This window comes from Acinetobacter sp. M5A5_2a, assembly GCF_053345265.1.
In genome coordinates this window covers 1-115343 of record NZ_JBKEZV010000011.1, presented here as the reverse complement: position 1 = coordinate 115343, position 115343 = coordinate 1, and the positions used below count along the sequence as shown (strand labels likewise).

Below are 115343 nucleotides of genomic sequence, written 5' to 3'. Positions count from 1 at the left end.
CCTGCACCTACACCAATAGTTTGGCGGTTTTTCGCATAAACAATTGCATTTGATTTTACATATTTCGCAACTTTCCAAGCAAAGATGAGGTCATCAATTTCTTGTTCAGTTGGTGCGCATTTGGTTACTACTTTAAGATCATCTTTAGTAATCATACCTAAGTCTTGATCTTGAACTAATAAACCGCCATTAACGCGTTTGTAGTCAAGTTGTGGTGCACGTGCGTCAATCGCAGGTAATTCGCCACAAACTAAAACACGTACGTTTTTCTTAGCGCCAGTAACTTCAAGCACGCCATCAGCAATACTTGGAGCAATGATTACTTCAACGAATTGACGCTCTACAATTGCTTGAGCAGTTGCAACATCTAACTCACGGTTAAATGCAATAATACCGCCGAAAGCAGATTCTGGGTCAGTCGCATAAGCTAAATCGTAAGCAGCTTTAATGCCGTCTAAAGAAACAGCAACACCACAAGGATTAGCGTGTTTTACAATCACACAAGCAGGTTTTGCAAATGATTTCACACATTCAAGTGCCGCATCTGTATCTGCAATGTTGTTATAAGACAATTCTTTGCCTTGTAACTGTTTTGCCGTAGAAACTGACGCTTCTTTTGCATTTGCTTCAACGTAAAATGCAGCAGATTGATGTGGGTTTTCACCGTAACGTAAATCTTGTGCTTTGTTTAATTGAGTATTGAACGTACGAGGGAATAAATCAGCTTCACCTTCGGTCTTGCCAACGCGAGCACCTAGGTAAGAAGCGATCATGCCGTCATATTGAGCTGTATGTTCAAATGCTTTAACAGCTAAATCGAAGCGTGTTTCATAAGAAAGTGAACCAGCAGCTTTTAATTCAGTAATAACTGTATCGTAATCTGAAGCATTTACAACAATACCGACAGAAGCGTGGTTTTTAGCAGCAGCACGAACCATTGTTGGACCGCCGATGTCGATATTTTCGATAGCATCAGCAAGTGAACAGTTAGGTTTTGCAACTGTTGCAGCGAATGGATAAAGGTTCACAACAACAAGATCAATCGGATCGATGTTGTGTTCTTCCATTACTGCTTCGTCTAAACCGCGGCGAGCGAGAATACCGCCATGAATTTTTGGATGTAATGTCTTAACACGACCATCCATCATTTCAGGGAAGCCAGTATGTTCAGATACTTCAACCACAGCGATATTATTATCTTTAAGCAACTTGTATGTGCCGCCTGTAGATAATAGTTCTACCCCTAAAGCTGCAAGGTTTTGAGCAAATTCGACAATTCCTGTCTTGTCAGATACAGAAATCAAAGCACGTTTAATAGTCATGATGTTTAATTCAACAATTTCAAGTCTACGGATTAAAACCAATAAGCATAAAAAAATGCCCACGACGTCGTGAGCATTTTATCATTTATTCACTCATCAAACCGTGAGCTTTTAACTTTTTGCGTAAAGTGCCACGGTTGAGTCCAAGAATCTCTGCAGCACGGGTCTGATTACCACGTGTATATTCAAGAACTACAGATAAAAGAGGTTTCTCCATTTCTGCTAGCACCATGTCATATACCTGAGATGGCTGCTCACCTTGCAATTGTGCAAAATAATGACGAACTGCGCGATCCACGTGGATGCGAAGAGCAACATCAGATTGTGCAGTAAAAATAGGAGATTTGCTATTCATGCGAGTTAATCCGAAAATCAAATACTAGCTTGGATAAAGTAGTATATAAATGTGGTCTAAAAATACGGAGTCCTGTTTTAGATCCTAAAACAGTGACTCTAAAACATAAGAACAATTAGCTTGCCATATTTCTTCGTATTGAATAAAAAATAAGCGTAACAATAGTTAAATATTTGTTACAGCTCCCTCAAAAACAAAAAAAGTTAGGCTATGTGCTTAATGTAGAAAAGCACACATGCTTAACAGTATTTTTTTTGGATTGAGAGCGAGGAGTATATGAGTCAAAGCTTTCGTGGCGCGTATCATACCATTGTCTAGGAAAAAGTGAGCAAATTAACTGCATTTTTTTTTATTTTTTTTTCACTTTTTTTACATTTTAGGGGTGGACAATTTCTAATCGATAATTTAGTAGGCTTTTTTTGCTTCTGTTTAGCTCAAATTGGAATCGGAAAGGGGTATTCGAGGGAATGCGCTGAATACCTCGTAAGTTTTCAACAAGATACTGTTGAGGAGTCAATATAATTTCTTCTGTTTTGTTTGACTCTGTTGCGAAACTCAACTTTAAGTTAGGAAGTCCAATGCTTTTATCATTCTGATTAAGCAATATGCCTGAAAATTGCGTATGACTTGTGTCAACTTTGCGGAGTTTTAACTTTTCTATATAAATCAGTTGATATTGTTCAGCTGATTTATTGCAGTGCAGTATTTCACATACATAATTAAATGCATGGCTGACGGTTGGGCTTGCATGCATGAGCTTAGGATTAAACCAAAGAATTTGAAAAGTGAAGACTAAAATTAAAATAAGGTTGGCAGAGCTCCAAAGCGTGTAGTACAGCCAACTATGCTTTTTATTATTGTCTTGTTCTTGTGAAGATGCTTGTTCAGCTAAATTAAGATTTGGTAGAGCGTTAATAGGTTCGTTGTGAAAATAATTTAAGTTGTTGAGATAGGTTAAAAGATCAATATTCGAATTCTCAACTTTTTGATCAAAGATATCTAACACGTGAGAATGTGTCATATATCTAGTTTGCATTGAACCGTTGACTAATGTAGATGAGTTAACCATAACAGGCTGTTCAATATTAATCAGATGGGTGAGTGCATTAAAGCTCGAATCACATTTAGGGCAACAAACCATACCCTGAGCAACAGTTAATTGAGTAAGAGACACTTTATAGACTGTTAAGCATTTAGGGCAGCGGGTTTGTTTTTCATTCATGAGTTAAAAAATCTCAATTTATTGTTTTACGTTTTCCTGAAATGCGACACCAATTTTCTTCGCGTTTTTCGACATCTAATATATCAAAAAATTCAGAATAAACATGTGAAACATCAGCAACTTGCTCTTCAATTACACCTGCAAGTGCGAACTCACCGTCAGATTTAAGTAAATTTGCAAACTCCGGCGCAAGTGCCATTAATGGACCCGCTAAAATATTTGCAACTAAAACATCTGTCTGTTGAGGTTTGAACTCTTGATCAAATTCTTCAGGAAGACCTACATATAGTCGATCTAATACGCCATTAAGTTCAGCATTTTGTTTTGTTGCTAAAACAGCCTGAGGGTCAATATCAGTGGCATATACTTTTTTAGCGCCTAATAATAAAGCGGCTACACCTAAAATGCCTGAACCACAACCATAATCAATGACAATCTTATCTTTAACGTCAGTTTTACCTAACCATTGTAAACATAAGAATGTACTTGCGTGGTTACCTGTACCAAACGCAAGACCTGGGTCTAACTTAATATTAGTTGCATCAGCTTCTGGTGGCTCTAGCCATTCAGGTACGATCCAGAACTTTTCCCCAATTTGAATTGGCTCGTAATAGTCCATCCAAGCGCGTTCCCACACTTGATCTTCAAGTTCTTCATGACGGATAGGAGCGTCTGGAAGTTGAGCTTTTAAGAAAGCTTCTAAAGTATCGACATCAATAGGGTCTTGTTCGTCTTGTTGATAAATGCCTGTCACAATCACTTTATTCCATAAAGGTGTTTCACCTGGTAATGGTTCAAGTAAAGCCTGATCTTCAGCATCATCCAGAGTTACGCTTACCGCACCTAGAGACATTAAAAGTGTTTCTGTGAACTCAACTTGTGCTTGATCAACGGTAATGTGTATTTGTAACCACTTCACGAAAAGGACCTAAAAATTTTATTTAAAGGAGCATTGTAGCTGACTAGACAGTTTTAAAAAAGAAAGCGGCCCATCTTTAATGGACCGACTTTAAAAATACTGAGGGGGCATAGCGGAAAATAAATTGCTTCTTCTATACCTCATGTCGAAACAGATTAAGGAGCAGGGGCTTTAAATTGTAACTTACCATTTTCATTTGGTTGGCAAGTACCATTAAAGATTACGCCGTTATGGTTGTAAGCTACCCATTCACCTTGACTTTTTTTAGTACAAGCTCTCAGCTGTTTTTGCATCTCTGATTTGCTTGACTCAGCAGCATGATGAGCTGTTTTGCTTGATTTAGCCATATGAGTCGATTTAGCAGTATGATTAGTCGCAGCGTGGGTCAACGTTACGCCTGAAAAACAAAGTAGAGATGCGGTTAAGATTTTTAACATAGTCGTTTTCATTTTGTATTCCTTCTTGTCGCGTTAATTTTAAAGTCATAGAAGTGCTGTACATTTTTTATTCTAAGATGAATTTGTTTTAATAACATTCACTTTGTATTGAGTTCATGAAACAAAATGTCAAATCATGTGGCGTACCGTAAATTATGTGAAGATGATTTTGTAATTATGTACATCAATAGACAGATAATTTTGCTATAATGTTCCGTCTTTTTTTTTCTGGTGTTTTGTACTCATGCACTACCCTAAAGTTTATGATGTTATCGTTATCGGTGGCGGTCACGCAGGTACGGAAGCGGCCCTTGCTGCTGCGCGTATGGGACGACAGACTTTGCTTTTGACCCATAACATTGAGACTTTGGGTCAAATGAGTTGTAACCCAGCAATCGGTGGTATTGGTAAATCACATTTAGTACGTGAAATTGATGCACTTGGCGGTGCAATGGCTTTAGCTGCCGATAAAGGTGGTATCCAGTTCCGTATTTTAAATTCACGTAAAGGTGCGGCAGTACGTGCAACACGTGCTCAAGCTGACCGAGTTCGCTATAAAGCTGCCATCCGCGATACTTTGGAAAATCAAGCAAATCTTGATATTTTCCAGCAAGCGGCTGATGACCTGATTGTTGAAGGTGATACGGTTAAAGGCGTTGTTACCCAAATGGGTATTCGCTTTGACGCTAAAACTGTTGTGTTGACTACGGGTACATTCTTGGGTGGTGTAATCCACGTTGGTTTAGAAAAATCAAGTGGTGGTCGTGCAGGTGATCCTCCTTCAATTGCACTTGCTCAGCGTCTACGTGAATTAAAATTACCTGTGGGTCGTTTAAAAACGGGTACACCACCACGTATTGATGCACGTTCGGTTGATTTTTCAGTCATGATTCCACAGCCGGGTGATTTCCCATCTCCGGTTATGTCGTTCATGGGTGATGCTTCTATGCACCCTGAACAAGTAAATTGTTATATCACGCATACCAATGAAAAAACCCATGACATTATTCGTGGTGGTTTAGATCGTTCACCAATGTATACCGGTGTTATTGAAGGTGTGGGGCCACGTTACTGCCCATCAATCGAAGATAAAATTCACCGTTTCGCAGATAAAGATTCTCATCAGGTATTCTTGGAACCAGAAGGTTTAGATACACACGAACTTTATCCAAATGGTATTTCGACTTCGCTTCCATTTGATGTTCAGTTCGAGCTGGTTCGTTCTATTCGTGGTATGGAAAATGCGCATATTTTGCGTCCAGGCTATGCTATTGAATACGATTATTTCAATCCGCAAGCTTTGAAATTCACTCTTGAAACTAAAGCTATTAACGGGTTGTATTTTGCTGGCCAAATTAACGGTACAACAGGTTACGAAGAAGCAGGTGCTCAAGGTTTACTTGCTGGTTTAAATGCCGCACGCCGCGCGTGGGAGCAAGAAGAGTGGACACCTAAGCGTGACCAAGCTTACATGGGTGTATTGGTTGATGACCTCATTACTTTAGGTACTAAAGAACCATACCGTATGTTTACCTCACGTGCTGAATACCGTTTGATGTTGCGGGAAGACAATGCAGATCAGCGTTTAACGACTGTTGGGCGTGAACTTGGTTTGGTTGATGATGTGCGTTGGGCTGCTTATTGTGAAAAAATGGAAGCGGTTGAGCGTGAAACTTCTCGTTTACAACATTTGTGGGCAGCACCAAATAACCCTATGGGTAAAAAATTCGTTGAGATGACGGGTGCTGACTTAAGTAAAGAATGTAGTGCGATTGATTTGCTTAAACGCCCTAATATTAACTTTGGTCAAATTGCCGAACTTACGGGTTCTGAAGTTTCTGAGCAAGTTGGTGAGCAAATCGAGATTGCTGTGAAATATGAAGGTTATATTAACCGTCAGCATGAAGATGTGGCTCAGTTAAAGCGTCTTGAAGAAACCAAAATTCCTACCGATTTTAATTATGATATTGTGTCTGGTTTATCTCGTGAAATTACCCAGAAATTAAAAACGGTTCTTCCGGAAACATTAGCTCAAGCAAGTCGTATTCCTGGTGTTACACCAGCAGCTGTTCAACTTGTAATGATCACAATTCGTAAAAATAATATGATTAAGAAAACAGCTTAATCTTTTAAATGCAAAAAAGCCCAGTTAAGACTGGGCTTTTTTATTTTCTGTTCAAAAATATATGAAAACTTCCTAAGGAAGAAAATAGATTTCGCTTCCTTTTTTTCTTATTTCACATATTTCAAGCAGCCAGTTATATTAAATTCACGTTCAAACAAGAGGGCTTTAACCATGACAATGAAATCAATTCGCTACAATAGAAGTGAAATGGCATGCCAATGCTTATGTTCAAAATAGCGCAAAAGAAAGAGCAGGTCAGTTTTGTAGGGGGAGAACACATTGATCTGAAAACAAGTATAAATATAAGAGCCAATATAAAATTAAGAAAATTATAATTCAAAATCTAAAGAGAACCTTATGGTTCTCTTTTTTATATTTATTTATTCTCAGATTCAATTTCTCGTACAGCATTGTGTACTTGTATAGGCTCGATATGCAGTAACTTCTTGCCAAAACTACGCAACCACCACACCAGTTGAGATGTAAAAGGTACGGTCGCTGTAACTTCTACGATATTTTCTTCAAGTGGAATTATAGTTTGGTCTTTACTTAACTGACTTTCATAGAAAGTTCTAGCAGTTTGCTCTGTCATGGTTAATGTGAGTTGAATTGACTCAGTTGGTTGCTTGTAGTCCACTCTAAAGCCTAAAGCGCCTGAATCGATATAATGATCAATATCAAAATTGACAGGATGTAGTGCTCGACTATCTAAGACTTTTGCTGATTTAAAACGGTGCAAGGCAAATGTTTGAACTTCAGTTTTGTCATGTCGGGTGCAAATTAAATAAATTACCGCACCTTTTTGTACCAAAGCCAAAGGATTTAAAATATAGGTTTTGTTCTCGCCCTGATTAACTCGTGCCCGATAAATACATTCTATTTGTTTGTCTTGGAGTAGACCTTCATAAATTGCTTGTTGAGCATTTCGGTCCACTACAGGCGGGATAAGAGGTTGGCTTGCTGGTACGATGCGTACTCGGTTAATCCATTGCCTAACATTATTTTGTGTAGAGAGACTGCGTTTAGCCAAATCAAACCAAGGCCCCATCTCATCAAGCAGACTTGGTGGAAGTAAGTGTTTAAGATGCTCCTCAACCATCATAAATGTTACTGCCTGAGAGCTAGTCATGTGAGGTAAGCTCTGAATAGGCGCGTCGGATTGCCACCGCCAGCCCTGAGGTACAGCCTTATTGCTTTCTATTGGAAAGCGCTGAGCAATTTGGTTTAAATCACGCTGAATAGTCCTTAAACTGATATCAATACCTTCACGTTCAAGCATTTCTTGTAATTCTCGAGTCCCGATCCATTTACCGGTAGGGAGGCGAGATAAAATCTGCCATTGGCGATATAAACTATTTGAAGTTTCTTTTTCTATTACAGACATAAGCGTAATACATCTATATCCAACTGATTTGGTGTCAACACAATAAAAAATCTTTACACATTTAGCAAGTTTGTCAGATTCGGTTTATAGGTCCTTTTACAATCAATGTTAAGATTTAGAAGAAGAAAGTTATAACAAAGCACCGTAAAAATATTAAAGATATATAAATGGCACTGAAATTGCTTATTTAAAAATGAAATATAGATAAATGATAAGACGAGGTGGTTATGTCAGAACAAGAGCATGAATTACATATAGATAATGATTTTTTTATACAAGAGCAGACGACTAAGGCGATCATTAACCCAACCTCTTTTTTAGAACATATTTCCGTACAAACCAACCTATTTGAGCAGCTAAAATCACAGTTTTTTAATGAGATGCTTGATGATGTAACATCAAATGGTGCGGCTTCTAAAAAAATTGAGCAATGGTTGAGTATCCGTACTTTAGATGAATTAAAAGAATTGAATGCTCAAGCGAAGCAACATTTTCTTTATCACGGCATTACTTTTAACGTATATGGTGATAAAGAAGGTGCAGAGCGAACAATTCCTTTTGACTTAATTCCAAGGGTGATTGAAAAAAAACAGTGGGAGAAAATAGCTTCGGGCTGTGCACAGCGTGTTAAAGCTTTAAATTACTTTTTAGATGATATTTATCATGGACAACATATTTTAAAAGAACAGCTCGTTCCCGAAGAGCAAATTATGGGAAATGATGCTTTTCAGCCACATATGCTTAAACATTCTTTGAAAGGTAAAATTTATTCACAAATTAGTGGAATTGATATTATCCGTGATGGTGACGGAGAATTTTTTGTATTGGAGGATAATTTAAGAACACCTTCTGGCGTATCTTATATGATCGAAAGCCGAAAAATTAGCCAAGAATTGATGCCGGAGCTATGTGCAACCAATAATTTACAGGGAATTGAGCATTATCCAAAACTTTTAAAAGAAATATTGCAGGAAAATTCACCTGCGGACAGACCTTTTATTGTGGTGCTAACACCGGGACGTTTTAACAGTGCTTACTATGAGCATGCTTTTTTAGCACGTGAAATGGAGGTGCCACTGGTTACAAATCGGGATTTATTTGTAGAAAATGATCAAGTTTTTGTCAAAACGATTCGTGGGCGTCAAAAAGTAGACGTAATTTATCGCCGTTTAGATGATGATTTTCTGGATCCGTTAGCATTTCGACCAGACAGTGCTTTAGGCGTAGCAGGCCTTATGTCTGCTTATTTGCAAAAAAATGTTGTTATTGCAAATGCGCCTGGAACAGGTGTGGCTGATGATAAATCTATTTATCCTTATGTTGATCAAATGATTCAATATTATTTGGGTGAAACACCCATTCTAAAAAATGTACCTACTTACCAGTGCCGTAAAGATGAACACTTAGATTATGTACTTTCTAATCTGGACCAGTTAGTCGTTAAAGAAGCACAGGGTTCAGGTGGTTATGGCATGTTAATTGGGCCTAAAGCAAGTTCGTGTGAAATTGATGACTTTAGAAAAAAATTGATCGCCACACCTCATATGTACATTGCACAACCCACCTTGGCCTTATCTGTTGCTCCAACTTTAACTACATCTGGGGTGGCTGAACGTCATATTGACTTACGTCCATTTGTATTGAGTTCACCTTATCGTACAGAAATAGTGCCGGGTGGCTTAACGCGAGTGGCCATGCAGGCTGGCTCTTTAGTCGTAAATTCGTCCCAAGGTGGCGGCATAAAAGATACATGGGTTGTCGAAACATTACATTCCTAATTGTGGGTTAAAGAGGAACTTTATGGTTTTACTCAATTCGAGTGCGCATCAAATATATTGGTTGGGTCGATATTTAATGCGAGTTAAATTTGCAGCCTCTCATTTACCCTTTACACAAGATGAGAAAGCAACAAAATTTGCAGCAGCATTTGGTTTGGTAATAGAAAATGCTGAATTACTAAATCACTATATGTTAGACAAGAAGCAAACATTTTCATTACTGAACCAGCTCGTTATTGCTAAAGATAATATTCAGGAACTAAGAGGTATATTGTCATCAAATGCTTATGCAGAATTAAATAATGTTATTAACATGCTTCAAGCCCAACCTGAGGCTCTGAGAAAAGCTGTTGAACAATGTACTCATATACTAGAAGCGGAGAATGACGATGTTTGTTTATTTCTCCATTTAGGTCAAAAAATAGAGCAATTTGATATTGAACTACGTTTTGGGCAAGATTTATCAGGCCTCGTCTCAGAGCTAGATGTTGTGGTGCAACGGCTTGTTAGCTTAGGTTGGGAGAATATAGATCAAAATTGGCAAGTACTAAAGCATCAGCTAACGTGGGACGCTTATTATACTTTTACACAGCAGCTGGAAAATATGTTTGAGGTCTGATTATGAAATTGATGGTTAATCATCAAACGCATTATAGCTATACTGAAACTGCTCAAAACAGTATTCAGTATATTAAAATGATGCCTCAAACATCACCGCATCAACATGTTATGAATTGGGCAATTAGCGTGCCGGGTGACAAAACGATAAAAAGGGACATATTTAACAATGTATGGATGACAGCTAGTCAGCGTTATCAATACCAACATCTTACATTTATGGCTCAAGGAATCATTGAACTTCAAAATGTAGAGCTAGGTTGTGTAAATCTATTTACACCGACAAATTTGTTTTTGCAGATGACAAGTGCAACCCGATGTGATTTTGCCATGTTGGACTTTGCCAAAAATATTGTGGTAGTCAAAGACCGACAGCATATTGCATTATTAAGTGAATATATCCTGCAGAAAATACTCTATCAGCCTGAAAGTACTTCGGTTCAGACAACTGCAACTGAAGCATTTCACGCTGGACAGGGTGTATGCCAAGATCATGCTCATGTTTTAATTGCGATGTGTCGTGCGCTACAATTACCAGCACGTTATGTTTCTGGTTATCTATTTGATCAAAACTATCCGCACCTTGCCAGTCACGCTTGGGCGGAAGTATTTTTAGAAAATCAGTGGTATTGTTTTGATGTAAGCAATCAGTTGTTTACACCCAAACATCATATCTACCTTGCAGTAGGCCGTGACTATCTTGATGTGGCACCTATTCGTGGTGTAAGAGAGCAAGGTGGGGTGGAAAACATGATGTCTGTGGTTCAGGTGTTGGCATGTTGAATGTAAAGAGAATGAAATGACCTATTGTTGTGCGCTTAGATTGGAACAAGGTTTAGTGTTTATTAGTGACACGAGAACTAATGCAGGAGTTGATCATATTTCTGTGTTCCGAAAATTGCATACTTTCGGCGTTACCGGAGAGCGTTTCATGGCCTTACAAACAGCAGGTAATTTGGCGACAACACAAGCTGTTATAGGTCATTTGCAAAATGCTCTCACTTTGCAGCAAGAACCTAACTTATATAGTGTCAATACTATGTTTGAGGCGGCTGAACTGATTGGTAAAACCTTAAAAAGTGTTTTAGAAGATATTAGTTCAGACACTCAAGAACAAATGAATTATGCGTGTAGTATTTTAATAGGTGGGCAAATTAAAGGCGGTGAAATGCAGCTTTATAATATCTATCCGCAAGGTAATTTTATTTGTGCAACTACGGATACACCCTATTTTCAAATAGGAGAAAGTAAATACGGAAAACCTATTTTGGATCGTGCCCTATATTATGCGATGCCGCTAGATGATGCATTACGTTGTAGCCTGATTTCTTTTGATTCAACCTTGCGCTCAAATGTTTCTGTGGGCTTGCCGCTTGATGCATTGGTTTACAATAAAGATAGTTTCATTATTCCGGTGGGTAAGCGAATTACCGAAGATGATCCCTATTTTTCACAAATTAGTAAACAATGGTCAGATACTTTACGCCGTGGTTTGCAAGAATTGCCAAAACCGACTGATGATTATTGGCGATAAAATTTTTAAAAGCTGATAAAAAAATCCAAGCATGCTTGGATTTTTTTATATTTTATTATTTAACGGCTTTTACGAATAGGGCGATTACTTAAGCGACAGAGTAATTCATATCCTATTGTTCCGTTTGCATCGGCGACATCATCAACTAAGCGGTGTGTTCCCCAAAGTTCGACTTGAGAACCTAATTTAACTTGAATAGCTGTAACGTCAATTGCAAGCATATCCATGCTGACTCTGCCGACTACAGGACATAATTGCCCGTCAATCGCTACATAATTTTGTTTAATATAAGCTCTCGGGTATCCGTCACCATAGCCAATAGAAACTATTGCAATATCCATTTTTTGTTGCGCACAGAAGGTTGAACCATAACCTACATGTTCTCCAGCTTGAATATGATTCAATGCAATCAATTCTGCTGTAAAGGACATGACTGGTTTTAAGTCAAGATCATGTACTGTTTTATCTGCAAAAGGCGAAGCGCCGTAAAGCATAATGCCCGGGCGAACATAGTCAAAATGTAATTCTGGCCATTTATAAATAGCAGCAGAATTACAGCAAGATGCTAAAACTGGATCACAAGCTTGCTTAACCTGTAAAAATTGTTGTTTTTGTTGCTCGTTGAGGGGATGGTCCACATCTGCATTTGCGAAATGCATAGCTAATACACAGGTAAAGCCTTCAGATTTTAAAGTTTTAATGATCTCAATAATTTCAGGAACTTTAAATCCTAAACGGTTCATGCCGCTATTGAGCTTAATCCAGACTTTTAGGCTTTGAGCGATGTATTCTTGCTTATGTTTAATTAACCACTCAAACTGCTGTTGATGGTGAATCACACATTCAAATTTTTGCTTAATTGCAATAGGCATTTCATCTTCAGAAAATGCCCCTTCAATTAAAGTAACAGGTTGTTGAAATCCAAGTTCGCGAATTTCTAAACCTTCTTGTAGGCAGGCGACACCAAAGGCATCTGAGGCATTTAAGGCTGCTAAACAGTCTTTGATTCCATGTCCGTAAGCATTAGCTTTCACCATACTTACAATTTTTGAATTTGCTGCGAGTTGTTTGACACGGTTTAAATTATATTGAAGCGCATGGCGATCAATATAAACTGTTGCTTGGCGCACCCTCATTTACTCCTTTGGGCTAGAGATAGAGCTTATTCTTCATCATCATATTGGCTGTAATACTCAGGAGAGAGATTACTAAATCGGGTATATTGACCTTCAAAGGCAAGACGAACTGAACCAATTGGGCCGTTACGCTGTTTACCAATAATAATTTCTGCGGTACCGGCTTCTTTCGACTCTTTGTTATAAACCTCATCACGGTAAATAAACATAATCAAGTCGGCATCCTGCTCGATCGCACCAGATTCACGTAAATCTGACATTACTGGGCGCTTATTTGGTCGGTTTTCCAGACTTCGGTTGAGCTGGGAAAGTGCGATAACGGGGCAGTGCATTTCTTTTGCTAAGGCTTTTAAGCTACGTGAAATTTCTGAAATCTCACCCACACGGTTATCACCCATGCCAGGAACTTTCATGAGCTGTAAATAATCGACCATGATACAGCCGATTTTACCATCATGCATTTTGGCAATGCGTCGAGCACGGGCACGAAGTTCCGTTGGAGGTAGGGCAGATGAGTCATCAATATACAAATGCATTTGTTGAAGCTGCAAAATTGTGCCAGTAACTTTGGTCCATTCATCAGCATCTAAGTTCCCCGAACGTAAATGTCCTTGGTGAACTTTACCCATTGCAGAAATAAGACGCATCGCAATTGAGTCTGCTGGCATCTCCATTGAGAATACCAGAGCGGGTAGCTTGTTATATTGTAGAACGCTTTCAACCAAATTCATGGCGAAAGTGGTTTTACCCATAGATGGACGTGCAGCAACAATAATTAAGTCACCAGCTTGCATACCAGATGTTTTATTATCAAGTTCTAAGAAGCCAGTGGTTAAACCAGTAATATTGCCATCAAGTTTTGAAAGCTCATCAAGTTTACTAATTACATCGGCAGTGACGGAGCTAATAGATTTAGGGCCTGCATCTTTTTTATTGTTATTGTGCTGTTCGGCTAGAGAGAAAATACTGGTTTCTGCTAGATCTAGAATTTCACTAACACCTCGACCTTTTGTGTCATAAGCATTTTGTAAAATTTCAGTACTAACTTTGATCATACTACGAAGCGTAGAGAATTCTTTAATTTTGGTAGCATAAGTTTCCAAGTTGTAGAAACTTGATGGTGAATCAGCCATAAGCTGCATTAAATATTCTTCGCCACCAATAGCATCAAGTAAATTTTGTTTTAAAAGCCAATCGTTAACTAAGACTGCATCATAAGGTGAATTTTCTTGTGCGAGTTTTTCGATCGCACGGTAAATATATTTATGGCGAGTCGCATAGAAATCATTTTCTTTTAACATATCACTAACTTGCTCGAAAGATTCGGCAACTGTCATTAGTGCAGCAAGTACAGCTTGCTCAATGGCTAAATTGTGTGGGGGAGTGCGAAACTCTTTAAGTTGGCCTGATTCACTCGTCTTATTTTCTGTTGGAGATGAACGGGTTAAAGAACTGGCATTCGCCTGAGACATAATTAGACCTGATGATAAAGAAAGGTTACGCAAATAGCCTGTGAGGCCGAGAACTATCTTAAAACAAAATTAAATAAACTACCTAATTAAAAAACCAATTAAACTAAAGAACTGATCAGGAATTAATATATCTTATTTTAAAAGTAGGGCACATAAAAAAAGAGCATGCAAAAGCATGCTCTTTTTTTGGTGAGAAATTACTCAGATACGATAGTAACGAGAACTTCTGCAGCAACATCATGATGCAATTGGATTGCGATGTTGAATTCACCAGTGTGACGAAGTGCGCCATTCGGTAAACGAACTTCTGCACGGTCAACTGCAAGACCAGCATTCGTTAAAGCGTCAGCGATGTCACGAGTACCGATAGAACCGAAGAGTTTACCTTCGTCACCAGCTTTAGCAGTGATAACGATATTAACTTCATTCAATTGTTCAGCACGTGCTTGAGCAGCAGCTAAAATTTCAGCTTCTTGCTTTTCAAGTTCAGCACGACGAGCTTCGAAAGCAGCAGTGTTAGCTTCAGTAGCTGCAACTGCTTTACCTTGAGGGATAAGGAAGTTACGGCCGTAACCAGCTTTAACTGATACTTTATCGCCTAATTTACCAAGGTTTTTAATGCGTTGTAATAAGATAACGTCCACAGATCACCTCACTTATGGTTGTCAGTGTACGCAATCAAAGACAAGTAGCGAGCTTGCTTGATAGCAAGTGCTAATTGACGTTGATAACGAGCTTTAGTACCAGTGATACGGCTAGGAACAATCTTGCCGTTTTCAGTGATGTACTGTTTTAAAGTATCGATATCTTTGTAGTCGATGTACACAACATTCTCAGCTGTAAAGCGGCAGAACTTGCGACGACGGTAAAAACGTGCCATTGATGTTCTCCTTATTCAGCTTCGTGAGTAACTTGCTGTGCTTCTTCGCGTTGAGCTTTACGCGCACGCTTTTCTTCAGCACTTTTAGCAAGCAATGACTCTTCAGTGATTGCGTGTTCACGACGGATGATAAGGTTACGAATGATCGCGTCGTTATAACGGAATAATTCTTCTAGCTCATCAAGCGTAGTTTGACCACATTCAACATTCATAAGAATGTAGTGTGCTTTGTGAATTTTGTTAATTGGGTAAGCCAATTGACGACGGCCCCAATCTTCTAAACGGTGAATTTGACCTTCAGCTTCTTTGATCTGAGAGATATAGCGTTCAACCATACCTACAACTTGATCGCTTTGATCTGGGTGTACTAAAAGTACGATTTCGTAATGACGCATTGTCAGCTCCTTACGGTTTAAACAGCCCCTAATAAATAAAAAATTAGAAGCAAGGAGTCATAACTTAATAAGTTATGTCGCAAAATTTGCGAAGGCTGAATTATAGGTAAAAATTCGACTAAAAACAAATTTTTTGATGAGAAAAGTAAAATTTCTTTACTATAAGGAGGAAATCCTCCCTTATTTAAAAGAGAGGAAGATTTGGAGCAGGGGATTGATAGGTAAAGCTAAAGCTCAAACTTAACAAGGTAATTAATATGACCGAGTAAAGGAAAAAACGTTTAGCCCAAAGTTGGTCATTTTCAGCTTTAAATCCAATAATTGATAAATATAACCAATATGCTGTTAATGCATTAAAGGTTACTAGGAAAAATATATTGGTATAGCCAAAACAATATAAACCATTCAATACGGCTGCAAACAACAGAATATAAATGACACACTCTACTTTCGTGCGATAAATAGAACGTGCAACTGGCAGAATGGGGATTCCCGCATTTTTGTAATCGTCAAAACGATAAATAGCAATTGCCCATGAATGTGGCATTTGCCATAGCGCATAAGCCAAAAACAAAAGTAAGGCGGCTACATCAAAATGATGAGTTACTGCTGTATAACCAATAACAGGAGGACTCGCTCCGGAAATACTACCAATTACGGTTTGATGGATTGAGGTACGTTTTGTCCACAAACTATAAAAACCGACATAGACAATAAAACCAATTATTGCAAACAAGAAAGCGTAAGCATTTACACCGAACCACAAAATACTAAAACCGATAAATCCCAGAACAAATGCATATATAAGTGCAACAGTAGGAGAGATGGTTTTTTTGACCAATGCACGGTTTTGCGTGCGCTGCATTTTGATATCGATATCTTGGTCTATAACATTATTTACAACACAACCAGAAGCTACAACTAAAGTTGTTCCAAGTAAGGTGAGTAGTAATAATAAGATGTCTATAGAGCCTTGGGCGGCTAAGAAAAAGCCGCCCAAGGTGGTAATGAAATTACCGAAGAGAATTCCTGGTTTAGTCAGGAATAGATATTTTTTCAACATGACAATCAGTTTAGATCATCATATTGTAGTGAAGGTAATTCATAATCCACACAGAACCGATTAAAAGTACAGCGATACATAAGATTGTGTAGATGAATGCAATCATATTCCAGCGTTGTTCAGATGATGTATTCATGTGTAGGAAGTACACAAGCTGTACAAGAACCTGAGCAATGGCAGCGATTGCAATTACTGTAACTAAGATGCCACGACTGAAACCACCCGCCATCACCATCCCGAACGGGATGATGGTGAGAATAACAGAAAGAATGAATCCAACAGTGTATTGCTTAAAGTTACCGTGTGACGCACCTGCAGCATTATGGTCATGACTACTCATTAGAGAACTCCCAGTAAGTAAACGACGCTGAATACACAGATCCAAACGATGTCAAGGAAGTGCCAGAACAAGCTTAAGCAAGCTAGACGACGTGTATTCGGTAATGTCAAACCTTTAGTTTTGATTTGATACATCAAGACCAACATCCACACTAAACCAGAAGTTACGTGGATACCGTGTGTACCAACCAAAGTAAAGAACGATGATAAGAATGCACTGTGAGTTGGACCATGACCTTCTTCGACAAGGTGATGGAACTCATAAAGTTCCATTCCAATGAACGTTGCACCAAAAAGGAATGTAATGAATAACCAAGTGATGACTTGATTTACATTCTTTTTATAAGATGCAAGTACAGCAAAACCGAAAGTTACCGATGAAATCAATAAGGCAAATGTTTCAGTTAACACGTAGCCTAATGAGTCATGGAACAGGTCATATGCACTTGGAGTTCCTGGTGGAATATGACTGCTTAATACAGCGAACGCAATGAAGAGTGATCCGAAAAGAATCAAGTCACTCATCAAGTATGTCCAGAAACCAAAGACCGTTAAGTCGGTATCATCATGTTCATGATGACCATCGTGGCCGTGGTTGTCGTGATGAAGTACTTCAGCCATTTCCTTAGTCCTTCTTCAAGTGTTTTTCAAGTAAAGCATAGCGTTCGTTTTCAATACGCTCAACTTCAGCAGCCGGAACATAGTAATCAACATTCTTAGTGAATGAGCTTACGATCAAGCTAACAACAGCTGAAACGAATGAAACAACAACAAGCCACCAAATATGCCAGATGAGTGCAAAGCCAAGAATCGTAATGAACATTGCAATGACAAAACCAGCAGCACGATCAGTCGGCATGTGGATGTCTTCATATTTAGTGTTACGTGCGTATGCTACACCATTTTCTTTGTCAGTCCAGAAACGGTCAATACCGCTTGCATCTGGTTCATGCGCAAAGTTATAGAACGGAGCAGGGGAAGAAGTCGCCCATTCAAGCGTACGTGCATCCCATGGATCGCCTGTAAGGTCCATGTTGTCTTTGCGTTGTAAGAAACCAACAATGATTTGCATTAAGAAACATGCAATACCAATCGCAACGAGAACAGCACCAAATAATGCAATTGCAAGGTAAGGATCCCATTCTGGGTTGTCATATGTATTCAAACGACGAGTCATACCCATGAAACCAAGGATATAAAGTGGCATGAATGCAAAATAGAAACCGAAGAACCAGAACCAGAACGCAGCTTTACCCCATGCTTCATTGAGCTTCCAACCAAACATTTTTGGCCAGTAGTAAATGATGCCGGCAAACATACCAAACACCACACCGCCGATAATTACGTTATGGAAGTGAGCGATCAAGAATAATGAGTTGTGTACAAGGAAGTCCGCAGGTGGAACGGCCATAAGTACACCAGTTAAACCACCGATACCAAATGTTATAAGGAAGCCAAGCGTCCACAACATTGGAGTAGTAAAGGTGATGCGACCTTTATACATGGTGAATAACCAAGAGAAGATTTTCACACCAGTAGGAATCGCAATAACCATGGTCATGATACCGAAGAACGCGTTAACGTTCGCACCAGCACCCATGGTAAAGAAGTGGTGAAGCCATACAACGAACGCAAGAACAGTAATCGCGATAGTTGCATACACCATAGACTTGTAACCGAACAACGCTTTACGAGAGAAGGTTGCAACGATTTCTGAGTATAGACCAAATGCTGGTAATACTAAGATATATACTTCAGGGTGACCCCATGTCCAGATCAAGTTCACATAAAGCATTGGGCTACCGCCAAGCTCATTTGTGAAGAAATGGAAGCCGAAGTAACGGTCTAGAGTTAACATTGCAAGTGTACCTGTTAATACAGGGAACGATGCAATGATTAATACAGCCGTACAAAGTGAAGTCCACGTAAAAATAGGCATATCCATCAATTTCATGCCAGGTGCACGCATTTTGATGATGGTAACGAAGAAGTTAACACCAGATAAAAGCGTACCTAGACCAGAAACCTGAAGTGCCCAGATATAGTAGTCAACACCTACACCAGGAGAATATTGAATGCCAGACAGAGGAGGGTAAGCCATCCAACCAGTCGCAGCAAATTCACCTAATACAAGTGAAAGCATCATCAAACCAGCAGCACCAGCGAATAACCAGAAGCTTAAAGAGTTCAATAATGGGAATGCAACGTCACGAGCACCAATCTGTAAAGGTACAGAGATGTTCATCATACCAACAACGAGACCCATTGCTACGAAGAAGATCATAATTACACCGTGTGCGGTGAAGATCTGGTCGTAATGGTCTGGATGTAGATAACCTTCGCCGCCGCCTTTAGCGAGGAAAAGTTGTAGGCGCATCATAATTGCATCGGCGAAACCACGCAAAAGCATGACCACAGATACAAGAATGTACATGATACCAATTTTTTTATGGTCTACCGTAATAAACCACTCATTCCACAAATATCCCCATTTTTTGAAATAGGTGATACCGCCAAGCACAACAATTGCACCAAGTGCCATAAGGACCATGGTGACAAGCACGATTGGCTCTGTCGGGATAGAGTCCCAACCCAGTTTACCAAAAATCATATCCATGTCTTATTCCCCTTGAGCAGCGTGTTCAGCTGTTGCATGCGCAGCAGAGTGGTCAACACCATGATAGTTACTCATATAATGGTTGATAATTGTTTCAAACAATTTTGGTTCAACTGAAGAGTAATAAGTCACAGGGTGTGGCTTAGTCGGGAACGGTTTCATAGCTTCAGCTTTAGCAAGCGCTTCTTCGTCACCAGCAGCTTTAGCACGATTTACTAAATGCTCGATTTGGTGCTTAGAACGATCGCCATCACGTAAGGTTGCTAATTCAGCTTGGTCAAGCGTAGTTTTTTGAACTGCTTCTGGATTAATAGTAGAACCATTACCTGCTTTTACAGCTGCTACCCATTCGTTGAACTGTTGCTCTGTAACACTATGCGCCTTGAAACGCATTTGAGAGAAACCGTAACCTGAGTAGTTAGAAGAGAAACCACGATATACGCCAGGTTCATTTGCTAACAAATGAAGATGAGTTTGCATACCTGCCATTGCATAAATCTGGCCGCCTAACTGTGGAATGAAGAATGAGTTCATTGTAAAGTTAGAAGTGATTTTAAAGCTTAACGGAGTTTTTTCAGGGAAACGTACTTCGTTAACTGTTGCAATGTTTTGTTCAGGATAAATAAAGATCCACTTAAACTGCTCAGCAACAACTTGAATAGTTAAAGGTGCTTTATCTGATTCTAAAGGACGGTATGGGTCATACTTGTGGGAACCCCACCAAGTTAACCAAGCTAAAATACCAATAATAATGACAGGGATACCCCATACTACAACTTCAATTGTAGTTGAGTGTGCCCATGTAGGTTTATAGTCTGCATCTTTATTTGACGCGCGATATTTCCAACCAAACCATAATGCCATGATGATTGAAGGAATCACCACAAGTAACATTAAATAGATCGCAGTCATCATAAGGTCACTTTGACCTTGACCAACTGGACCTTTAGAGTTTAGAAGTACCATATCACCACCACACCCAGTCAAAAGTGCGGCAAGCGTTGATAAAGACAATACAGCTAAAATCGTTTGTCTCATTTTACAACCTCGGTGAAGAGTCCCATTCCCTAATTAAATATGGGATAGCGATTAAAGTGTCGCATGATTGAGAACGCTAATCCTTAAATTTAGACTTCTCAATTATATGACACCGCTACGTTGTAGGGCATTATGCCTCATATCGACAAACTAAGCTATACATAAAGTAGCCTGAAATAATTGTTTTAAAACCCGATTTTTTTTGTAGGGTATCTAATCTCTACAGAGCTTTTATTTAAATATCAACTCTCTATAGAAAAAAGGAGGCGGGGTGCCTCCTTTTTTTTTAGACCTTAAATGAATGAGTCATTCGCTATCATTTGATCACTTTTGTTCTTGCAATTTTGTCATGTAGCGCTTGTCGCTTTTGCCCTAATGCAAAAGCATAGTCAATAATTGTACTAATAGGCATAAACAGCAAGTTGAGTATGATGAAAACAATGCTTCTTAATAAGAAGATGCGAGTTAAATTAACTTTACCATTGCTCTCGGCATCTACAATTTTAATTCCAACAATTTTCTTACCTATACTTTGCCCAAACTTTGTTAAAAGAAAGGCTTGAATTGCAAGCATGATTACGACGTAAACAAGCATAGAATGCCAAGCTTCTATAGGGATTAAAGTGAAAAGCTGGTGTTGTAGTTCTGCTGCTTTAGTTGAAGCAACTTCAGTTGATTGCATTTGTTTTTGCAATTCAAATAATTGCTTATACTGAGATTCATTAAAGAAAAAAGAAGGAATTGCAGCTATTGGTAACCAAAGCAATAAATCAATAATTTTTGCTAAAGCTCGAGATTGAATGGAGGCAAGTTCGTGAATTTTAGGCTCTACACGAATTTGACGAATCGTTTCATTAGGTGAGCTGTTTGTGTTTGTGACAGGTGCAGAATAACCGATAGGTTGATATACAAGTTTACCTTGGGTTAATTCTCCTAAAGCTTTCCATTCTGTCATGCCTTCATGCCAAGCTAAATCAGTTAACAAAATTTGTTGGCTAGCCAACATTTGATTTACTTGCTCTAAGGTGTAAGGCCCAGCTTGTTGATTATTACGTGCCAAGTAAATTTGCATAAATAAAAATTCTCTGTTCTAAAGATGAAAAAAGACCCACGGATGGGCCTTTTTTTATAACATATTAGATTTGTTTGATTTTTTCTTCAGCAAGGAAGAACCATGTATCTAAAACTGAGTCTGGGTTAAGAGAAACAGACTCAATACCTTGTTCCATTAACCACTTTGCAAGATCGGGATGATCTGAAGGACCTTGACCACAGATACCTACATATTTACCCGCTTTACGGCAGGCATGGATTGCCATTGAAAGAAGTGCTTTAACTGCTGCATCACGCTCATCGAATAGGTGTGAAACAATACCTGAGTCACGGTCAAGACCTAGTGTTAACTGAGTTAAATCATTCGAACCGATAGAGAAACCATCGAAATGCTCTAGGAATTGTTCAGCTAATAGGGCGTTAGTTGGTAATTCACACATCATGATTACTTTTAAGCCGTTCTCACCACGTCTCAAACCATTTTGTGCTAGTAACTCAATAACGCGTTTTGCTTCAGATACAGTACGTACAAAAGGAATCATGATTTGAATATTGGTTAGACCCATTTCATCACGAGCTTTCTTAAGTGCACGGCATTCTAATTCGAAACAGTCACGGAAGTTATCAGATACATAACGGCTTGCACCGCGGAAACCGAGCATTGGGTTTTCTTCTTCAGGCTCGTATAACTTACCGCCAATCAAGTTTGCATATTCATTTGATTTGAAGTCAGACATACGAACAATAACTGGCTTATCACCGAATGCAGCAGCAAGAGTCGCAATACCTTCAACCAATTTTTCAACATAGAAATCTACAGGTGAAGCATAACCAGCAGTACGAGTCAGAACTGCAGCACGAGTTTCACGAGGTAGGCTATCAATGTTGAGCAGGGCTTTAGGGTGCACGCCGATCATACGGTTAATAATGAACTCAAGGCGAGCAAGACCAATACCTTCATTTGGAATTTGAGCAAAGTCAAACGCTCGGTCTGGGTTACCTACGTTCATCATAATTTTGAACGAAAGCTTAGGCATAGATTCAATTGAGTTACGTTGAACTTCGAAATCTAAAGCGCCTTCGTAAATGAAGCCAGTGTCACCTTCAGCACAAGAAACAGTTACTTCTTGACCATCAGTCAATACTTCTGTTGCGTTACCACAGCCTACAATAGCGGGTACACCAAGTTCACGTGCAATAATTGCCGCGTGACATGTACGACCACCACGGTTAGTAATAATTGCCGCGGCACGTTTCATTACCGGTTCCCAATCAGGGTCGGTCATATCTGATACAAGAACGTCGCCTTCTTGAACTTTGTCCATTTCTTTAATTGAGCTAATAATGCGGACTTTACCAGAACCAATACGTTGACCAATTGAACGACCTTCACAAAGAACAGTGCCTCTTTGTTTAAGAAGATAGCGCTCCATTGTGCCTACATTTTGACGGCTTTTTACCGTTTCAGGACGAGCTTGAACAATATAAATTTGACCATCATCGCCATCTTTCGCCCATTCGATATCCATTGGCGCACCGTAGTGCTGCTCAATAATAAGCGCTTGTTTAGCTAGCTCTTGTAACTCATGATCATTTAAAGCAAATTGTTGGCGCTCTTGTTTCTCAACATCAACAACTACAACAGATTTACCAGCAGAACCTTCTTCACCATAAATCATTTTCTGGTGTTTTGAACCAAGGTTACGGCGTAAAACTGAATGTCTACCTGCATTTAATAGTGGTTTAGATAAGTAAAATTCATCTGGGTTAACTGCACCCTGTACAACCATTTCACCTAAACCATAAGATGCTGTGATAAACACAACTTCGCGGAAACCAGACTCGGTATCAAGTGTAAACATTACACCCGCAGCGCCAGTTTCAGAGCGAACCATACGCTGAACGCCTGCAGAAAGTGCAACGACGTCATGGTCAAAACCTTGATGTACACGGTAAGAAATTGCACGGTCATTATATAAAGAAGCAAATACTTCTTTAATCGCAATAAGAACGTTATCAATACCGCGAATATTCAAGAAAGTTTCTTGCTGACCTGCGAATGAAGCATCTGGTAAATCTTCAGCAGTTGCAGATGAACGAACGGCAACCGCGATTTCTGGGTTGCCGTTAGAAAGTGTTGTAAAAGCGGCGCGAATTTCTTGTTCTAGGCTTGCAGTGAGTGGAGTCTCTACAATCCATTGACGAATTTTAGCACCTGTTTCTGCAAGAGCATTTACGTCATCAACATTGAGTTGAGCAAGTTCTGCTTGAATTCGAGCGTTAAGACCGCTTTGATCTAAGAACTCACGATAGGCATCAGCAGTAGTTGCAAAACCGCCTGGTACCGATACACCAGCATTTGCTAAATGACTGATCATTTCACCCAAAGATGAGTTTTTCCCACCTACGAGTTCGACATCGTGTTTCCCTAATTTTTCTAGACCGATTACGCGCGCTTCCAAAGTTTTCACTCCACTTTTGCAGTATTAATGTCTATCTTGGCATGAAATTATAAAAATAAAGTGCTTAGTTGAGAATTATACTAAGCGACAGTCATGTAAGATCAGTTTACTATAAAGATTATATAGTACTAAGACAAATGTTTAAGGAGAATTTTAATGTCAGAAAGTAAACAATTTAAGCGAAGCGTTTTTTTTATTTCTGATGGAACTGCGATTACTGCAGAGACTCTTGGACATTCGTTATTAGCACAATTTCCCAATGTAGATTTTGATATTCATATCATGCCGTATATTGCAACCGAAGAGGCTGCAATGGAGATTGTAGTCGAGATTAATCGATGTCAAACCAAAGATGGTTGTCTGCCTTTAGTATTTGATACTTTAGTTGATCCGCATGTGCGAGAAATCATTAATACTGCTAAAGCAGTTAATCTTGATGTATTTGAAGGTTTAATCAGTAAATTAGAACAAGAACTAGGTACGCCACCCACCACATTGGTTGGACAGACACATGCCGTGACTGATTCTGAGTCTTATAAAGCCCGTATTGATGCTGTTCATTTTGCGCTTGATAATGATGATGGAGCGCGTACTCGCCATTATGATAAAGCTGATTTAATCTTAATTGGAGTTTCTCGTTCGGGGAAAACGCCGACCTCTATTTACTTATCGCTTCAATTCGGTATTCGTGTTGCAAACTATCCATTAACAGAAGAAGATTTGGATGATAACCGTTTACCAGCAGTACTAAGACCACATCGTAATAAATTGTTTGGTTTAATGATTGATGCTGAGCGATTAGTTGCGATTCGTAGTGAGCGTAAAGCTAACAGTCGTTATGCAAGTTTTAGTCAATGCCAAATGGAACTTAGAGCAATTGAAGGAATCTATATTTCAGAAGGGATTAAATATTTAAACGTGACTGAAATGTCGATTGAAGAAATTTCAACGCGTGTTTTGCAGATGACAGGATTAAAACGTCGTATTGGTTAATTTAATCAACTGCTTATTTTAACCATTCGATTTATGTATATTAATTTATAAATAAATTGAGTGGTTTTTTAAAATATAAATACAATAAAAATAAAAGTTTTAAATATAAAACCAAACATTATTAAATGTTTTTTATTGGTTATAAACCTGTACTTCTTTTGCAACTCATTTGTAAATTTAAATAATACTATTGAAAAGAAGTGTATGTATTTTATTGTGCTGAAAAATGGTAATTGTTTAATTTTGCTAAATATTTTAAAAAAACAATCAAAAAAAATCCATATTTCAAAAATGTTAACTAGATCACACTATTTTGCTGTTGTGTGATTATTTATTTATTTTTAATTATACTTTCCCACCTCGATATGGGACTATCCGATTATCAAAATGCTAAAAAAATGTGTTTTTTCATTGGTATACATCTTGCCTCTCAATTTATATGCTGCTCAAGTGGATGAATTGAGAGAGCAAGCTATTCACACTTATAAAACTGGACAAACTCACCAAGCAATATTTCAACTGGATCAATTGCTAAAAACTTATCCGCATGACCAAAAATTGCTAGCTGATTATTTAGTTGTAATGTCAAATGAAAAAAATGATCTAGTAACTTTTTCTCAGCATTTAGCAAATATTAATCCGGTTAATTTTCCACAATATGGACAGTTACCTTTAATACGTAATTTTCGTGATTTTAAACACTTTAAAAATGCGATTGATTGGTCGAATAAATTTAATATTCAAAAAACACTTGATGGGCAGATTTTGTTAGCAGTTTTATATGCTGAAGCTCAGGATGTTGTAAAAGCCAAAGCACAGTTAGCAAAAATTAATAGTAAAAATTTGAAGACTGATCAACTCGTGCAAATAGCTTATGCCTATCGTCTTATCAATTTACCTGTAGATGCTTTATCTGCAATTGAACAAGCATATAAGCAGCAGCCCAAGTCTTTTGCAGTTTTACAAGAATACAGTTATGACTTAGCGGCTGTGGGGGCTTATAACAAGGCGCAGCAGTTATTGCTTGCTAGCGATAAAAATGCAGAAATAGAATCGTTACAACACTGGCTACAAGTCAGTGAGTTTTCTCAACGTGTAAATAACGCAATTGCTCGCTATAAATATTTAAATCGAGAAGGCATGTCCGATAGTGAAGGCTTTGCTGAACTTGATGCTGTGTTGAAGCAAGGCGAGCAAATGCAGCCTTTGATTCAACCGTCAGACCCTAATTATTTAAGATTCCATTATGACTATATATATGCGTTAGATTTCCGTGGACGTACTCGTACAGTTCTGGATCAATTTACTAAATTAAATATACCTTTAGAAAAACTACCTGCCTATATTCGTCATGCAATAGCTGATAGTTATTTAGCTGAAAGACAGCCACAGCAAGCTGAACTTGCCTTTAAAACCTTGCTTACTGAAAAAAACTATCCAGATATGACGGTATATACTGGACTCTACTATTCATATATTGAACAAGAAAAATATAAACAAGCTGAACAATTTTTGAGTGAGGTTGATCGACTTGTTCCGATGTATAAATATAGTCAGGCAAAAGGGGTGGATAAAACAAGTCATCCCGACCGTGATGACTATATTACTTTACAGGGCATGCATTTCGCTTATGCGAATCATCTTGATCAAGCAGAAAAGCATTTTCAAAAACAAGTAGATCTTGCACCTGCCAATGAAGGCCTAATTAATAATCTGGCTCGTGTTGAGCGTTGGAGAGATAAACCTCTACAGTCAAAGCAAACTATTTCTCGTTTAAATGGTTTAACACCAGTTGCCAAAGATACTCGAATTAACCAGATGCAAAATGCTCAGGCTTTAGGGGATATTCCAGAATGGCGTAAAAATACTGAAAGTCTTTTGGAATATTACCCTGAAGATGGTGGAGTAATTAAAAGTCGAAAAGAATTAGATGACCGCAATAGACCGACAATTTCTCACTCAACTACTTGGGGACAAAGTAAGGCAGATAGTAGTAGCGATTCTGTGAGTGGTCAGAATGGTTTAAAAGACCGCGAAATGGAAACCCGTGTTAATAGTCCATGGATCAAAGATAATTATCGTTTATTCGCTTGGCATCAAGATCGTTACGGAGAATACCGTTTTGGTGATGTACATGACCAACGCTATGGTGTCGGGGCTGAGTGGCAAGCAAATCGTAAGGCATTGTCAGCGATTTTGTCGCAAAGTACAGATGGTGGGCAAGCAGGTGTTCGTCTCGATTGGTCGCAATGGTTAAATGACCATTGGCAGTATCAATTGCAATATGACAGCCAAGCTAATATTCCATTACAAGCAATTGATGCTGGTGAAGATGGACAAGCTTACCGTGCTGCTTTGACATGGCAAAAAGATGAGTCACGTCAGATTGGGGCGAGTTATGGCCTAACTGATATTAGTGATGGTAATAAACAACAAGAATTTTCGACTTTTTGGCGCGAACGATTATTTGATGCACCGCACCATATTACCTATGGGACCGTTCGTGGATTTTATGGCAGCAACAGCCAAGATCAGACTGCTTATTTTAGTCCCAGCAACCATTACAGTGCTGAGTTAAATTTAAGTCATGACTGGGTAACTTGGCGAGAATATGAGCGCTCATTTAAGCAGCATTTTGAAGCTGGAGTGGGGCTCTATAAACAAGCAGATTACTCGGCTAGACCAACATACTCTCTGCAATATCAGCATCAATGGCAGCTCTCGCGGACTTGGCAGCTCAATTATGGAATTGGTTGGCAATACCATCCATACGATGGTCATGATGAACAGCATACCTACGGTATTTTCGGATTTGAAGGGCGTTTTTAATGAATAATATGATGTCAAAAATGTTGAGCTGTGTGTTTGCTTCAACATTATTACCCGTACAATTTTCTCATGCCCGCATTGAAACTGAACTACCAAAAAATCATACGGTTTCTTTAACTTTTCATGATGTGCGAGATGATGTCTTAAAGGAGGGTGACCGAGATGTTTATGCGATTCAGACAAAAAATCTGGCACAGTTTTTAGATTGGCTGAGTCAATCTGACTGGAAGCCGATACGTTTAAAAGACATTGAGGAAGCTCGTAAGCAAGGTAAAGAATTGCCTCATAATTCTATTCTACTTACTTTTGATGATGGGGCTTTGAGTAGTTATAGCCGAGTATTTCCATTACTTAAGCAATATCAGATTCCGGCAGTTTTTGCTCTTCCAACCAGTTGGATAAATGGCAATACGCAGGCAGGTTATGAAGCCTATGGTCAAGGTAACTTGGTGAACTGGGCTCAAGTTCGTGAAATGCAAGCATCTGGTTTAGCTGAGTTTGCAAGCCATAGTGATGATTTGCATCATGGCGTATTGGCCAATCCTCAAGGCAATGAGCAACCCGCTGCGACTTCGTATGCATATTTAAAATCGCAATCACGTTATGAAACGGATGCAGAATATCAACAACGTATTTTGCAAGATTTGAAAAAATCTTACGCCGTTTTGAAAAAAGAAGTCGGTGTTAATCCAAAAGCAATTATCTGGCCTTATGGCGCCGTGAATGAGCAACTGGAAAAACTGGCGCAGCAGGCAGGTTTTGATTTTTCTTTCAGTTTGGGTCGTGATGGTATGAATCGAGTGAGTGATTCAACATTTAAACGAAGCTTGGTTATAAATAACCCTACAGCTGAACAGCTCACTGAAGGCATGTTAAATATTTTGAACTTTGAAGAGTCAGATTTATTTAAACAGCCTCGTCACTTTGTGAGTATGGATTTAAAGCAGTTAGCAGCGCCACAAAACACGCAAACAGATGAAAAATTAGGGCAGTTGTTATCAAAACTGTATAGCTTAAAAAATAATGCCTTGATCTTAAAACCTTTGGAAGATAAAGATGGAGATGGGCAATATGATGTTGCTTATTTCCCTACAGATAAAATGCCTGTTCAACAAGATATTTTAAACCGTAGTTTATGGCAGGCTCAAACTCGTGCGGGCCAAGCTGTAATATTAGAGTTACCTGCTTATCCTCAAAAAGATAAGCCATTTTTAGCAGTAGATTTGGCAAAAGATATTGCACGCTTAAATAGTAATTTAAGTGGCATTCAGCTTAATGCGGGCACATCTTTAAATTGCGAAATGCAAGCCGTAACCGCTCAAGAGAATAGCTGTATTGAACAATCAAAACATCTTGCTCAACTCAGCCAACTTACCAAAAAAGCTGTAAAGCCTTATTTAAATATGAGTAACCAAGGGCAGTTTATTTTATTGCTTACTCCTGATTTAGATCATGTAGAAAATCTACCAGCACTTTTAAAAACTCTTTTATCGCAACATGATTTGGTCAATTTAAAGTTCGATATGATTGGTAAGAAAAAGCAATTTAATCAGGTGTTAGCACTTTTAAATACGCTTAATGAAAAAGATAAGCAAAGAATTATGCTGACTTTAGTGTTGCCAGAAAATGCTTCAAAGACCAATTGGGAAGAAGTACAGCAAGGGCTCTTTTCGATTCAGCGAACAGGGATTCAGAAGTTCGGGATTGATGGCTATAGTTTTGAAAAATCAAAAGATGTACATCAGTATTTATATAATCCGATTAGTCTGAATGCTAGCCCTGTCATGTATCAGCCTTTTACTGGATTAGTAGAGGGGAAAAAGTAATGAGAGTATTACTCGATATTCTATTTGCTTTTGCCTTTTTATATCCTTTACTCATGGCTTGGACATGGATGGTAGGAGGGCTTTGGTTCTTTTTTAAAAGGGAATACCGCGAACAAACGCTTCCCGAACCAACCAGCGAAGGGTGCAGTATCATTATTCCGTGTTTTAACGAAGAAGCTCAGGTACGACAAACCATTCGTTATGCACTGCAAACTAAATATCCTAATTTTGAAGTGATTGCAGTCAATGACGGAAGTAGTGATAGAACAGCTGAAATCCTTGATGAATTGTCAGCGCAAGATTCACGACTTCGTGTGGTGCACTTAGCAGAAAATCAGGGTAAGGCTGTAGCTTTAAGATCGGGAGTACTGGTCAGTAAATACGAATATCTTGTTTGTATTGATGGAGATGCATTGTTACATCCGCATGCTGTACTTTGGTTAATGCAACCATTTATTAACTTCCCGAGAATTGGTGCGGTAACGGGTAATCCACGCATTTTAAACCGATCTAGTATTTTAGGAAAATTACAGGTTGGCGAATTTTCTTCGATTATTGGTTTAATTAAACGTGCACAGCGTACATATGGTCGTATTTTTACAGTGTCTGGTGTGATTGCCGCATTCCGTAAAACAGCGCTCGTTCGAGTCGGGTTTTGGTCAGACGATAAAATTACTGAAGATATTGATATTTCATGGAAGCTACAGCTGGACCATTGGGATATTCAGTATATTCCACAAGCGCTTTGCTATATCTATATGCCCGAGACATTTAAAGGTTTATGGAAACAGCGCCTTCGCTGGGCACAAGGCGGAGTAGAGGTTCTTTTAGAATATATTCCACAAATGTTCAAATTGCGCGTACGTCGTATGTGGCCAGTCATGATTGAAGCTCTTGTTAGTATTATCTGGTCTTATGTGATGATTATGATATTTACTCTGTTTTTTGTGGGATTGTTTGTTGAGTTACCTCTGCAATGGCAGATCAAAACGCTTATGCCACAGTGGTACGGTGTAATATTAGGCGGAACATGTCTGATACAGTTTTTGGTTAGCTTGTGGATTGATCAGCGCTATGACCGTGGACGCTTCTTTAGAAACTATTTTTGGGTAATCTGGTACCCGTTATTTTTCTGGCTGCTTACTTTATTTACTAGTGTTGTGGCGGTACCAAAGACTTTATTTAACACTAAAAAACGTGCCCGTTGGGTGAGCCCAGACCGCGGCTTCCGTGGAGATAACCCATGAAACCTGAAGAAAATAAGGATATAGAGACTTTAGATATCCCCGAATATATTGATCAACCTGAATATGTGAAAAATAAAACAGCAAACTATACATTGCAAACTATTGGGTGGATTTGTTTGATGTGGTTGCTTTTCCCGTTGGTTTCACTGTTTTTATGGGTTTTTGAAGGGCATCTAATTTATGATTATGTCTGGGTCGATCATTTATCAGAAGTTAAGACCTTACTTCACTTAGCATTACTCATTGGAATTAGCGCGCTTATTTTAATTTTGTGGGCGAGTTATAACTGGATTAGGTTCAGTGGTGAAGACCGTCGGACTAAAGCACCGAATAGTTCTGTTGAGCTGCTAGCTGCCCAATTTTTGGTCAGTCCCGAGATTTTGAGTGAATTGCAAAAGAAACAACGCATTATTTTGCATTACGATGATCATGGCAATTTGCAAAAATATGAGTAAATGAGAAAAAGCATGGCCTAAAGCCATGCTTTTTATTTTTATGTAGTTATTCTGATAATGATGTCGACGGGTTGCTCTACACCATCCATGCTTTGAATTGATGTATTGGTTACCTTAACAATAGGCCAAGTTTGTAATTTACAGTTAGATTTTTGGAGTGCAGCATAATAACTATCAGATTTAAAAAATACTTTTTTAGTCGTTGCAGTATTGGGTGTTAAAAGGCGCTTAAGCCATGTTTCATTTACTTGAGTCTCAAGAAAACGTAAGGCCAAAAGACTTTTTACACGATTGTTAAATAATCTCCGGTTTTTAATAATGAGTGGATGCGTAATTAACTTGTGTGTGCCCATTTGACTATGGGGCAAAATAAAGTGAGGTGTAATTTGAAATACAGTCACAAATTTTGCTTGTTGGCAGATTTTTTCAAGATGGGTCACGGTATCTTGATTTGTACCAATAATCGCGACAGATAAATGTGAAAAATCAAACTCTTTAATTGAGGTTGACGGAATAACTTGACCAGCAAAGTCTTCAAAATCTTGAGCCGTATTTTGAAAAATTACTGATTTTGAAGCGTTATTTTTAATATTAATACTCATTTTCCAAAAGTCCTTTTGGTTTTTCAATCATGATGTTTTTATCGTTTTAATATAAATAACCAAGCAGGAAGTTGGGGTAAAGTCTTTTCAGATAGATGGTCATCCCATACTCGAAATCAATTCAAGTATGGGAAAGTGAAGCAGAGTTTTAATGTTCTGTTTTTACATTCATGAGTTGCGTAAAACTATCTAGACGCTTCGTTGTGTCGTATATATCACATGTAAAAATAAACTCATCAACATCGTATGTCGTTAAAAGTTTTTGTAAACCAGTGCGAACAGTCTCAACCGAGCCAATTTGTGCCATTGCATAGAAGTTTTCAACAGAAAGCTGTTCTGCTGTATTCCATAGTCCCTGCATTGATTCAACTGGTGGTTTAAGTTTTAAGCTTTCGCCACGAATTAAGCCTAATACACGTTGATATGCACTTGTTGCTAAAAACTGTGCTTCTTCATCAGTCTCTGCTACCACAACAGGTACACCCATTGAGACATAAGGTTTGTCTAAATAAGCAGAAGGCTCAAAGTTCTCACGATAGAGTTGGATGGCTTGGCCTAGCATACGTGGCGCAAAATGCGACGCAAATGAGTAGGGTAGACCAAGTTTTGCAGCCAATTGCGCACTAAAAAGGCTAGATCCAAGTAACCAAACAGGAACATGTGTATTTTGCCCTGGAGTTGCAATAATCTTTTGTCCTGCTTGAGGGGCGTCAAAATATTTTAAGATTTCGACAACATCTTTTGGAAATTGATCTTCTGTTTCTTGATGCCCACGACGTAAAGCTCGCATAGTGAGTTGATCTGTACCTGGAGCACGACCTAAACCCAGTTCAATACGATTTGGATATAAAGTAGCAAGTGTTCCAAATTGTTCTGCGACAACTAAAGGAGCATGGTTAGGAAGCATAATTCCGCCTGAACCTAAGCGAATATGCTGTGTATGTGCTGCAATAAAACCGAGTAAGACAGCCGTAGCAGAGCTCGCGATTCCATCCATGTTGTGATGTTCTGCAAGCCAGAAACGTTCATAACCTAGTTTTTCTGCATGTTGTGCTAATTCTAATGCGTGACGTAACGAAAATTCGATGGTTTTATCATTACGAATAGGAGCAAGTTCCAAAATTGAAAACTTGGTATCTTGAAGTGATCGCATGCGATATTCTCGAATAAGGGTATATCGAAATACTACGATATATAGGGATTAATGTATATCGTTTTTTTTCGATATTAGGTTTTGTCTCTCAATAAAAAAGCACCCGAAGGTGCTCTTTTGATTCATATGTGAATTAGCGGTTTTTGTACCAGCCGCGATGTAAACCATTGTCATGACGACGATGGCCACCTTTACTATAGTAACGACGGTCACCATCGTCATATCTACGATCATCTCGATCATAACGACTACCACGATCATAGCGATCATTGTAGTTACGATCTTCAGAAACTTTACGACCTAGCGCTGAACCACCCGCAGCACCTACCGCAGCACCAATGTAACCACCGTTGGTACCGCCCATGTTTTTACCGACTGTATAACCAGCTCCACCACCTAAAGCACCGCCAATTGCAGCTTCTGTACGATTGCGACGGTCACTCGCCGCTGCTGCACCACCAGCACCACCTAAAGCTGCACCAATTGTTGCGCCTGTTGTGCCACCCATGCTTTTACCAATTGCTGTACCAACCACACTACCTAACGCAGAGGTTGCAGCAACACGGGTACCATTATCTGCATGTGCAACTGTCACCATAGACGATGTTGCAATTAATGCACTAGCTAACCAAATATTCATTTTCATCTTGCAGCTCCATGTCCTTTTTACTGAGAAGGACAGTATTTTTATCTTGAGATAAATGTAATCAAAAATTTCGTGATAATTATGGAGAACCCCAAAGGCGATACGCTAGTTTTGTGTCTGTTTGTATTGTTTCTATTAATTTGTGGATAAATCCTGAGCAAAAGAGAGATGGTGAATATTTGTTGATCCTAATAAAAAAGCACCCGAAGGTGCTTAGTAACGTTTCATCAAATTTGATTAGTGATGACGACGGTGTTTTTTCTTCCAGTGCTTAGAAGATCTGTCAGCATCACGGTCTTTAGAAATCTTATTACCTAGAGCAGAACCACCCGCAGCACCTAACGCAGCGCCAACGTAACCACCATTTGTACCGCCCATGCTTCTACCAACGGTATAACCAGCACCACCACCTAAACCACCGCCAATTGCAGATTCTGTGCGGTGACGACGGTCACTTGCAACTGCTGCACCACCAGCACCACCTAAAGCAGCACCAATTGTTGCGCCAGATGTACCACCCATGCTTTTACCAATTGCAGTACCAGCGACACTGCCTAAAGCAGAAGCGGCTGCTACATGTGTTGTATTGTCAGCATGAGCTACAGTAACCATAGAAGTTGCTAAAACAGCGCTACATAACCAAGCATTTAATTTCATTTTTTACTCCGTGTCCTTAGCAGCAGGACCCTATATCTTTTGTTACGGCAAATGTAACAAAACACGTTTCTTAAAATATGGAGAACCATCAATTCATTATTGTAGTTTAGTGTCAGGTTTGTATGTTTTCTATTAAAATAGAATGTTTAATACTCATATAGATAAATATGAGTCTCATTTAGTTTTAATGAGTTCATTATTCGCCATCTGAACAGAGAAAATTGATCAAAGCTCTTGTAGCAGAAGACATATGTTTATGTTGTGCGTACAGTAAAGAGAAGGGACGTGTGTGACCTGCATAAGCCTCGAGTAAAGGTTGTAATTTTCCTTGTCGAATTTTTTCATTAACAATAAAGCTATAACTCTGACATATCCCTAATCCACTTTCAGCAAGAGAAACTACGCCTAAAATATCTTCTTTTACTAAAATCCGATTTGTTGGTGTCCACTGAATTTCTTGATCTACATCTTTAAATAACCATGGGGTTATCTTGCCACTACTTGGTAATTCAAAAGCGATACATTGGTGATGATTTAATTCTTCCAAAGTTTGAGGAATACCCATACGTTTTAAATAATTAGGTGAAGCAACAAGTTGAAGAGGGGCAAGTTCCAGCGGTCTGGCTACAAGAGAGCTATTAGGAAGATGGCCTTGGCGAATTGCTAAATCGAAACCTTCAGCAATTAAATCAACATTGCGATTAGAGATGCTGATCTCAATTTGAATGTCTGGATATTGCAAAAGAAATTTTTCTAATAAGGGTGGTAAGCGATAGTGTCCATAAGTTGTAGGAACGCTTAATTTGATTTTTCCAGAAATTTGCAGTTGTTCACCTTGAACCACACGTTCTGCATGGTCGATTAGCTGAAAGGCGTGCTGCATTTTCTCATAATAAAGTTGACCTGCTTCAGTCAAGCTTAAATGACGAGTGGTCCTTCTAAAAAACTGGATACCCAACTTTTTCTCTAGCCGTGTAATTGTTCTACTAATGACTGAAGGTGTGGTAGACAAATGAATTGCAGTTGCACTAATAGAAAGCTTTTCAGCCACAATTAAAAACACTTCAACATCGGCAAGATGGTCAAATTGACGAGACATTTTGTCCTCAAACGCAAAAAAGATTTGTAAATGTGGTTGTTTTTCTACCTTGCTGGCAAAAATAGAATATATCTATCCTAGTTATAAATCCAGCATAAGGCTGGAATGAAGGTTGAATAATGAAATCTCTAAATAAAATAATGCTTGCAGTAGTGACCGCTTCAGCAGCATTAAGTGCAAATGCTGCTCATGTATTAGTTGTATTGTCTGATGAAGGGCAGTTAGAGCTGAAAAATGGTCATATTTTTAAAACAGGCTTTTATTTAAATGAGTTGATGCAGCCTACAAAAATGCTTTTAGATGCAGGGCACACAGTAACTTTCGCTACACCAAAAGGAAAAGCCCCGACGTTAGATGAGTCATCAAATAGTGCGATGTACTTTAATCAAGACGAAAAAGCATTAAAGCAATATGCGGGTTTATTGCATGATCTAAAGTTAACATCGCCTCAAGATTCTCCAGTTTTGAGTTTGTCGCGTATTGAGCAAATTGGCATAGATCAGTTTGATGCTATTTATATTCCAGGTGGGCATGCACCTATGCAAGATCTATTAAAAGATAAACAGCTTGGGAAAGTTTTGACGGCTTTTCATAAAGCTAAAAAACCTACAGCTCTGGTTTGCCATGGCCCTATTGCATTGATGTCTACTTTACCGAATCCTTCTGAAGTCGTTCAGCAACTTGAGCAAGGCAAAACCGTAAAAACTGGCGAGTGGATTTATAAGAACTATCGGATGACTGTGATTAGTAACCAAGAAGAAGAACAAGCAAAGGCTTTGTTAAAAGGTGGTGAAATGAAGTTCTATCCACAAACGGCATTACAGTCAATTGGTGGTAAATATCAAAGTAATACGAATGCTTGGACTCCAAATGTAGTGGTGGATCGTGAACTTATTACGGGACAAAATCCAGCCTCGGCTGTTCTGGTGGGTAAAACATTATTAGAAAAATTAAAATAAATAGACATGGTAAAGAGGTTTTATGAATAAAGCCTCTATTGCCGGATTGGGTGAAAAAGGTGACGTATTAATTTCTATAAAAAAGCTAAATTAGAGGCGAGTAAATAAATCTCATCTGAAATCATTATATTTATAAGTTGCCACTTACTGTGAAAGTTGATGAATTGGCTGATTATATATGTCATTTGAGCGGCATAATCTGTAAACTATGCGCTATTTTTACGATTTTGCTTATCTTCTATATTTACATAGCGTTCGATAAGCTTTTTGGACTTTTGAGATATTTCCTCTTATGAAAGCGTCACTCCGTTTACGACTTGATCAACTCTGTGATCGACATGAAGAACTTACCGCGTTGCTTGCAGATGTGGAAGTCATCTCCGATAACAAACGTTTCCGTAAATTGTCTCGTGAACATAGTGATTTATCTGAAATTACCGAAGTTTGGGGCAAATACCGTCAAGCAGAAGAAGATATTGAAACTGCTGAAATGATGAAGTCTGACCCTGACTTTAAAGATATGGCAGATGAAGAAATTCAAGCGAATAAAGAGTTGCTTGGAGAGTTAGAAAGCCAGCTCAATATTTTGATGATTCCAAAAGATCCAAATGATTCTAATGCAGCTTATTTAGAAATTCGCGCCGGAACGGGTGGTGATGAGGCTGCAATTTTCTCTGGTGACTTATTCCGCATGTACAGTAAATATGCCGAGACACAAAATTGGCGTATAGAAGTACTTTCTGAAAATGAAGGTGAGCATGGCGGCTTTAAGGAAGTCATTTGCCGTGTAGATGGCGATGGTGTGTATGGCCGCTTGAAGTTTGAAAGTGGTGCGCATCGTGTGCAACGTGTTCCAGCGACTGAGTCACAAGGTCGTGTTCATACATCGGCTTGTACAGTTGCGATCTTGCCTGAGATTGATGTCGATACAAATGTCGAGATTAACCCAGCAGATTTGCGTATTGATACTTACCGCGCATCTGGTGCTGGTGGTCAGCACATTAACAAAACGGATTCGGCGGTACGTATTACCCACATTCCAACAGGTACAGTTGTTGAATGCCAAGAAGAACGTTCACAGCATAAAAACAAAGCCAAAGCGATGGCATTGCTCGTGTCACGTTTAGAAAATGCGAAACGTGCGGCGGCGGATGCAGCAACTTCTGAAATGCGTCGTGACTTAGTGGGTTCTGGTGACCGTTCTGAACGTATCCGTACTTATAACTACCCACAAGGTCGTATGACTGACCACCGTATTAACCTCACTTTATATAAGTTAGACGCGATTATGGAAGGTGATTTAACTGAATTACTTGATAGCTTACATCGTGAATATCAGGCAGATCAGCTTGCAATGCTTGCACAGGAAAATGGCGGCTAATGAATATTGCTCAAGCGCTTGCAATTCGTGGTGAGCCTGACAGTTATGAACGTCAGGAAAATGCTTGGTTACTTGAGCATTTTCTAAAAATCAATTCGCTTGAATTAAAGTTTAAACTTGAGCAAGAGTTAACTGCCCAACAAGAGCAAGACTACTTGGCTGGGCTTGAACGTATTCAAAATGGTGAACCTTTAGCTTATGTAACAGGTTCACAGCCATTTTGGACACTCGACTTAAAAGTGACTTCCGATACTTTAGTGCCACGACCTGATACTGAGGTTTTGGTTGAAACCGTTTTAAATCTAAATTTGCCAAAGAATGCAAATATTGTTGATTTGGGAACGGGCACAGGTGCGATTGCACTTGCATTAGCGAGTGAACGCCCAGATTGGTTCGTCACAGCAACTGATATTTATGCACCTACTTTAGAAGTTGCAAAAGAAAATGCGCAAACCCATGGATTACAACAAGTGAAATTTGCTTGTGGTGCTTGGTTTGATGCTTTAGACAAACAGCAATTTGATTTAATTGTTTCTAATCCGCCGTATATTGACCCTGAAGATGAACACATGCAGGCACTGGTAACAGAACCACGCCGTGCATTGGTCGCAGACCATAAGGGTTTGGCTGATATTGAAATTATTATTGCCCAAGGAAAAAACTGGTTAAAACTACAAGGCTGGATTGCACTTGAACATGGTTATGATCAGGGACAGGCTGTTCGAAATATATTTGCTGAGCATGGTTTTAGTGAAATTAAAACCATTCAAGACTACGGCCAAAATGATCGAGTCACTTTGGCATGCTGGATTTAAAGTTATTTTTGTAGCGTATCGCGCCAACGTAATAACCAGTTTTCTATAAGTTTCATTAAGCTATCGGTCAATTTACCCAATAGGGCCAATAAAATAATTGCAATAATGACAATATCAGGGCGAGATGTTTCTCGACCATCACTGAGTAAATAACCGATTCCTTGAGTGGCTGCAATCAGTTCAGCTGCAATCATAAACATCCACGATAAGCTTAAGCTGTTGCGTAAACCGGTTAAAATTCCCGGAGATGCTGCCGGCAAAATAATAGATACAATACGTTGAAAAGCATTGAGCCGATAAACTTTTCCAACTTCAATAAGCTTTCTATCTACGTTATGAATCGCTGCAACCGTATTGGTATAGGTTGGAAAAAAAGCACCGATTGCAATCAGCGTAATTTTAGAACCTTCATCAATTCCTAACCAAAGTAATAACAATGGAATCCATGCAAGACTTGGAATTGATTTAATTGCTGAAAAAGTTGGTTCCAAATACGCTTCGGCTTCTTTACTTAATCCAACCCAAATTGCAAAAATTAACCCTAAACCACTCCCTACAATGAAACCTACTAAAACACGCCATGTACTAATATAAATATGGGCAAAAAGATCACTATGAGCTAAATCCAAAAAAGATTGCCACAAACTACTTGGCGCGGGTAGTAAATAAGCATCGACGTAGCCATTTCTGACTAAAAACTCACAACCCACTAAAAAGATTACGGGAATGAGCAGTGCTTTAAACCAACGTGTAAATTTATTGTTTAAATGCTTTTTCTGAGATTTTAAAGCTTGCTGAGCTAAGAAATGATTTAGCTCAGTTTTGTTAAATGAATCACTCATATATTATTTCACGACTTTTTGAGCAAAACGTGGGTCTAACAACTGGTCAACCACTTGATTGACGTTGGTGCCTTTTCTGACCAAGTCTTCTTCTGTCAAAATTTTCCCCGAACGTTTCAGTGCTTGTGCTTGAATTGCCGATGGAATGCTTTGATCAAAGTTGGTTCGGCTCAATTGTAGTTTAGCCACAGGTAGGGGGAGTTTTGATTCTTGAGCTAAAAGTGCTGCCACTTTATCAGGATTAGCTTTTGCCCATTTTCGGGCTTGTTCGTAGGCTTTAATCACTGCTTCAACTGCTTCAGGACTTTGCTTTGCAAAATCTTCTTTAACACTCAGTACGCTATAGCTGTTAAATCCAACATTACGATAAAGTAATTTGGCGCCTGATTGAATTTGAGCCGCAGCCATTAACGGATCAAGCCCAGCCCAAGCATCTACTTGACCACGTTCTAATGCAGTTTTTCCGTCAGGATGTTGTAAATGAACCAGTTGTACATCGCGTTTACTTAGGCCTACTGTGTCTAGCGCTTGTAGTGTAAATAAGAATGGATCGGTTCCTTTGGTGGCTGCAATTTTCTTACCTTTTAAGTCTTTTAGATTTTTGATTGGTGAGTCTTTTGCTACCACAAGAGCGGTCCATTCTGGCTGGCTTTGTACATAAACAGTTTTAATTGGGCTGCCATTCGCTCGACTTAATACAGCTGCTAACCCAGCGGTAGACGCAAAATCGATGCTATTGCTGTTGAGATATTCTAGCGAGCGGTTACTGCCTTGGCTAAAAACCCATTTAATTTGAGTATTTGGAAGTGCTTTCTCAAGAAGTTTTTGATCTTTTACGACTAAACTGGTTGGTGCATAGTAGGCATAATCAAGTTTAAGTGTGGTTGGAATTGCTGCAAAGGCAGATGATGCAAATACAAACCCCAATGTTGATGTCAGCAAAGTCTTTGATAGAGATAATTTTGATTTTAAAGACATAATAAAAATAGAACCAGAATAAATAATAGATCATCCTTCCATGGGTTTGATGGCTTACAAACTTAGTTATTTTGATTTATAAATCAGATTGAAAGATAAAAGTTTAGATAAAATCATAACTCACTGTTTTTATAGTGATAATTGAGTTTGAAGTAATGTACTTATCTGAAATATTGAATTTAGAAGATATAAATATCATAAGCTTAAGCATTATTTCTTAAGCTTGTGATATTTATATTATTGCTTGTGTGAAGTTAAATTATTTCGATAAGCCCCTGGGCTGACGCCAGTCCATTTTTTAAAGGCACGGTGAAACGCGCTTGGATCTTGGAAGCTTAAGTCTTCACTAATATCTTGAATTGAATCGTTGGTTTTACTTAAACGTTCAACAGCAATATCACAGCGAATTTCATTTTTAATTTGCTGGTAGCTGACACCTTCATGCTTTAGTCGGCGTTGAACTGTAGCTTCAGAAATATTGAGCTGTTGTGCAACATCTTTAAGTTCGGGCCATTGAGCAGGATGAAGTTTCAATAAATGGCGGCGAATAAGAACACTTAATGCATTTTCATTTTTAAAGCGAACTAAAAGATTTTGCGGAGTTTGCTCTAAGAAATCATAAAGTGCTTTTTTATCTTTTTTAATTTTAATATCTAAATAGTGAGCATCGAATTCAACTTGATTTATCTCGGCATTAAATTTTATATCTTCACCAAAACGTACTAAATAGTCCTGAATATCTTGGGGTTTAGGGCAACGTAGCGATATATTATTCAAGCCAATTCTTTGATCCACCAACCAGCACATGAGTCCATGCACCAACATTAAAAAGGTCGCGTAGGTAAACATACGTTTGGGTTTTTCACGATCACGAATGACCAAATAGGCTTTTTGCTTGTCCCGAATTAATTCACCCTGTAGATCATCCAGAACAAAATTAAAAAATTTCAAAATATCGTAAAGGGCCTTTTCTAAAGTTTCCGCCGTACTGACAAGTTTAGTAAGTAATTTATAGCTACCTCGACGCATAGGATGGCTATCCATACCAAAAAACTCATCGTTCATGGCATTGGCAAGTTCTATCCATAGTTGCGCATATGTCGTAACAGGCACACGTGCCTTGGGAGACGTAAGTAATTCAGCAGGAATTCCCGCTTTATTTAGAATTATTTGAGTATTTAGCCCTTTGGCATAAGCAGCACCCAGTGCTTCATGTACCAGTGCAATCGAAATAGTTCCTTTACTTAAAGAAGATTGGACAACCATGTCAAAGACTCATATTTTCTTCATATATTTCGAGTGAAATATTTCATATTTAAAATTTGGATTGATCAAAAGCTGCAAACATTTTGAGGCTTTTTGAAATTGTATCGGAAAACAACAACTTTTACTCTCACTACTAAGTTTAAAGAACATTTCTATAGGACGTTACATAATGAAAATTCAAGGGAAACATTTCGTGATTACAGGTGGTGGCTCTGGTTTGGGTGCTGCTACAGCTGAATATTTGGTGCAACAAGGTGCCTCTGTCACATTGGTAGACATGAATGTAGAAGCAGGCGAGCAGCAAGTAAAACAATTAGGATCAAAAGCTGACTTTGTAAAACTTGATGTAACCGATGAAGCTGCTGCTGAACAGTTCTTTAAGGATGTATTGGTCAAGCATGGCAGTTTGCATGGTTTGGTTAACTGTGCGGGTATTGGCCCTTCGGCTAAAGTTGTGGGCCGTGAAGGTGTACATGATTTGGCGTTATTTTCAAAAACTCTGCAAATTAATGTGACAGGTACATTTAACATGCTGCGCTTTGCGGCAGATGCGATGAGTAAAAATACAGTTGAAGCAGGGGACGAGGACAGAGGTATAATTGTAAACACAGCCTCAGTTGCAGCATTTGATGGTCAAATTGGTCAGGCAGCTTATTCAGCATCTAAAGGCGCTATTGTTGCCATGACATTGCCAATTGCTCGTGAGCTTGCGCGACATGGCATTCGAATTATGACCATTGCACCGGGAATTATGGAAACTCCGATGCTTAAAGGTATGCCACAAAATGTTCAGGATGCTTTGGGACAAATGGTGCCATATCCGTCTCGTTTAGGAAAACCCGAAGAGTTTGCTCGTTTAGTTGGGCATATTGCTGAAAATTCATATTTAAATGGTGAAGTCATCCGTTTGGATGGTGCAATTCGTATGGCAGCAAAATAATAAAAATAAGGACGTTGAAATGATTTTAAGTGCTGAACAAAGTATGGTTCAGGAGATGATGCGTGATTATGCGCAAAATCAGTTAAAACCTACAGCTGCTCATCGGGATAAAACCCATGAGTTTCCTGCTCAGGAATTAAAAGATTTAGGTGCTTTGGGGGCAATGGGTATGACCGTTCCAGATGAATGGGGTGGTGCAGGAATGGATTATGTATCTTTGGTGCTCGCAATTGAGGAAATTGCAGCAGGTGATGGTGCTATTTCGACAATTGTAAGTGTTCAAAACTCATTGGTTTGCGGTATTACACTGGCATATGGTTCAGAACAGCAAAAACAGACCTATTTACCAAAATTTGCATCGGGTGAATGGTTAGGATGCTTTTGTTTAACTGAGCCACATGTTGGTTCTGACGCCAGTGCGATTTTATGTAAAGCTGAGCGAGATGGGGACCAGTGGGTACTTAATGGCGTAAAGCAATTTATTACCAGTGGTAAAAATGCTCAAGTAGCTCTGGTGTTTGCAGTAACTGATAAACAAGCGGGCAAAAAAGGGATCTCTTGTTTCCTTGTACCAACCAATACACAAGGTTACTTGGTAACTCGTATTGAAAACAAAATGGGCCAACATGCTTCAGACACAGCGACCATTACCCTTGAAGACTGCCGAATTCCTTTAGAAAACTTGGTGGGACAAGAAGGTGAGGGTTATAAAATTGCATTATCTAATTTAGCTGCCGGTCGTATTGGGATTGCTGCTCAATCGGTTGGTATGGCACGAGCTGCTTTTGATGCTGCTGTGCAATACGCAAATGAGCGTAAAGCCTTTGGCGTAGAGTTAGTCCAGCATCAGGCGGTAAGTTTCCGTTTAGCTGATATGGCAACTCAGATTGAAGCTGCACATCAGTTGGTTTTACATGCTGCAACTTTGAAAGATGAGGGATTACCTTGTTTAAAAGAAGCCTCAATGGCAAAGCTGTTTGCTTCTACAATGGCTGAGCGAGTTTGTTCTGATGCAATCCAGATTCATGGTGGCTATGGCTATGTGAGCGATTTTCCTGTTGAGCGAATTTATCGGGATGTTCGTGTAAGCCAGATTTATGAAGGCGCTTCGGATATTCAACGTTTAGTGATTGCTCGTGAAGTTACCCAAGTTTAAGGATTAGCTTTTTAAATAATGAAATTCATTGCAAAAAACCGCAATTGTTATGCGGTTTTTTGCAATCGAAATTTTCTGGTTTTAATTTGATTCAATACATTTCGAAAAGTTAAAAACTATATTTTTATGATTAAAGCTGAGCTTTAACTTGCTCACCAATTAAATAAAATGTTCCGCCAGCAATATAGTGCAAGCTTCGAAGCTCTTTTGGTGCATCTTGAAAGTGCCAATGCCCGTCTTTAAATACTCGAGTGTCGGCCCAAGCACCGACAACAGAACCAATAAATAAATCATGAGCTGACTGATTATGCGGTTCAGGAATAAGTTTACATACGAGCCATGCGATGCAACCAAATACTAATGGGCTGGTAAGACCTTCTTGATAAAAGAGCTCGACACCACAATGTTCAAGTTTTTGCGGGTCGTCTAACTTGCTAATTGTACCAAGTTGATGGGTCATATCGAGCTGCGCATAGCAGGGAACTTGTAGTGTGAAATAACCACTTTGTTCAACAAGCTGACGAGTTTTAGTACTTTTGTCGAGAACAACGCTTACTTTGGCTGGGGTGAGTTCTAATGCACATGCCCAAGCGGCTGCCATTACATTTCGGTCATCTCCATGCTGAGCAGAGACAAGTACAGTTGGGCCATGATTTAACAAACGATAAGCTTTTTCTAACTCTACAGGTGCAATATATGATTGGGACATATTTAGCCTAAGTAATAAAGAAAATAGATATTTCTATTGTTGCAGAAAGCTTGAGAGAAGTAATGTGGTGGATAAAAGTTTAAAGAATAAAATGCCGTTTTTATTTTATACCTTTCCTAATGCCTGACTTAGTCATAAAATCATTTGGCTTCTAAGTGAAAGGATTAACGCGTGACCGAGCTTCAAGATATCGATTTTGTAGAGTTAAGTGATGAAGAAATGCATCTCTATAGCCGTCAGATTTTACTTGATGGATGGGATATAGAAGCTCAGGAAAAACTCAAACTTGCCAATGTGCTTATTGTTGGGGCTGGTGGAATAGGATGTAGCAGTGCAGAGTTACTAGCGCGAGCAGGGGTTGGGAAAATTACACTCATTGATGCCGATACCATTGAGATAAGTAATTTACAACGTCAAATTGCATTTGGTCATGAAGATATTGGCCGTTATAAAGCTGAAGTTCTTGCAAAGCGGTTACAGAAAATTAACCCTTATATCTGCGTTGAGTACTACAACGAACGTTTAGATGAACATAACATTGATAGACTTGTTGAACACCAAGATGTGGTATTGGATGGGTGTGATAACTTTACAACGCGCTATTTGGTAAATGCTGCTTGTAAAAAGCATCAGGTCGCATTAATTAGTGCTTCAGCAATTGGTTTTCAGGCACAAATGTTTATGGTTGAAGGTGATTCAGCTTGTTATGAATGTTTATTTCCTAAAGAACAGCATAGCAATGAAGGCCTACGCTGTGCGGAATCTGGGGTGCTTGCGACTACTCCTGTAATGATAGCGTCATTACAAGCACATCACACTTTGCTCTATCTAGGGCTCAATTCGACCCCTTTAAAACAGAAACTATTATTGTGGGACGGCTTAAACATGACACAACGCATTGTTAATTTTGATAAAGATGTAAATTGCCCAGTTTGTCAGGCAAGTTAATCAGTAAATGAAATAAAATTTGCTACACTCAACCTGAATGATTTGGTTTTGAAGAAATATGAAAAAAAATATTTTGTTTGATGGGCTACGTTCTGTCGCCCGTATTGGTGAAACAGCAGTGGTTGCCGCCAAAGCTGGGATTAAATACGCAACTGAAAAACCAAGTAATGCCAAACTCATGCGGGAAACCTTTGAATCTCTTGGCTCGACTTACATCAAACTTGGTCAGTTTATTGCGAGTACTCCATCGCTTTTCCCTCGTGAATATGTAGAAGAATTTCAAGGTTGTTTAGACCAGACACCAACACTGCCATTTAGTTATATTCAAGGTGTACTTGACTCTGAGTTTGAAGGGCGCGATTTAAGTCAGATTTTTAGCTATATTGATGAAAAACCATTAGCTTCTGCTTCAATTGCTCAGGTTCATGCAGCTAAATTGACCACAGGCGAAGATGTCGTTATTAAAGTACAAAAGCCTGGTGTAGAAACCATTTTATATACTGACTTAAGTGTGGTGCATTGGGCTGCCAAATTGCTTGAGCGTGCAGTACCTAAAATCAAATTCGCTGCTCTTTCTGAAATTGTCGATGAAATCAAAAGTCGTATGGTGCGTGAAGTTGATTTTATTGAAGAAGCACAAAATCTAGATGACTTTATTGAATATTTGAATGTTTCTCAGAACCACGCTGCGACTGCACCTAAGGTTTATCATCAATTTTCTACACGCCGTGTTTTAACCATGCAACGTCTATATGGTGTGTCTTTGACAGATTTTAGTGTGGTGAAACAATACGCCAAAGATCCATCACAAGTGCTGATTACTGCAATGAATACATGGTTCGGCAGTTTGATGTTGTGTAAGAGTTTCCATGCAGACTTACATGCTGGAAATCTAATGCTGCTCGAAGATGGCCGAATTGGTTTTATTGATTTTGGTATTGTGGGGCAGTTAAAGCCAGAAGTCTGGACAGCGTGTATGGCCTTTATGGATGCATTGCAAAAAACTGATTATAAAGCGATGGCCGAAAACATGCTGAAAATGGGCATGACGCATAACAAAGTTGATGTGGATGTATTGGCACAAGATTTGGAGCGCTTATTTAATGGTGTATTAATGGCAGATCCACAGCAAATTCTGTCTACCAATCCTGCCGATTTAAACGACATTATGATGGATATGGTGGGTGTTGGTGAGCGCCACGGTATTAAATTCCCTCGAGATTTTGCTTTATTATTTAAGCAAATGCTTTATTTCGATCGTTTTATGCGCGTACTCGCACCATATACCGATATTTATGCAGACCAACGTTTGAAAATGGTTCAAAATATGGAACCTGCTTCGTTGTTAAAGCACTAAGGTCAGTTTAAATTTATGGATGCCATTATTATTGAAGGCTTGAAAGTTGAAACGGTCATTGGCTGTTTCAACTGGGAAAGACAAATCATTCAACCTTTAATGTTGGATTTAACCATCCATAATGATTTGAGCCGAGCTGCACAGTCTGACAAACTTGAAGATACACTCAATTATGCACAGATTTGTGAGTTATCGGCTCAAACTATTCAAAAAGCCAAGCCCGAATTAATCGAACATGCAGCACATCTCGTTTTGGAATGTTTGTTCGAAACTTTCCCAACGATTGAAAAAATTACCATTACCATCCGTAAGCCCGCCATCATTGCAGAAGCTAATGCTGTAGGAATTCGTCTTGAACGCACCAGAAACAATTTTTGCGCTCGCTCTAGCGAGTAATTTAGACGCAGAACAACACTTTACTTTTGCTTATACGCAATTGGCAACATTGGGGAAAGTGCAGTTTTCATCGGTTTATCAAATTCCATGCCGAGATGGCATTGGAGATGATTACTGGAACTCAGCATGTCTATTAAAAAGCTCTTTAAATCCTTCACAAATAGAAGCTTTCTTAAAAAAACTTGAATCAGACACAGGGCGTGTCCGTCCATCGCATCATATTTCTTTAGATGTAGATTTGATTGCATGGGGAACTGATCTCGACCATATGCAATTTAATTCTAAAAAATTACCTTTGGCGTTAGACGTAAAAATTCCTTTATATGAATTATGGAATTGTGAAACCCTACAGTTTGAAGCAGTACTTTATCCGGTAGTCAATTTTAAACTTTAACGTCTTTTACTCTATATTTTACGCAAATTTTACGCGGGCTTTGAGTTCCTCAATAGAGAATTTACGAGCATTTTACCGATACTGAAATTCACTAAATTAGTGTTATTTCAGGACAATAAAGATGCTTATAAATTCTCAAATGCGCATCTTGCATCAGTCTGGCATTGTCTTATGCGGACTTAAAAAAAATGATATTTCTTTATTTCTCCTTATTTCCAGTTTGGCAAGTCAAGCCATGGGATTTAGAGGAGAATAGCCATGCTAGAACTTATACTTGTTTTATTTATTGCTATTTTTCTAGCATGGTGTCTCAGTAAATATTTATCCAAAGTGATGGCAAATCAGCCGATGGTTGGTGATGGATTATTTCGTTGGATTGAAAATCCTGTTTACCGCTTGTTAGGTGTATCTCCACAACAACAAATGAACTGGAAACAATATTCTCTAGCATTTGTTGTTAGCTGTATTTTTCTTGCGGTGGCTATTCTTGCTATTTTTATGACGCAAGCATGGCTACCATTAAATCCTAACCATGCACCAAATATGAGTTGGGATTTAGCGCTACACACAGTTATTTCATTTTTAACAAACACCAACCAACAGCATTATTCTGGTCAGGCTCAGTTATCTTATTTGTCGCAAATGACAGGTATTGTGGGCCTGCAAGTCATTACTCCAATGATGGGGCTGGCTTTGGTTGTCGCAACTTTAAGAGCGTTCTTTTATCAGCGTCCAAGCCATATCGCAGCTGACGTTGCCGAGCAACCAGATCAAATTTTAATTGGTAACTATTGGGCAGATGTAATTCGTCCTACAGTACGCTTTTTGCTTCCACTCTGTTTTGTCTGGTCATTATTGCTCAATAGCCAAGGTGTACCAGCGACTTTCCAAGGCGGGCCAGAAGTACAACTTATTGATAAAGCCAACACTGTAGAAACTCAAAAAATTCCTTTGGGACCAGTTGCACCGATGGTGGCTATTAAGCAATTGGGTAGTAACGGTGGTGGATGGTACGGTCCAAATAGTTCTGTGCCTTTAGAAAATCCAACACCACTGTCTAATTTATTAGAAATGATTGCGATTTTACTCATTCCAATCACAGTAATTTTTATGGTTGGGCATTTTACTCAGCGTAAAAAGTTTGCTTACTTTGTGTTTGGTAGCATGCTTTTTATGTCGATTATTTCAGGTGCAGCAGCCATCTGGTCTGAAAGTATGTCATCTACAGCATCTCAACTCGCCGTAATGGAAGGTAAAGAGCAACGTTTTGGACCAGCAGCATCAGCGGTTTGGGCAGCTGTCACAACTCAAGTAAATAATGGTTCGGTCAATATGATGCATGACTCTTCTGCGCCGCTTACTGGTCTGGTCGAACTCATTAACATGTTGATTAATGCCATTTGGGGCGGCGTAGGCTGTGGTCTGCAACAGTTTATGATTTATCTATTACTTGCAGTATTTATTGCCGGTTTAATGACAGGTCGTACCCCTGAGTTGTTTGGACGCAAGATTGAAGCCGCAGAAATTAAGTTACTCGCGATTATTATCTTGATTCAACCTCTCGTTATTCTTGCCTTTACTGCATTAACCCTCAGCATTCCGGGTCTATCAGGCATCAGCAATTCAGGACCGCATGGTATTAGCCAAGTGTTCTATGAATATGTTTCTGCCTTTGCCAACAACGGTTCAGGTTTTGAAGGCCTTGGAGATAACACCGTATGGTGGAACGTCACTTGTAGTATCGCTCTTCTTTTAGGACGTTTCCCGACATTAATTTTACCATTAATGATTGCTACGCGATTAGCTGCAAAAAGGAAAGCACCTGAAACAGCAGGAAGCCTCCAAGTTGAAACTCCAACTTTTGCCTTAACGCTGATCACGATTGTGGTGTTGCTTACCTTATTACAATTTATGCCAGTTCTTGTCCTTGGGCCAATTGCCGATCAACTTTTGTTGGTTAAAGGCTAAGGAGGCGAGTGAAAATGAATACACAAACTCATGTAAATAGTCATAAAAAAACCATGACAGTACCAAATTTTGAAGTTTGGAAAAATGCATTCGTGAAATTGCTACCACAACATGCAATTAAAAATCCTGTGATGGCAATTGTATGGCTTGGCACAGTGGTTACTGCAATTAGTACCATTTTGGGTTACACCACACTGTTATTTGGTTTGGCAGTAACAGCTATCCTGTTCATTACCATTTTATTTGCCAACTATGCCGAAGCTGTTGCAGAGGCTAGAGGTCGTGGTCAGGCATCTTCATTGCGTGCAGCAAGAGAAAACTTAACTGCTCGAAAACTCAATTCTTTGACCGACCGTCAAGCGACTCAAGTTGCAGCAACTGAGCTTCACTTAAATGATTTTATTGAAGTTCATGCAGGTGAACTTGTTCCAGCCGATGGTGAAATTGTAGAAGGTTTTGCCACTATTAATGAATCGGCTGTTACAGGTGAGTCTGCGCCTGTGTTACGTGAAGCTGGAACTGACCGTTCAGGTGTTATTGGTGGGACTAAAGTACTTACAGATCGTATTGTCGTTCAGGTTACTGCTGAATCTGGCCAAAGTTTCTTGGACCGTATGATTGCTTTGGTTGAAGGTTCAAATCGTCAAAAAACACCGAATGAGATTGCACTTGGCTTTTTGTTAATGGTGATGACACTCACGTTTTTAATTGTCGTGATTAGCTTGCCGTTTATTGCCAATTATTTGCATGTTGAACTTGATCCAGTCGTGCTTGTGGCGCTATTGGTCTGCCTAATTCCAACAACTATTGGGGGCTTATTACCTGCGATTGGTATTGCGGGGATGAACCGTGCACTCAAAGCCAATGTTTTGGCGAAATCAGGTAAAGCGGTAGAAGTTGCGGGTGACATTGATGTGCTTTTACTCGATAAAACAGGAACCATTACTTATGGTGACCGTCAAGCGACTTCTTTTTATCCTTTAACTTCGGTAACCGAGTCTGAGTTGAGAGCTGCTGCTTGGGTAAGTTCACTTGCTGACCCAACACCAGAAGGGAAGTCGATTGTTAAGTTAGCAAAAGAGCAAGGTTTAAAACAGCAAGAACCTGAGCAAGCCGAATTTATCTCTTTTAGTGCTTCGACTCGAATTTCTGGTGTGAATTTACCGAGTGGTGACCAAATTCGTAAAGGTGCTTTAGATGCGATTTTGAAGTTTGTAGATGAAGATTATTCTCAAGATTTAGAGTTAAAAGCACGTGTTGAACAAGTCGCTAAAAAAGGTGCAACACCATTGGTTGTAGCAAATCAACATCATGTATTGGGCGTGATTGAACTCTCAGATGTGATTAAACACGGCATTAAAGAACGTTTTGCTCGTTTAAGAGAAATGGGTATCAAAACCGTAATGGTGACGGGTGATAACCCGTTAACTGCTGCTGCGATTGCTGCTGAAGCTGGTGTAGATGACTATATTGCCGAAGCAAAACCTGAAGACAAACTGGCTTGTATTCGCACTGAACAACAGCAAGGTCGTTTAGTTGCGATGGTCGGTGATGGAACCAACGATGCACCTGCATTAGCTCAGGCAGATATTGGCTTAGCCATGAATTCTGGTACGCAAGCTGCGAAAGAAGCAGGCAATATGGTCGACTTAGACTCAGACCCGACCAAACTGCTGGCTGTGGTTGAAATTGGTAAACAGCAGTTGATTACTCGTGGTGCTTTAACAACGTTTTCGTTAGCAAATGATGTGTCGAAATACTTTGCAATTTTGCCTGCATTATTCGCCGCAGCGATTCCACAAATGCAGGTTTTAAATGTGATGCATCTGGCGAGTCCAAGTAGTGCGATTTTATCGGCATTAATCTTTAACGCGATTATTATTCCGCTATTAATTCCCATTGCTCTTCGAGGTGTGAAATTTAAACCTTCAACTGCAACTCAATTATTACGTCGAAATATGTTGATTTATGGTGTGGGTGGTGTGGTCCTACCATTTATTGCCATTAAAGCGATCGATGTGGTGATTGTTCAATTATTTGGTTTGTAATCTGGAGTTTGAAATGAAAACTTATGTACAAAATTCAGAAGCAAATTTGGGTCAGACCTTAAGAGCATCGTTAGGATTATTAATTTTTACTCTAGTAGGGTGCGGTGCTGTTTACAGTGCTATCGCTACTGGCGCTGGGCAGGTTTTATTCAATAATCAGGCCAATGGTAGTTTGGTCGAAATAGATCACAAAGTTGTTGGGTCAACTTTAGTGGCTCAGCCATTTGTCGGGAATGAATATTTTCATCCACGCCCTTCGGCAGCAAATTATGATCCCATGGCAATGGCGGGTACAAACTTGGCTCGTACTAATCCTGAGTTACAAAAGCAAATCGATGCTCAGGTACTCGCAGTGAAAAAACAAGATCATACAGGCAATACATCTATTCCAAGTGATTTGGTGACTAAATCTGGCAGTGGTATCGATCCACATATCAGTCCCGAAGCCGCTCAGTTACAGGTGGCTCGAGTGGCTCAAGCACGCCATTTAGATCTTAAAGTTGTAGAAGAGCTATTGCAAAAGCATATTGAACCGATGCAGTTTGGTGTATTGGGGCAAGCTCGTGTTAATGTATTAGAGCTCAATATCGCTTTAGATCAATTACAATCTACACATTAACTTAAAAATAAAGTTGTTAGTTTACCGGATGATATCAAGTGCAAAGCAATCGCGAAAATCAGGCTGAGGCCTTATTAAATCATGTCAACAGATATCAAGCCGGTCGACTAACAGTCTTTCTCGGTGCAGCGCCTGGTGTCGGAAAAACCTATGCCATGCTCGCTCGTGCCAAAGAGTTGTTTCAACAAGGTACAGATGTTGTTGTTGGCATTGTTGAAACCCATGGGAGAACAGAAACTCAAAAAATTTTGGAAGGTTTGCCTCAAATTGCTAGAAAGGAAATGCAATATCAGGGACACACTTTAGAAGAAATGGACTTGGATGCTATTTTACTTAGGCATCCGGAAATTGTTTTAGTTGATGAGTTGGCTCATCGAAATATACCAAATAGTCGTCATGAGCGGCGTTGGCAAGATGTCAATGAATTGCTAGATGCAGGTATTGACGTATTCACCACCATGAATATTCAGCATTTAGAAAGCCTAAATGATGTGGTGTACCAGATTACTGGCATTAGGGTAAGTGAAACTGTACCAGATAGAGTGTTTGATCGTATTCGAGACATTCGTTTAATTGATTTGCCAGTCAGTGAACTCATTGAAAGACTCCATCAAGGAAAAGTCTATGTACCCGATCAAGCGAATCTGGCATTACAAGGCTTTTTTAGTGTTTCGAACTTAACTGCACTGCGTGAATTGGCAATGCAATGCGTTGCGGAACATGTCGATTCAGATTTAAAAGAGAGTTATGCCTCTAAAGGTTTGAAATCTATATCGTTGCAAAACGAATTAATGATTGCGATAGATGGGCAAGGTTCTTCTGAATATTTAGTACGGGCAGGTTGTCGTTTAGCAGAACGTTATGGGGCTACGTGGACTGTAGTAAACGTTGCTAAAAGCTTGGACTTTGGGCAGAGTTCAGGAAATTCATATAAAAAAGAATATATTGAGATTGATCGTGCATTTGAACTTGCTCGGCAACTTGGTGGTCGAACAGAAGTAATATATGGCCATCAGGTTGCATCTGTTTTAATGGATACTGCTGTGGATAGGGGAATCTCAAATCTGGTCATTGGCAAAAGTATTTCGCCGTGGTGGTTAAAGTTATTTAAGAAAAATTTAGCTCAACAATTATTGAACCAAGAAAACTCAATTGCTTTAACCATTTTGCATCCAGAACAGGGCACCAAAAAGACAACTCAGCTTGAAAAGCCATCATTTTTATCACTCAAAGAAAGTATTTTTGTTTTAGCGGTTACATGTGCCAGTATTTTTATAGCGCACTTTGCTGAAGTTTTATTAGGGATTGAAGACTTTTCTGTCATTTTCATTATTTCAGTTTTAATTGTCGCCACTAAAACCAGAATGCTCGCTGCGGTAGTGGCAGCTCTTATTTGTTTCTTGGCTTATAATTTTTTCTTTATTGCACCGCGTTTTACTTTTCAGATTTCAGCACATCAAGGTGTGGTTACCGTTGTTGCTTTTTTTGCAGCAGCTTTAATCGCTGGGCGCTTGGCTTCTCAATTACGTCAGCAGGTTTTGTCTTTAAAAGCTGCGAATGCCTACACTACGGTGATGCAAGATTTGGCGCGCAAACTTTCTCGTGCAGTGAACCTTGAAGAAGTCATGCAAACAGGACGTATGACCTTAGAAACACAACTTCAAACTAAAGTATGGATTTCTATTCAAGATAGAGTGATTTCATCTGACATAGAGCTAAACGACAAAGAAAAAGTGGCAGCAGATTGGTGTTTGAAACATCAACAACCATGTGGGCGTTTTACAGATACGCTTAGTCAGTCAAACTGGTGGTTTTTACCTCTTTTAGAACAAAAAAATAGCCTAGGTATTGTGGGAATTTACTTTAAAGATGAAGTTGTTTCTTTAAATTTTGAGCAAAAAAAACTGACTGAAAGTGTAATTGAATATATTGCGCAGGCAGCACTCCGGACCCAACTGGTGAATGAGCTTGAACAAGCAAAAGTAACGAGTGAAACAGAGCGATTACGTTCTGCTTTATTATCTTCAGTATCGCATGATTTACGCTCACCACTTGCTTCTATTATTGGAGCTGCTGATACGCTTGCTCATTTTAAAGCAGATATGTCAGAGCAAGATCAGCAAGATTTACTCGAAACCATTCATTTAGAGGGTGAGCGCTTAGATCGTTATATTCAAAATTTGCTTGATATGACACGTTTGGGGCATGAAGGCTTATCTTTAAAAAGAGACTGGATTGGTGTAGATGAATTAATTGGTTCGGCAACCCGCCGTTTGAAGCGTTATAAACCAGATACTCAAGTGTTGGTCGAATTACCTGAACAAACCATTAGTTTATATGTTCATCCAGCACTGGTAGAGCAAGCTATTTTTAATGTTTTAGAAAATGCTGCAAACTTTTCACCTCCAGATGAACCAGTCATGATTCGGGCTTCTCTTTTGTTTGAAGATGAAGTGAAGATAGAAATTGAAGATAGAGGAGCGGGGATTCCTGAAGATGAAAGAAACCGTATTTTCGATATGTTTTATACTATGGAACGTGGAGACCGCGGAAAATTCGGTACAGGTTTAGGACTGACAATTGTGAAAGCGATTATTGGTGCTCATATGGGTACAATAGAAGCATTTTCAGGTCGCCAAAATAAAGGTACTTTAATTCAAATCAAACTACCCATTCATCCAGTAAAAGAATAAGTTGTAAAGTCATGATAAGTTCAGAAACATCACCTGTAGAAACACGTATTGTGATTATTGATGATGAGCCTCAAATTCGTAAATTTTTAGACATTGCTTTAAGAACACAAAAATACAAAACCACGCTCTGTGAGACTGGTTACAAAGGTTTGGAGGCTTTGGCTACACAAGGTGCTGATTTAGTTATTTTAGATTTGGGTTTGCCAGATTTAGACGGTAAAGAAGTGCTTCAAGAGTTACGTAGTTGGTCGAATGTTCCTGTGATTGTTTTATCTGTACGTGCAGATGAATATGAAAAAGTTGCCTTGCTAGATGCGGGTGCAAATGATTACATGACCAAGCCTTTTAGTGTACAAGAGTTATTAGCGCGCATACGAGTCATTTTAAGAAACCAACCCATTCAGCAAGAAGCTCATGTTTATGATGATGGCTACCTTAAAGTAGATGTTATGCAACGTTTAGTGTGGATCGAGCAACAGCCAATTACTTTAACTCGAAAAGAGTTTCAACTGTTGACGCTGTTAATGCGCTATCAAGGGCAGCTTTTAACACAACCTCAACTGTTAAAAGAACTATGGGGACCAACCCATCAGGAAGATACTCATTATTTACGTATTTTAGTGGGCAAGTTGCGCGGTAAACTTGGGGATAATGCAATTCAGCCACGCTATATTGCAACTGAACCCGGTGTTGGATTACGTTTTTTAGCTAAACAGAAAAATCATTAATTACATATAAAAAAACCTTAGGGAATTTCTCCCTAAGGGTTCGCTAAATACAGTGTTTCTTTATTTTTATGTCATAGTATTTTTTTATTTATATATCCCAATGTTGTTCTGCTTCAGTCATTTGACTGTAAATATTTTGATATTCAGCCTGTTTAACTGTGTACCAATGCTCTACAAAGTCTGCCCCTAAATATCCTTTTAAAATAAGACTCCCTTTAAATATTTTTAATGCTTCTGGCTGATTGTTGGCTAATAGAATGTGCTCATCAGGAAATTTTAAAAGATGTGCAGGTTTTGGTAGCGGTAATTTATGAGATAAGCCGTAAGACACACCGGCTAAAATCGTAGCTGTAACCAAATAGGGGTTACAGTCGGCTCCAGCAACACGATATTCTAAGCGTTGATTTTTTAAATCTGAACATGGGATTCGAATTGCGACATTACGATTATTGGTACCCCAATTTGCTTCTAATGGTACATGGTGCCCAATTTTAAAGCGTCTATAAGAATTAATATTGGGCGCTAAAATAGCCATAGATGCAGGCATTAATTCAATTAGGCCACTAATCGCGCTGAGTAATTTGGCCGAAGGTTCATCTTTTTCTACTTCTGAACTAAATACATTTTCATGGTACTGATTGAGCAAGCTCATATGAAAATGCATGCCACTACCAGCCTTTGCCAAGTTGGGCTTTGCCATGAAACAGGCAGTTAAGTCATGCTTTCTTGCGACTTGTTTTACAATTCTTTTTAAAGCATTAATTTGATCGCATAGCTTTAAAATATCATGAGTGTGTTGAAGGTTTAGTTCGTATTGTCCAGGTGATGACTCTGCAACAATAGCGGTAATTTCAATAGATTGTAGTAGGGCGGCTTTTTCAACTTCTTCTAAGACTTGTTGATAGTTATTTGGTGCATCTATGTCAAAACATTGGTTTTCCAAACATGTTTCAGTTTGATGGTTGGGTGAGAAAAGATAAAACTCCAGTTCAGCAGCCATAACAGGAAAATAATTGTTAGCGTGTAACTGATTTAATAATTTTTTTAATATATTGCGTGGTTCATATCGACAATCTGAGCCATCTTCTTCTTGCATTGTGAGGAAAAGTTGAGCATTCAATTCAGGGGATAAGGCACTTGGTTGCAAGCTGCCTAAAATGGGCAGGCAAAGTCTGTCTGGTTCACCAATATATTTTCCTAGGCCTGTCTCTTCAATAACTTTTCCATCAAGACTCATTGCATAAACAGAAAGTGGAAAATAACATCCGTTGCAGAGATTTCTCAAACTTTTAACATCAATTCGTTTGCCACGAATATGTCCGTTTAAATCATGTAGGCAAATATCAATATGTTGAGTATGAGGATATGAGTTTAAATATTCATCGACTTCTTTCAAAAATAAATCGGGTTGGAAAGTACCGGCTTGTGTCGGTGGAGTAAAATCGTCTGATATTTTAAAAGCCTTAAGGTGAGAGCCTTGTAAGTTTAAGTTTGGATAAATATGCGTACTCATTATAAAAACCTTGGTGGTTATTTAGCTAAAATCCTACCGCAAGCTGTGAGGTTAATAGCATAAAAAAAGAGTAAAATGATTAAAGAATGATTTTTAGAATATTTAGATTTTTTGTATGAATAATCAATTGTTTGAGTCTGATTTTTATAATTAAAAATTTAAGTAAAATTAGCGTATAAGGGTAGTCTAAGAGTTAGCAAATTTCTTAGAATTCTATTTTTAGATTAAATAATGTTAGGAATTATGACCTTTCAATTTGGTGAGATGGTCAAACTGATTTAAACTTAAAGACTTATCCAGTGAGTCACTTATTTTTGAAGTCTTGAATAGAGCAAGACCTTTTAAGGTATCTACTGGAATTTTATTTTTGCGTTTTTTTACATTTATTTTTTGAGTTCTCTTAATATGAAAAATATCGGTTTAGCCATTCTAGCCATCAGCCTTTCAGGTTGTGCTGCAATGAGCGTAGAAGAATGTAAGACTGCGAATTGGTCATTAGTGGGTGAGAAAGATGGTTCAAAAGGTTCGTCGCCACGTTTAGATCAATATTACAAAGCATGTGGAAAAGCCAATATTGTTCCAGATCAAAAGTCATATGAACGTGGGTATAAAGAAGGTCTAGGATATTATTGCCAGCCAACAAATATTTTTTATAGCGCTTTAGAGGGTAGTGGCAATATCAATGTGTGCCCAGTTGAGCAGCGTAATCGTTTAAGACCTTATTATCAGGCAGCTTCCGATTACTACAATGCAAAAAATGAATATGACCGTTATGACGAAAAGTTTAAACAATATTCTGATAATGCTTACAATGAAAAGTTGAAGCCAGAAGAGCGTGAACGTTATCGTAAGCTTTTAAAAGAATTACAAATTGATCGTGACCGTATTAATCGAAACTATTGGAATTCAATTCGGGATATCGAACGTTTCAAATATGATCATGGCTTAAAATAATATTTAAAAAGGATTGATCTCAATCAGATCAATCCTTTGTTTTTTTAAAGATAATAACTGGTTTTTGTCATTAACTTTGAAATAGCAGTCATGGTGATTTTTACTGCATATGGTAATTCAACACCACCTGCTTCAAGTGCAGTATGACGGTGATGCAATTCATCTTCATTCATTTGCTCTAAAATTTTACGAGAGCGATCATCTTGAGCTGGTAGCTGTTTTAAATGATCTTGTAAATGAAGACTGACTTGGCGTTCGGTTTCAGCCACAAAACCTAAGCTATATTTGTCACCCGCAATACCCGCAAGCGCACCCATGCCATATGAAAGCCCATACCATATTGGGTTTAATAAACTGGTATGACTATTTAACTCTTTTAAGCGAACTTCACACCAAGCTAAATGATCTTGTTCTTCAATTGCTGCTTGTTGCATTTCTTTGCGTACATTTGGTAATTTTGCAGTTAATGCTTGTCCATGATAAAGGGCTTGTGCGCAAACTTCACCACTATGGTTAACACGCATTAAGCCTGCGACATGGCGAGCATCTTCTACACCTAGTTTTGCTTCAACTGTTTCAGCTGGATTTTGGCGCTGTGCTGCTGTTGCACCCGGAACAAGACTACGTAATGCTTGATCAAAAGAGTTAATGAGCTGATCAATTCCAGTATAGTGGCGCATAAATTAGTCCTCCAAAGAAAGATGTGCTGTGGCAAGCATTGGTTTTAGTCGTGCTAGAAGCCAAATACTAAAGATTGCACTAAGTACAGCTGTAATAATAAAAAGTATTTTAATATCAATTTTTAAAACACTTAAGATTAAGATTGAAAAAATTGCAGAAGAAACCATAAAAACGGCATTTAAAATGTTATTAGCCGCAACAACACGGGCACGATGTGAGCGCGGAGAATAAGCCTGCATCATGGCATAAAGGGGAACAATATAAAAACCGCCACTAATCCCCAGTAAAGTCACTGCTAACATTACATGATAGTAAACCCAGCCTTGAGTAAATATATCTTTTAAAGTGAGTAATGCACCAGTTCTTTCGGGTACAAAAGCTAAACTGGCAGCAAGGTAGAGCGCAAAAACAGTAAGGCCAATAGCACCAATCGGCACCATTTTAATATTAATTTCTGAACCACCAATTTTACGGCATAGAAGTGACCCAACACCAATACCGACTGAAAAGAAAGTAAGCAAAAGGCTGACGACATTTTCTGAAGCATGGAGATTTTGCTGGGTGAGCTGTGGAATTTGAGTTAAATAAGTGGCTCCATAGAACCAGTACCATGAGTTACCTAACAAAATAGTGAACACTAAAGGTAAGCTTTTGGCATATTTAATGGTTTGAAAGCTTGTACGAATGAAATTCCAGTCAATCTTTAAATCGGGAGCAGCAACTTTTTGAGGTAAAATGAACCGACTACATAAATAGCCAATGCAAGCAATAATCACAACAGTAAGACTAATCCACAATAAGTTCCCATGTGATGATGCAATTACAGCACCACCTAAAATCATCCCAAATAAAATTGCCATTGAAGTGCCCGATTGAAACAGAGCATTACCAGACATTAACTCTTGTGGTTTTAAAATTTCAGGCAAAATTGCGTACTTGATTGGGCCAAAGAATGTTGAATGTGTACCCATTAAGAATAAAGCAAGAAGAAGCAACCATAAGTGCCCCAATAAAAAACCAGCAGAACCAATGAGCATAATAATAATTTCTAAAATTTTTATGCCACGGACGAGTTGTGAACGCTCATATTTATCTGCAATTTGTCCAGCAGTGGCCGAAAAAAAGAAATAGGGCAAAATAAACAAGAGAGCCGCTAAGTTATTAAGGGTACTTACTGGGGCAGATTGTTGCTGAATCAAACCATAGGTAATCACTAATAATAAAGCTTGCTTAAAAACGTTATCATTTAATGCGCCAAAAAACTGGGTAAAAAACATCGGTACGAACCGACGTGATGTCATCAGGTGCTCATCTTGTTTCATCATGTGCAAACTTCATTGTGTTTTATAAAAAAATGTGACCGATTGTTAATTTGCATCGAAAACCATGTATGATATTTTTTAACGCTTGATTAAATGAAAAATCAATGGTTTTGAGTGAGTTTTACACTCACCTTGGTGCGTTTTATTAAAAAATAAGTCTAGAGTTTTCTATGCCTTCTAAAATTAAGTTTAAACAGTCAACTCTCACCCATTCTATGCATTTAATTTTAAAAATGCAGGGGATTCCTAAACTTATTTGTAGCAGCTTGTTGTTAAGTGTTTGTGTAACGCCAAGTTTTGCTCAAACTTCTGTTGCAGCTAGTTCATCAACTGCAAGCCCAACTGTGTCTGATACTTCAGCAGAACAATTAGCGTCAGTGGATCAGCAAAATACTGCTCCAATTACAGATATTGCTACACTTGTGACTCAAGCTCAGCAACAACAAGATAGCTTGGCTATATTGCAACAACAAGAACAATTTCCAAATCAAATTAACGAATTTAAGCCAATTACACTGGATAATCTCGAAGATTTACCAGATATGCCTGTTGACCAAAACATGGCAAATGAAATTTATAGGGTAGCGGAAGAGGCTAAAAATGAAGCGCAGAGTTTTCAAAATGGGACTCAGAAGCTACCTGAAGTAACGGTAAGTGATGCAACGCAGTCTGAAGTACAGGAAATTAAACAAGCACCTGTAAATATTGACCAGCTTATGCAAGAGATTCAATCTGATAGCAAGATTGTAGTCGAAGCCAATGAAACAGGAAAAACCTTACCAGAGTTAACGCCAGAGACCGATGAACCACCTGAACAAGCTGGTTTCTTTAAGCGTATTTTAAATAAAGTGCGTCCGCCACGTGCAATTCCAATGGAACAAGTACCGCGTATTAGTGCAGAAGTAAGTGGTGCTTCAGATTTGCTGGCTAAAAACATTAAAGGTAAGTTATCGACATTTACTCAAGAGTCATTTGAAGATTTCAATGCTGCTTTACCTCAACTTAGAACATTAAGTAATCAAGCAGCACAGGCGGTTGGTTATTATAATGCTGAGTTCCGCTTTGAAAAATTAAGTTCGAGTCGGGTTCGTGTAAATGTTACACCTAATGAACCAGTACGAATTAATGAGCAAAATATTGAATTTACTGGTGCAGGTGAAAAGCAACCACAGTTTCAGGTTATTCGTTTAGTTCCTGATCAGGATGTAGGTGACATTTTTAACCATGGTTTATATGAAACCACTAAAAGTCGTATTGTTGATGCCGCATCTAATAATGGTTATTTTGATGCTTACTGGCGTTTGCATGATGTGAAGGTGAGTCAGCCAGAAAATAAAGCTGATATTAACTTACGCTATGAAACAGGTGAGCGTTACAAATTAGATAAGGTTGAGTTTCGTATGAGTGATCCATCGAAACCTTTGCCATTAAATTTGAATATTTTAGAAAGTATGGCGCCGTGGAAAGAGGGCGATGACTATGCATTTTGGCGGGTAAATACTTTAGCAAATAACCTAACCAACTCACGTTATTTTAATTACACTTTAGTTGACTCTGTTAAACCAGATCCAATTGAAAAACGACTTGAGCTACCACCAGATTTACAGGCTTTGGTCGATGAACAAAACATTGATGTTGATGAGTCTAACTTACTTTCACCTGAACAACGACAATTGGCTAAAGCACGTCAATTAGCCACGTCTAATAAAGAAGTTACACAAAATGTAGTCGATGAAAAACAGTTTGCCGGAACCCAAAGTAACCAAGAAGCTAAGGCTAAAACAGCCATGTTGCAAAGTGCGCCCGTTCAGCAGGATGAACAAGAAACTGAACAGGAACGCCTGCAAGCACAAGCACGTGAAACTAAAAGAATTCCAGTCATTGTGACTTTAAATGCAGATAAGCTAAATAGTTTAGAAACAGGTGTTGGTTACGGTACCGATACAGGTGCACGTTTACGTAGTCAGTATCGCCGTTCTATTGTCAATAAATATGGTCATTCTTTTGATGCCAACTTGGAAGTCTCACAAATTCGTCAATCTATTGATGGCCGATATAGTATTCCCTATAAACACCCATTAAATGATTACTTTAACATTGTGGGCGGATATGAGCGTGAAACACGTGATGATATTGGTCCAGATGTAAGTTTACTTACTGAATCCGCTGTTGTTGGTGGAGAGCGTATCATTAAACGTCCGTTAGGGAACTGGCAACATACTTTTGGTGTCCGCTATCGTTTAGACCGTTTAACCCAACAGGGTAATGTTGATATTTCTGAATTACCAGATGCTTTTAAAACTGCTGCATCAGAGCAAGAAGCATTATTATTTAGTTATGAAACTTCTAAAACTTCTAGTAATACACGTTTAAACCCAACTAAGGCTTTTAAACAAACCTATAAAGTAGAATTAGGTAGCGAGAGTTTACTGTCCGATGCCAATATGGCAATAGCAAGTGCGGGTTGGAGATTTATTTATTCTCTTGGCGAAAATGATGATCATCAATTCGTTGGAAGATCTGACCTTAGCTACATTTTTACCGATGATTTTGACAAAGTTCCATACAATCTTAGATTCTTTACTGGTGGTGACCAAACCATTCGTGGCTTTGACTATAAGAGTCTTTCCCCAGAAGTAGATGGATATAAAATTGGGGGACAAGCTTTGGCTGTTGGTTCTTTAGAATATAACTATCAGTTTAAGGACGGTTGGCGAGCCGCTGTTTTCTCTGACTTTGGTAATGCCTATGATAAAGACTTTAGTAATCCAGCAGCTTATAGCGTTGGGGTTGGAATTCGTTGGAAGTCTCCAATTGGGCCAATCCGTTTAGATGTCGCTTCGGGTATTTCAGATGAAAACCATCCGATTCGTTTACATTTCTTTATAGGCCCACAACTTTAAAAATAAAATTTTATTAGGTTTATTTTATGGCGGAAGTAGAACAGCAGCCCACTTCGGCACCTGACTCACCTAAGAAGCGACGCATTTTGCGTAGCTTCTTGCTGACGATATTGATCATATTTTTATTATTAGCGTCTTCGTTAGTGATCATGATGTCAACAGATCGCGGAAGTCGTTTTTTATTAGATCGGGTTTTAGACGCTCAGAAAATAATTAAATATGAATACGAAGGCGGGAACTTATTGCGCGGAATTATTCTTAAGAATGTTTTGGTGCAATTAAAGGACGTTGATGTTTCATTAGATAGAGCTGACGTAGGCTTAGGCTGGCGCTCTTTATTATTAGAAAAAGAAGTGCATTTGAGCCATGCGGATGTGCGTAACTTACGTATTATTAATAAAACTCCGCCTTCTGGTAAGGCGTTTGAATTTAAGCCTATTAAGTTGCCATTTGTTCTACGTGTTGATGAAGCCGATGTTGATCATTTAGAAATTAAACTAGCAACCTCAGATGTAAGTTTTCATGATGTTCATTTGCAAGATGCACTTTGGTCAGAGACAAAACTAGAATTTAAAAAATCCAGTATGGATATGGGATATCTCTCAGTTCACAACGCCACAGGAAAAATGGATTTCAGTGGTAAATATCCATTAGATGCAACAGCAGATTTAAGAATCCCATCTTTAAAAAGTTTAAATATTCAAGATATTAAAGTCGCAGCTCGCGGAAGTTTAGATACTTTAAAAGCTGGTGTTGCAACAACAACTCCCGATTTGTTAACAGGTTGGGTGGTATTGCATCCTGTTCGTGATGAAGTTCCAATGCAAGGCGAGTTATTACTTAAAAATTATCACTTACCTTTATTGGTTGAACAAAAATTATTTGCAAAAAATGGTGTGATCAAGTTTCAAGGTGATATTAAACAACTTAATTTGGCAGTTGATACAGATTTAAAGGGTGAGAATTTACCTGAAGGTCAATACAACGCTTTAATGAATACTGACTTGGTTCATCAACTTAATATTACCGATTTTAATGGCCAAGTCATGAAAGGTGCTGTTAACCTTAAAGGTTTGGTGAATTGGAAAGATCATGTTACTTGGGATATCAAAGGCCGTTTAGACCATATTAATCCTAAAGACAAAGCAATTCCTCAGGTTGTTCAAGACTTTTTACCGCCAAGTTTAGATGCTGCTGTTGCTTCAACTGGTTCTTTGGAAAAAGGGACTGAAGTATTTGCTAATGTTGATTTTGACCATTACGAGTCTTGGAAACTTAAGTTTAATCAGGCTCCAGAAAAAAATAATAAACCTCAACCGATGCTCATGAATGTAGCTTGGACGAAAATAGACCGTGCAATGCCTTATATTGGATGGTTAAGCAGTGACAGTGGTCAGGTTGATTTAACTTTACGTGATGGTCAGCAAGATATTAAAGTTGCTACAAAAGTATATCAGCATGAAAAAACTTTATTGCCAGCAGGACAATATCTAGCCAATCTTAATATTAAAGATAATGTTTTAAATGTTCCCAATTTTAGTTTTACTGCTGAAAAAGGTAGTTTAACTGGCCAGGCTAAAGTGTTGCTTCCTACCGAAAAACGTCAGTTGGTTTGGAACGCATTGTTAAATGCAAAAGATTTTAATCCACAAAGTATTCATGCAGCAGCACCTGTTAATCTTTTAAATGGTTCGATTAAAGCGAATGGTTTTGCTAAACCAAACCAGCAAATCATTCAATTTGAGAAAATTGATTTAACTGGTCGACTGGCTCAAGCAGGTCAAGAGACTGTAACTTTAGGCGGTAAAAGTACAGCAGCATTATTATTCAATGATGTGAAAGCTGGTGGTGGCTTTAAAGGTTTTGCAGTTAATTATGATGGATCTTTAAAAGCCTTAAAACAGGCAAATGGTTTATTGAAGTTTTCTATAGCCGGTACACCAGATTTTATTCGAATTAATCAGTTACAGCACGATGGCGTCGCTGGAAAAATCTATGCAACAGGTTCTGTAAATTTAAAAGATGGCATTGCATGGGATATTAATAGTTCATTGGTACGTTTTAAACCCCAATATTTTACCTCAGCGGTAAAAGGCGAAATTTCAGGGAATCTGAAAACCCAAGGGGTTTGGTCAGACCATTTGAAACGAATTAATATTCAGCAATTGAATCTTGCAGGCTTTATAAATAATAAACCTGTTCGAGGTAAGGGTAATTTATCTTTATTGATGGACTCTAATCAAAAGGGCTTTTTTCCTCAGCAGTTTGAAGCCAATAATTTATTTTTAGTGTATGGGCAGAATCAGCTACAAGCGACAGGTAATGCACAAAATCTAAAAATCAAGCTCAATGCACCTGCACTCTACGAGTTATATCCGGGGTTGCGTGGTCGAGCTTATGGTGATCTAAATGTACAATCGCAGCCACGTTTAAAAGCAACAGCAAATATCGCAGTAGATAACTTTGCATTTAATAATTTAGTAAGTGTGAAGAGGTTGAGTATTCAAGGGGAGCTTCCAACATCGGAAACAACACCGACTCAATTAACCGCAAAATTAGATAATTTGCGTAGTGGAAATAGACAAATTCAGTCTGCCGAATTGAATTTAACTGGAACAAGAAAAGCGCATCTATTGAAAGTACTCGGTAATAATAGTATTTCCAAATTCTACGTTCAGTTGGCAGGTGGCTTTAACCAAAATAATGATTGGTTAGGTCAAATTCAAAAAGGAAGTTTTGATTCAAGACGAATCCGTCTGGCACAAAATCAAAATGCTCCAGTGATTTTTTCTTCGGCACGGTCTGAGTTATATGTAGGTCAACACTGCTGGCAAAGTGCGAATAGCCAGCTCTGCTTTGACCAACCAGTACGGGTAAGTAAAGCACGCGGTAATATTTCGTTTGTAACTCAGAACATGGATTTAAGTGACTTCGCGGCATTTATGCCAGAAGGCTTAGCGATGACTGGACAATTAAATGGTTATGCCAAGGCAGCGTGGGTAAATGGAGGTAATCCAAAACTTGATGCACGTTTAATTACGCGCAAAGGTGAAATTGGTTTAGCTGCGGAAGATCCTCAAGACCCTGCAACCACTCTGGCTTATGATGAACTAAGTGTTATTGCAAAAAGTGTATCAGAAGGTCTATTGTTCCGTGTTGATGTTAAAACACCTGATATTGGTACAGGATATGCGAATGTTATTATCAATCCATTCCAGCCATCAATGCCAATGCATGGTGAGGTCGCTTTTAATGATGTTCAATTAAAAGTCTTGAAACCATTTATTCAAGATGTCCGCACACTAAGTGGAACTTTAGCCTTGGCTGGTAAAGTCAACGGTACATTAACTCAGCCACAGTTTACTGGTGAAATGCGTCTGAAAAATGGTGCAATCAGTATGATTTCGCTGCCAGTTAATTTAACTAATGTTCAGGTTTACTCATCAATTCGTCAGAACATGGCAACAATTGATGGCGCGTTTAACAGTGGTCAAGGTGTAGGGCTTTTAAAAGGTAGTTTTGAATGGAAAGATGCACCACGTCTTCAATTAAACCTCAAAGGTGATAATTTACTTGTACGTCAGGCGCCATTAATTACTGCAATTGCCAATCCAAACCTTACACTTGATATGTATCCTTTCGATAAGCGTTTAAGCTTAAAAGGGTCAGTAGATGTTCCTCGTGCGCGTATTTCAATGCCAGAAACAACAGCACCAGTCATTAATACTTCATCAGATGTCCGCATAGTTCGACAAGGCCAAGACCCGCTTGCAATTTTACGTGCTGCTAAACCTTGGGATATCCGAGCTGATATTACTGTTAATATTGGAAAGCAAGTAATATTCCAAGGCTTTAACAGTAATATTCCTTTAGTTGGTCGTTTAAATTTAAGTCAACGTGGCTACGAGACTGCAATGAGAGCTAACGGGGCAATTGGTGTCAGTCAAAAAGTGAAAATTGAAGCCTATGGACAAAGTCTAGATTTGAACCGAGCGATTGCACGTTTTAATGGTCCATTGGCAAACCCGACTTTAGATATTGATGCCAATAAAAATGTTCAGGGTAGTATGGTTGGAGTACGTGTTACAGGTACTGCGACATCGCCAAACATTCAAGTTTATAATGATGCAGGACTATCTGAGCAAGAAGCATTAAATGCGCTTGTTACAGGGCGTATTAATGAAGGTTCGAGTGGTTTAAGTAATGCAGAAGGCTTTAAATCTGATGTAAATAACACCATTGCTGCTGCGGGTATTAGTATGGGCTTGGGTGGAACACGTGCCTTAACTAACCAGATTGGACGTACTTTCGGTTTGAGTGGCTTAGCTTTAGATGCTCAAGGAACAGGTGATGATACTCAGGTGAGTTTAACTGGCTATATCACACCGGATCTGTTTATTCGTTATGGTGTCGGGGTGTTTACTCCAGTCAACAAGCTTACGTTGCGTTATCAAATGAACCGCCGTTTATACCTAGAAGCAAGTCAATCTTTAGAAAGAGCGATCGATTTATTCTACAACTGGCGTTTCTAGTAGATGGAAATTAAGCATTATAAAAGTACGTTAGTACTGTGAATGCCTTGATTGGTTTCAATCACTAATAAATAAATTAAAAGCTCACTTCAAGTGGGCTTTTAATTTAATAACACCTTCATAAGATTTAAAAAAGTTAAATATTTACTATATAAACCATCGATTCTCTTAAAAGTAAGCCAACCTTGAGTAGACTTCTGATTAAAGAAAATTCACTTGAAAATTGTTGTTTTATAAATTAGTTTTCAGAAACATTAAATGAAATTACATTGATAATACCTTGTTGATAAGTGCAAATAAGGTGAATTTTTCAAGGAAATAAACGTGAAAATAGATACTTATGTTGAAATAAAATATGGCAAGGACAACGATACAAATATTAAATATCGTGGGCTAATTCACAAGTTAACAGCAACATTGTCATTAACGCTTTTGTCATTTGGATGGTGTTCCGCCGTAAATGCCGCACAGCAACAAATCGCTTTAGTGGGGGCATGGACATCTATCCCTGATGCACCGCTTGTGCAAAAACCAAAACAAGCCAGTGAGGGTTTGTACCAGCTTCAAGTGAATAGCGATGGGACTTTAACTCCTGTTAAAGTGTTGAAAATGAAAAGTCCTTCTTGGGTTGTAAAATCGAAAGATGGCCGTTTTGCCTATACCACTAATGAAGAAAATGAAGGAGCGGTGACTGCTTTATCAGTTCAAAATGGTAAGGTAGAGGTGTTGAACACAGTGAATAGCCATGGTGGACATCCAACACATGCATCAATCAGTTTAGATGGTAAATTCTTATTTGTGTCGAACTATTCGGCATTCGATAAAGGTCGTGGTGGGGTGGCTGTTTTGCCAATTTTGCCAAACGGCCATTTGGGTGAAATGGTTCAAAATATTGTTTTCGCGGAAGGTTCTGGTCATGTCAAAGGTCGTCAGGAGAGTGGTCATGCACATTCGACAACTTTCAGCCCAAATGGTAAGTATTTATATGCTAGCGATCTTGGAAATGACAAAGTCTATACCTTTCGTTATAACCCAAATAAGCCTCAACCACTCGAAGCGGACAGCAGCCGGGATGTGACTTTGACCCATGGTTCTGGTCCACGTCATATGGTCTTTTCACCAAATGGCAAACATGCTTACGTTACCGCAGAAATGCGGAGCGAAATTGTGATATTTAATGTGCAAGATGGTCATTTGAAAAAAGTGGCTGAGCTAAAACTAATTCACGAAGACAAAACACCTGAATTTAAGAGTGCGAGTGGAATTATCCTCAGTCCAAATGGCAAATATGTGATTGCTGCCAATCGTGGTGCAGACAACAAACTTTTGGTATTTAAAATTCAGCAGAATGGATTGCTAGCTAAACCAGTAGTTTATAAAGCTAATGGAATTGAACCACGGGCTTTCTCCTTCGATGCATCGGGTAAATATCTTTATGTAACCAATGTTTTTACTAATAACATTAGCTTGTTCCGTTTTGATGCCAACAAAGGCACATTAAAACCCGCTGGTGATGCAGCAAAAATATCAACACCTACTGATATCAAATTTTTTAATTAACTCAAACTAGCATTTCTAATGCTTGATATAAAAAAGACCGAGGGGGAAATCATCTCGGTTTTTTTGACTGTTTTTGCAAAAATGATGATTTTCCGTATGATATGGGCAGCAATAATTAGTGTAGTGAAATGATGAAAAAGATTTTATTGATTGCAATGAGTTTGTTCTTTGTCGGTTGTTCAGAAAAGAAGCCTTTAACACCCGAAGAGCAGTGGCATGGCTTTTGTACTAGCGTAGGAAATGCAGCGAGAAGTATTGTTTTTGATCGTCAGCAAGCAATTGAAAAAACTCAAGCAGTTGAGCATGCAAATAAGATTGAAGATGACATTACGAAAAAATTTATTCTTAATGTTATTGAAAAAGTTTATGCAATTCCAAAAGAAGAACTGACTAAAGATTCTCAAGCACTCCAAGAAAAAGTTAGAAAGCAAGCAATGGATGAATGTTTGGCAACGCCTCATGACAAAATGCCAAAATATAAATCGTTCTAATTGAGTACGGTTATTGAATTTCCTCTCATGTAAGGCATTTTTGCTTAAAAATAGCCCAGATTTGGCTAATTCGCTCATTATTTGCACATGGGTATTTAGATACAAAATAATGGGCATCACGGAGAAACACCCCGTTTTCATTAACTTTTACCTTGAACTCTAGTAAACTTTTATAGTCCATATTACTTGTGAAGCTTTTTAAGAAAGCAGGAATTTGCAAGTAATTTTTCAAAAAAAGAGGAATGAACACCGTGCTAGAAGCTTACCGCCAACACGTTGAAGAACGTGCCGCACTCGGAGTCCCACCGAAGCCACTTGATGATGCTCAAACAGCTCAGCTTGTTGAACTATTAAAAAATCCACCAGCAGGCGAAGAAGCGTTCTTGGTTGATTTGCTTGAAAACCGTGTTCCTGCAGGTGTTGACCAAGCAGCTTACGTAAAGGCAGCGTTCTTGGCAGCAATTGCAAAAGGCGAAGCAACTTCACCACTCGTTTCTAAAGAGCGTGCAGTTTACTTACTTGGCACGATGCTTGGTGGTTATAACGTAGCACCACTTGTTGAGCTTCTTGACAATGCTGAACTTGCAAGCCTAGCTGCTGAAGCGTTAAAGAAAACACTTCTTGTATTTGATGCATTCCATGACGTAGCAGATAAAGCAAAAGCGGGTAATGCCAATGCTAAAGCTGTTTTACAATCTTGGGCAGACGCAGAATGGTTCACAAGCCGTCCTGACGTTCCAGAAGAAATTAAAATCACTGTGTTCAAAGTAACTGGTGAAACAAATACTGATGACTTGTCTCCAGCACAAGATGCTTGGAGCCGTCCAGATATCCCATTACACGCAAATGCAATGTTGAAAAACGAGCGTGATGGTATCAATCCTGAAAAACCAGGTGAAGTTGGTCCATTAAACCAAATCAAAGAACTCATCGCGAAAGGCAACCAAGTTGCTTATGTTGGTGATGTTGTTGGTACAGGTTCAAGCCGTAAGTCTGCAACTAACTCTGTACTTTGGTTCTTCGGTGACGAACTTCCACACATTCCAAACAAAAAAGATGGTGGTGTGTGCTTAGGTTCTAAAATCGCTCCAATTTTCTTTAATACAATGGAAGACGCAGGTGCATTACCTGTAGAAATCGACGTTGCTAACATGAACATGGGCGACGAAGTTGTATTGAAAATTGACCACGCTGCTGCAAAAGTTACTGCTTTTAAAGATGGCGTACAAATTTCAGAAGCAGAACTTAAAACTCCAGTACTTTTAGACGAAGTACGTGCTGGTGGTCGTATTAACTTGATCATTGGTCGTGGTTTGACAACTAAAGCACGTGAAGAATTAGGTCTTGCACCTTCTACTTTGTTCCGTACACCTGTACAACCTGCTGACACTGGTAAAGGCTTCACGCAAGCTCAGAAGATGGTTGGTCGTGCATGTGGTTTAGCTGAAGGTCAAGGTATTCGTCCGGGTACTTACTGTGAACCTAAGATGACTACTGTTGGTTCTCAAGATACAACTGGTCCAATGACTCGTGACGAGTTAAAAGACTTAGCTTGCTTGGGCTTCTCAGCTGACTTGGTAATGCAGTCTTTCTGTCACACTGCTGCATATCCAAAACCAGTTGACGTAACAACTCACCATACATTACCTGACTTCATCATGAACCGTGGTGGTGTATCTTTACGTCCAGGTGACGGTATTATCCACTCTTGGTTAAACCGTATGTTACTTCCAGATACTGTTGGTACTGGTGGTGACTCACATACTCGTTTCCCAATCGGTATCTCATTCCCTGCGGGTTCTGGTCTTGTTGCGTTCGCAGCTGCAACTGGTGTTATGCCACTTGATATGCCTGAGTCTGTACTTGTTAAGTTCAAAGGTAAAATGCAACCTGGTATCACTTTACGTGACCTTGTACATGCAATTCCTTACTACGCAATTCAAGCGGGTGACTTAACTGTAGAGAAGAAAGGTAAGAAAAACATCTTCTCTGGTCGTATCCTTGAGATCGATTTATCAGAAATGGAAAATGACTTGACTGTTGAGCAAGCATTCGAACTTTCTGATGCATCTGCTGAACGTTCTGCTGCTGGTTGTTCAATCACACTTTCTGAAGAGAAAGTTGCTGAATACTTACGTTCTAACATCACCATGTTGAAGTGGATGATCGCAGAAGGTTATGGCGATGCTCGTACAATGGCGCGTCGTGCTGAAAACATGCAGAAGTGGTTAGACAACCCAAGCCTGTTAAAAGCTGATGCTGATGCAGAATACTTAAAAGTTTACGAAATCGATCTTGCTGACATCAAAGAACCTATTCTTTGCTGCCCGAACGATCCAGATGACGCGAAACTTCTTTCTGACGTTCAAGGCGACAAAATTGATGAAGTATTCATCGGTTCTTGTATGACTAACATTGGTCACTTCCGTGCAGCTGGTCAGTTACTTGACAAAGTACCTAGTGGCTCATTGTCTACTCGTTTATGGTTGGCTCCACCAACACGTATGGACGAGCACCAATTAATGGAAGAAGGCTTGTATAACATCTATGGTCGTGCAGGTGCGCGTACTGAGATGCCAGGTTGTTCACTTTGTATGGGTAACCAAGCACGTGTAGCACCGAACACAACATGTGTATCGACTTCTACTCGTAACTTCCCGAACCGTTTAGGTCAAGGTGCAAATGTTTACTTAGCATCTGCTGAGCTTGCATCTGTAGCTGCGGTTCTTGGTAAATTACCAAGCCCAGAAGAATATCAACAGTATGCGTCGCAAATTGACAGCGCATCTGCTGAGATCTACAAATACTTAAACTTCGACAAGATGAGCGAATATACTAAAGAAGCTGATCAAGTTGATACTAAGAAAATCTCTGCTGCTCAATTGACTTAATGAGCTAGGATCAAGAAAAGCCGAAAGGCTTTTCCCTAGCGCAAGAGCAAATCTATGATTTGCTTGAGAAAAAAGATAAAATAAGGGCTGATTAATCAGCCCTTATTTTTTATAACAATGAAAAGCATTTTAAATATAGAAAAAAATATTTTTGAATTAGAAAATATTTTGAATAAAAAACAAAAAATTGAAGAGTTGGAAAGCTCAATTCAGCAATTATTCTCCATAATATTAAAAGATTATCCTTATCTAAAATTACCGACGTTTTCAATAATTCCAACAAAAGCTCTAGAGTTTATTGTTTGGTATCAAGACCCGAATGCCATTACTGAAACCTTATTAATTAAGCAAAATAGTTTTGATGCATATTTATGGAGATGTGATGACGAAAAATGGTATTTAGATGATTTATATTCTGAACCGTGCGAAATCGCCTCTAAATTAATCAAAAATATACCTGTTTTTTATTCAATTCCTGAGAATCCTAAAGAGGTGAAGCACTTGCTTGAGGTTGGAATAATGCATTTTGATATGAATGTCTTGCCAAAATTTTCAGAAATAAAGCCAATGGATTGTAGAGAGGTGCTGACATGGGATGATCGTTTTTTGTTGGTGGGAACTCGATTAAATAATCTTAAAATCTACAGTGTTGAAGAATGGCAAGCTTTGATCGATAGAGAGAATTCTTATTTAAATTAAAATTAGGCAAAAGATTTTTAAGATTAAGAGATATCTATATTGATGGTAATATTATTTATACATTCGCATTTAAATTTAGAGAAACATTCCTATTAGCATAAGAATGTTCCTCCATATTTATAAAATCACCAATAACCTAACACTTTCCACTAAAGTCCGCCAATCACCACAAAGATAATGATGTTAACGACACTCATAACAAAGCCAGCCTTCCACCATTCACTCAGAGTGGTGTAACCCGAACCGAACACTACTGGGGAAGTGCCAGTCGCATAATGGGTTAAGGTCATCATAATACTTGAAGCCGCTGCCATCATTAAGGCAAACAACATTGGCGGTGCGCCGAGTGCAAGTCCAGCAGTATAGAAGGCTGCGAACATCGCGGTAATATGTGCCGTAGTGCTAGCAAACATATAATGTGCATACAGATAGGCAAGCATTAATAATAGACAAGCAGGCATCCAGCTTAGACCTAAATGACCAATACTGGTTTCTAAGACACTAGAGAACCATGTAATCAAGCCAAGCTTATTTAAATAAGTTGCCATCATGACTAATGCAGCGAACCAAGTAATGGTATCCCACGCGCTTTTTTGAGTCAGGATATCATCCCAAGTTAAAACACCTGTAAGTAGCAATAATCCTAAACCAATAAAGGCAGTTGTAGTTGGGTCAACAGCCCAAGTAGAGCCAAAAATCATGGCAGGAATACCCGCCCATAGCATCAATAAAATACCGAATACACCAAGCATGATGATTTCATTTTTACTGACTGGGCCCATTTCTTTTAATTTAGTTTTAGCAAACTGAGCTGCGTTAGGTGTTTCTTTGACTTCGGGTGGATACATCAAATACATAATCAAAGGCATGATGATTAAAGCAATCAAACCAGGCAATAACATCGCCAGTGCCCAAGTGCTCCAACTTAATGAAATTTCACTATTGGTCGCCTTTGCCACTAAATCAACTACTAATGGGTTAGGAGCAGTTGCTGTAATGAACATTGCAGAGGTAATCGGGTTGGCTTGGTAGTTAACCAATGATAAGTATTTTCCCATCCGACCTTCAGTGCCTTTAGCAGGATCGGAGTCATAACTAGTAGAAATTGCCAGTACAATCGGGTGAATAATTCCACCACCACGTGCCGTATTGCTGGGTGTTACAGGGGCGAGAATGAGTTCGGAAAGCACCATGCTATAGCCGATACCAATGGTTTTTTTGCCCCAAACTGCGATAAATAAATAGCCTAACCGTGCACCTAATCCAGTTTTTTGCAAACCTTTAGAGATCATGATGGAAATACCAATCAACCAGATTAAGGGATTTGCAAAGCTACTAAGGGCATCTTGAATGGCTCCACTTGGGCTGTCATTGGTAACACCTGTCACAGCGACTAAGGTGATAGCAATAATCGCAATTGCACCAATTGGCATAGCTTTACCGATGATTGCGGCAATCACACCTACAAACATCGCTAATAAATGCCATGCATCAGGATCAACACCTGCGGGTACAGGAATCACAAACCAGATTAACAATGTAATAAATAAAGAAATAAGTGTAGGGAGGGCTTTAAATCCCATGTAATTTCCCCTTGTTTTCATATGTTTAAAAAAAATAAAGTTCTTTATGAGTGAATCGCTAAAGAAAATAAGTATTAAAGTTCTATTATCGATTAAATGATACAAAAATTCAAAAAACTTAAAAATAACGAGTGGGAAGTGCTAATTTTCATCTTAATAAAAGGGATGAAATTTTTGTGTTAAGAATTTCTTTGGTTTATTTAGTATTATTAAGTTTTTCTGAAATTTTGGCTCTGAAATTGATTCCAAAATTATAAATTCTCTGTATAGATATCAGCCTAATAAATAGTACCTAGTATTGTTAGTTTTAGAAAAAGCTATAAAGATATCTAATTAAATTAATATATTCTAATACTAATTTTTAGAAAATATTAAAGATCAGAAAATAAATTATATATCTAGATTAAGATATAAAGAGTGAAAAAATTATTTAATAAAATAACTTATATATAATTTTGGATAAAAAATAGTCTTCTGGAGCTATTGTTTTTATTGAAAGTGTGAGATGAGTCATGAGTTTATTTGAAAACACTAAATAAATCATTTTTTAATTTGATATATATAAAATTAAATATAGTACTAGAAATTAACTGGTTTTTTGTTTTAAAATAATTAAACGAACTTAAAAATAATTAAAAAAAATATGGGTATTTTATATAGGGAATTTAAGAATGCTAAAGACAATTGTTGAATTTAAATTTGATGATTATCAACGATATGATCAAAAAACACACTCCGATGAAGAAGGTGTTTTAGTTCAAAAAACTGAAGATATTGCACAATATATTTTTAGTATTTTGAAAAATAGATATCATTTAAATATAGAGCTATATAGTGAAAACTGGGGATGGCAAATTGAAATTCCTTTGCCCGAAATAACCATGTATCTTGGAATCAGTGTCTATGAAGAATATAGTAATGGATTCGCAATTTTTATTTCTCCAAATACACCTATTTTAAGAAAGTTTTTATTTAGAAAGCTTGATATTACTCACCACATTATGTTGCTGCAAAACTATATTAATCTTATTTTGAAATCACACCCAGGCATCTATGATGTGCAGTGGTGGGAAGAAAATGAATTCCGATGTGTAGCGATGACTTGACCTGAGAAAAAAGTAGAAAATTTTAAATGCCCAAGTGAGTGAAGGAAAATTTATTAAAGACTATATTGGTGAATAGAGGGCGAGAGCTTACTATATCTTTAATATCAAGTGGTCAGATCAATATGCAAAATTCAGCTTGGAAGGGATTGCGTAAGTTTTTCTATAATAATCTTCATAATCATGACTATGAAACTACGGTAAGTAGATGTATTAATTATTTTTTAGTTGTTTTAATTGTTGGCAACGTCGCTGCCGTTTTGTTAGAAACAGTAAATGATTTGTACACAAGCTATCATGTTTGGTTCGACTATTTTGAAGTTATTTCAATTGCAATTTTTAGTATTGAATATCTATTAAGACTATGGAGTGTTGCAGATCGAGATACGACACAATCTGCATGGAAAATCCGCTTGAACTGGATGAAAAGTGGGGAAGCAATTATTGATTTGATGGCAATCTTACCTGCTTATCTCAATTTCTTCGTACGAATCGATCTTCGTATGCTCAGAATATTACGTTTACTTCGTTTATTAAAATTGACGCGGTATTTTATCTCACTACAGATATTGTTATGTGTGATTAAGCGTGAGAAGGGTTCTTTTCAGGCAGTTATCTTTATTTTAATTATCATGATTATTATGACTGCTTCTGGAATTTATGTGGTTGAAAATAAAGCTCAGCCAGAAGCTTTTAGTTCAATACCTAAATCTATGTGGTGGGCGGTGGTTACTTTAACCACAGTAGGTTATGGCGATGTCACCCCAGTGACCAGTTTAGGAAAGTTATTAGGCGCACTCATTACCATTTTAGGTGTTGGTATTGCAGCGTTACCAGCTGGTATTTTAGCATCGGGGCTTGCAAATGAACTCAATCAACGGAATCAAAGGCTAGAGCAAGAGTTTCGTGAGTTACTTCAAGTACGAGGGATTGATATTTTACATGACGAAGCTGAAATAGAACGAATCCGTCAAAAAGTGGGATTGCCAAAAGAACAAGCGCATAACCTGATTATTCAAATTATGCGTGAAAAAGTATTAGAGGAAGAAGAGTCGGTTAGAGAGACAAAATGTTATTGTCCTCACTGTGGCGGTAAGCTAACTGACTAGAAATAATAAGTTAGCCTCCTCTTTGATTAAATTTTCTTACGTGCTTTTTCTACTGCAAAGGCAATAAGTAAAATGATAAGACCACCGAGGCTCAAGACAAAACCGACCCAGATTGGCGCGATCCAACCCATTTGGTGACTGAGTACCCATCCACCTAGAAATGCACCTAATGCATTGGCCATATTAAAGGCAGAGTGGTTGAGTGAAGCTGCTAATGTTTGAGCATCGCCAGCGACATCCATTAGGCGAGTCTGTAATGCTCCACCTAATCCCATTACGGTAAGACCAATCAAAAATAATGAGGCAATACCAGTATAAATATTACTCATTAAGAAACTAGCCACCACAAAAGCGATAGCTGAGCTAATGAGTACACCTACAATCGTTTTATTCAGATTTTTATCAGCAAGCCATCCTGCGGCTAAGCCACCAATAACCATACCAATACCCCAAATAGCCAAAGCGATAGGGATGATTTGGATATTCACTTGTGTATATTCAGTCAAAATAGGTGAAACATAGCTGTAAACAGAAAACATGCCACCAAAACCGATTGCACCTACCGCTAGTGTTAACCACATGTTGATATTTTTAAGGCCAGCTAATTCTGTTTTTATGCTTGCTTTTGCTTGGACTGGAATATTGGGTACAAAGAAGCCAACAGCAATTAAGGTGAAGAAAGCGATAGTCGCTGAAAATTCAAAGCCTGCTCTCCAACCAAAATTTTGACCTAACCAAGTTGCCAAAGGTACACCAATCACAGTTGCGACTGTAAGACCCATCATCATTTGGGCAACAGCAGATGCTCTTCGTGAAGGACCAGCTAGTTCAGCTGCCACTAATGCTCCGACACCAAAATATGCTCCGTGCGGTAAACCTGCAATAAAACGTGAAACTAAAACAGTTTCAGGTGTATGGGCTAAAGCAGTACAAGCGTTGGCGATACCATAAAAAAGCATTAAGCCAAGTAATAACGTTTTTCTAGGAACTTTGGCACCAAGAATAGCAATAATGGGAGCACCAATAACCACACCTAATGCATAAGCACTAATAAAGTGTCCAGCTTCTGGTACTGTAATTTTTAAGTTATTGGCAATTTCCTGAATCAGTCCCATTGCGACGAATTCGGTAGTTCCAATACAGAAACCACCTACAGCGAGTGAGAAAATTGCTAAAAATAGTGAATAGCGTTGATGTGTAGATAGAGGAGATTGCGGGGACGCCATAATAGGTTAAGAAGAGACTCAAAAAAGAGAAGTATAAGGGAAAAGAGAACAGAATAATAAAAAACTAAAATTAAGACTGCCGAGGCTAAATGCAAAACCAACTAGATAGGAACGATTCAATCCATTTGGTGACTAAGAACCCAACCAGTTCCTTTTTGAATAAAAGATTAGGGAATTTTAAGTTTGAACATTAAATGATAATAATAATGATTTTTATTTATGTATACTATAGCTGCGTATCTTTTGTCTGAAATTTTTTAACTTTGTGTACAACAGGATTTTGTAAGAATGAATAAATTTTTAATTGTGCCTCTTGCATTTATATGTACCACAGGCTTTGCTCATGAGCCCTATGTAGCGCCTTTAGCTTATAAAACAGAACAAACTCAAGTACCCGTAATTGCAGGTTATGCCGAAGAAGCATTAAATAGTGAGTATGCTTTAAAGGATGCCAAGCTTACTGTAATTACTCCTAAAAATGAGCTTAAGACGATTACTGCGGAGGCTTTGCATAAATCGGCCACAGTTTTTGATGTCGATTTGCCAGAAGAGGGAACTTATATCATTCAGACACAAGCAAGTTATCCTTTAAAATATGTATATGACCAAAAAACATGGCATTTATTTTTTGATATGCCAGCTGATAAAGCCCCACCGAAAGCAGAACGTGAATATTTAATTCCAGCTGACATTAAAGCTAAAAATATTAAAACAGAGGAAGTAACAAGAGAGTGGGTATTACAAAGTTATCTTTCTAAAGGAAAAGTTTCAGATATTCAATTTCCAAACACACCGATTAAAGTTAACTTTTCTGTACATCCCAACGCAATTAAAGTTGCTCAACCTGTTAAATTAACCATAAGTGAGAAAGGAACTAGTCTCGCGAATGCTGAAATTAATTTAAGAGAAAAAGGCGCGACTGATAAACAAGTGCAGCAGTTTAAAGCAGATAGCAACGGTCAGGTTGAGCTTAAATTTCCAAAGGCTGGAGAGTATTTAGTAGAAGTAACAGCTCCACTAAATTTAAAGGTAAAACCTAAAAATCAAAGTTATACGATTATTAGCTTAAATGTGTGGGCGCAGTAATTATTAATTTTTATAAGAAATAGACCTAGAACGGGTCTATTTTTTGTTTTTATAAAATTCTTTTCGATTTCAATTAAGCAGTAATTGTAAGCTACACAGTTGTACCTTCACCTTTAAATTAAAAAAATTCATCTGATAGAATAATTATGAAAAATAATTCATGTTGAGACAAATTAATTAATTCCATGGTAAGATGAATAGTATTCATTAATGAAGATTTATCTACAGTTATCCTATTTGTTGAAAGGCAAAGATGAGATTAAGACATTCATAGATAAATCTCTTTTTTAGGCTTGGGCCCATGTTAGAAATACGCCACCTTAAAACCTTAGTTGCCTTACGTGAACATGGTTCATTAGTTTCTGCTGCCAATGATCTTTGTTTAACACCCTCGGCTATCTCTCACCAATTAAAAGAATTAGATCATTGGTATGGGGTAGAGGTGGTGAATCGACGTAGCCGACCTGTTAGCTTTTCTAATGTTGGGCAACGCTTACTTAAGTTAGCTGATGATGTTTTACCGCAAATTCAGATTACACATAGTGATATTACTCGTATTGTGCATGGACAGACAGGCAGAATTATCTTTTCATCTGAATGCCATAGCTGTTTTGACTGGTTGATGCCGTTATTGAATCAATATCGACATCAATATCCAGATGTTGATTTAGACTTTGCTTCTGGATTTGAAGCGAATCCACATGAGCTTTTACAAAATGCTGAATTTGATTTGCTTATTACAGCCGATCCAATTGCATTAAAAGGAATTGAGTATTTTCCTATTTTTGAATATGAATCGCGTTTGGTGCTATCCAACACGCATCCATTGGTTCGTGCTGAAAATATTACGGTTCAAGAGTTAGCAGAAGAAGTTTTAATTACTTATCCAGTTGATAAGCATCGTTTAGATATCATGTCGAAACTTTTCATTCCGGCAAATATTCAGCCTAAGCAGATTCGAACAACAGATTTAACCCAAATGCTCATTCAACTTGTTGCAAGTGGACGTGGCATTGCTGCTTTGCCTGATTGGGTAGTAAATGAATATGAACAAAAGGGATGGGTTACGAGTCGCCGTTTAGATTGCGTTTCACCTACAGGCTTACGACGGACGTTATATGCGGGCTATCGAACTGAAGAAAAAGAAAAAAGTTATTTTGAAGGGTTCTTAAAGCAGTTAGAAAAGTTCTCTTTAAAACGAACTTCGTATTATTCTAGCTAGAGCAATTCATTTAGCCTAAGTATAAAAAAGGTACCTAATGGCGCCTTTTTTAATATCGAAAAAATTTATTTACCGATAAATAGCGAGAGCAAGCCTGCTGCAATAAGAGGGCCGACAGGTACACCACGGAGCAAGGCGACGCCAGCAACTGTGCCAATTAATAGACCTGCAACAACATCAGGCTGACTCGACATAAGTTTTACACCGCGGCCACCTAACCATGCGACTAACAGACCGATTGCAATGGCAACCAGTGATTTAATACTAACAAAGGACTTTAAAATACTCTCTCCACTCAGTTTTCCACTGGCAATGGGTGTGAGTACGCCAATGGTTAAAATAAGAATTCCTAAATTAAGACCATGTGCTTGAATAAAAGGGAAAAACTGATTTAAAGGCGTAATTTTAACGACAATTAACACACCTGCTGCAATGGTTACAGCTGCATTTTGACTTAGTAAACCACAGATAAGTAGAACTAGAAGGACAACTAAATTAACATCAAATTGGGCAAGCATGGGAGCGGTGTAGGCAAGTAAATAAAATGGAATTGTATAATATTTAAGGGAAGGAATGTGAAAGCTTTAAAAGATTCAACAGATCTTGGATTTTATCTTTAATAAAATTTTATTGTATATTGCTCATTGATAAAGAGTTTTAATTTTCGGTTACGCTTGGACACAATGTTATATAAATTAACAAGTTAAATCTTATAGTTTTTCGAAGTTGTGTTATAAAAATAGTCATTACTCATGAACATAGGATAATGACTATGGAAATTGTAGATATCAAAATTAAAGATCAGTTTGATCAGATTCATGATGCCAAGGCTCAATTAAAGCAAAATTTAGTTGAGCACGAAAATGAAACTTTAAAGCTAAGCCAACGTATTGAACATATTATTGTTGATAATGAAATTATTTTACCTACAACTGAATTGCTATTCGAAAGTGAACAGAACGAAAATATTTATCGAGTAGTTGAAGAATAGAGCGTAGTTTAATGAACAAAATGCAAAGAGTAGTGAGTAGGAAGTTGAAACTGCGTTAAAATGAGTGTTTTGTTCTAAAGAGAAACTCCATGCTGCTGGAAAAAATTTTACAATCACAAGGGTTTGGTTCACGTAAATATTGTCAGCAGTTAATAAAAAATGGTTCTGTAAGTGTTGATGGAGAAGTTGCCGATGATCTTAAAAAGCAATTTTCTCTTGAAAATTTAGAATTCTCGCTTTTTGGACAAACTTACCAATATCGAGAACAAGTTTATATTGCATTAAAAAAACCAAAAGGTTTTGAATGTTCACATCAGCCTCAGCATCATCAAAGCGTTTTTAGTCTATTACCTGAAATCATGATTCATCGAGGCGTCCAAGCAATTGGACGTTTAGATCAAGACACAACAGGCTTACTTTTATTGACTGATGATGGTAAATATCTTCAAGCTTTAACTCATCCTCGTAAACATGTTCCAAAGGTTTATCATGTTACGACTCTCGATCCAGTGACACCTGAGCAAATCGTAATGTTATGCGAAGGTGTCAGCTTACATCAGGAAAAAGGCATTTTTGCTGCAACCGATGTAGCAATGTTGGAAACTCACAAATTAACGATGACCATTCATCAAGGTGTTTATCACCAAGTCAAAAGAATGATTGCTGCTGTAGGAAATAAAGTAGAAGCATTGCATCGCCATCAAGTAGGTCAATTGGTTTTACCTGAAATAGCAGATGGGGAATGGATTTATTTATCAGAGCAGCAAAAGCAGCTAGCACAAAATATTATTTAAGAAAGCAATGGAATGTCTGGAACTCACTATCCCGAATGAAGCCCATTTGTTCATATAGACGATGAGACTCATGGTTATTGCTTTGAGTTTCTAGGCTAATGCGTAGGGCATTTTGTTGTTTTGCAAATAAAATGGCAGTATCGATTAACTGTTTGGCGGAGCCTTGGCGACGAAAAATTGGCGTAACATATACATCATCTAAAATATAATATGTTGAACAAGCAACTGAAGAAAAACCTAAATAGAGTAGAACGAATCCGGTGATTTTTTCATCTTTAATGTGAATAAAAAAAACACTTTCTCTATTCTCAAAACGTTGTTTAAGAAAGTAAAGTGATTCATTAAAATTAGAAGAAGCCCCATAAAACTGGCGGTATTCATCAAACAAAACGGCGAGTTGGTCTAAATCTTCAAAAGTCGCTCGTCTAACGATCATTTGGTACTCCTTGTAACTTATCATTATATTTTTACAAAGAGAGCATAACGAAAAAAAGAGCTTTTTGACGTTAAAACTTGTTTATAAATGCAACAGTGTTAAGTTTTGTCGCTCTCACCAAGAAGTGCGTTTAGTTCTTCAAACAAATCTTCATGGTCATCATCTTCAGCTAAAATCGATGGATTTTGATTTAATGAAGATGCTTTTGCTTTTCGGAGTTTTAATAATTGTTCCATATTAATACTCTGATTTTCGATCGCAAACGGAATAGACTTAGTTAATACGACCTGTTTAAAAAAAAGTCGTACCGCTTGGGCAGGGGTAATTCCCAATTGTTTAAAAACAGCAAAAGCCTGCTTTTTCTCTTGGGAGTCCAGTCGAACCTGATAAACTTCTGTTTTTCGCATGAATAACAAAACCAAATGATTTTTAATTTTTAGGAATTTATTTTAAACCATCGCAATGTAATTTCAATGTTTTTCGGCATAAAAAACAATCTTTTTGTCATTACGCTTACATTACAACGTCAATTCAAACTGAGAATTGAAAAACATTTCCCCTTTTGTGAGTGGATCGACAAATGAAATGTGCTTAGCTAAAAGTTGTAATGGCTCTGAAAAATCATCATCTGCCTTATGTTGAACAGTCGGATAAAATGGATCATTTTTAATCGGAATATCTAGATAATTAAGATGTACACGAAGCTGGTGCTGTTTACCTGTCGTCGGTGTTAAACGATATTTAGCCCAAATCTGGTTGTGTTCAATAAGCTCAATATAGGTCTGAGTGTTTGCTTTAGCATTTGCCACAACTTGCATGGTGTAAAAAGGAGTCCCTTTATCTAAATGTAAATATAATGTTTGAGGAAGTTTTAATTCTTTTTTATAAGGAGCGATAGCGTGGTAAGTTTTATTGACTTGACGCTCCGCAAATAATTGTTGGTAAATACCTCGCGATTCAACCCGTTTGCAAAATAGAACAACTCCAGCAGTTTCACGGTCTAATCGATGTATCGGTGTTAAAAATTCATTGCCTGTCTGTTTTTTAAGTCGAACTAATAATGTTTCTTGCACATATTGTCCGGTTGGGCTAATTGTTAAAAAATGAGGTTTATCGACCACCAGTAAGTCATCATTTTCAAATAAAATCCGATGTTCGAAAGGAACATGTGGCTCATAGGCAAGAAATCGATAATAAAAGATATGGGTATTGCTTTGATAGGAGCTATCTAATGTTAATTTTTGTCCATTTGCCCCATAAATAAGCCCATCTTGAAAGCGTTGCTGCCACTCTTGTACTTTAATATGTTGAAAATGTTGGCATAGATACTCATAAATAGTTTGAGTATTTGTTTGTGCAGGAAGATAAACTTGGCTTGCGCTTACACCATTAACCATAGGTGGCAAAAAATCGTTCGGACTAGACATAAAAAAGTATAAATATGTAAGAGAATTGATATAAAAAAAGCCAACTTCTAGGGCTTGAGTAGGCTTTTAAGGCAGGGCAATGTTATCATATCGATTATTTTGAATCATGTTATGTGTGCTATGTCGTATTCATTGAAATTGGTCTTAAATCATGAAGAAGATACTGGGCGTCTAGCTCAAGCGTTGGCGCAACATGTTCAGTCAGGTGTGATTTATTTAATTGGAGACTTAGGTGCGGGTAAAACCACACTTACGCGCTATTTATTACAGGCTTTGGGTCATAAAGGCTCTGTTAAAAGTCCAACCTATACACTAGTTGAGCCGTATAAAATCAATGAGAAAGAAATTTTTCATTTTGACTTATATCGTTTGAATGACCCTTATGAACTTGAATTAATGGGAATCCGTGACTATTTAGATGTCGCAGATGCATTATTTTTATTTGAATGGCCATCAAAAGGTGGTGATGAAATTCCTCAGGCAGATATCATCATCGATATTCAAAAGTCAGAGGATGAGCTGAGTCGTTTTGTAACTTTAACTCTACCCACAGAACATTTGTATCAGACTTTGCAGGAACAGCTTCATGACTGATGAAAAGCTAACACAACGTCGTATTCATACTTTAGACGCAGCGTTAGCCAACCAGATTGCTGCTGGTGAGGTGATTGAACGTCCTTCATCTGTTGTTAAAGAATTATTAGAAAACTCCATCGATGCGGGTGCAACTGAACTCATTGTACGGATCGCTCAAGGTGGTTCGACCCTCATAGAAATTATTGATAATGGGCATGGCATTCATTCTGAAGATTTGGCATTAGCCGTCATGCGCCATGCGACAAGTAAAATTAAAACTGCAGAAGATTTACACGCTATTGTAAGTTTGGGATTTCGCGGGGAGGCACTTGCTTCGATTGCCGCAGTTTCAAGATTGACATTGACGAGCAGCCAAGATGAAAGTGGTATTGGCCATCAGGTTGAAGTCAATGGTACAGCCTTTGATCATCAAGAAGTACAAGCTGTTGCTGCTCAAAAGGGAACCCACATACGTGTTCAGGACTTATTTTTTAATGTTCCTGCACGCCGTAAATTCTTAAAAAAACCAACCACTGAATTTGGTCATATTGAAGAGATTGTTCGCCGTCTGGCTCTAACACATTTTGATATACGTTTTGTGCTTGAGCATAATGATAATATTAGAATTAATTTACCTATAGCTGATAGCGGAGAACTACGTTTTCAGCGAGTACAGCAATTATTAGGCTCGCAATTTGTACAAAATGCATATTGGATGGATGCCGAAAGTATTAGCATGCGTTTATCGGGGTGGCTTGGCCATCCTTCAGATGCTCGTGCGCAGGCTGATATGCAATATGTCTATGTAAATGGTCGTATTGTTAAAGATAAAACGATTTCTCATGCATTACGCATGGCATATGACGGTATTTTACATGGTCATCAGCATTCATCATATTTACTTTTCTTAGAAGTTGACCCTGAAAATATCGATGTCAATGTTCATCCTACAAAACATGAAATTCGCTTTTTAAATCAGAGAGAAGTGCATGAGTTTGTAAGACATTATGCAAAAGAAACTCTGTCGCAATTTCAGACAGCGAGCGCTGATTTAGCTCAAGCGATGAAAGTAGATGAAGCCTCAGACTACTCTGTGCAGTCTCAACCAAAATATCAGGAACAATTTACGCTACATCGGGCAAATGAAGCTTTAAATCCAGACAATGAAGCGCGAGCTCAGAATGCACCGACAGAGCTATTAACTGATTTTAATGCTAGTCGTCCGCAAGCTATTCACTATGCAGATCAAACACCAAGATATAATGGCTCTCCTCAGTTAAATAATGCGTTAAAGACATACTTAGCGCCACTGCGTGATCAACCTGCCAATTTTTCAGTAAATGAAGATATTGAGCCAGTAACTAAAGTCGATGAATTTCCATTAGGCATAGCAATCGCTCAACTTCATGGAATTTATGTTTTAGCGCAAAATACAGAAGGGCTAATTATTGTTGATATGCATGCAGCACATGAGCGTATTTTATTACAGCAAATGAAAAATGCTTGGGACAAACCAGAGTTTTGGACATCTCAGCAGTTGCTTATACCTAAAGTCATTTCTATTAGTCGTATGCAGGCAGTGCGTGTAGAAGAGTTGAAACCTCAACTTGAGCGTTTAGGACTGGAAATTGATTTATATGGTGACGAGCAGATTATTGTTCGGGGAGTGCCAGCCATATTACAAAAAGCTGACTTTGAAAATCTTATTCCTGAACTTTTAAATGATTTAGACCCAAATGATGAAGCACAAGGGTTACTTCAAAAAAGAGACGAGTTATTAGCTGGAATGGCATGTCATGGAGCAGTACGTGCACATCGACAACTCAGTCTTTCTGAAATGAATGCTTTACTTCGTCAAATGGAACAAACTGAATTTGCGAGCCAATGTAACCATGGGCGGCCAACTTGGCGTGCATTCCCATTATCTCAATTAGATAAATTATTTGCTCGAGGAGAGTAGTTTTACATGTCAAATCAATTGCCCGTCATCAATTTAATGGGACCAACTGCAAGCGGTAAAACCGCTTTGGCATGTGAATTATACGAACGTGGAAATTTTGAGCTGATTTCTGTTGATTCTGCTCTCGTTTATAAAGATATGGATATTGGTACTGCTAAACCAACTCGTGAAGAACAAGCGCTATATCCTCATCATTTAATTGATCTTATTACTCCCCTTGAAGTTTATTCAGCTGCTCAATTTGTTGAGGATGCATCTAAGTTGATTGATGACATGCATTCACGTGGGAAAACTCCTATCTTGGTAGGAGGCACAATGTTGTACTTTAAGGCATTATTAGAAGGTCTATCGAGTAATTTACCAAGTGCAGATGCCCAAGTTCGGGCAGCAATTGAAGAAAAAGGTTTAAATGAAGGGTGGCAGGCTGTTTATGATGAATTAGTTTCCGTAGATCCTGCCGCGGCTATAAAATTTAATGTGACTGATAAGCAAAGGATTATTCGAGCACTAGAAGTTTATAAGCTTACGGGTGAGCCAATTACTAAATTGCAGGCAGAACAACCAAAAAACGTACCATATCGATACATATTTCATAATTATGCTTTACTTCCAGATCGGGTAGAATTACATCAACGCATTGAGCAAAGATTAAGCAAAATGTGGGATATCGGTTTTTTGAGTGAAGTTGAAGCTCTAATTGAAAAATACGATTTAGATGAAAATTTACCCTCAATGCGTTCAGTGGGTTATCGACAAGCACTAGAATTTCTATTAAAAAGTGATATAAGTCTCAAAAGTAAACGTGAAATGGAGGATAAAGCTTTATTTGCAACACGACAACTTGCCAAACGTCAATATACGTGGTTACGTTCTTTGCAAGAAATACACGATTTTAAAACTTACTTGACGATAAAGCAGGCGAAAGAAGACTTGCGAAACTCTTATGGATAAAGCAAAATTTGCACACTGTCTTTTTATAATTTTTAGTTGAAAAATAAAGATAGTTTTTTTTGCGCTGATTTAAAAATTTTTTTTTGGAGTTAAAAATGTCTAAAGGTCAAACTTTACAAGATCCGTTCTTAAATTCTCTCCGTAAAGAACGTATTCCTGTTTCTATTTTCCTTGTGAACGGTATTAAATTACAGGGTCATATTGAATCATTTGACCAATATGTTGTTTTATTAAAAAATACAGTAAGTCAAATGGTTTACAAACACGCGATTTCAACTGTTGTTCCAGCTCGTAACCCACGCCCAGCAGGCGCGCAAGGTACAGGCTTCCCAGCACAAGGTGGCACACAAGGTGGTTTTGGTGGTCAACCTACTGGTGGCTTCGGTGGCGCTCAAGGCGGTGGCTTTGGTGGTGCTCAAGGTGGCTTCGGTGGCGCTCAAGGCGGCTTCGGTGGTCAAGGCGGCTTCGGCGGTGGTCAAGGTGGCGGCTTCGGCGGTCAAGGTGGCTTCGGTGGTCAAGGCGGTGGTTTCGGTGGTCAAGGCGGCTTCGGTGGTCATCAAGGTGGTTTTGACAACGATACTAAATTTGAAGATGGTCAAGAAGACGAAAATAATCGTTAATTGATATCTAAAAAAGAAACCAGTCAGATAATGACTGGTTTTTTTATGTTTATTTAAAAGTTAAATCAAAATATTAAACTCATCAAAGGTCGTAATTTGACCATGGTGACTCATATATTTAAATAAATAGAGTTTTAATCGATGATATTAATATTGGCAGCTGCTTTAAGCAGTGTTTCGGTGTCTATCCTATTAAAAAACTTAAAGAAAAAAGGGTACCAGCCGTTACAAATGATTGCATGGAACTATGCGAGCGCGAGTCTTCTTTGCTTTTGGTGGTTTCAGCCTGATATTCAACACATTTCAATATCAAAGACCCCTTGGTGGTTAATTGTTGCATTGGGACTGATTTTGCCCAGTATTTTTCTGTGTTTAGCCAAGTCATTAGAATATGCAGGAATTGTTAAGACCGAAGTTGCACAGCGTCTTTCCGTCGTACTTTCTTTACTCGCAGCTTATTTCTTTTTTCATGAACAATTTAATGCATTAAAGCTATGGGGAATAGGTTTAGGAATTTTTGCTGTTTTACTTGTCCTTTTTGGACAAATGAGTACTTCTTCAAATCATCAATCTCGAAAAGCAATTTTTGCTCTATTAAGTGTTTGGTTTGGATATGCCGCAGTAGATATTCTCTTAAAATATACGAGTAGTTTAGGTCTTCAATTTACACTCACTTTGAATCTTATTTTTATTACAGCTTTTATATTATCAATTTCATATTTATTGGTGCAGAAAACCCAAAAATGGCAGTTTAAAAGTGCTATAGCTGGGTTGATATTAGGTGTACTTAATTTTTCGAATATTGCTTTATATGTGAAAGCTCATATTCTTTTAAAGGATTCACCTGCAATTGTTTTTGCAAGTATGAATATTCTTGTGGTGCTATTAGGCATTGCAAGTGGCGTTATTTTATATAAAGAAAAATTAAAATGGCCTACCACTTTAGGTATTTTATTTGGGATAAGTGGCGTGATTTGTTTAGCTAGGGCAATGGCTTTGTAGTTCAAGAGAGTTGAATCTCTTGAACTATTCTAATTTTATAAATAGGTAAAAATAACTTCATCTGGTAGGCGTGATTTAGGTAGTTTGGCATTAAAATCGTTTTCACTGCGATAACCTAGAGAAACAATGACTGAACTACGTAGGCCTTTTTCAGTTAAACCTAACTCATTATTTAAAATGTCTTCATCAAAGCCACCCATTGGGGTTGCATCAATTCCTTCTAAACCCGCAGCAAAAAGTAGTTGCCCCAGAGCAATGAATGTTTGATTTTCCATCCATCCAAATAAATTTTTCTGCTCATTTCGATAGAACTCAACATAGCCATGGCGAGTATCTTTTTGGCCTAATTTAGCTTTTTCATCTTTAAAACGGCCACTTAAATCATCTTGTTCAAGTAATTGATTTAAGTATTCAGATGAAATATCTGTTTTTGTGCAAAATACAAGTGTGTGTGATGACTCAAGCACTTTGGGACCATTGTAAGCATATTTACCTGTTAAGGCTTTCGCTATTCTTTCTTTAGCTGCAAGGTTATCTGCAACGAAAAAGTGCCAAGGCTGTATATTCACTGAAGAAGGTGAAAAACGTAAAATTTCTAATAATTTATTAATTTTTTCTTGGGGGATTTTCTTTTCAGAATCATACGCTTTTGTTGTATAGCGGCTTTTAACAGAATTCAATAGGTCCATAGGTCTACTCCATATCAATCTTATGGCAATTGAGAGAATTTAATCTTTGTCATCATACGCTATTTTATTCAAAAACATTTCCTATGTAATTTGATAAAGAAATATAATGTTTATATAAAAGTTTAGTAATCTATTGAAAATGATTGATTTAATGCCAACAGGTGCAAAGAGTAAGCTGCGAGAAATTAGAATTCTTAAAGCCTTTATCATTCTTATATTTGTATTGAGTCTTCTTATTTTATACATTGAGTATCACGATCATGCACATATAAGCTGGAAATTTATATTTATTGCCAGCATGTGTGTGATTTACGATTCTGATTTAAATAAAAAAATTAAAGAATTGAAAGTTGAAATAAAAAGTGACTAATTTCTAGCTAATAATTCCAGACAATCAATTCGAGCTGTTGCGTATTTGAGGAGGGATCAATTTCCAAAATATAAGCCTGATCTTCACGCCAATCGCCAAGAACAATTCGTTGTTTAGCTTGCACTTGATGAATTGAAGGGCGGTGAGTATGCCCATGAATCAGTGTATCTACATCTGCTAAAGCAGACAGAACTGCTTGCTCATTCACATCCATGATTTCATAGCTTTTTTGCTGTTTATCCGCGGAGCTTCTCTTGCGGAAGCCATTAACCAACTTAGTACGAAAACTGAGTGGAGTTCGACGTAAAAGAGCGACTAATAGAGGATTTCGAATAATCTTTTTAAATCTTTGATAGGAAACGTCATCTGTACATAATGCATCGCCGTGTTCTAGACGATATTGATGTCCTGCAATATTGAGGGAATAAATGTCAGGGAGTAAAACTCCATTAAATTTATTGAGGAAAACTTGATTAAGAGCAAAATCACGGTTACCGACTTGAAAGTAAACTCGATTTCCTTTTTGGTTAAAGTCTTTTAGGGCATCAACAATTTCATCAAGCCATGGTGCTGAATAGTCATCTCCAATCCAGGCATTAAACCAGTCACCTAAAATGTAGAGTTGAGTATTTTTATCTTGGTAATGCACCAATAAGTCTAAAAACCCTCGAACGAGTCGAGGGTGTTCAGGTGACAAATGTAAATCTGAGATAAACAGATAAGTCACAGCTTTATCCTAAAATTATTCAGAAATAATTTTAGCAGATTCGATTACAACATTTTCTAAAGGAACGTCAGCGTGATAACCACGGTTGCCAGTGCGGACACCTTTGATCGCTTCAACAATGTCTAAACCTTCAACAACTTTACCAAATACAGCATAACCCCAACCTTGAGCAGTTTTAGAGGTATGGTTCAAGAAAGAGTTATTTTTCACGTTGATAAAGAATTGAGCAGACGCTGAATGAGGAGCTTGAGTACGTGCCATTGCAACCGTACCCTCGTCGTTGCTTAAACCGTTATCAGCTTCATTTTCAATTGAATCACGTGTCGCTTTTTCTTTGAAGTTTTCATCCATACCGCCACCTTGGATCATGAAACCATCAATGACGCGGTGGAAAATAACGCCGTCATAAAAACCGTCACGTACATATTCTAAAAAGTTTGCTACTGTTTTAGGTGCTTTTTCAGCATTCAGTTCAAGAACAATACGACCTTTATTGGTGTTTAATTCGACTTGAGGAAAACTCATTACATTAATCTCCTAAACATGGGCTTATGACCATGGGTTTTTGGTTGAGAGAAGCATAAGCAAACTGTAAACTACAAGGCAAGTAAAAAACGTTAAAATCTTTGTTAAAAATGAAGATAGCGTTTAAATTTTTCGAAATTTTATCTACAAAGAAGTGATTGATACACTATGAAGCCTAATGATGTTGTCTCGAGCCTGCCAAATAACCCGACACCGAATACTCATGCCTCTGTCGATTCTGCGCAGCAAGAACAACAGGCTGGCTTAGATTTTGTTCGCCAAGTCATTACTGAAGACTTGGCTGCTGGACGTGCAAATCAGATCGTAACGCGTTTTCCACCAGAACCAAATGGTTATTTACATATTGGTCATGTAAAAGCGATTTGCCTAAACTTTGGTGTGGCTGAAGAGTTTGATGGGTTATGTAATTTACGTTTTGACGATACAAACCCTGATGCTGAAGAACAAGAGTACGTTGACGGTATTGCGAATGATGTGAAATGGCTTGGTTTTAACTGGAATGGTGAGCCACGCTATGCATCAAGTTATTTTGATCAATTATATGCATGGGCTGTTCAATTAATTGAGCAAGGCGATGCTTATGTTGATTTACAGTCTCCAGAAGAAATTAAGTTAAACCGCGGTAGTTTTGTTGAGCCTGGTAAAAATTCACCATACCGTGATGCATCTGTTGAAGAAAACCTTGCTCGCTTTGAAAAAATGCGCAGTGGTGAATTTAAAGAGGGTGAAGCTGTTTTACGTGCCAAAATTGATATGGCAAGCCCAAACGTACACATGCGTGATCCAATTTTATATCGCGTATTGCATTCAGAGCATCACCAAACAGGTGATAAGTGGAAAATCTATCCAATGTATGACTATGCTCATCCATTGTCTGATGCTATTGAAGGGATTACTCATTCGCTTTGTACATTAGAGTTCCAAGATCACCGTCCGTTTTATGACTGGATTGTAGAAAAGGTAAAATCTAAAGCAGTTCCACATCAGTATGAATCTTCGCGTTTAAACGTGGACTACACCATTACATCAAAACGTAAATTACGTAAGTTGGTGGAAGGTGGTCATGTAAATGGTTGGGATGACCCGCGTATGCCAACAGTAGTAGGTATGCGCCGTCGTGGTTTTACTCCAGAAGGTTTACGTGATTTCTGTAAACGTGTAGGTGTGTCAAAAACTGATGGTATTGTAGATGTTGCAATGCTTGAGTTCTGTATTCGCCAATCTTTGGAAAATGCAGCTGCGCGTGGTATGGCTGTTTTAAGCCCACTTAAAGTGACTTTGACCAATTTGCCAGAAGATATGGATCTTACTCATGCTCGTCATCCTAACGTTGATATGGGTGACCGTGTGATTCCTTTAACTAAGGAAATCTATATTGACCGTAAAGACTTTGAGGAAGTACCACCGAAAGGCTTTAAACGTTTAATTCCTGACGGTGAAGTACGTTTACGTCATGCTTACGTGATTAAATGTGATGAAGTCATTAAGGATGCAAATGGTGAAGTGGTTGAGCTGAAATGTTCAATTGACCCTGAAACTTTAGGTAAAAATCCTGAAGGTCGTAAAGTGAAAGGCGTAATTCACTGGGTATCTGCAACAAAAGGTATTCCTGCTGAAGTACGTATTTACGATCGTTTGTTCACAGAAGCAGACCCTGAAACAGGTGATGATTTCTTGGCAAACCTAAATCCAGATTCGATGAAAGTATTAGAAGCTGTAATTGAACCTGCTTTAGCACAAGCGAGTCCTGAAGATCGTTTCCAGTTTGAACGTGAGGGTTATTTCGTTGCAGATCAGCACGATCATTCACCTGAAAAACCAGTGTTTAACCGTATTCTCGATTTGAAAGATAGCTTTAAGCCTGAGAAAAAGTAACACGACGAGTAACAAGTTTTGAGTAAATAGCAGATATAAAAAAGCCCAACTCAGTTGGGCTTTTTTATATCTATTTTCTTACATATATTATTCTTTATTACGTTTTGGCAAATAAGCTAAGCTGGATTAACCACATAAAAATAAAGAACAATGATTATAAGAAGAATAAATGCTAGCGATAAATAAGTATTCACCGTGTTAAAGCTTTTAATAAATTTCAGGATTTCCATAGTAAATCAGCGTTTATTTTATGTTACAAAATGAATAAATTAATAATACACGGAAATTAATTATAAAGGTTCCCAAAGATAGATTAATAATCCACCTTTGGGTGAAAAGTAAGCATTTGGCTTTATGGATATAATTTAATTAATCAATTGTTAAATTGTATTTTTATAATTTAACCACTATATCCAATACGTTTGAGAAATTTTTGAATAATTTCAAATGCAGCATGTTCGAGTGCTTGAGCGTATTGCAAATTATCTTCGCGAAGCTTTGGAATCGAAATATTTGCATGGCGAAGTTCACATGTATGACCAATTAACCACTTTTCAAAATGCTCTTCAGTGGTTTCAATGTGGAACTGCAAGGCAAGAATATTATTTCCGACTTCAAATGCCTGATTGGTATAAACATCAGAACTTGCTAAAAGCACTGCATTTTCAGGAAGGTCGAAAGTATCACCATGCCAATGTAGAACATGCACATTATTAAGCAAACCAGATAAAACCTGATTAGCGCGTAGGCTTAAACTCAGTGGACCCCAGCCAATTTCTTTTTGATGTCCTGCATATACTTTTGCGCCAAGTGCATGAGCAATAAGCTGTGCGCCTAGACAAATGCCCAGAGTAGGTTTATCAGCTGCTAAACGTTGTTTGAGTAAAGCAATTTCATCTTTTAAGAATGGATAATCTTCAGTTTCATAAACTCCGATTGGACCACCTAAAATAATGGTTAAACCTTCATGTGAAAAAGCAGGGGTTAAATCATCAACACCCGCCTCAAAATAACGGACGCGAAATCCGAGTTGATAAAAGACATCTTCTAATGAACCCAAGTCTTCGAAAGCAAGATGCTGAATGGCATAAATAGTTTTAGGGAAGGCGTTTGTTGTGCTCATAGAAATGATTCATAGAAGATCAATACGTGGAGTATAGCGATAAATATAAAGAAGAGAATATCTGTATAAATCGCCAATACCCGAAAATTGATATTTTTCGTTAAAATGATGTTGTTATGCAAAGGATTATCTATTTATGAATAAATCCCTAAACATATTCTACTGTTTAAAATAATAGCTTTTGAGTTCCCTCAAGACCTATATCTGAAAGTTGATGTTCATCTTTTAAATTAACGCCTGAAAAGCCGAGCTGTTTTGATTTTTTCATTAATGCGATTAAACGTTGTACCGCAACTGGAATACTTAAGCCTGCAGAGCGAACATTGGAAATACAATTACGTTTGGCATCGAGGCAGCCTAAATATGCATTCCATGTGTAGTAAATTCCCATACTGTCAGGAGAGCTTAAACCAGGGCGCTCACCGATGAGCATCACTAGCATGGGTGCCTTAAAGATTTCAGCAACTTCATCACCTAAAGCAACCCGACTGCCTGTTGCCAGTGCAATTGGTGCAAGAGTCCAGCTTGCTTGCTGAATTTGTTCACTTAGCGCGGTAATGAATGGAATAGCATTCGCTTCAATCGCTCTTGCAGAGAGTCCATCACCGACCACAATACAAACATCGTATTGTTGAAGGTCTTCTGCATGTTTCTTAATTAAGACATTTTTTGATTGATCTGAAAGCTGACGTCCTAAATCAGGACGTTTAAGATAGATTTCCTTATTAGGAGCATTACTTTGTACATGAATGCTTTGAAGTTGCTTTTGTTGTAATTGCTCAGATAAATATGAAACATCCATATCTTGATAAACAGCATCTTTTGCTTGTGCATGAGACAATTGGAACTCAAGTAAGGCTCGTGTTGGGATGCTACAACCTGCACGGCCCAAAGCAATACGGGCATCGGTAAACTGTTTGAGTTTTTCCCACTGATCTTGATGGGTAGAAGAGGGATATTGAATATCACGACTGAGTTTCATAGTGTTCTCCCTAATTCATAAGCAGGCGAGAGAATTGGTCAGGCATGTGATCTGCCCAGCAAATTTGAGAGTTTTGTTGTTTAAAAATGCCTTGCTGTTCAAGCCAAGCAGAAAACTCAGGAGCGGGTTTTAAACCTAAAAGCTGTCTTAAGTATAGGGCATCATGGAACGAAGTCGTTTGATAATTGAGCATGACATCATCTGAGCCTGGAATACCCATAATAAAGTTGATGCCCGCCGCGCCAAATAGGGTAAGGAGAACATCCATGTCATTTTGGTCTGCATCGGCATGGTTGGTATAGCAAATGTCGCAGCCCATTGGTACACCAAGTAACTTACCGCAGAAGTGATCTTCTAGCCCCGCACGTATAATTTGTTTGCCGTTAAAGAGATATTCGGGGCCAATAAAACCGACGACTGTATTCACTAACAGCGGATTGTATTTGCGGGCTACTGCATAAGCACGCGTTTCTAATGTTTGCTGGTCAACGCCGTGATGTGCATTGCTTGATAAGGCGCTGCCTTGGCCCGTTTCAAAGTACATAACGTTTTGTCCAATGGTTCCACGTTTGAGTGCAAGTGTGGCTTCATATCCTTCTTGCAGTAAATCAAGTGAAATTCCAAAGCCTTCGTTAGCCAGTTGGGTGCCAGCGATTGATTGAAACATTAAATCAATCGGCACATTTTTTTCAGCGAGTTGAATACCTGAACTGATATGGGTGAGCACACAAGATTGTGTCGGAATTTGATATTCCTGAATCACATGATCAAGCAATTTTAGTAGCTCTGACAAATTATGTAAGTTATCTGTTGCAGGGTTAATGCCGATCACGGCATCACCATTGCCATACATCAAACCATCTAAAATACTGGCGGAAATACCAAGAACATCGTCGGTAGGGTGATTGGGTTGCAAACGGGTAGAAAGATGGCCTTTTAAACCGATGGTGTTGCGAAATTGGGTAACGACTTCACATTTGCTGGCGGCATAAATCAAATCTTGATTGCGCATAATTTTGCTGACAGCAGCCACCATTTCTGGAGTTAAACCTGATGCTAATGCTTTTAAGCTTTGTGCAGTTGCTTCTTCTCCAAGTAACCAATTTCGAAAATCGCCTACTGTAAAGTGTGAAATAGGAGCAAAGGCTGCCAGATTATGTTCATCAATAATCAGGCGTGTAATTTCATCTGTTTCGTAATCGACCACAACTTCATTTAAAAAAGTTTTAAGAGGTACATCGGCCAAAGTCATTTGTGCCGCAACATGTTCGGTTGCGTCTCTGGCAGCTACACCTGCTAACTCATCGCCTGAACGTAATGGCGTTGCTTTTGCCATTAAAGTTTTTAGGTCAGCAAAGTGATATTGCTGATTGGCGACAATATTGCGATAACTCATGGTTGCATCCTTTTATTTATAGCTCTTGTTCAGCAGCTTTAATATTTGCAAACTCTTCTTCTGGTGTTCCCTTGACTAAATGATAGCGGCTATAGAATAAAAAGTAAGCAATAAATGCCACATAAATAGCAGCAGCAATAAACCAAACTTCTGGGTTTACCACAAAACCTGCAATCACGGCAGCCACTGCTAAAACTAATGCAATGCTTGAGGTCACAATGCCACCTGGTGTTTTATAGGGACGGGGCATGTCGGGTTTAGATAGGCGTAATTTGATGTGGGATAAAAGAATCAACACATAAGAAATGGTTGCACCAAAAACGGCAATTAAAATCAGTGAATCGCCTTCTTTAGTAAGTGAAAGTAAGAAACCGATAATGCCCGGAATAATAATTGCGAAATAAGGGGCTTTATTTTTATTGGTTAAAGAGAGTGAAGTAGGTAAGTAACCAGCACGAGAGAGTGCAAAGATTTGACGTGAATAAGCATAGATAATTGAAAAGAAACTCGCGATTAAACCTGCTAAACCAACAAAGTTAACAAAAGTCGCAAGCCAAGTGTTGCTGCCATAAACTTTCACTAAAGCATCTACAAGGGGAGCACCAGAATTTTGTAAAGTACTTGCACCCGCTGCGCCTGCACCCAAGAATAAAATGAGCATAGCAAAGGCAGTTAAAATTAGCATTGAACCGATTAAACCGCGTGGGAGAGATTTTGCAGGATCTTTCGCTTCTTCGGCTGCTAAAGGAACACCTTCAACTGCAAGGAAAAACCAGATTGCAAAAGGAACAGCGGCCCAGATGCCTAAATAGCCATGAGGTAGAAAACGACTTGCACCAGCTGCTGTGCCAACAGGAATATCTAACAAATTTTGTGTATTAAAATGTGGAATCATTGCGACAATAAACACAACAAGAGCAACTGCTGCGACAAGCGTAATTGCAAACATAATTTTTAAGGCTTCGCCAGCACCTTTCAAATGTATGCCCATAAAAACGGCATAGCACGTGAGGTAAATCATCCAGCCATTAATGCCAAAAAGAGATTCGCAATAACCACCAATAAATACGGCAATAGCAGCAGGGGCAATCGCGTATTCAATTAAAATGGCTGTTCCTGTTAAATAGCCACCAAAAGGACCAAAGGCAGCACGTGCAAAGCTATAACCACCGCCAGCTGTCGGCATCATGGTGGACATTTCTGACATAGAAAGACATAGGCACAGGTACATGATTGCAGCGAGGGCTGTGGCAATAAACATACCGCCCCAGCCACCTTGAGCAATACCAAAGTTCCAACCGGCAAAATCACCAGATATCACATAAGCCACGCCTAAACCAATCAGGAGTAACCAACCCACAGTACCTTGTTTAAGTTGACGCTGAGCAAAATATTCTGCTGATGAAACTTCTGTGCTTGAAGCAATAACGGAAGCTGTTTCTGGTTGATTCATACAATACTCCTGCGAGTGGGTTTGTATGAATCAATGCAAAAGCAATGCCTAAATGAAGCGCTTTAGATAATAGATGACGCTTTTTTATTCCAAATGATAAAAATTTGAGAACTAACAGTACTAAATAAAGAAGCCAGCAATCTAAATTACTGGCTTCTTACATAATTAATGGTCTTACTTCTTTCTAATATTCATAGTCTGGTATCAACTTGGTGCAGAACTTAGAAGAAGCCCATAGGTTTAGTTGAATAACTCACCAATAAGTTTTTAGTTTGTTGATAATGATCTAACATCATCTTGTGGTTTTCACGGCCAATACCTGACTTTTTGTAACCACCAAATGCAGCATGAGCAGGGTAGATGTTATAGCAATTTGTCCAGACACGACCCGCTTCGATCGCGCGACCAGCACGATAAGAAATGTGAGCTGAACGTGACCATACGCCTGCACCTAAACCATACATGGTGTCATTGGCAATTTTAATTGCATCGTCAAAGTCTTTGAACGTTGTCACAGCAAGTACAGGTCCAAAAATTTCTTCTTGGAAAACTTGCATGCCATTGTGACCTTTAAAAATAGTCGGATCAACATAGAAACCATCACCTACTTCTTTACGGCCACTACCGCCAAGTAAGAGTTCTGCGCCTTCTTCACGACCAGTATTAATACAACGTAAGATTTTCTCTTGTTGTTGTAGAGATGCTTGAGCACCAATCATGGTTTCAGTATCAAGTGGATGACCAGTTTTAATACGTTTTACACGCTCTACAGCCAACTCCAAGAACTGATCAGCAATACTTTCTTGTACTAAAGCACGAGAAGGGCAAGTACATACTTCACCTTGGTTCAAGGCAAACATCGCAAAACCTTCAAGTGTTTTTTCTAAGAAATCATCTTCTTTATCCATGATATCTTCAAAGAAAAGGTTTGGTGACTTACCACCAAGTTCTAATGTCACTGGAATAATATTTTCGGTCGCATATTGCATCACCATTTGTCCAGTTTGAGTTGAACCTGTGAATGCGATTTTTGCAATACGTGGGTTTGTCGCTAGCGGACGACCGACTTCTGAACCGAAACCATTAACAATATTAAGTACACCCGGCGGTAAAATGTCTTGAATAAGTTCAGCCACCAACAAAATACCTACTGGTGTTTGCTCTGCTGGTTTAATTACGACACAGTTACCAGCCGCTAGAGCAGGAGCAAGTTTCCATGCTGCCATTAAAATTGGGAAGTTCCATGGAATGATTTGGCCAACCACACCTAATGGCTCATGGAAATGGTAGGCAATGGTATCTTCATCAATTTCAGAGATCCCGCCTTCTTGAGCACGAATACAACCTGCGAAATAACGGAAATGGTCAATCGCAAGTGGAAGGTCTGCTGCTAAAGTTTCACGAACCGCTTTACCGTTATCCCAAGTTTCTGCAACAGCAAGCATTTCAAGATTTGCTTCTAAACGATCAGCAATTTTTAAAAGTATATTAGAGCGTACCGTTGGTGAGGCTTTATTCCATGTTGCTTTCGCTTTATGTGCTGCATCTAGAGCGAGTTCAATATCTTCGGCACTAGAGCGTGGAATACGGGTGAAAGCTTTTCCGTCAACAGGAGATACATTATCAAAATATGCACCCTTTACAGGTGCAACCCATTCACCGCCAATAAAATTTTCATATTGTGATTTAAATTGAACTTTTGAGCTTGGTTGATTTGGATCGATATAGCGCATATAAATATTCCTTTGCTTTTTAGGACTAAAGACTAACAAGAACCCTGTCAGTAGGTACTTTCGTACTTTGTATAATTAGGATATAAAGAAGAAGGTTGGAGAAAGGTTGGAATAGAAATGTGGATATATAAGGAATTTACAAATGTTCACAAAAAAGGATTTATTGCAGCAACGGACGTTGATTGATCAACTGCGTACGCAAAATAGTCTCTCTCCTCAAAATGCTGCCAAACTGGGTCAAAGTATTGCAAGCTCATGGGAACGTTCAGCCTCTGCTGCGATTCCTAAAGAGCGTTTTGCGGCTCCATTAGTCGAGAAAAAATCTGCTTCACAAAATGCGTTAGATATGGCTTTAAGCCAATGTGCTGACGATTTACGTCATATTGCAGAGCAATCCTCAATGGTGATCGCTGTTGGTGACATTGGTAGTACGATCATTTGGACGGCAACAAGTGCTCAAATGCAAAGTGCAGCTGAGCGTGTTCACTTTGTGCAGGGTGGGCAATGGCGTGAAGAATTTGTTGGCACCAATGCATTGGCTTTGTCTTTAAAAACTCAGCAATCAAGTTGTGTTTTTTCTAATGAACACTATATGGAATCGATTCATGATTGGGTGTGCTATGCCGCGCCAATTATCGATCCATACTCAAAACAAACTCTAGGTGTCGTTGATTTATCGACTACTTGGAAGAACCATAATAGTTTAGGAATATTGGCTGCCGAACGTTGTGCATCAATTATTCAATCTGCCTTGCTAGAGCAGCAGCGTCAGCAATTACATATTCGTGCATTTTCGACGCCACAAGTTAAATTTAATGGCAAAAGTTTGTTATTAACACCGCGTCAAATTGAAATTTTGACGATATTGGCGTTATGTCCACATGGCTTAACTTTAGAGCATCTTTATCAGGCGCTGTATGGCGAACGTAAAGTAAGTATGGGCACACTTAAAGCTGAAATGTCTCAACTTCGAGATATTTTGGGGGGGTTACTTGGGTCTCGGCCATATCGTTTGCTTGTACATGTTGAAGCCGATTTTTTACAAGCTGAACAGGCACTGGATGCGGGATATGCGGCTTCTGCTTTGCAGCTTTACACAGGTGTTTTTCTGGCAAAAACTGAAAGCCCGTTTTTATGTGCATGGCGTGACTGCCTTGAATCGCGCTTGAGCGATGCAATTTTTAAAACGCAAGAAACAGATTTATTACTTAAGCATTTGGCTCATTTCCCTGAAGCAATTGATGCGGTAGAACGTCTTATGGAGTTAGTACCTAGCGAACATCCCGCACATCAATTGCTGATGAAATACCTTGACTCACCTAAGCTCAGTTAAGTGATTTTTTGATCCAGCCACTGGAATAACTGTTGATAAACTTGTTCTCGTACTGGCTGGACCGAAAGGACTAAATCATGCAAGCCATTGTGAATAGAGACAACAGAGACATCACCTTTGATTTTTTTGCCAAATTTTTCAATGTCTTTAACGTCTAAAATTACATCGCTTTGAGTCGCATCGGCTCCCCATTTTTTAGGGTTTTTAGTCTGATGAGAATGCATAATCAGTGCGGGAACATTCAGTTTAACTCCGCGATGTATTTCTTTTTGTGCTGTATGAATCGCATGTAGAAAGCTGAGTTGAACCGTAGGGGCAGAGGTAGGTTTCCAGTCCAGATTAAAGTCCCATTCGCCCTTGAGCTGTTTGTGAAGGCTCGCGGTGTACCATTTGTTCAGTTGGCTTGGGAATTTAACTTTAGGTAGATATTTTCCTACTCGACTGAGTACTGGAATACCAAACTTCTTTTCGACCAAGCTTAAATTAAAGTCATAAAATGGACTATTCGTCCATAGCGCTTTAATAAGAGGATGGTTCGGGTGATGGGCAGCATAAAGCGTTGCTGTCAAACCGCCAGTCGAATGGCCTGCAAGCAAGACTTGTGTGTGTTGTTCTTTAGCAATGATATCTAATGCTTGAGTAATTTCGGCATCGTATTCACTTAAATCAAGCACATTATAGAAGATTTGATGGGCTAGCTTGGAACGACCATATTTTCTTAAATCCAAGGCATAGAAGTCATAACCATGCGTGTTGAATTGTTCAGCCATTTCAGTTTGAAAGAAATAATCTAAAAAACCATGAATATAAAGCACAGCTTTTTGAGTAGATTGAGCGGCCTTTTTACGAACCAATGTGGCAACAACTTTACCTTCGTAATCATCGGGAAAGTTGAGTGTGAGCTGTTCGTAGCCAGTACCTAAAATATCTGGAACATAATTTTGAGTAGCTGAGGATGTATTCATTTTTATCGAGCTATTGTAATTAAGACATGCTGAGTATCCTTCAATGAAATGGGCGAATTGTCAATCAGGTTTAGAGGTTGGATTGGAATAGAGGTTTAAAAAAAGGGAATACCGCTGGAGCTAAGTATTCCCCAAAAAGTAAGTCAACGGTCGGAGGGGGTTGACTTACTAGAGGGATGTGCCATTACATCAGTATTAAAGTGCTGCTTTGAAAATCTCCACAACTTGTGCATGATTTGCTTTACGAGGGTTGGTCAGCATACACGCATCTTTTTGAGCATTATCGGCCATAACTGCAAGGTCTTCAGTTTTTACGCCTAGCTCTGTTAATCCAGATGGAATACCAATGGATGAAGACAGTTTACGAATGGCATCAATTGCAGCATATGCAGCTTCCATCACGGTCAGTCCATGAGTTTTTACACCCATTAACTCCGCGATTTTTGCGTAGCGATCTGGGCAGGCAATTAAGTTAAATTCGCACACGTGTGGTAACAAGATTGCGTTACATACGCCGTGAGGTAAGTTATAGAAACCGCCCAATTGATGCGCCATCGCATGTACATAACCTAAAGATGCATTGTTAAACGCCATACCAGCCAAGTACTGTGCATAGCTCATTGCATCACGAGCTTCGATGTTTTCACCATTTGCTACAGCAGGTTGTAACCATTGACTAATCATGGTGATAGCTTTTTCTGCACAAGCATCGGTAATTGGGTTGGCTGCCGTAGAAACGTATGCTTCAACAGCATGGGTTAAAGCATCCATACCCGTTGCCGCTGTTAAACCAGCTGGTTTTGCAATCATGAGTTTCGGGTCATCAATTGCAATAAGTGGGGTACAACGCCAGTCCACGATAGCCATTTTTACGTGAGTATCGGTATTGGTGATAATACAGAAACGGGTCATTTCAGATGCCGTACCAGCGGTTGTATTGACTGCAATCAGTGGCGTCATCGGTACTTTACTTTTATCGATACCTTCGTAATCACGAATATGACCACCACCAGCAGTAACTAGGCCAATCCCTTTTGCACAGTCATGAGATGAACCACCGCCTAGAGAGACAATAAAGTCACAGCCATTGTCGTTATAGGCATTTACGCCATTATGGACATTGATATCGGTTGGATTAGGTTCCGCACCAGGGAAAATATGGCTCGCAACGCCTGCTTCAGTTAAATAGTTTGCGATAAGATCTGCGACACCAAATTTAAATAAGCCTTCATCGGTCACAATTAATGCTTTTTTTGCGCCGAGGTTTTGTGCCTTTGTACCTATTTCTTTGGCACATCCTGGTCCAAAGAGTGATACACAAGGAATATAAAAACCGTTTGTTTGATCTGCAATATTTTTAAAAGCCATGGAGTGATTCCTTCTTCCATAAATCCATTGTTTGTTATTACAGGTGAGCCTCACCATGGCCTTAGTATTGTGATGTGAAGATTATTTTCCTACCTACCAAAAACCTACCAAATATTATTTTAATGTTAATTATTGATTTATATTGATTTTACAGAAATTCTAGCTCATTCATTTAATTTTTTCGGGAAAGTCGTTAAGCTATGGGCTGTTGAAGATGTACTTATGAGATTATGAAACAGGAAACTGCGCTTAAACTGCTTAAAGCAGGTGAAAATGTCTTTTTAACCGGTTCGGCTGGTGCAGGGAAAACCTATACACTCAATCAGTACATCCAATACTTAAAAGCACGTAAAGTGCCTGTGGCGATTACGGCATCTACAGGTATTGCTGCAACGCATATGAACGGCATGACGATTCATACATGGGCAGGCATCGGGATTAAAGATCAGTTAACTGATGATGATCTAAAACGTATGAAAGAGCGTAAATATCTCAAGGAACACCTTGAAAATGCGCAAGTTCTCGTCATCGATGAAATTTCGATGTTACATGCAAAACAGCTTAATCTGGTGAATCAGGTTTTAAAATATTTTAAAGAAAGCGATGAGGCATTTGGCGGTATCCAAGTCATTGTTGCTGGAGATTTCTTTCAGTTGCCACCAGTTGGACGTAATAGTGAAGCCAACCGTGACAAGTTCTGTTTTATGTCTGATGCATGGGTCGAAGCTAAATTTCGCGTATGTTATTTAACAGAACAACACCGCCAAGATGATGAAATTCTTAACCAGATTTTAAATGCTATTCGTGCGCAAAATATTCAATCAGATCATTTACACGCATTACGTCAATCACGCTCGCATGATATTGGTGAGACCTTTACTCGTCTCTATACGCACAATATGGATGTCGACAATATCAATTATCAGCACTTAAATGAAATTGATAATGAAGGGCATCAATTCAATGCGGTTTTAGATGGTAATGAAAAACTGGTAGAAACTTTAAAATCTTCGGTTCGTGCACCAGAAGAACTCACCTTAAAGAAACATGCAAAAGTCATGTTTGTAAAAAACAACTTTGATATGGGCTATATCAACGGGAGTTTAGGGGAAGTCATTGGTTTTGAAGAAGATGATGAAAATGGTTTGCTACCAAAGGTGAAATTGACCGATGGCACGACATTGCTGGTTGCGCCTGAAACTTGGTCAGTTGAAAATGATGCAGGTAAAGTGATTGCCAGTTTCCAGCAAATTCCACTTCGTTTGGCATGGGCGATTACCATTCATAAAAGCCAAGGGATGACGTTAGAAGCTGCCGAAATTAACCTCATGAACACCTTTGAAAAAGGTCAGGGCTATGTTGCGCTCTCGCGTCTGAAATCTTTAACTGGGTTAAAGTTATTAGGGATTAACGAGCAAGCTTTAGAGTTAGATAGCTTGGCTGTAAAAGCCGATCGCCGTTTCCAAGAGTTGTCTAAAGAAGCAGAAGACAACTTTGCAGATGTAGATTTAACTGCTCAGCACAAAGCATTTATTCGTCATTGTGGCGGAACTTTAAATGAAACTGAGATTTCTCGTAATGAGAAAAAACTCTCAAAAGGTGCGAAACAAAATTATGCCTCGGCAACGCTAGACGAAACACGTGCGTTGTTTGAAGAAGGCTATGAGATTGAAGATATTGCCCATGAACGTGGCCTTACCCCAGCGACAATCATTAACCATTTGGCTCGACTGCATAAAGAACAAAAACTGGATATTTCGGTTGCCCATCCTGGAGAAGAAGTAGTCGAAGAAATCCGAAAAATTTATAAAAAACTGAAAAAGCGCCAAAATCCAGATCATTTTTCTGATGATGGTTCGATCAAACTACGACCAATCGTTGAAGCAACCAGCCCTCGAATGGGATATGATCAGGTTCGATTAGCTTTATTATTTATTGAGTAAAGTTTAATTAGCTTAATTACTTATTACATAAATTGAGGTGGCTATGCCGCACATTGTAGTTGATTATTCAGATAACTTAACTGGATTAAATGCAAAACAATTACTTGAAGAAATTAATACAACGCTCATTAAAACAGAGTTGTTTAGCCCAGAAGACATTAAAAGCCGTGCGCGTAAAGATGATGTTTTCCTAATTGGTTTGGGACTAGAACAGGCTTATATTCATGTAAAAGTTTATATTTTGTCGGGAAGAAATGCAGAGCAAAAACAACTGATGGGTGATCAGTTGTTAGCGGCACTCAGCAATAAAAATTATCTACAACAAGAGTTTAATAAAGAAATTCAATTGTGTGTTGAACTTGTTGATATGCCAAAAGAAGATTATTTTAAGCAAGTTGTATAATTTTAAAAAGCGCAATTTCGATCAAGAATAGAGATCAGCACTATGTAAAAGTAGTGCTATCGAATGAACAGACATAAATGTATGGCTGTATATACACAAAAGCTGCAACTGGTTTGCGATTATATTCAAAGACATTTAGATGAAGATTTAGATGTTGATCGATTGAGCCAGATTGCAGCCTTATCCAAATTTCATTTTCATCGTATTTTTGCCGTTCATATTGGTTTAAATGTGATGAAGTTTATTCAACTTTCTCGTTTAAAGCGGGCCTCTTTTCAATTGGCTTTTGAACCCGATCTCAAAATTATTGAGATTGCATTACAAGCAGGGTTTGATAGTCCAGAGGCATTTACTCGTGCATTTAAGCGTTCATTTGATCAAACTCCTCGGGCTTTTAGAGATAAACCGGACTGGGAATCTTGGCACCAGAAGTTTGTTTTTACACTTCCGAAAAGTGAGCTAAAAGTGAATGTAAATATTGTTGAGCGTCCTGCCCAAAAGATTGCGTATCTGTCGCATCTGGGAAGTCCAGATAAAGTTTTTGAAACTGCTGCACGTTTTATTGCTTGGCGTAAAGAAACGGGTTTATCACCTGTGACTAAATCAAGAACGTATGGCATTCCTTTTTCTGACCCTGAACAAACACCATCAGACGCGTTTAGGTTTGACATTGCAGGGTTAATTGAAACGGCTGTACCTGAAAATATTTATGGCGTACAAACAGGGGAAATTCCTGCTGGACGTTATGCGACTGTAAGACATTTGGGTAGCCATGACCAGATTAAAGAGAGCGTGTATTACATTTTTAAAAACTGGTTACCTGAGCAGCCTGAAGAAGCTGGAGATTATCCAGTTTTCTTTCATTATCATAACTTTGTGCATGATGTGAAAGAATGTGATCTTATTACAGATATCTATTTACTTTTAAAATAGTCTGTTACCCACAAAGGCATAACTTCTTGTGGTTATGCCTTTAAGCCAAACAGCTTGATATTTGCATATTGCTCAATCAGGTTGGCATCTAACATATGAATATAGTCCATAAAAATGGTACTAAAACTTCCCATGGTTTGTGCCTGATTGGATGCAAGTTTACCCGCAATTGCAAAATGTATATGAGCTGAAAGCGCTGCAATGGTTGGAGTCGTTACCGCACTATATGCAGCGATTAATGCACCCAAAGCACATCCTGTTGCTGTAATTTTAGGTTGTAAGGGGCTACCGCCGTTAATTTGGATAACGATATCCAGTTCTTTAGACAGAATGTAATCTGACTCACCTGAAATTGCGATACAGTCTGTATGTACTAATAGCGCGTAAGCCTGTCGATAGACATCATCACTACTTAGGGTGCTATCTACACCTTTAGACTGAACCTGATTGCCTGCAAGCGTACTGATTTCTGAAGCATTACCACGAATAATGCTTGGCTTAAATTGTAAAAGCTCGTCTGTCATTTGACTGCGCCAAGCTAAAATTGGGCCGTAACCGACTGGATCAAGTACCCATGGAATGTCATTTAGCTGAGCTGTTTTAGCTGAGATCTGCATGGCTTGCATTTGCTCAGTGGTGGGCGTACCTAAATTAATGCTCAAGGCCGATGATATTTTGGTAAAGCTTTCCGCTTCATAAGGATTATCAATCATCGCAGGCGAGGCACCAGACGCGAGTAATACATTGGCCGTATAGTTTGCAGCAACGCTATTGGTAATACATTGTACAAGAGGTGTTTTGGCTTGCATATTCTGCCAAGCTTCAATGACCTGTTCAATCAAACTAGATGTCGATGTCATATTATTATCCCTAGTAAGCCAAAGTGATTATAAATTTAGTGGGTAAAATAGTGGTCTTGATGCTTACATTTTTGGCAAATCAAAGAAACATAATCTGCTGCATCATAGTCAACGGTTAAATCATTTGAACCACAATACATACAACGTTTGACAGAATAAAAGTTTAAACGTGGTTCAATTTTTCGCCATGCTTTCCATACAGGTTGGACAAATATCTGTTCGTCGTAACCCAAGAAACGATTAAGCAAAATATAACTCATTTTACTGTAAGGAATATTGTGAGGACGGGGGAGCATAGAGGTTTCCCACTTTTCGGTCACGGCTCTTTCGCGATATTGTTCTAACGTTTTCTTTAATAGATTAGTGTTAATAAATTTATCATTGCGAGGCTGTAAAACTTTTTGTTTATACAGATATTCGAGTGCAGTTTGTACCAGATAATAAATCTGCCCAATTGCGAGTGAATCCATTAAACGATAGCAAAAGCTTTGAAAATTTGAATTTCCAGCAATTTGGATACCCCAAGTTCGGCAGTAGAACTGCATGAACTGGATAATTTCTTGATAGAGCACCTGAAAAAGTACGTCTTTAACTTCATCTGCACCACGAAAAGGAATACCAAAGCTTAAATTTTCATAGAACCAATTACGTAACTGTTGAGCCACACTAAATAAACTTGGATCGCTGTAGCCATCTAAACGAATATTTAAGTGAAAACATTGTGGGTCATCAGTTTGGTCATTTGCATTCAAAATGCCATCTTTATGCAACTGTTTAATTAAATAGCTCTGAAACATCCAGTTAGGCGTGATGTGATGGTATTTAATTTTGTCCCAATGAATATATTCATCATGAGCGATTTCTTCACGGGCATAATCGTCTAGGAGACTTAGCAAGAAAAGTTTATGTAAGAAGCTGAGCTGTTCGAGACTGCGTTGTGGCTGCTCTTTTGACTTAAATTGGCGTTGTTCTTGTAGGCGTGTTTGTTGTAGAAGCTTTTTCCGTTGTTTTGTGCATGTATCACAGTGGCAAGTCATTCTTTGATCTTTAAATAGACGGTGCTGACAATGACTGCATTCATGGAATTGAATGTCTTGTTCAAATTGCTCGGCATCTACCCAGTACATTGAAGCTTGGCAGAGAGGACAATGGCTACTTTCATCTAGCTGTTTCTGTAGAATTTGTAAGGCCATTTTGCTCCGAACATAAAATGAAAATGATGGGGCTATTATACACAGCCGCGCTGTAGATGGCGGAGATTGCCACTTTCGTTTGTTGTTAAAATAGAAAAACCTAAAATCTATGTTTCGATTTTAGGTTTTCATAGTGGGCTAAAAAGTTGAATTAAACAGGGCACGGCAAGCTCTCATCATTTTGGCCAAGCTTTTTGGCCTTAATAAGAGCCTGTACTTTTTTACTTGGTAATTTCAATTTCCCTAACGCATCGTAAGTATTAACAATAGAAGTAACCTCCTGAGTTGTAATAGAAATACCTTCCGCAGATAAGAACACGGCAATCACATGGTGATCGAGTCCTGCTGCTGATAGATCATGAATAGCTTTAATGTTCTCTAGTCGATGAAAATGTGCTTTAAATTCCATGCTGACACCTCTTGTTCTAATTTAGATACCCATATTGGTATATTTAATTACGCAAGAACCATGCCCAAAATGTAAGCTGACTCTAAAAAATGTTAAAAGCTAAAGGTGTTTTATTTTTATTGTATAGATTGCTTATATAAACAACGATTATCGTAAATTTGGTCTAATCTGTGCTAATAAAACAAGATTCTAATTTGAAATGTATAAATGAAGTCCCATTAATTTCATAAAGGTAATCAAATACAGTGTGTATGACTTGGCGTATGATATTTCATGACGACTCATACTACCGTTTAGACGAGTATATAAGGAATAAAGATGAATATTGCGGCGCAGCCTCCAGTTCAGGCAGATCAGACAGTTTATTTAAAAGATTATCAAAAACCTGCATTCTTGGTTGAATCAATTAATCTTGATATCCAAGTATATGATGATAAAACAATTGTTGATTCGACATTAGTGATGAAGCGTCAAACTGTTGGTGATCTGGTGCTATTAGGCCGTGACCTAGAATTACAGTCTGTTCAGTTAAATGGCCAAATTCTCACTCCTGCACAATATTCACTCGATAGTGAACAACTGGTGATCACTAATGCACCAGATGAAGTCATTTTACAAACGCAAGTCATTATTCATCCTGAAACGAATACTCAATTAGAAGGCTTATATAAAGCAGATGACTTGTTTGTAACTCAGAACGAACCTGAAGGTTTCCGTAAAATCACGTTCTATCCAGACCGTCCAGATGTACTTTCTGTATTTACTACACGCGTAGAAGCAGACAAAAAATATCCAGTGTTACTTGCCAATGGTAATTTGCTAGAAACAGGTGAGGCTGGTGAAAACCGCCACTTCGCGATTTGGCAAGATCCGACCAAAAAGCCAAGCTATTTATTTGCTTGTGTCATTGGTGATTTAGCAGTTCTTAAAGATTGCTATACGACCTCTGAAGGGCGTGATGTTGCTTTAGAAATCTATGCAATTGAGAAAGATATTCCAAAATGTCATATCGCGATGGAAGCATTAAAGCATTCAATGCGTTGGGATGAAGAACATTATGGTCGTCCTTATGACCTCGACAATTATATGATTGTTGCAGTCAGTCAGTTCAACATGGGCGCAATGGAAAATAAAGGTTTAAATATCTTTAATACAGCATGCGTACTTGCTGATGAAGAGTACACCACTGATGCTGCGATTATGCGTGTACAGTCTGTGATTGCTCACGAATATTTCCATAACTGGACAGGGAATCGTATTACTTGCCGTGACTGGTTCCAGCTCTGCTTAAAAGAAGGCTTAACGGTATTCCGTGATCAGTCATTCTCTGAAGATTTACAATCTGCTGCGGTTCAACGTATTGATGATGTCGCTGTGCTTAAATCGCACCAGTTCCCTGAAGATGCAGGTCCATTGTCGCACCCGCCGCGTCCAGATCACTTTGTCGAAATTAATAACTTCTATACAGCGACTGTCTATGAAAAAGGTGCGGAAATTAACCGCATGATGTCGACCTTGTTAGGTAAAGAAAAATACCGTCAAGGGACCGATGAATACTTCCGCCGTCATGATGGACAAGCCGTGACTGTAGAAGACTGGGTTGCTGCATTAACTGCTGGCTCAGGTGTCGATTTATCTGCCTTTTTAACCTGGTATAACCAACCAGGAACTCCAAAGCTCGAAGCAAAAGGGGAATATGATGCAGCAGCGCAAACTTATCGTTTAAGCTTTAAACAAAGCTTAAAAGCTCATCCTAAATATCCAAATTTAAAAGCTGTTCCGATTCCTGTGGCATTAGCACTATTTAATGCTAAAACAGGTGAGCAATATACATTGCATAGTGAAAGCTTGTTTGTAAACGATGTTAAAGATGGCGTGTATTTGTTTGACCAAGATGAGGCAACCATTGAGTTTACAAGTGTGACTGAACAACCAGTTGTTTCGCTACTCCGTAATTTCTCTGCACCCGTCAATCTTGTGTTTAATTATACTGATGACGAGTTAGCTTTCTTAATTCAGCACGAAACAAACGGCTTTAACCAATGGCAAGCAACGCAAACTTTGCTTGAACGTATTTTATTAGAAGACCATTCTGCTGATGCATACATTCAGGCAATTCAAAGTACTTTGCCGGAGTTAGTTGGTCGCGACCCGCTATTGGCATCGCGTTTGTTTGATGTACCAAGCGAAGGTTATTTGGGTAGTCGTATCGATCACAACTATGCACCAGCTGATATTCATGTAAAACGTGAAGCATTGCTCAATCGTTTGGCACAAGAGTTGGGTTCATTCTGGAAAGATACTTACCTTACACTTGACCCAGACCTGCAAAAAGAATTTTCTTTGGCAATGGGTGTACGTGCGTTAAAGAACATCATGCTGATGATGATGGCTCGTCAGGGGGATCAAACTGCATTTGAACTTGCGCATGTGCAATATCAGAACACAGGTAATATGTCTGAACGTTTAGGTGCGCTACGTGTACTGGTTTGGCAAAATGCGCCTCAAGCTCAAGATGTACTTGCTGATTTCTATGACCGTTTTAAAGATGAAGCTTTATCTTTAGATCAGTGGTTTATGATTCAGGCTGCAAACCCGAATGCGACAACTGAAACAATTGAATACCTCACTCAACATCCAGATTACGATTTAACAACTCCAAATCGTATTCGTGCGGTGAGTGGAGGATTATCAAATAATCCGGAAAACACGTGGGGCTTTGGTGTAGCTCACTTTATTAACCTTGCACAATATCTTGACGAGAAGAATCCAATTTTAGGTTCACGACTGTTACAGGTATTGTCACGTTGGTACACTTTGGCAGAACCTCAGCGGACTCAAGTGCAACAGGCTTTGCAAGCATTGCAGCCTAAAGTGAAATCGAAAAATGTCTCTGAAACTTTAAATAGTATGCTGAGTGTTTAATTAGACTTAAATATAAGAAATAAAGGTCTCGTAAGAGGCCTTTATTTCTTATATGTCTCTATAGCGATTTAACGCTTAAAAGAAATAAAACTTTCCTTATAGTGATTCATCTTTAGCTCTACTGTTCATCATTTTACTTTTATTTAAATTATAATCTTTGATAGTTTATTTGAAATTTATCTTTAAGTAATCATATACAATCAAAATTCAAGAGAGCAATAATATAAAAATAAAGTAAGTAACTCTGTATTTAGCATTTAGTTTCATAAAATTAGCTAAATTTATGACATATTTATTTAAATTTTACTTAATAAATTTTGTGAAGTTTTTATTTAAATTATTTAAATCAATGGGTTAGTTTTTGGGTGTGTTAATTTTTGTATCTGTGGAGTTGGTTTGAGTAATTATATTTTGTTAATTAGAAATTAAAATAATAATAAGATCACGCATTTTAATTGTTTTTATGTATGATGTTAAAAAATAGGGTAAAAAAATAAACTTTAAAAGGAGCAGTCAAATAAAAAATGATTGTAAGAATAAGTGCTAAATTTTTTATATCTATTAGTTTTAACAATTTAATTTAAAAGGTTTTGACTATGAAAAAGACTTTTTTTCATTTATCAGTAATTGCTATAGCATTATTTTCTCTCAATTCAGCAAATGCAGCTACAGCAACGGGTACATTAACTGTTAAGGCAACAGTAACGAATAGTTGTGTATTGAATACTTCCGCTACAGGTACAACAGCGAATGCAGTTTTAGACTTTGGGACTTTAAGTTCTCTTGCTAGCAACGTTGATGCAGACACCACAACGACAGGTGGTACCTCAATCAAAGTCCTTTGTAACAACACTGTGCCGTGGACCTTGGCTTTCGATGCTGGGCAAAATGCTCAGACGACTCAACGTCGTATGATTGGTGGTGCAACAAGCAACGAATATATTCCTTATAATCTCTACTCAGATTCGGGGCATGCCACAGCAATCGGCATTGCAACGACTGCCTATAGTGGAACTGGTAGTGGTGCAGTACAAACAGTGAATGTATATGGCCGTATTCCTGCTGGCTCAACGCTGCCGAGTGCGGGTAGCTATCTCGATACAGTCACAATAACAGTAACTTATTAATTTTTATAAATTAGAAATATTGTTAGCCCTTTTGAAAGGGCTAACACATTAAAAAAGTTATATTTGAGTAAATCATGAAAAAAAATATCTTTATTATTACGGGATTATTCTTATCTTTTTCTAGCATTATTAACGCCGCTACAATTCGTCTTTCACCTGTGAATGTAGAAATATTAAGTAATCAGAGTGCTGCTTCAATTAGTTTATTTAATCAATCGAATGAAAGTACTGATTTGCAGATTCGTGTATTTGAATGGACTCAGAAAAATGGACAGGATCAGTTAACACCTACAGATGAAATCGCAATTAGCCCGCCATTTTTAAAATTACAGTCTAATGATTCTTATAATTTACGTGTAGTTAGAATTAATCCAACACCCGTTTCTGGTGAAAAAACGTATCGCATTATTATTGATGAACTACCAAAACCGATTGATAGCCGTAAAGCAGCTCAAGGGGTTAATGTACTTTTACGCTCGTCATTGCCTGTATTTGTAGTAAATAAAGACGCGATTACTCAATTGAATTGGAAAATTGATGTTAATCAGGAGGCACCTTTCTTAAATATTAGTAATATTGGAAACCGGCATGCTCTTTTAAATGACTTAATGCTTGTGGATACCACAACAAATAAAAGCTATCCGATTAAAGTAAATACCGTGAATGGTTATATACTTGCGGAGCAGGCACGAAGCTACTCTATTAATAATTTTACATATCAGCCAAATCATAAATACAGCGTTTCTCTGACAGTTAATGGTAAGAAAACCACACTTTAAGAGGCTTATATGAAATACATTATAGGTGTCTTATGTGTTGCATATCTTCCGGCGTATTCTTTTGCTGAGCAACTCCAAGATAATACCAACACTCCAATTCCCAGTGTTCCTAAATCTATAGATAGCAATAATGAATATGCACAGGTGAATACCAATGGAGAGGAACAATATCTTAATTTTACTCAGCTTTTTTTAGTTGTTTCTATTAATTCTAATGCTGCTGAAGACTTGGTTGCTGTGAAGCAATCTAAGGATGGAAAGCTATATATTCGCTCTGGTGCCTTAAAAACTTTAAGAGTGAAAATGGATGAGCATACTCCAGATAGCCAATGGGTGTGTATTAACGAGCTAAAAGGAATCCAGTTTAAATATTTAGAGAATGAGCAAGCTTTAAACTTACAAGTTCCGTCCAGCATGTTGGCAGGCTATGCAGTTGACTTAAATGGCCAGCAGATTACCAGTCCTCATTTACTAAAAATGAAGCCTTTAAACGCAGCCATTTTGAACTATAGCCTGTATCACACCCTGACCAATGACGAGAATGTTTTCTCCGGTTCAGCTGAAGGGATTTTTAACAGTGCCATCGGTAACTTTTCATCAGGGGTTTTATACAACGGCAGTAATGAAACTAGTTATAGCCATGAAAAATGGGTGCGTCTAGAAAGTAAGTGGCAGTATGTAGACCCTGAAAAGATCAGGATATATACCTTAGGGGACTTTATTTCC

Annotated in this window: 100 protein-coding genes and 3 pseudogenes (1 of these 103 running past the window's edge); 53 read left to right on the top strand and 50 right to left on the bottom strand. The window is 38.4% G+C overall.

Annotated elements, in window-relative coordinates; genetic code table 11:
- The 5 genes from purH to ACLBWE_RS15370 form a co-directional block, all read right to left on the bottom strand.
- Window positions 1-1322, bottom strand: the 5' portion of a protein-coding gene (gene purH, locus ACLBWE_RS15390) for a bifunctional phosphoribosylaminoimidazolecarboxamide formyltransferase/IMP cyclohydrolase (protein WP_035361157.1). Its footprint begins 253 nt before the window's first position; only the first 1322 of its 1575 coding nucleotides appear in the window; it begins with the start codon at window positions 1320-1322; the stop codon falls past the left edge of the window.
- Window positions 1323-1407: 85 nt separating this feature from the next.
- Window positions 1408-1677: a DNA-binding transcriptional regulator Fis gene (gene fis / locus ACLBWE_RS15385; protein ID WP_001086304.1), complete on the bottom strand. Its 270-nt coding sequence runs from the start codon at window positions 1675-1677 to the stop codon at window positions 1408-1410.
- A gap of 376 nt (window positions 1678-2053) precedes the next feature.
- The gene (locus tag ACLBWE_RS15380; protein WP_348948092.1) at window positions 2054-2899 is read right to left on the bottom strand and encodes a DUF3426 domain-containing protein; all 846 of its coding nucleotides are present in this window, start codon (window positions 2897-2899) and stop codon (window positions 2054-2056) included.
- Between the two features lie 13 nt (window positions 2900-2912).
- Window positions 2913-3818 (bottom strand): 50S ribosomal protein L11 methyltransferase, encoded by a 906-nt coding sequence (gene prmA / locus ACLBWE_RS15375; RefSeq protein WP_447603875.1) that lies wholly within the window; start codon window positions 3816-3818, stop codon window positions 2913-2915.
- Between the two features lie 155 nt (window positions 3819-3973).
- Window positions 3974-4267, bottom strand: a complete 294-nt coding sequence (locus ACLBWE_RS15370; protein WP_198495491.1) for a hypothetical protein — start codon at window positions 4265-4267, stop codon at window positions 3974-3976.
- 232 nt (window positions 4268-4499) lie between these two features.
- On the opposite strand from ACLBWE_RS15370, the gene mnmG reads away from it, so the two are divergent.
- On the top strand, window positions 4500-6380 hold the full coding sequence (mnmG, locus tag ACLBWE_RS15365) for a tRNA uridine-5-carboxymethylaminomethyl(34) synthesis enzyme MnmG (RefSeq protein WP_209831101.1): 1881 nt from the start codon (window positions 4500-4502) through the stop codon (window positions 6378-6380).
- Window positions 6381-6756: 376 nt separating this feature from the next.
- On the opposite strand, the gene ACLBWE_RS15360 is transcribed toward mnmG, so the two are convergent.
- Entirely contained in the window at window positions 6757-7764 is a 1008-nt protein-coding gene (locus ACLBWE_RS15360; RefSeq protein ID WP_447603872.1) for a helix-turn-helix transcriptional regulator, read from the bottom strand.
- A gap of 227 nt (window positions 7765-7991) precedes the next feature.
- On the opposite strand from ACLBWE_RS15360, the gene ACLBWE_RS15355 reads away from it, so the two are divergent.
- From ACLBWE_RS15355 to ACLBWE_RS15340, 4 genes are read left to right on the top strand one after another with little or no spacing between them, the layout of a single operon-like run.
- The gene (locus tag ACLBWE_RS15355; RefSeq protein WP_004643335.1) at window positions 7992-9542 is read left to right on the top strand and encodes a circularly permuted type 2 ATP-grasp protein; all 1551 of its coding nucleotides are present in this window, start codon (window positions 7992-7994) and stop codon (window positions 9540-9542) included.
- Between the two features lie 22 nt (window positions 9543-9564).
- Window positions 9565-10161 (top strand): alpha-E domain-containing protein, encoded by a 597-nt coding sequence (locus ACLBWE_RS15350; RefSeq protein ID WP_348948087.1) that lies wholly within the window; start codon window positions 9565-9567, stop codon window positions 10159-10161.
- A 2-nt stretch (window positions 10162-10163) separates the two neighbouring features.
- A complete protein-coding gene (locus ACLBWE_RS15345; protein ID WP_447603869.1) occupies window positions 10164-10943 on the top strand; it encodes a transglutaminase family protein in 780 nt (259 codons plus the stop codon).
- Window positions 10944-10959: 16 nt separating this feature from the next.
- Window positions 10960-11694: a proteasome-type protease gene (locus ACLBWE_RS15340; protein ID WP_004643330.1), complete on the top strand. Its 735-nt coding sequence runs from the start codon at window positions 10960-10962 to the stop codon at window positions 11692-11694.
- A gap of 59 nt (window positions 11695-11753) precedes the next feature.
- On the opposite strand, the gene alr is transcribed toward ACLBWE_RS15340, so the two are convergent.
- The 12 genes from alr to ppsA form a co-directional block, all read right to left on the bottom strand.
- On the bottom strand, window positions 11754-12824 hold the full coding sequence (gene alr, locus ACLBWE_RS15335) for an alanine racemase (protein WP_447603867.1): 1071 nt from the start codon (window positions 12822-12824) through the stop codon (window positions 11754-11756).
- A gap of 32 nt (window positions 12825-12856) precedes the next feature.
- Window positions 12857-14302 (bottom strand): replicative DNA helicase, encoded by a 1446-nt coding sequence (gene dnaB, locus ACLBWE_RS15330; protein ID WP_003652486.1) that lies wholly within the window; start codon window positions 14300-14302, stop codon window positions 12857-12859.
- 197 nt (window positions 14303-14499) lie between these two features.
- Window positions 14500-14946 (bottom strand): 50S ribosomal protein L9, encoded by a 447-nt coding sequence (gene rplI, locus ACLBWE_RS15325; protein WP_004643328.1) that lies wholly within the window; start codon window positions 14944-14946, stop codon window positions 14500-14502.
- A gap of 8 nt (window positions 14947-14954) precedes the next feature.
- Window positions 14955-15182, bottom strand: a complete 228-nt coding sequence (gene rpsR / locus ACLBWE_RS15320) for a 30S ribosomal protein S18 (protein ID WP_003652483.1) — start codon at window positions 15180-15182, stop codon at window positions 14955-14957.
- Between the two features lie 11 nt (window positions 15183-15193).
- Window positions 15194-15577 carry a 30S ribosomal protein S6 gene (gene rpsF / locus ACLBWE_RS15315; protein ID WP_003652481.1) on the bottom strand — a complete coding sequence of 128 codons (384 nt, stop codon included), beginning with the start codon at window positions 15575-15577 and terminating at the stop codon, window positions 15194-15196.
- A gap of 184 nt (window positions 15578-15761) precedes the next feature.
- Window positions 15762-16640 carry a heme o synthase gene (gene cyoE / locus ACLBWE_RS15310; RefSeq protein WP_005039591.1) on the bottom strand — a complete coding sequence of 293 codons (879 nt, stop codon included), beginning with the start codon at window positions 16638-16640 and terminating at the stop codon, window positions 15762-15764.
- Between the two features lie 10 nt (window positions 16641-16650).
- Window positions 16651-16980: a cytochrome o ubiquinol oxidase subunit IV gene (locus ACLBWE_RS15305; protein ID WP_016137694.1), complete on the bottom strand. Its 330-nt coding sequence runs from the start codon at window positions 16978-16980 to the stop codon at window positions 16651-16653.
- On the bottom strand, window positions 16980-17600 hold the full coding sequence (gene cyoC / locus ACLBWE_RS15300; protein WP_005306751.1) for a cytochrome o ubiquinol oxidase subunit III: 621 nt from the start codon (window positions 17598-17600) through the stop codon (window positions 16980-16982). Before cyoC ends, ACLBWE_RS15305 begins: the two co-directional genes overlap by 1 nt.
- Window positions 17601-17604: 4 nt before the next feature.
- Window positions 17605-19596: a cytochrome o ubiquinol oxidase subunit I gene (cyoB, locus tag ACLBWE_RS15295; RefSeq protein WP_003652474.1), complete on the bottom strand. Its 1992-nt coding sequence runs from the start codon at window positions 19594-19596 to the stop codon at window positions 17605-17607.
- Window positions 19597-19599: 3 nt separating this feature from the next.
- Window positions 19600-20634, bottom strand: a complete 1035-nt coding sequence (cyoA, locus tag ACLBWE_RS15290) for a ubiquinol oxidase subunit II (protein ID WP_003652473.1) — start codon at window positions 20632-20634, stop codon at window positions 19600-19602.
- Between the two features lie 316 nt (window positions 20635-20950).
- Window positions 20951-21706, bottom strand: a complete 756-nt coding sequence (locus ACLBWE_RS15285) for an RDD family protein (protein WP_447603862.1) — start codon at window positions 21704-21706, stop codon at window positions 20951-20953.
- Between the two features lie 64 nt (window positions 21707-21770).
- Window positions 21771-24158 carry a phosphoenolpyruvate synthase gene (gene ppsA / locus ACLBWE_RS15280; protein WP_170834047.1) on the bottom strand — a complete coding sequence of 796 codons (2388 nt, stop codon included), beginning with the start codon at window positions 24156-24158 and terminating at the stop codon, window positions 21771-21773.
- A 147-nt stretch (window positions 24159-24305) separates the two neighbouring features.
- Between ppsA and ppsR the strand changes: the two genes are divergently transcribed.
- From ppsR to pgaD, 5 genes are all read left to right on the top strand, one after another.
- Window positions 24306-25142: a posphoenolpyruvate synthetase regulatory kinase/phosphorylase PpsR gene (ppsR, locus tag ACLBWE_RS15275; protein ID WP_003652470.1), complete on the top strand. Its 837-nt coding sequence runs from the start codon at window positions 24306-24308 to the stop codon at window positions 25140-25142.
- Window positions 25143-25529: 387 nt separating this feature from the next.
- Window positions 25530-27971: a poly-beta-1,6 N-acetyl-D-glucosamine export porin PgaA gene (pgaA, locus tag ACLBWE_RS15270; protein ID WP_447603859.1), complete on the top strand. Its 2442-nt coding sequence runs from the start codon at window positions 25530-25532 to the stop codon at window positions 27969-27971.
- Window positions 27971-29797 carry a poly-beta-1,6-N-acetyl-D-glucosamine N-deacetylase PgaB gene (gene pgaB / locus ACLBWE_RS15265; protein ID WP_447603857.1) on the top strand — a complete coding sequence of 609 codons (1827 nt, stop codon included), beginning with the start codon at window positions 27971-27973 and terminating at the stop codon, window positions 29795-29797. Before pgaA ends, pgaB begins: the two co-directional genes overlap by 1 nt.
- Entirely contained in the window at window positions 29797-31044 is a 1248-nt protein-coding gene (gene pgaC / locus ACLBWE_RS15260; RefSeq protein ID WP_005039612.1) for a poly-beta-1,6-N-acetyl-D-glucosamine synthase, read from the top strand. The genes pgaB and pgaC overlap by 1 nt, the downstream gene beginning before the upstream one ends.
- On the top strand, window positions 31041-31499 hold the full coding sequence (gene pgaD, locus ACLBWE_RS15255) for a poly-beta-1,6-N-acetyl-D-glucosamine biosynthesis protein PgaD (RefSeq protein ID WP_447603854.1): 459 nt from the start codon (window positions 31041-31043) through the stop codon (window positions 31497-31499). The genes pgaC and pgaD overlap by 4 nt, the downstream gene beginning before the upstream one ends.
- Before the next feature lie 38 nt (window positions 31500-31537).
- Here the strand turns inward: pgaD and ACLBWE_RS15250 are convergent, their stop codons facing one another.
- The 5 genes from ACLBWE_RS15250 to ACLBWE_RS15230 all read right to left on the bottom strand — a co-directional run bounded on the left by ACLBWE_RS15250 (window position 31538) and on the right by ACLBWE_RS15230 (window position 35656).
- Window positions 31538-32101 (bottom strand): flavoprotein, encoded by a 564-nt coding sequence (locus ACLBWE_RS15250; protein WP_426454495.1) that lies wholly within the window; start codon window positions 32099-32101, stop codon window positions 31538-31540.
- A gap of 148 nt (window positions 32102-32249) precedes the next feature.
- Entirely contained in the window at window positions 32250-33254 is a 1005-nt protein-coding gene (locus tag ACLBWE_RS15245; protein WP_151743180.1) for an LLM class flavin-dependent oxidoreductase, read from the bottom strand.
- 133 nt (window positions 33255-33387) lie between these two features.
- Window positions 33388-33900, bottom strand: a complete 513-nt coding sequence (locus ACLBWE_RS15240; RefSeq protein WP_003652460.1) for a hypothetical protein — start codon at window positions 33898-33900, stop codon at window positions 33388-33390.
- 237 nt (window positions 33901-34137) lie between these two features.
- Window positions 34138-34557: a glycine zipper domain-containing protein gene (locus ACLBWE_RS15235; RefSeq protein WP_005039626.1), complete on the bottom strand. Its 420-nt coding sequence runs from the start codon at window positions 34555-34557 to the stop codon at window positions 34138-34140.
- Between the two features lie 196 nt (window positions 34558-34753).
- Complete coding sequence (locus tag ACLBWE_RS15230) at window positions 34754-35656, bottom strand: LysR family transcriptional regulator (protein WP_447603851.1); 903 nt, start codon at window positions 35654-35656, stop codon at window positions 34754-34756.
- 119 nt (window positions 35657-35775) lie between these two features.
- Between ACLBWE_RS15230 and ACLBWE_RS15225 the strand changes: the two genes are divergently transcribed.
- From ACLBWE_RS15225 to prmC, 3 genes are all read left to right on the top strand, one after another.
- Window positions 35776-36615, top strand: coding sequence for a type 1 glutamine amidotransferase domain-containing protein (locus tag ACLBWE_RS15225; RefSeq protein ID WP_447603849.1), 840 nt, complete (start codon window positions 35776-35778; stop codon window positions 36613-36615).
- A gap of 292 nt (window positions 36616-36907) precedes the next feature.
- Window positions 36908-37996, top strand: a complete 1089-nt coding sequence (gene prfA / locus ACLBWE_RS15220) for a peptide chain release factor 1 (protein WP_424613703.1) — start codon at window positions 36908-36910, stop codon at window positions 37994-37996.
- Window positions 37996-38811 carry a peptide chain release factor N(5)-glutamine methyltransferase gene (gene prmC, locus ACLBWE_RS15215; protein ID WP_447603846.1) on the top strand — a complete coding sequence of 272 codons (816 nt, stop codon included), beginning with the start codon at window positions 37996-37998 and terminating at the stop codon, window positions 38809-38811. The genes prfA and prmC overlap by 1 nt, the downstream gene beginning before the upstream one ends.
- Window positions 38812-38813: 2 nt before the next feature.
- On the opposite strand, the gene ACLBWE_RS15210 is transcribed toward prmC, so the two are convergent.
- The 3 genes from ACLBWE_RS15210 to ACLBWE_RS15200 all read right to left on the bottom strand — a co-directional run bounded on the left by ACLBWE_RS15210 (window position 38814) and on the right by ACLBWE_RS15200 (window position 41897).
- The gene (locus ACLBWE_RS15210) at window positions 38814-39653 is read right to left on the bottom strand and encodes an ABC transporter permease (protein WP_447603844.1); all 840 of its coding nucleotides are present in this window, start codon (window positions 39651-39653) and stop codon (window positions 38814-38816) included.
- A gap of 3 nt (window positions 39654-39656) precedes the next feature.
- Complete coding sequence (locus tag ACLBWE_RS15205) at window positions 39657-40631, bottom strand: aliphatic sulfonate ABC transporter substrate-binding protein (RefSeq protein ID WP_447603842.1); 975 nt, start codon at window positions 40629-40631, stop codon at window positions 39657-39659.
- A gap of 237 nt (window positions 40632-40868) precedes the next feature.
- Window positions 40869-41897 carry an AraC family transcriptional regulator gene (locus ACLBWE_RS15200; RefSeq protein WP_447603840.1) on the bottom strand — a complete coding sequence of 343 codons (1029 nt, stop codon included), beginning with the start codon at window positions 41895-41897 and terminating at the stop codon, window positions 40869-40871.
- Between the two features lie 169 nt (window positions 41898-42066).
- Between ACLBWE_RS15200 and ACLBWE_RS15195 the strand changes: the two genes are divergently transcribed.
- Entirely contained in the window at window positions 42067-42837 is a 771-nt protein-coding gene (locus ACLBWE_RS15195; RefSeq protein WP_447603838.1) for a 3-hydroxyacyl-CoA dehydrogenase, read from the top strand.
- Between the two features lie 19 nt (window positions 42838-42856).
- Entirely contained in the window at window positions 42857-43993 is a 1137-nt protein-coding gene (locus ACLBWE_RS15190) for an acyl-CoA dehydrogenase family protein (RefSeq protein ID WP_447603836.1), read from the top strand.
- A gap of 130 nt (window positions 43994-44123) precedes the next feature.
- Here ACLBWE_RS15190 and ACLBWE_RS15185 read toward each other — a convergent pair whose 3' ends face one another.
- Window positions 44124-44702, bottom strand: coding sequence for a flavin reductase family protein (locus ACLBWE_RS15185; RefSeq protein WP_199989860.1), 579 nt, complete (start codon window positions 44700-44702; stop codon window positions 44124-44126).
- A 171-nt stretch (window positions 44703-44873) separates the two neighbouring features.
- Here ACLBWE_RS15185 and ACLBWE_RS15180 point away from each other — a divergent pair, with 171 nt between their 5' ends.
- From ACLBWE_RS15180 to ACLBWE_RS15140, 9 genes are all read left to right on the top strand, one after another.
- A complete protein-coding gene (locus ACLBWE_RS15180; protein WP_307009005.1) occupies window positions 44874-45650 on the top strand; it encodes a HesA/MoeB/ThiF family protein in 777 nt (258 codons plus the stop codon).
- A gap of 58 nt (window positions 45651-45708) precedes the next feature.
- Window positions 45709-47007 (top strand): ABC1 kinase family protein, encoded by a 1299-nt coding sequence (locus ACLBWE_RS15175; RefSeq protein ID WP_017388091.1) that lies wholly within the window; start codon window positions 45709-45711, stop codon window positions 47005-47007.
- Between the two features lie 15 nt (window positions 47008-47022).
- Complete coding sequence (gene folB, locus ACLBWE_RS15170) at window positions 47023-47403, top strand: dihydroneopterin aldolase (RefSeq protein WP_427959129.1); 381 nt, start codon at window positions 47023-47025, stop codon at window positions 47401-47403.
- On the top strand, window positions 47360-47797 hold the full coding sequence (locus tag ACLBWE_RS15165; RefSeq protein ID WP_427959126.1) for a 2-amino-4-hydroxy-6-hydroxymethyldihydropteridine diphosphokinase: 438 nt from the start codon (window positions 47360-47362) through the stop codon (window positions 47795-47797). Before folB ends, ACLBWE_RS15165 begins: the two co-directional genes overlap by 44 nt.
- A 258-nt stretch (window positions 47798-48055) precedes the next feature.
- Window positions 48056-49765 (top strand): potassium-transporting ATPase subunit KdpA, encoded by a 1710-nt coding sequence (kdpA, locus tag ACLBWE_RS15160; RefSeq protein WP_447603832.1) that lies wholly within the window; start codon window positions 48056-48058, stop codon window positions 49763-49765.
- 8 nt (window positions 49766-49773) lie between these two features.
- On the top strand, window positions 49774-51813 hold the full coding sequence (kdpB, locus tag ACLBWE_RS15155) for a potassium-transporting ATPase subunit KdpB (RefSeq protein ID WP_447603830.1): 2040 nt from the start codon (window positions 49774-49776) through the stop codon (window positions 51811-51813).
- 13 nt (window positions 51814-51826) lie between these two features.
- Entirely contained in the window at window positions 51827-52432 is a 606-nt protein-coding gene (gene kdpC, locus ACLBWE_RS15150; RefSeq protein WP_447603828.1) for a potassium-transporting ATPase subunit KdpC, read from the top strand.
- A 38-nt stretch (window positions 52433-52470) separates the two neighbouring features.
- Window positions 52471-55125, top strand: a complete 2655-nt coding sequence (locus ACLBWE_RS15145; protein WP_447603826.1) for an ATP-binding protein — start codon at window positions 52471-52473, stop codon at window positions 55123-55125.
- Window positions 55126-55136: 11 nt separating this feature from the next.
- Window positions 55137-55853, top strand: a complete 717-nt coding sequence (locus ACLBWE_RS15140) for a response regulator (protein ID WP_080027390.1) — start codon at window positions 55137-55139, stop codon at window positions 55851-55853.
- An 88-nt stretch (window positions 55854-55941) separates the two neighbouring features.
- Here ACLBWE_RS15140 and ACLBWE_RS15135 read toward each other — a convergent pair whose 3' ends face one another.
- Window positions 55942-57366 carry a glutamine synthetase family protein gene (locus tag ACLBWE_RS15135; RefSeq protein ID WP_447603824.1) on the bottom strand — a complete coding sequence of 475 codons (1425 nt, stop codon included), beginning with the start codon at window positions 57364-57366 and terminating at the stop codon, window positions 55942-55944.
- A 405-nt stretch (window positions 57367-57771) separates the two neighbouring features.
- Between ACLBWE_RS15135 and ACLBWE_RS15130 the strand changes: the two genes are divergently transcribed.
- The gene (locus ACLBWE_RS15130; protein ID WP_045430571.1) at window positions 57772-58320 is read left to right on the top strand and encodes a DUF2799 domain-containing protein; all 549 of its coding nucleotides are present in this window, start codon (window positions 57772-57774) and stop codon (window positions 58318-58320) included.
- Between the two features lie 44 nt (window positions 58321-58364).
- Here ACLBWE_RS15130 and coq7 read toward each other — a convergent pair whose 3' ends face one another.
- The gene (gene coq7, locus ACLBWE_RS15125) at window positions 58365-59000 is read right to left on the bottom strand and encodes a 2-polyprenyl-3-methyl-6-methoxy-1,4-benzoquinone monooxygenase (RefSeq protein WP_004643288.1); all 636 of its coding nucleotides are present in this window, start codon (window positions 58998-59000) and stop codon (window positions 58365-58367) included.
- 3 nt (window positions 59001-59003) lie between these two features.
- Entirely contained in the window at window positions 59004-60326 is a 1323-nt protein-coding gene (locus tag ACLBWE_RS15120) for an MFS transporter (RefSeq protein WP_348948035.1), read from the bottom strand.
- A gap of 167 nt (window positions 60327-60493) precedes the next feature.
- Between ACLBWE_RS15120 and ACLBWE_RS15115 the strand changes: the two are divergent.
- The 7 genes and pseudogenes from ACLBWE_RS15115 to ACLBWE_RS15085 form a co-directional block, all read left to right on the top strand.
- Window positions 60494-62075: pseudogene (locus ACLBWE_RS15115) on the top strand (POTRA domain-containing protein); the annotation flags it as partial.
- Between the two features lie 89 nt (window positions 62076-62164).
- Window positions 62165-63226: pseudogene (locus tag ACLBWE_RS15110) on the top strand (autotransporter assembly complex protein TamA); the annotation flags it as partial.
- Window positions 63227-63252: 26 nt separating this feature from the next.
- A complete protein-coding gene (locus ACLBWE_RS15105; protein ID WP_447603821.1) occupies window positions 63253-67758 on the top strand; it encodes a translocation/assembly module TamB domain-containing protein in 4506 nt (1501 codons plus the stop codon).
- A 324-nt stretch (window positions 67759-68082) separates the two neighbouring features.
- Complete coding sequence (locus ACLBWE_RS15100; protein ID WP_447603819.1) at window positions 68083-69318, top strand: lactonase family protein; 1236 nt, start codon at window positions 68083-68085, stop codon at window positions 69316-69318.
- A 128-nt stretch (window positions 69319-69446) separates the two neighbouring features.
- A complete protein-coding gene (locus ACLBWE_RS15095; protein WP_005046379.1) occupies window positions 69447-69809 on the top strand; it encodes a hypothetical protein in 363 nt (120 codons plus the stop codon).
- Between the two features lie 251 nt (window positions 69810-70060).
- Window positions 70061-72700 (top strand): bifunctional aconitate hydratase 2/2-methylisocitrate dehydratase, encoded by a 2640-nt coding sequence (locus tag ACLBWE_RS15090; protein ID WP_004643279.1) that lies wholly within the window; start codon window positions 70061-70063, stop codon window positions 72698-72700.
- A 117-nt stretch (window positions 72701-72817) separates the two neighbouring features.
- Window positions 72818-73399 (top strand): hypothetical protein, encoded by a 582-nt coding sequence (locus tag ACLBWE_RS15085; RefSeq protein ID WP_348948026.1) that lies wholly within the window; start codon window positions 72818-72820, stop codon window positions 73397-73399.
- 149 nt (window positions 73400-73548) lie between these two features.
- Here the strand turns inward: ACLBWE_RS15085 and ACLBWE_RS15080 are convergent, their stop codons facing one another.
- Complete coding sequence (locus tag ACLBWE_RS15080) at window positions 73549-74982, bottom strand: DASS family sodium-coupled anion symporter (protein ID WP_447603816.1); 1434 nt, start codon at window positions 74980-74982, stop codon at window positions 73549-73551.
- Between the two features lie 671 nt (window positions 74983-75653).
- On the opposite strand from ACLBWE_RS15080, the gene ACLBWE_RS15075 reads away from it, so the two are divergent.
- Complete coding sequence (locus ACLBWE_RS15075) at window positions 75654-76088, top strand: hypothetical protein (RefSeq protein WP_348948022.1); 435 nt, start codon at window positions 75654-75656, stop codon at window positions 76086-76088.
- Window positions 76089-76210: 122 nt separating this feature from the next.
- Entirely contained in the window at window positions 76211-77194 is a 984-nt protein-coding gene (locus tag ACLBWE_RS15070; protein WP_005039691.1) for an ion transporter, read from the top strand.
- A gap of 26 nt (window positions 77195-77220) precedes the next feature.
- On the opposite strand, the gene ACLBWE_RS15065 is transcribed toward ACLBWE_RS15070, so the two are convergent.
- Window positions 77221-78420, bottom strand: a complete 1200-nt coding sequence (locus tag ACLBWE_RS15065; protein WP_447603813.1) for an MFS transporter — start codon at window positions 78418-78420, stop codon at window positions 77221-77223.
- Window positions 78421-78708: 288 nt separating this feature from the next.
- On the opposite strand from ACLBWE_RS15065, the gene ACLBWE_RS15060 reads away from it, so the two are divergent.
- Window positions 78709-79506: a DUF4198 domain-containing protein gene (locus ACLBWE_RS15060; protein WP_447603811.1), complete on the top strand. Its 798-nt coding sequence runs from the start codon at window positions 78709-78711 to the stop codon at window positions 79504-79506.
- Window positions 79507-79807: 301 nt separating this feature from the next.
- On the top strand, window positions 79808-80728 hold the full coding sequence (locus tag ACLBWE_RS15055; RefSeq protein WP_080027377.1) for a LysR family transcriptional regulator: 921 nt from the start codon (window positions 79808-79810) through the stop codon (window positions 80726-80728).
- A gap of 65 nt (window positions 80729-80793) precedes the next feature.
- Here the strand turns inward: ACLBWE_RS15055 and ACLBWE_RS15050 are convergent, their stop codons facing one another.
- Window positions 80794-81246, bottom strand: a complete 453-nt coding sequence (locus tag ACLBWE_RS15050; RefSeq protein ID WP_003652413.1) for a DUF441 domain-containing protein — start codon at window positions 81244-81246, stop codon at window positions 80794-80796.
- Between the two features lie 254 nt (window positions 81247-81500).
- Between ACLBWE_RS15050 and ACLBWE_RS15045 the strand changes: the two genes are divergently transcribed.
- Entirely contained in the window at window positions 81501-81719 is a 219-nt protein-coding gene (locus tag ACLBWE_RS15045) for a hypothetical protein (protein ID WP_017388115.1), read from the top strand.
- An 89-nt stretch (window positions 81720-81808) separates the two neighbouring features.
- Complete coding sequence (locus ACLBWE_RS15040) at window positions 81809-82513, top strand: pseudouridine synthase (RefSeq protein ID WP_447603808.1); 705 nt, start codon at window positions 81809-81811, stop codon at window positions 82511-82513.
- Here ACLBWE_RS15040 and ACLBWE_RS15035 read toward each other — a convergent pair.
- The 3 genes from ACLBWE_RS15035 to ACLBWE_RS15025 all read right to left on the bottom strand — a co-directional run bounded on the left by ACLBWE_RS15035 (window position 82506) and on the right by ACLBWE_RS15025 (window position 84376).
- Window positions 82506-82949 carry a GNAT family N-acetyltransferase gene (locus ACLBWE_RS15035; RefSeq protein ID WP_004643268.1) on the bottom strand — a complete coding sequence of 148 codons (444 nt, stop codon included), beginning with the start codon at window positions 82947-82949 and terminating at the stop codon, window positions 82506-82508. The genes ACLBWE_RS15040 and ACLBWE_RS15035 overlap by 8 nt on opposite strands.
- A gap of 98 nt (window positions 82950-83047) precedes the next feature.
- Entirely contained in the window at window positions 83048-83356 is a 309-nt protein-coding gene (locus ACLBWE_RS15030) for a type II toxin-antitoxin system RelB/DinJ family antitoxin (protein ID WP_447603805.1), read from the bottom strand.
- Between the two features lie 111 nt (window positions 83357-83467).
- A complete protein-coding gene (locus ACLBWE_RS15025) occupies window positions 83468-84376 on the bottom strand; it encodes a pseudouridine synthase (RefSeq protein WP_447603803.1) in 909 nt (302 codons plus the stop codon).
- Window positions 84377-84496: 120 nt separating this feature from the next.
- Between ACLBWE_RS15025 and tsaE the strand changes: the two genes are divergently transcribed.
- The 5 genes from tsaE to ACLBWE_RS15000 all read left to right on the top strand — a co-directional run bounded on the left by tsaE (window position 84497) and on the right by ACLBWE_RS15000 (window position 89485).
- Window positions 84497-84970, top strand: a complete 474-nt coding sequence (tsaE, locus tag ACLBWE_RS15020; protein ID WP_447603801.1) for a tRNA (adenosine(37)-N6)-threonylcarbamoyltransferase complex ATPase subunit type 1 TsaE — start codon at window positions 84497-84499, stop codon at window positions 84968-84970.
- On the top strand, window positions 84963-86912 hold the full coding sequence (mutL, locus tag ACLBWE_RS15015; RefSeq protein ID WP_447603799.1) for a DNA mismatch repair endonuclease MutL: 1950 nt from the start codon (window positions 84963-84965) through the stop codon (window positions 86910-86912). Before tsaE ends, mutL begins: the two co-directional genes overlap by 8 nt.
- Window positions 86913-86918: 6 nt before the next feature.
- A complete protein-coding gene (gene miaA, locus ACLBWE_RS15010) occupies window positions 86919-87863 on the top strand; it encodes a tRNA (adenosine(37)-N6)-dimethylallyltransferase MiaA (protein WP_004643262.1) in 945 nt (314 codons plus the stop codon).
- A 95-nt stretch (window positions 87864-87958) separates the two neighbouring features.
- A complete protein-coding gene (gene hfq / locus ACLBWE_RS15005; protein WP_005046408.1) occupies window positions 87959-88483 on the top strand; it encodes an RNA chaperone Hfq in 525 nt (174 codons plus the stop codon).
- 141 nt (window positions 88484-88624) lie between these two features.
- On the top strand, window positions 88625-89485 hold the full coding sequence (locus ACLBWE_RS15000; RefSeq protein WP_447603796.1) for an EamA family transporter: 861 nt from the start codon (window positions 88625-88627) through the stop codon (window positions 89483-89485).
- A gap of 35 nt (window positions 89486-89520) precedes the next feature.
- Here ACLBWE_RS15000 and nfsB read toward each other — a convergent pair whose 3' ends face one another.
- A complete protein-coding gene (nfsB, locus tag ACLBWE_RS14995; RefSeq protein ID WP_045430645.1) occupies window positions 89521-90174 on the bottom strand; it encodes an oxygen-insensitive NAD(P)H nitroreductase in 654 nt (217 codons plus the stop codon).
- Window positions 90175-90313: 139 nt separating this feature from the next.
- Here nfsB and ACLBWE_RS14990 point away from each other — a divergent pair, with 139 nt between their 5' ends.
- Window positions 90314-90544, top strand: a complete 231-nt coding sequence (locus ACLBWE_RS14990; protein ID WP_447603794.1) for a hypothetical protein — start codon at window positions 90314-90316, stop codon at window positions 90542-90544.
- 7 nt (window positions 90545-90551) lie between these two features.
- Here ACLBWE_RS14990 and ACLBWE_RS14985 read toward each other — a convergent pair whose 3' ends face one another.
- Together ACLBWE_RS14985 and ACLBWE_RS14980 are read right to left on the bottom strand one after the other, a co-directional pair.
- Entirely contained in the window at window positions 90552-91271 is a 720-nt protein-coding gene (locus ACLBWE_RS14985) for a UDP-2,3-diacylglucosamine diphosphatase (RefSeq protein ID WP_447603792.1), read from the bottom strand.
- A gap of 15 nt (window positions 91272-91286) precedes the next feature.
- On the bottom strand, window positions 91287-91796 hold the full coding sequence (locus ACLBWE_RS14980; protein ID WP_016137752.1) for a peptidylprolyl isomerase: 510 nt from the start codon (window positions 91794-91796) through the stop codon (window positions 91287-91289).
- Between the two features lie 168 nt (window positions 91797-91964).
- Between ACLBWE_RS14980 and ACLBWE_RS14975 the strand changes: the two genes are divergently transcribed.
- Complete coding sequence (locus ACLBWE_RS14975; RefSeq protein WP_447603789.1) at window positions 91965-93692, top strand: glutamine--tRNA ligase/YqeY domain fusion protein; 1728 nt, start codon at window positions 91965-91967, stop codon at window positions 93690-93692.
- 116 nt (window positions 93693-93808) lie between these two features.
- Here ACLBWE_RS14975 and ACLBWE_RS14970 read toward each other — a convergent pair whose 3' ends face one another.
- From ACLBWE_RS14970 to exaC, 6 genes are all read right to left on the bottom strand, one after another.
- Window positions 93809-93922, bottom strand: coding sequence for a hypothetical protein (locus tag ACLBWE_RS14970; RefSeq protein WP_080592263.1), 114 nt, complete (start codon window positions 93920-93922; stop codon window positions 93809-93811).
- Window positions 93923-94092: 170 nt separating this feature from the next.
- A complete protein-coding gene (locus ACLBWE_RS14965) occupies window positions 94093-94815 on the bottom strand; it encodes a glutamine amidotransferase (RefSeq protein WP_447603787.1) in 723 nt (240 codons plus the stop codon).
- A gap of 166 nt (window positions 94816-94981) precedes the next feature.
- Window positions 94982-95797 carry an ethanolamine ammonia-lyase subunit EutC gene (gene eutC / locus ACLBWE_RS14960; protein WP_447603785.1) on the bottom strand — a complete coding sequence of 272 codons (816 nt, stop codon included), beginning with the start codon at window positions 95795-95797 and terminating at the stop codon, window positions 94982-94984.
- Window positions 95798-95807: 10 nt separating this feature from the next.
- Window positions 95808-97193: an ethanolamine ammonia-lyase subunit EutB gene (locus tag ACLBWE_RS14955; protein ID WP_198495536.1), complete on the bottom strand. Its 1386-nt coding sequence runs from the start codon at window positions 97191-97193 to the stop codon at window positions 95808-95810.
- 16 nt (window positions 97194-97209) lie between these two features.
- Window positions 97210-98646, bottom strand: coding sequence for an ethanolamine permease (eat, locus tag ACLBWE_RS14950; RefSeq protein WP_447603783.1), 1437 nt, complete (start codon window positions 98644-98646; stop codon window positions 97210-97212).
- A gap of 221 nt (window positions 98647-98867) precedes the next feature.
- Complete coding sequence (gene exaC, locus ACLBWE_RS14945; RefSeq protein ID WP_447603781.1) at window positions 98868-100379, bottom strand: acetaldehyde dehydrogenase ExaC; 1512 nt, start codon at window positions 100377-100379, stop codon at window positions 98868-98870.
- 142 nt (window positions 100380-100521) lie between these two features.
- Here exaC and ACLBWE_RS14940 point away from each other — a divergent pair, with 142 nt between their 5' ends.
- Window positions 100522-101712, top strand: coding sequence for a helix-turn-helix domain-containing protein (locus ACLBWE_RS14940; protein WP_003652386.1), 1191 nt, complete (start codon window positions 100522-100524; stop codon window positions 101710-101712).
- On the opposite strand, the gene ACLBWE_RS14935 is transcribed toward ACLBWE_RS14940, so the two are convergent.
- Both ACLBWE_RS14935 and mdh read right to left on the bottom strand, forming a co-directional pair.
- Window positions 101709-102677 (bottom strand): alpha/beta hydrolase, encoded by a 969-nt coding sequence (locus ACLBWE_RS14935; protein WP_447603778.1) that lies wholly within the window; start codon window positions 102675-102677, stop codon window positions 101709-101711. The two genes, ACLBWE_RS14940 and ACLBWE_RS14935, sit on opposite strands and share 4 nt — an antisense overlap.
- 195 nt (window positions 102678-102872) lie before the next feature.
- Window positions 102873-104045, bottom strand: a complete 1173-nt coding sequence (gene mdh / locus ACLBWE_RS14930) for an iron-dependent methanol dehydrogenase (protein WP_032035449.1) — start codon at window positions 104043-104045, stop codon at window positions 102873-102875.
- 230 nt (window positions 104046-104275) lie between these two features.
- Between mdh and ACLBWE_RS14925 the strand changes: the two genes are divergently transcribed.
- The 3 genes from ACLBWE_RS14925 (at window position 104276) to ACLBWE_RS14915 (ending at window position 107324) form a co-directional block, all read left to right on the top strand.
- A complete protein-coding gene (locus tag ACLBWE_RS14925) occupies window positions 104276-105988 on the top strand; it encodes an AAA family ATPase (protein WP_005039753.1) in 1713 nt (570 codons plus the stop codon).
- Window positions 105989-106031: 43 nt separating this feature from the next.
- Entirely contained in the window at window positions 106032-106391 is a 360-nt protein-coding gene (locus ACLBWE_RS14920; protein ID WP_198077661.1) for a 5-carboxymethyl-2-hydroxymuconate Delta-isomerase, read from the top strand.
- 81 nt (window positions 106392-106472) lie between these two features.
- On the top strand, window positions 106473-107324 hold the full coding sequence (locus tag ACLBWE_RS14915; protein WP_447603958.1) for an AraC family transcriptional regulator: 852 nt from the start codon (window positions 106473-106475) through the stop codon (window positions 107322-107324).
- A gap of 32 nt (window positions 107325-107356) precedes the next feature.
- On the opposite strand, the gene thiM is transcribed toward ACLBWE_RS14915, so the two are convergent.
- The 3 genes from thiM to ACLBWE_RS14900 all read right to left on the bottom strand — a co-directional run bounded on the left by thiM (window position 107357) and on the right by ACLBWE_RS14900 (window position 109786).
- Entirely contained in the window at window positions 107357-108184 is an 828-nt protein-coding gene (gene thiM / locus ACLBWE_RS14910; RefSeq protein ID WP_447603775.1) for a hydroxyethylthiazole kinase, read from the bottom strand.
- Window positions 108185-108219: 35 nt separating this feature from the next.
- A complete protein-coding gene (locus ACLBWE_RS14905) occupies window positions 108220-109377 on the bottom strand; it encodes a hypothetical protein (protein WP_447603773.1) in 1158 nt (385 codons plus the stop codon).
- Between the two features lie 151 nt (window positions 109378-109528).
- Window positions 109529-109786 (bottom strand): hypothetical protein, encoded by a 258-nt coding sequence (locus ACLBWE_RS14900; RefSeq protein WP_004643236.1) that lies wholly within the window; start codon window positions 109784-109786, stop codon window positions 109529-109531.
- Between the two features lie 318 nt (window positions 109787-110104).
- Between ACLBWE_RS14900 and pepN the strand changes: the two genes are divergently transcribed.
- The 4 genes and pseudogenes from pepN to ACLBWE_RS14880 all read left to right on the top strand — a co-directional run.
- Entirely contained in the window at window positions 110105-112711 is a 2607-nt protein-coding gene (pepN, locus tag ACLBWE_RS14895; protein ID WP_447603771.1) for an aminopeptidase N, read from the top strand.
- Between the two features lie 596 nt (window positions 112712-113307).
- On the top strand, window positions 113308-113838 hold the full coding sequence (locus tag ACLBWE_RS14890; RefSeq protein ID WP_045430719.1) for a Csu type fimbrial protein: 531 nt from the start codon (window positions 113308-113310) through the stop codon (window positions 113836-113838).
- 74 nt (window positions 113839-113912) lie between these two features.
- Complete coding sequence (locus tag ACLBWE_RS14885) at window positions 113913-114617, top strand: fimbrial biogenesis chaperone (RefSeq protein WP_447603769.1); 705 nt, start codon at window positions 113913-113915, stop codon at window positions 114615-114617.
- Window positions 114618-114626: 9 nt separating this feature from the next.
- Window positions 114627-115343, top strand: a pseudogene (locus ACLBWE_RS14880) (fimbria/pilus outer membrane usher protein); the annotation flags it as partial.

Coding starts and splice junctions, on each gene's coding strand:
- ACLBWE_RS15380 (WP_348948092.1), bottom strand. CDS start 2,899: ATGAATGAAAAACAAACCCGCTGCCCTAAATGCTTAACAGTCTATAAA.
- ACLBWE_RS15285 (WP_447603862.1), bottom strand. CDS start 21,706: ATGCAAATTTACTTGGCACGTAATAATCAACAAGCTGGGCCTTACACC.
- ACLBWE_RS15185 (WP_199989860.1), bottom strand. CDS start 44,702: ATGTCCCAATCATATATTGCACCTGTAGAGTTAGAAAAAGCTTATCGT.
- ACLBWE_RS14940 (WP_003652386.1), top strand. CDS start 100,522: ATGTTCACAAAAAAGGATTTATTGCAGCAACGGACGTTGATTGATCAA.
- ACLBWE_RS15135 (WP_447603824.1), bottom strand. CDS start 57,366: ATGAGTACGCATATTTATCCAAACTTAAACTTACAAGGCTCTCACCTT.
- mnmG (WP_209831101.1), top strand. CDS start 4,500: ATGCACTACCCTAAAGTTTATGATGTTATCGTTATCGGTGGCGGTCAC.
- ACLBWE_RS15080 (WP_447603816.1), bottom strand. CDS start 74,982: ATGGGATTTAAAGCCCTCCCTACACTTATTTCTTTATTTATTACATTG.
- cyoA (WP_003652473.1), bottom strand. CDS start 20,634: ATGAGACAAACGATTTTAGCTGTATTGTCTTTATCAACGCTTGCCGCA.
- pgaB (WP_447603857.1), top strand. CDS start 27,971: ATGAATAATATGATGTCAAAAATGTTGAGCTGTGTGTTTGCTTCAACA.
- ACLBWE_RS15355 (WP_004643335.1), top strand. CDS start 7,992: ATGTCAGAACAAGAGCATGAATTACATATAGATAATGATTTTTTTATA.
- ACLBWE_RS15050 (WP_003652413.1), bottom strand. CDS start 81,246: ATGCTTGCCCAATTTGATGTTAATTTAGTTGTCCTTCTAGTTCTACTT.
- ACLBWE_RS15065 (WP_447603813.1), bottom strand. CDS start 78,420: ATGGCGTCCCCGCAATCTCCTCTATCTACACATCAACGCTATTCACTA.
- tsaE (WP_447603801.1), top strand. CDS start 84,497: ATGTCGTATTCATTGAAATTGGTCTTAAATCATGAAGAAGATACTGGG.
- ACLBWE_RS14990 (WP_447603794.1), top strand. CDS start 90,314: ATGATTGATTTAATGCCAACAGGTGCAAAGAGTAAGCTGCGAGAAATT.
- ACLBWE_RS15140 (WP_080027390.1), top strand. CDS start 55,137: ATGATAAGTTCAGAAACATCACCTGTAGAAACACGTATTGTGATTATT.
- fis (WP_001086304.1), bottom strand. CDS start 1,677: ATGAATAGCAAATCTCCTATTTTTACTGCACAATCTGATGTTGCTCTT.
- ACLBWE_RS15360 (WP_447603872.1), bottom strand. CDS start 7,764: ATGTCTGTAATAGAAAAAGAAACTTCAAATAGTTTATATCGCCAATGG.
- ACLBWE_RS15075 (WP_348948022.1), top strand. CDS start 75,654: ATGCTAAAGACAATTGTTGAATTTAAATTTGATGATTATCAACGATAT.
- eat (WP_447603783.1), bottom strand. CDS start 98,646: ATGAATCAACCAGAAACAGCTTCCGTTATTGCTTCAAGCACAGAAGTT.
- ACLBWE_RS15035 (WP_004643268.1), bottom strand. CDS start 82,949: ATGATCGTTAGACGAGCGACTTTTGAAGATTTAGACCAACTCGCCGTT.
- prfA (WP_424613703.1), top strand. CDS start 36,908: ATGAAAGCGTCACTCCGTTTACGACTTGATCAACTCTGTGATCGACAT.
- cyoB (WP_003652474.1), bottom strand. CDS start 19,596: ATGGATATGATTTTTGGTAAACTGGGTTGGGACTCTATCCCGACAGAG.
- ppsR (WP_003652470.1), top strand. CDS start 24,306: ATGTCAGAAAGTAAACAATTTAAGCGAAGCGTTTTTTTTATTTCTGAT.
- ACLBWE_RS15235 (WP_005039626.1), bottom strand. CDS start 34,557: ATGAAATTAAATGCTTGGTTATGTAGCGCTGTTTTAGCAACTTCTATG.
- ACLBWE_RS15200 (WP_447603840.1), bottom strand. CDS start 41,897: ATGGTTGTCCAATCTTCTTTAAGTAAAGGAACTATTTCGATTGCACTG.
- pgaD (WP_447603854.1), top strand. CDS start 31,041: ATGAAACCTGAAGAAAATAAGGATATAGAGACTTTAGATATCCCCGAA.
- ACLBWE_RS15175 (WP_017388091.1), top strand. CDS start 45,709: ATGAAAAAAAATATTTTGTTTGATGGGCTACGTTCTGTCGCCCGTATT.
- cyoE (WP_005039591.1), bottom strand. CDS start 16,640: ATGTTGAAAAAATATCTATTCCTGACTAAACCAGGAATTCTCTTCGGT.
- pepN (WP_447603771.1), top strand. CDS start 110,105: ATGAATATTGCGGCGCAGCCTCCAGTTCAGGCAGATCAGACAGTTTAT.
- mdh (WP_032035449.1), bottom strand. CDS start 104,045: ATGGCTTTTAAAAATATTGCAGATCAAACAAACGGTTTTTATATTCCT.
- ACLBWE_RS15195 (WP_447603838.1), top strand. CDS start 42,067: ATGAAAATTCAAGGGAAACATTTCGTGATTACAGGTGGTGGCTCTGGT.
- ACLBWE_RS15350 (WP_348948087.1), top strand. CDS start 9,565: ATGGTTTTACTCAATTCGAGTGCGCATCAAATATATTGGTTGGGTCGA.
- ACLBWE_RS14955 (WP_198495536.1), bottom strand. CDS start 97,193: ATGAGTTATCGCAATATTGTCGCCAATCAGCAATATCACTTTGCTGAC.
- ACLBWE_RS14925 (WP_005039753.1), top strand. CDS start 104,276: ATGAAACAGGAAACTGCGCTTAAACTGCTTAAAGCAGGTGAAAATGTC.
- ACLBWE_RS14920 (WP_198077661.1), top strand. CDS start 106,032: ATGCCGCACATTGTAGTTGATTATTCAGATAACTTAACTGGATTAAAT.
- ACLBWE_RS15130 (WP_045430571.1), top strand. CDS start 57,772: ATGAAAAATATCGGTTTAGCCATTCTAGCCATCAGCCTTTCAGGTTGT.
- ACLBWE_RS15210 (WP_447603844.1), bottom strand. CDS start 39,653: ATGAGTGATTCATTTAACAAAACTGAGCTAAATCATTTCTTAGCTCAG.
- ACLBWE_RS14885 (WP_447603769.1), top strand. CDS start 113,913: ATGAAAAAAAATATCTTTATTATTACGGGATTATTCTTATCTTTTTCT.
- ACLBWE_RS14915 (WP_447603958.1), top strand. CDS start 106,473: ATGGCTGTATATACACAAAAGCTGCAACTGGTTTGCGATTATATTCAA.
- mutL (WP_447603799.1), top strand. CDS start 84,963: ATGACTGATGAAAAGCTAACACAACGTCGTATTCATACTTTAGACGCA.
- pgaA (WP_447603859.1), top strand. CDS start 25,530: ATGCTAAAAAAATGTGTTTTTTCATTGGTATACATCTTGCCTCTCAAT.
- ACLBWE_RS14890 (WP_045430719.1), top strand. CDS start 113,308: ATGAAAAAGACTTTTTTTCATTTATCAGTAATTGCTATAGCATTATTT.
- folB (WP_427959129.1), top strand. CDS start 47,023: ATGGATGCCATTATTATTGAAGGCTTGAAAGTTGAAACGGTCATTGGC.
- ACLBWE_RS14900 (WP_004643236.1), bottom strand. CDS start 109,786: ATGGAATTTAAAGCACATTTTCATCGACTAGAGAACATTAAAGCTATT.
- ACLBWE_RS14970 (WP_080592263.1), bottom strand. CDS start 93,922: ATGGAAATCCTGAAATTTATTAAAAGCTTTAACACGGTGAATACTTAT.
- nfsB (WP_045430645.1), bottom strand. CDS start 90,174: ATGGACCTATTGAATTCTGTTAAAAGCCGCTATACAACAAAAGCGTAT.
- pgaC (WP_005039612.1), top strand. CDS start 29,797: ATGAGAGTATTACTCGATATTCTATTTGCTTTTGCCTTTTTATATCCT.
- ACLBWE_RS15370 (WP_198495491.1), bottom strand. CDS start 4,267: ATGAAAACGACTATGTTAAAAATCTTAACCGCATCTCTACTTTGTTTT.
- ACLBWE_RS14980 (WP_016137752.1), bottom strand. CDS start 91,796: ATGAGTTTTCCTCAAGTCGAATTAAACACCAATAAAGGTCGTATTGTT.
- ACLBWE_RS14935 (WP_447603778.1), bottom strand. CDS start 102,677: ATGAATACATCCTCAGCTACTCAAAATTATGTTCCAGATATTTTAGGT.
- ACLBWE_RS15040 (WP_447603808.1), top strand. CDS start 81,809: ATGCTGCTGGAAAAAATTTTACAATCACAAGGGTTTGGTTCACGTAAA.
- ACLBWE_RS14975 (WP_447603789.1), top strand. CDS start 91,965: ATGAAGCCTAATGATGTTGTCTCGAGCCTGCCAAATAACCCGACACCG.
- ACLBWE_RS15105 (WP_447603821.1), top strand. CDS start 63,253: ATGGCGGAAGTAGAACAGCAGCCCACTTCGGCACCTGACTCACCTAAG.
- ACLBWE_RS14965 (WP_447603787.1), bottom strand. CDS start 94,815: ATGAGCACAACAAACGCCTTCCCTAAAACTATTTATGCCATTCAGCAT.
- ACLBWE_RS15120 (WP_348948035.1), bottom strand. CDS start 60,326: ATGATGAAACAAGATGAGCACCTGATGACATCACGTCGGTTCGTACCG.
- ACLBWE_RS15345 (WP_447603869.1), top strand. CDS start 10,164: ATGAAATTGATGGTTAATCATCAAACGCATTATAGCTATACTGAAACT.
- ACLBWE_RS15025 (WP_447603803.1), bottom strand. CDS start 84,376: ATGTCTAGTCCGAACGATTTTTTGCCACCTATGGTTAATGGTGTAAGC.
- kdpC (WP_447603828.1), top strand. CDS start 51,827: ATGAAAACTTATGTACAAAATTCAGAAGCAAATTTGGGTCAGACCTTA.
- ACLBWE_RS15205 (WP_447603842.1), bottom strand. CDS start 40,631: ATGTCTTTAAAATCAAAATTATCTCTATCAAAGACTTTGCTGACATCA.
- kdpA (WP_447603832.1), top strand. CDS start 48,056: ATGCTAGAACTTATACTTGTTTTATTTATTGCTATTTTTCTAGCATGG.
- prmC (WP_447603846.1), top strand. CDS start 37,996: ATGAATATTGCTCAAGCGCTTGCAATTCGTGGTGAGCCTGACAGTTAT.
- ACLBWE_RS15000 (WP_447603796.1), top strand. CDS start 88,625: ATGATATTAATATTGGCAGCTGCTTTAAGCAGTGTTTCGGTGTCTATC.
- ACLBWE_RS15245 (WP_151743180.1), bottom strand. CDS start 33,254: ATGCGATCACTTCAAGATACCAAGTTTTCAATTTTGGAACTTGCTCCT.
- ACLBWE_RS15030 (WP_447603805.1), bottom strand. CDS start 83,356: ATGCGAAAAACAGAAGTTTATCAGGTTCGACTGGACTCCCAAGAGAAA.
- ACLBWE_RS15060 (WP_447603811.1), top strand. CDS start 78,709: ATGAATAAATTTTTAATTGTGCCTCTTGCATTTATATGTACCACAGGC.
- ACLBWE_RS15190 (WP_447603836.1), top strand. CDS start 42,857: ATGATTTTAAGTGCTGAACAAAGTATGGTTCAGGAGATGATGCGTGAT.
- cyoC (WP_005306751.1), bottom strand. CDS start 17,600: ATGGCTGAAGTACTTCATCACGACAACCACGGCCACGATGGTCATCAT.
- dnaB (WP_003652486.1), bottom strand. CDS start 14,302: ATGTCTCAGGCGAATGCCAGTTCTTTAACCCGTTCATCTCCAACAGAA.
- rpsR (WP_003652483.1), bottom strand. CDS start 15,182: ATGGCACGTTTTTACCGTCGTCGCAAGTTCTGCCGCTTTACAGCTGAG.
- ACLBWE_RS14905 (WP_447603773.1), bottom strand. CDS start 109,377: ATGGCCTTACAAATTCTACAGAAACAGCTAGATGAAAGTAGCCATTGT.
- ACLBWE_RS15305 (WP_016137694.1), bottom strand. CDS start 16,980: ATGAGTAGTCATGACCATAATGCTGCAGGTGCGTCACACGGTAACTTT.
- coq7 (WP_004643288.1), bottom strand. CDS start 59,000: ATGCGCCACTATACTGGAATTGATCAGCTCATTAACTCTTTTGATCAA.
- ACLBWE_RS15070 (WP_005039691.1), top strand. CDS start 76,211: ATGCAAAATTCAGCTTGGAAGGGATTGCGTAAGTTTTTCTATAATAAT.
- exaC (WP_447603781.1), bottom strand. CDS start 100,379: ATGCGCTATATCGATCCAAATCAACCAAGCTCAAAAGTTCAATTTAAA.
- thiM (WP_447603775.1), bottom strand. CDS start 108,184: ATGACATCGACATCTAGTTTGATTGAACAGGTCATTGAAGCTTGGCAG.
- ACLBWE_RS15225 (WP_447603849.1), top strand. CDS start 35,776: ATGAAATCTCTAAATAAAATAATGCTTGCAGTAGTGACCGCTTCAGCA.
- ACLBWE_RS15045 (WP_017388115.1), top strand. CDS start 81,501: ATGGAAATTGTAGATATCAAAATTAAAGATCAGTTTGATCAGATTCAT.
- ACLBWE_RS15055 (WP_080027377.1), top strand. CDS start 79,808: ATGTTAGAAATACGCCACCTTAAAACCTTAGTTGCCTTACGTGAACAT.
- ACLBWE_RS15340 (WP_004643330.1), top strand. CDS start 10,960: ATGACCTATTGTTGTGCGCTTAGATTGGAACAAGGTTTAGTGTTTATT.
- ACLBWE_RS15250 (WP_426454495.1), bottom strand. CDS start 32,101: ATGAGTATTAATATTAAAAATAACGCTTCAAAATCAGTAATTTTTCAA.
- rpsF (WP_003652481.1), bottom strand. CDS start 15,577: ATGCGTCATTACGAAATCGTACTTTTAGTACACCCAGATCAAAGCGAT.
- eutC (WP_447603785.1), bottom strand. CDS start 95,797: ATGAAACTCAGTCGTGATATTCAATATCCCTCTTCTACCCATCAAGAT.
- ACLBWE_RS15085 (WP_348948026.1), top strand. CDS start 72,818: ATGAAAAGCATTTTAAATATAGAAAAAAATATTTTTGAATTAGAAAAT.
- ACLBWE_RS15240 (WP_003652460.1), bottom strand. CDS start 33,900: ATGAAAATGAATATTTGGTTAGCTAGTGCATTAATTGCAACATCGTCT.
- miaA (WP_004643262.1), top strand. CDS start 86,919: ATGTCAAATCAATTGCCCGTCATCAATTTAATGGGACCAACTGCAAGC.
- ACLBWE_RS15095 (WP_005046379.1), top strand. CDS start 69,447: ATGATGAAAAAGATTTTATTGATTGCAATGAGTTTGTTCTTTGTCGGT.
- ACLBWE_RS15230 (WP_447603851.1), bottom strand. CDS start 35,656: ATGTCTCGTCAATTTGACCATCTTGCCGATGTTGAAGTGTTTTTAATT.
- hfq (WP_005046408.1), top strand. CDS start 87,959: ATGTCTAAAGGTCAAACTTTACAAGATCCGTTCTTAAATTCTCTCCGT.